The organism is Clostridium boliviensis (assembly GCF_033342255.1).
Lineage (GTDB): Bacteria > Bacillota > Clostridia > Lachnospirales > Lachnospiraceae > Lacrimispora > Lacrimispora boliviensis.
On sequence record NZ_JAWONS010000216.1, the window covers coordinates 1 to 115,343 of the forward strand.

Genomic DNA, 115,343 nt, shown 5'->3' on the forward strand with positions numbered 1-115,343 from the left:
CTGATTGTTGTTCTGGCTGTTATTCTGATTGTTGTTCTGGCTTGATGTGTTATAATTCCTTGTAGAATTATTCATATCATTGTAGCTGTCATTATAATTATTCTTTGACATAATCATACCTCCTGTGGGTGTTTTTTGTTACATGGTGTAGTATGGCGAAATACGGACAGATTATACTTAAATTTTTATTTAAAAAATTCTGAATTTTTCAGGTTTCAACTAAAAATCTTTGCATTTTTACATAGCCTATATTATAATTTAATTGAGGAATATTATTCCTCATCCTTATTAATTATTTATACTCCCCTCAGAAGCAGCCGAATAGCTCCCCTATTACGGCTGTTTCTCTTTGACAAGAAAACTATGTATTGTATATAACACCCTTAACTAAAAGACCTCCGGCAATCCCATGCCGAAGGTCTTATATCCCTTTCCAAAATCCGGTAATCCGCTATTTAATTAATCGCCAAGTATATTGACAATTTTTACAGGTGCCCGATAATTCCACGGGGAAGTCTTAATACCTGTACTGTAGGTTGAAGAATGTACTACTTGTCCATTCCCGATATACATCGCAACATGATTGATAGAGCTTCCTCTTCCATAAAAAATCAGGTCACCGGGACGCATCTGATCTGCACTGACTGCTCTTCCCTGTGATGCCTGTCCTCCTGAAGAACGGTTGATCGCAACACCTGCTGCATGCTGCATGACATATCTTGTAAATCCGGAGCAATCTACTCCTGTATGAGGATCACTGCCACCATAGGAATAACGTCCTCCTACGAACTGCAGTGCATAGTTAACAATACTTTGTCTGAAATTAACGGTTGATTCCGCCTGAGCTTTTTCTTCCAGTTCTTTTAATGTCGCTTCGTCGGTTGCAGTTACAGTGGCACTTTCATCCACCGGCAAATAGCCATATGTATCATTCACTTTAACCTTTAAAAAACCATCGCCCATGTCTTCCACAACTTCAAAGGCGGTTCCTTTAGAAGCGTTCATTAATGGTTCTGTACCTTCTTCATCTTTACTGATTGTAACCTGATCTGAATTTACGGTTACCATATAATTTCCAAAACTTAATCCTGGGCCGGATACCTCATCTGCTCTTACATCTGAAGGAACTGCAACAATCATAGTTCCACAAAAAGCCATAAGTCCTAACGTTTTCCATACTTTGTTTATCATCGGGAAATTTACTCCTATTTTTACTTTTTGAGTTTCAAATGTTACGTAAATATTAATTTCATTACGGTTATTATACATTTACTTTATCTTTTCGTCAAGTATTATTTAAAAATGCACGAATTTAAAATTATATCAGTTCAAAACACTGACAAATTTCACAGGTTTGCGATACATGACGTTTGTTACGATAATTCCTGTTTTTTCGGTGGATGCATGAACGACTTTTCCCTCTCCCAGATACAATGCTACATGATTGATGGACCCGTTCTTACTATAAAACACCAGATCTCCGGGACGTGCCTGATCGTAACTTATTAATTTTCCTTCTCCTGCCTGTGACCTTGCGCTGTGAACCAGATCCACATCAGCAGATTTCTTCAGAACATATCTGGTAAAACCGGAACAATCCACACCAGTATTCGGGTTCACTCCGCCGTACACATAACGTCCGCCGACAAACTGAAGGGCGTAGTCTGCAACCTCTTTACGTTCAAGAGCAGACTTGTCCACCTTTTCCTGGGTCTTTTCAATCAGTGTGGCAGAATCACTCCGTATGTATCCGTCACCCTCTGGCACTTTTATCTTCAGCCAGCCGTTATCAGCCGTTTCCATCACTTCACAGGTCTGCCCCTCGAAAGCAGCCGCTACAACTGCTCCACTATCCTCAGCAGTCAATCTGACCGATTCAGGCTTGTCCAATCTGGCATAGAGTGTTGTACTGGTTTCCACTGTGATTTCCGCAGCTTTCGCCTCTGTCTGATAGTTAAAGTTTAAGGAAGTTAGAAACCCTAAAAGTACCATGGCCTTCCACATTCTGAATTTCATATCGAATCTCCTGTCTGCGTATGATTGCTGTCCTCGCAAATATTTGACTTAAATATTACATAATTGTTACATTTCGAATTATATCCTTTCATTCAGCATTTGTCAAGCAAAAACGGCATTTATGACCATCAATGGTCATAAACGCCGTTACATTTTTGTAATATATGGAGATTATTTTGTTACATATTCGTGACATTATCGCCTTAAACCTCTTATAAACCAGTAAATCAGTCCGATTAAAAGCAAAGGTCCCATCAGAGGCATAAGAAGGCTGAAAATACCGGTGACAATTGTGGCTGTGAGAAAGAAAAAGAGGATAATTGTAATAATACCCAAAAGCTTCCAGTACCACTTGCTCAGATCAATATAATGCATTCCACGTCTTTTCTGTCCCGGCTCCTCATATATATTCTCATCGGCTCCGGTAAAAGAGCGGTAAAAAGAGCCGGTGCTGCTGCTTTCCTTTCCGTTCTCATTCGCCTCTATAATTGTCTTGGCAATCAATCTGGGGTCTCCGATCGCTGCAGTCACAGTTTCCTCCGAAGAGCCTTTTAAGACCTCTCCACGGATGTATTCTTCATAATATCTGATATTTTCTTCCACTACGTTGCCGGGAACTTCTCCTGTCAGGGCATCCCTTAAACGCTGTAAAAATTCCTGTCTGCTCATCTGAGCCTCCTTCAATTAAGTAAACAACCTTCAACTATTCTATCATTTGACAGGGGTTCAGTAAAGAAATCTTATCTGAAAAAATTCTAAATTTTTCATAATGTACCCGACTACTCTACCCGTTCTTTTATGACTCCCTCCCTGTACGCTGCAACCAGCTCCTTTAAATCCTCGATACTTTCGGCAAGTTCTGTACCCTTATCCGTGTCTGCAACCATCATACGGCGTTTCATATTCTCAACTACCGACACCTTTGGTGTGCTCTCCTTCTCCGGATCAAAAGGCTTATGCTCTGCCAAAGCAAGGTGGTTTGAATTATAGATCAGGGTATAACCTGCGATACCCGTCTTTGCCTGATACGCTTTTGAAAGTCCTCCATCGATCAGGAACAGTCTCCCTCCTGCTTTAACCGGAGATTCCCCTTCTTTAATTTTTACCGGTACATGACCATTTATGATATGGGAACTTTCCCCGGAAAGGCCGAATTCCTCCAATATCTTTTTGCAGTATTCTTCCTTCACACTCAGACGGTAATATGGATTCATCGGTTCCGTGCGGGTCTGCGGATCTTCTATAAAATAGTGCTCAAAGGTAGTCATTTTCCCTTTTCCATATACCGGAGACTTGGCACCGCACCACAAATACCACATAAAATCTCTGGCATCCGCGCTTTCAGCCGTATGTTCCGGAAGAAAATAGGCATTCTGTATCTTGTTATCAACATAATCCATAAGCGCTTTCCCGGAATAGGCCGCGCCTTCCATGAAAAGTTCTTCGAAGGTACCGTCTTCCCGCATGGGAATGCAGCCGTGATAGAGAAGATTGGAATTATAGCATTTGTACATACTTCCATGAGAATAGAGAAAACGGACATGGCGGTGAAGCAGTTCATTATGCAGAAAGGAAAGCTGCAGCGCCCGTAAAAGCTCCTCTTCCTCTTCATTCAGCGCCAGCGGATCAGCTGGATCAACGGTGGGGAAAGAAGTATCAAGAAGAGGATATTCTTTTCCCTCCACTACAACCGTTCCCCGCTTATAGTCAATGGATTCCAATAAAATCCTGTCATCCATTTCATATTCTGTATGCCGCTTAATAATCTGTCCTTCCACTTTAAACTGAATGACAGCAATAGCTTTATGCATCTTGGCAGCCAGCCCCGGATCCACGGCATCGTAGATATTTTTATCAAGAATCTGCGGCGTAAAACGCTCACAGGGATCCTTGCGGTATACTTTGGCTGCAAACATGGAAAGTGGTCTTAAATTAATCCCATAGCCATCTTCCAGTACATCAAAGCTGTTGTAGCTGATGGCGATTCTTAATACATTACAGATACATGCCAGATTTCCGGTTGCCGCTCCCATCCAGGATATATCATGGTTCCCCCACTGGATATCCACATCGTGGAACTGCAGCAGTTCATTCATAATCATATCAGCTCTTGGACCACGATCAAAAATATCTCCAATGATATGAAGGCAGTCAATGGTTAAATTCTGAATCAGCTCACAAAGTGCTATGATAAATTTATCTCCGATCCGGATATCAATAATGGATCTGATGATTTCGCTGTAGTATACCCGTTTGTTGTCATCATTATAATCCACATGAAGAAGTTCATCTATTATATAAGCAAATTCTGCAGGCATCTTTTTTCTGACCTTGGATCTGGTATATTTGGATGATACCACCTTGCAGATCTGTACCAGACGGTAAATCGTCACTCTCTGCCAATCGTCATCTGCCTCTCCGCTAAGCTCCAGCTGATTCATAATACGGTCCGGATAGTAAATTAAGTTGGATAGTTCTACCTCCTCCTTTTCCGGCAGGATATGACTGAAGGTTTCCGAAATCTTTTCCCGAATCACACCGGAGGCACTTTTTAACAGGTGAATAAAAGCCTCATGTTCCCCATGCAGGTCACTGAAAAAATACTCTGTTCCCTTGGGAAGTCCCTGAATTGCAGTCAGGTTAATAATCTCACTGGAAGCAGCCCGTATGGTGGGATATTCCCTTGCCATAAGCTTTAAATAAGCCAAATCTTTCATAAATACAATCTCCCTTTTTGGGCACTATTGCAACCCTATGAATTTTATAGTATCATAAAAAACGACAATTTTAAACCCCTTTCACCTGACGTCCTTTCAAGCCGCCAGGCTTTACACACGAAAGAGGAAACAAACGCAGCAAAAAGGAGACACCTATGGAAGAATTATATGTTTTCGGAACCGGAAATGCCGCCGCTACCAGATGCTACAATACCTGCTTTGCCATCAAAAAAGAGGAAGATTACTTCATGGTAGATGCAGGGGGCGGAAACGGTATCCTTTCAGTATTAGATACCATGAATGTGGATCTGTCCCATATCCACCACATATTTGCAACACATGAACATACCGACCATATACTGGGCATTATCTGGATGGTGCGGTCAACCGGCACCAGAATTAAATCCGGGAATTACGAAGGGGATTTAAATATTTACTGCCATAAAAATCTGGTTTCTGTAATTGATACACTCTGCCGGCTGACTTTGCAGAAGAAATTTTATGATCTGATTGGAAAAAGAATTCACTTAATTCCGGTTGCAGATGGAGAAACCAGGTCAATTCTTGGATTGGACATCACATTTTTCGATATCCATTCCACCAAAGCAGAGCAATATGGATTCACCACAGTGTTAAGCAATAAAAAACGCTTATCCTTTTGCGGCGATGAGCCCTATAACCCCGAATATTCCAGTTTTGTTGCCAATAGCAGCTGGCTGCTCCACGAAACCTTCTGTCTCTGCAGGGACCGGGAAATATTTAAGCCTTACGAAAAGCATCACAGTACAGTTACCGATGCATGCCGGATTGCCAAAGATTTGGATGCAGAGCATTTAATTTTGTGGCACACAGAGGACAAACATTTAGAAAACAGGAAGATGCTTTATGTCAGTGAGGGCAGCCCAATCTTTTCCGGTGAACTTCTGGTTCCCAATGACAGGGAAATCATTCAGCTTTCCTGACAAAAAGCATAAAATAAACTCACGCTCGTCCCCGGTGCTGCATATGATATAACAATAGAATAAGCAAAGGAGTTTCTCATATGTTTTACCCGGGCGGCTTTACCCCCTACCGTGACGTTGACTGCAGAGACCTGGCTGTTTTCTATGAGGCCACCAGGGAATTACGAGGCACTACCTACAAGCCCTATCTGGTGGCAACACAGGAAGCCAGGGGCGTCAACTTCCGATTTATCTGCAACTCCACGATTATGACCAGACCTCCCCAAAATGCGATCACTATGGTATGCATTTTTAAACCCTTTTGCAAAGAACACGATAAGGCCAGGGCGGTTGTGACAAGTATCTGTAAAATGGGATGCTACAATTGTTATTAAAATATAAATCGGAACGGTTTTTACACCGTCCCGATTTTTTAATAATGGGCTGTGACCCTGTTTGTCAACACTATGTACATTATATTGTACGTTTCTACTTCATATTGATTCTTAACTGATCTTTTCCGTCATAAACTCAGCTCCTGACGCATATCATATATGGGAAAGCCAAAAAAAGCTGCTTTCCCTTTTCACATGCATCTTTCATGGAACGGCAAGGAGAATTCTTATGAACCCATTCAAAAAGAGTTTTACATCTTTCCCAGTCACACGGCATCATCTCATTATTTACATAGAAGCAATCATTCTTACGTTTCTTTTAGTTTCCCTGTTTTTTATGTCACCTGGAGGCAGATTCTCATTTCCAGTGGTAAATCAGGACGGAAAGGCCAGCTCCTCGGAAGCTAAAAAGTTTATTAAATGGGTGGATTTTAACGTAACTGCGAAAGCAATGCAGGAAGCTTTCCGTTATGATATCAACACCTGCCAGTCTGATATTCATCTTAACTGGGTGGATTTACTTTCCTATCTGGGAGCCAGATATGGAGGAGACTTCTCCAGATATTCCAGCAAAGATTTAGATGCACTGGCCGAACAGCTTCTTTCAGGAAAAACTATGGAGGAACTGACGGGCAAACTAAAGTATTATACCTATTACAGGGAAGCCTACGGAGCGGTGCTTGACGGTCTGGTCGGGCAATATGAGATCCAGATTCCATCTGAAAATGCTCCCCTTTACGCCACTCCGGATCTGCTGGCGGACGGTTCCGTTAATCCGGATAAGGTCTGGGTAACCAAATACGGTTTAAAAGGCTATTGCCCCATTGCCAAAGGATTTCCCTACAATGATTTTGACGATTTCGGAACCGCAAGATCCTATGGGTTCAAGCGCCAGCATCTGGGCCATGATATGATGGGGCAGGTCGGTACTCCTGTAATTGCAGTGGAAAGCGGTTACGTAGAGGCCATAGGCTGGAACCAGTACGGCGGCTGGAGACTGGGTATCCGCAGCTTCGACGGAAAACGCTATTACTATTACGCTCATTTGAGAAAAAATTATCCCTATCATAAATCATTAAAGCAGGGCAGCATTGTAAAATCTGGAGATGTTATCGGATATCTGGGCCGTACCGGCTACAGCAGAACAGAAAATACCAACAACATCAACCAGCCCCATCTCCATTTCGGACTTCAGCTGATCTTTGATGAGTCCCAGAAAGAAGGAAACAATGAGATCTGGGTGGATTGCTATGAACTGACTAAATTCCTGTCTATGAACCGTTCTGAAACAGTTAAGAACCAGGAAACCAAGGAATACAGCCGGGTCTATGACATGAAGGATCCCGGCATTCCCGAAAATTTCGTGGCTCCCCCTCCGCCTCCAGAAAAAGAGCAATAATGTCAATAAAAGCTTATTCTAACGTCTGTCTTCAGAACATGAATAGGCTTTTTATAATTATTTCCATTTTGTTCCAATTAAATAAATGATATAATACATAACAGTAACAGTTGCGGCACAGCCGAAAATAAAACCGGATTATGGGGAAGGGGATTTATATGGAAAAGCAAATTAGTTACAGGATCAATTCTGGAACAGAGTTCGCATTCCGCAATCACGCAGATTTTTGCATTGGGACCGGGCGAATGGGGTTATCCCTGCAGCAGCAATATCAGGAACAGCTAAAGCTGGTACAGGACCAGATTGGTTTCAGCTACATACGGGGGCACGGAATCTTTTGTGATGATATGGCAGTTTATCAGGAGTATACGGATGAAGCCGGCAATGTCAGAACAGAATATAATTTTACCTATTTGGATATGGTCATGGATGCTTACCAGAGTCTGAGAATCAAGCCGTTTTTAGAACTGGGATTCATGCCACAGAAGATGGCTTCGGGGGAGCAGACTGTATTTTACTGGAAAGGTAATGTGACGCCTCCAAAAAACTACCAGGCATGGTCAGATCTGGTACAGGCTGTTCTTTCTCACCTTATGGAACGCTATGGGAAGGAAGAAGTGGTAACCTGGCCGGTAGAGGTGTGGAACGAGCCAAACTTACCTGGTTTCTGGAAAAATGCCGACAAAGAAGAATATTTCCGTCTGTTTCAGAAAACTTTTGATGCAGTGAAAATGGTGGACAGCCGCTTTTTGGTAGGCGGTCCTGCAATCTGCGGAGTGGATGATGTCAACTGGCTGAAATCTTTCCTGGAATTCTGCCAGGAGCAGAATCTGAAACCTGAATTTATTACACGACACCATTACATGTTTGATAAGCCGGAACAATGCGGTCATTACAGCTACGGTGCTTTAAGGAATCCGTCGGCGGCTTTGGGCGAACTGAAAATATCCCGGGATATCATAGACAGCTTTGATTTATTTCAGGGCCTTCCCATGCATATTACAGAATTCAACACCTCCTACAGTCCTGACAGTCCGATTCACGATACTACAGTCAACGCTGCTTATGTAGCATGGCTTCTGTCACAGATGGGTGATCTATGCGAATCTTATTCTTACTGGACTTTCGGGGATATATTTGAGGAAAAAGGTGTACCCTTCACTCCGTTTCATGGCGGCTTTGGATTGGTTGCAAACGGAACTATCCCAAAGCCAACATTCTGGACTTTTGCCTTCTTTAAAACGCTTCAGGGCAGATGTGTCCACCGCTCCGACGAACTGGTTGTTGTGGAAAATGAGGACGGAAGCTATTGCGGCACAGCCTGGAATTTGTGCCTTGATCAGAAAAAAAGAATCCTGCTTAATATTACGCTTCCTGTAAAAGAGGATGGGGAATACTGTGTTCTGACAAAAACAGTCGATGAGTTTCACGGAAATCCCAGAAAGATATGGCATGATTTGGGAGAACCAGCCTGGCTCTCAAGAGAAGAAATACAGATACTTAAAGACGGCGCACAGCCTGCAATTCATACAGAGACCCATTTTGCCGATGCCTCCGGCATTTCGTTAAACATTAAGCTGGAACCATGGGCAGTGGTATGGTTCCAGCTTAAGAAAATTAATCGAAGATCTGACCGGGGATATGATTACCTGCGTGGGGAGAATCCTACCCCTTCACGCCTCCAATCGTAAGTCCGGTAACAAAATACCTCTGTAAGAACGGATAAAGGCAGACAATAGGCAGCATGGTGAGTATGGTGGCAGCAGAGCGTACCGAAGTGGGCGTTACGGCTGCCACCGCATTTTTCATGGATTCCACAGAATTACTTTGATTACTTACAGATGACAATAGCTTCATCAGTTCATACTGCAGTGTGGTCAGGTTTGAATTCATCCGATTGTAAAGCATGGCATCAAACCAGGAATTCCAATGTCCCACTGCACAGAATAATGCAATCGTAGCATATACCGGTTTACATAAAGGTGAGATAATTTTTGTAAATATAACCAGGTCTCCAGCTCCGTCTAACTGAGCCGACTCCTCCAGACTATCAGGAATCCCTACCATATATGTCCGGATCACCAGCATATTAAAGGCTCCTACCATTCCAGGAACTATATAAACCCAAAAGCTGTTGGTAAGGCCCAGGCCCTTATATAAAAGAAAGACAGGAATCATTCCACCGTTTACGTACATGGTAATAACCCAGAAAAAGGAGAGCTGACTCTTAAAAAGAAACCGTTTCCGGCTTACAATATAAGCCAGAAGGGCATTGGCAGCCAGTGCGGTAATGGTACCGATCACCGTCCTTGCAACACTTACATAAGCTCCTACCAGCAGATTCTTTTTATGAAGTACTGTAATATAATTCTGAAGAGTCCATTTTCTGGGCCATAAATACAGCCCTCCCCTCAGAGCATCAGTCCCGTCATTAAAGGCCAGGACCATCGTGTTCCAAACCGGATAAAGGGTAATGATAACAAATAGAACCATGAATATGGTATTAAGGAGAACAAATATCTTATTACCCAGTGAACTTTTCCTTTTCTGTAACATTCTATGTTTAATCATAACTGTCCCCCTTAGAATAAGCGTTCTTCGCCGGCCCGCTTTGCCATCTCATTTGCAATAAATATAATGGCAATACTTACCACGCTTTTAAATATACCTGCTGCAGTACCCAGGGAATAATCTCCCTGACTGATACCCCATTTCAAAACGTATATATCAATAGTCTGGGATACACTCTGCACCAGTCCGTTTCCTAACAAATACTGGACTTCGAAACCAGCATTTAAAACATTTCCTGCATTCATCAAAAGAAGTATAATAATCGTCGGCTTAATGCCTGGCAGCGTTATGTATTTGATTCTTGCCCACCTTCCTGCTCCGTCTATGGCCGCCGCTTCATAGAGAGATGTGTCTATGGCCGTGATAGATGCCAGGTAGATAATGGCATTCCAGCCCGTTTCTTTCCAGACATTGGCAAAGCCAACAATCCACCAGAAATACTTAGGATATGCAAAAAAATTCAGAGGTTCCTTTAACAGATGAAAACGAACCAGAAGATCATTGACTATCCCCGTCCCAGACAAAGCATCGTGCAATATGCCGGTAACAATAATCCAGGATAAGAAATGTGGAAGATATGAAATTGTCTGAACTACCTTTTTACCACCCTGTGACTTCACTTCGTTTAAGAGAATCGCAAATACAATTGCGGAGACCATGGTAGCAACTAAATTAATGACGCCCATAGCCAGCGTATTTCTGATGACATGGATAAACCCATCATCAAGAAACAGCTGCCGGAATTTTCCAAGCCCTATAAATTGTGAGTGGAAAAAACCTTCCTTGGGCTTATAGTTTTCAAATGCCATGAGCCAGCCTGCAAGGGGCAGATAACAGAATATAAATCCATAAATCACATAGCCTGCAGACAAAAGCAAGAGCACTCTCTGCTTCTTTATTTCTTTCCAATTGATACTTCCTTTTTTAACCTTTCCAACGGATGCCATGGTATCACTCCTTTGCTAAAAAACAGGCTGGCGCAGGTAATTATTATTGCACCGCCTGTTTTCTATTATTTATTTTGCTGCTGCTTCTTCTGCAATTTTAATTCTCCTGTCCACTTCCGGCTGTACTTCATCAAGAAACGCCTGTGGATTGCAGGTCTCATAAGCAGATAAATATTCATCCCAGCCAGCTTCAAAATCAGGCGCCATGACAACCTTCGGTAAATACTCATGTTTTAATTCTCTCATCTTAATCCATGCGGTTCCGCCGGGTGTTGCCGTAGTCATAGTTCCAACAAACGTATAAATAGGATACCATGGTCCAGGAATTTCATTTTGTCCTACCATATCTACATAGGTTTTGCAGCCATAGGACTCAAGGCATTCCTGTACATTCTTTGGAAGACTATCTAAGAACTCATTGGGCTGCAGCTCCGGTTTTGCTGCATTGATTCCATCCTGGCTCATCCCGGTCCAGATCGGGAAATAGGAATAAGGGCATAAATGAGATGCCTTGTATGCAGTATTGGTGACTTTCATACGAATCTCCGGTGTCCGGTAGAATAAACCATCCTGATCCACCAGATAATCCACATCCTTTTCTCCCCAGCTTCTGAGAGTGATGACTTCTTCACTTAACAGATCATCTACGAATTTTAAGGCTCCTCTGACATCTTTACAGCTTACGGTTATGGACAGACCGGAACCTACATTTAACGTATCTCCGGAGGTATGCCATCTGTTTTTTACTCCCTTGTCAATAGTAATCGGAAGGGGTACGTAATTACAGCCCTGTTCTTCCAGCCCCTGCTGCTTTATTGCATCATTAACGTGCCCATAAAAATCCCACCACTGGTCAATCATTCCAAGTACACGGCCTGTGGAAAGCTTTGCAATATATTCATCATAGATCTGAGTAAAGGATTCCGGATCAACGATTCCCTTTTTAAATTCTTCATTCAGCTTCTGGAAATAGCGTTTTGCCGTAGGTGTGGTATTGTAATCGATTACTTTCTTCGTCTCAGGATCTACAATACAGCTTCCATCATTGGCATATCCGTCCAGGAACAACGGAGCATTCTCAAGGCAGAAATATCTCCAGTCATCACACAAAATAGTGTATGGAATGTTCTTGGTTCCATCCTCCATGGTGGGATTGGCTTCCTGATAACGCTCGATTAAGTCAAAATATTCGTCCATGGTGGTGATCTTCGGATATCCTGCCCATTTTAATACACGGGTCTGAATCCAGAAGGCTTCATCGTTGTGAGTAGTCGCCATTTCCTTCCCATAGCTATTGCTAAACTGAGGAATCCAGTAGATATGTCCATCGTCCTGGCGAAGCTGATCCCATTCCAGATCGGTAAAGAAATTCTTGATATTAGGATAATCATCAATATAATCATCAAGCGGGACCAAAGCCCCTGCATCATAAAGCTGGCTGGTTCCGTCGCTGCCGCAGATAAAATCGGGATATTCCCCTCCTGCAATTAAGGTACCCACTGCTTCTTCAGCTGTCTGTCCGGTCAGCCAGGTTTCCTTCACTCTGGCTCCTGTAATCTCCGCAATGTGTTGCGCAATCTCATTGTCATCATTGATTTCGTCTCCCGGAACCGCAAAAAAAGCTGTAAATTCCTTTATTCCTCCATCCTCTTTTGATGAATTCCCATTCGCTGCCGTCCCCTTAGAGCAGCCTGAAAGAGTTCCTAAAATCATGGTGCCAATGACAAGCAGGGCTGTAAACTGTTTCCGTCTCAAACTCGTATCCTCCCTTTTCTTATTTATAGTAATAGTTTACTTCAATGGAGTGTTTTTACAACTGGTGAAAGCTTATCAAAATACAGGGGAAATTATAGAAGCTTATTACAGGATCATCCCTGTTTCTTTCTATTTCCCCCCGCCTTTTCTAAACTTTGACGGCGTACACCCCTTAAGGGATATAAAACGGTTTACAAAGTAGTCCAGGTCCCGATAACCTACCTCCTCCGCGATCTGGTATATCTTAAGATCCGTCCGTAAAAGTCTGACTGCCGCCTGCTCAATCCTGCAGTTATTCAGATAATCTTTAAAAGACATGCCATTTTTTTTCCGGAAAAGCTGGCCTAAATAAGCGCTGTTTAAATAATATCTGTTGCTGTATTCTCTTAAGGTCAGATTTTTTCTGTAATTTTTCCTGATGTCTTTTTCCACTTCATGCAGGATATCTTTTGATACATGCTTTCGAAGCTGTTCCAAATAAGCTGCATATTCACAGGATAAACGGATTAAATGCTCCTTTCCTCCTCTCAGCATATCTCCTTCGAAGACATTTTCACTGATGTAAAGCATGATCTCTTCCTGATTTACATAACTATCCAGTTCCGAAGCCAGGTGGATTAGCTGAAACAGCAGATAATTAATGTTTAAATTAACGGTATCCATGGCAAATCTCAGATGATTCATCTCCTCATACAGCCGTTCCACACTTTCCTCAATTCTTGTCCGTTCATTCTGTTCCACTGCAAAAAGCAGCTCATCCAGATATTGTTTACATAAGACAATCCCATTGTTATTCACCTGTACTTCTTTTTCATAATAATAGATCGGCTGCTTTTTGCGAAACGCCTGAAAGGACCGGAGAATTCTGGCAGCTCCATAGGAATTGGATATTTTTGAAATATCACTCACCTTCTTTCCTACCAGCATGACAACCGGAAGACTCATGGCATCCTTCAAATATGATCGAAACCGTTCCAGATACTCCTTTTGCGTCTCCTTCTGGTTTTGTGCCATATACTCACAGTAAATAAACCCGATATCATAGCTTTTTTCATGACTTGTAACATCAAATATACAGTGATCTCCGTCTTCCTTCAAAAATGCAAGACAGGCGCTGTAAAGCTCTCTCTGCTGATTCCTCTTCTCCTCATCCATCAGCTCTTCCATCTGCTCGATATCATCGATTTCGATATCAACGTAACTGATCCCCTCTGACCAGTCCATATGCTCTCTGATATAACTAAGATTAATCTGATCATATTTTCCAAAAATTAAAGAAATCATATTTCTGGACAAATAGGCTTTTTCCATTTTTTTTCTGTTCTGTTTCTGCTTTTTATTCCCCAGTCTCTGGTAATTCAGGCGGTGCAGCACCCGGATCAGCTCTTCTTTTACTACTGGTTTTAAGATATAATCAAAACAATCGTAACGGATCGCCTGCTGGGCAAAGGAGAAATCACTGTAACCGCTTAAAATGATGAAGTAAGCATCGGAAACCTTGTCCTTTCTTAAAATCTCCAGCAATTCCATGCCCGTCATGACAGGCATTTTAATATCTGCAATGATTAAATCCACCTGGTTGTTCTTTAAGTAATCATACGCCTCCATGCCATTTGCTGCCGTTTTGACGATCTGATAGCCTTCCTCCTCCCAGTCTATTAATACCTGCAACCCCTGCACGATAAATGGTTCATCATCCACCAATAAAACACGTATCATAACTGCCCCCCCTTATTTCATTATATTTGATATCGGAATTTTAATTGTTACCATCATGGAAATTCCGGGCTCACTTTCTAATTCAAAGCACACCTGATCATCCGTTGCCATTTTAAGCCGCAGACAGGCATTTAGAATTCCAACCCCCTTTTTATCCTTTAGTTTATCGATACTGGCATGATTCATCTTATTTTTCATCTCTTCCAAAAACGTCTCGCTCATGCCCTCTCCTGTATCTTCTATTTCAATAAAAAACATATCGTTTTCCACATACACCCTGACAAATATCCAACCATCCGATGTTTTGCTCTCGATCCCATGGACACAGGCATTCTCGACAAACGTGACAATGGTCAGTTTGGGAATCCGGTAATCAAAACATTCCTCCATGATATCCAGCCGATAAGACAGCCGGTCTCCAAACCGGTATTTTTGCAGCTGCAGATATGCCTCTACAAATGACATCTCTTCCCTTACCGTGATAAAATCCGTTCCCCAGTCAAAGTTCTGGCGCTCCATCATTGCCAGCTTCTCCACCATGGCAGCAGTTTCTGTTTCATCTTTTAACAGACTGTGCATACGGATACTCTCCAGTGCATTAAAGAGAAAATGGGGATTAATCTGACTGTGAAGTGCCAGAAGCTCTGCATTCTGCCTCTCAATATCCATTTCCTGTTCCCGTAACCGGTCAATATAAACCGTCTGGATGAGGCCATTGATGGTGATTACCATACGGTTATAATTGCGCATCAGCGTACCGATCTCATCCTCACCCCTGACATTGTCAATCTTTTGCAGCTTCTCATCATCACTGTGTCTGAATGCCTCACTTAACGCCTTCAGCCGTTCGGTAAAGGACTGGTTGATTACCGTCATAAAGCCGAGAGGCAGCAGAATATTGATGCAAATCAGCAGTGTAAACAGGGGAATATGTTTAAAAATCTGCTTCATGCTTTCTTTTCCAGGCTTTAAAACATAGATAGTAAGCTCTGCTCCATAGGATGAAAAGGTTGTTTTATAACCAACTTTTTTCTGTAATTGAAATGTTTCATAATCCTTCCATTGGCTGTTATCCCTCTGGTTTGACAGAATAATTTTATTATTCCAGCACACATAGACTGGAGCCTCGTAATTCATTTTCACAAAGCTTTGCACCATGGTGCTGTAGTCGATATCCATTTTTACAAGCTTCTCGCACCCATCTCTTTTATAGAAGTTCAGCTTTCTGATAAAGGATATTTTCCGTTTGGAATTAACCGTCGGAATTCTGCTTTCATCATAATACATATAGAGCACTCCATCCCGGTCGGAGCTTTTTAAATAACGATACCAAACCTGATCTTTCACTGTCGAAAGCCTTTTAAATTCCCCTCCGCTTACAATAGTAGGGTTGTCTGCATACATTGTAATAGCGGAAGCTGTAGTTCCTATGCTGCTTTCAAACAGCGAGTCTTTCATAAAAGCTTTGTAACTCAAATAGTAATCAAGCTCGTTTTCAAACTGTTTATCCATGAACTGGTTTACATACTTATTCATATATATTTTTTTTGTTGTGCCCGCGGCTTCTTCAATGTCATAGAAAAAATTGTATTTTACCGCACTTGCAATTTTCTCCATGCCAGTTTGTACAGAAGCATTTTCAGAAGCAATGAATATGTAAACAATTGCACTGTCCGTTATGATAATTGGCAGCAGCACACTAAAAATGTAAAGAATTTTAAGTTTTTTCTTTAATTTATAATTGTCTAATCTGCGGTTAATCATTTTCATTATCTTTTTCATCTGTTTCCCCCCTTCTATTCATTATACGGGATAAACTGTTTCTATCCTCCTGTCAAACTATATAAATTTGCCAGACAAATTTTGATTATATGGTTAAAATATTAAAAAAGCGTATCAGACACTACAAAAACAGGTCTGATACGCTGGTAATTTTATGAATTTTGTTCAATTTATCTTTTAGGCTGCTGCTGGGTAATACAGTGAATATTTCCGCCTCCGAATGCAGTCTCTTCGGTAAGACAGGCGTTTTTTATTTCAGCATATGAATGAACAGCCCGCTTCTTAACTTTGGCTCAAACCAGGTAGATTTAGGGGGCATTAAAAGACCGGCATCCGCTACAGCAAAAAGCTCTCCAATGGAAGTGGGATACATGGAAAAAGCCACTGTCATATCTTCTTCACACCGTTTCTCCAATTCCTTTAATCCACGGATTCCTCCGATAAAATCGATCCTCTTATCAATTCTCGGATCTTTGATTCCCAGTATGGGACCTAAGAGATTGTCCTGCAGAATTGATACATCAAGTCCCTTGACCGGATCATCACTTTTTAAAGCTTCCTTCGCCTTCAGACAATACCAGGTCTTATTTAAATACAGCCCAAAGCTTCCCTTTTCAGACGGGCCAAATGCATTCTCACCCGCAGCGGTAACCGTAAAGCCCTCAGAAAGCTTAGAAAGGAACTCTACCAGGGATAATCCGTTTAAATCCTTTACCACACGGTTATAAGGCAGAATCATCAGCTGATCATCGGGAAAGAGTACGGATAAAAAGAACTGAAACTCCTCTTCTCCTGTATTGTCCGGAGTTTCCTTTCTCCTCTTTATGCCTACCTTTACAGCAGAAGCGGCCCGGTGGTGCCCGTCAGCAATATAAGTGGCAGGGATCCTTAAAAAATGTTCTTCAATCAGACTGACTGTATCCGGATCTGCAATTCTCCATACCTTATGGCTGATCCCGTCATCTGCAGTAAAATCATAGAGCGGATCAGCTTTCTTTTTTTCTTCTACAAGCCGGTTGATTTCCTCTCTGGAACGGTATGCCAGAAAGATGGGACCGGTCTGGGCGTCTGTGGTATCCACATGGCGGATCCGGTCCAGCTCTTTTTCTTCTCTGGTATTTTCATGCTTTTTAATCACACCATTTAAGTAATCATCGATAGATGAGCAAGCCACAATTCCTGTCTGGCCTCTTCCATCCATAATCAGCTCATAGATATAGTAGGCTTTCACATCATCCTGAACAAAGGTACCATCCTTCATCCATTCCTTCAGCATGTTTGCAGCCTTTTCATAAACCCGGTCATCATAAATATCCACATCCTGGGGAAACTGTGTTTCCGGACGGTCAATATTCAGGAATGATTTGGGATTCCCAGCCGTCACCTGACAGGCTTCATTCCGGTTATATACATCGTAAGGAAGAGCCGCCACCAGACGGGCCTCTTCCTTATTCGGTCTTACACATTGAAATGGTTTTACTATTGCCATAATATCTCCCTTATTTGATTACTCTGACCCGTACCACGCCTTTAATGGCATTCAGCTTCTGAATGCTTACGGAATCTGGTGCAGACTCCAAATCAATGAGTGTATATGCATACTTGTCACGGCTCTTATTGGTCATATCGGAGATATTTGCACCGCCCGCTGCCAGAGTTCCTGTAATTTGTCCGATCATATTTGGAATATTTAAATGCAAAACTGCAATCCTGCTTGCAGCGCTGCAGATTCCCATATCACAAGTGGGAAAATTCACGGAATTGCGAATATTTCCATTGTCAATATAGTCCATAATCTCGTTCACTGCCATCTTCGCACAGTTGTCCTCGGATTCTTCCGTAGAAGCACCCAGATGAGGAATTACAATGGCACCCTCCATATGTACGGAAGTGGTATTTGGGAAATCAGTCACATATTTTTTAATCTTACCAGATTTTAATGCTTCAGCCATATCCTCTTCATTCACCAGAATATCCCTGGCGAAGTTAAGAATTACCGTTCCATCCTTCATATTGTCAAAGGCAGCTTTATTGATCATACCCTTTGTTGTATCCACTAAGGGCACATGAAGAGTAATGTAGTCGCATTCCTTGTAAATAGTTTCCACAGATGTGATATGCTTTACATTTCTTGATAGTCTCCAGGCTGCATTCACGGAAATAAAGGGATCATATCCGTATACCTCCATTCCAAGAGAAGAGCAGGCATTGGCAACCTCTGTTCCGATTGCACCCAGACCGATGACTCCCAGCTTTTTGCCCCGGATTTCACAACCAGCAAAGGAACTTTTTGCTTTTTCTGCAGATTTGGCGATATTTTCATCCGCCTGATTTTCCTTACACCAGCGGATACCTCCTTCAATATCACGGGAAGCCAGCATCAGTCCGGCTATTACCAGTTCCTTTACTCCGTTTGCATTGGCTCCGGGTGTATTAAATACGACGATTCCCTCCGCAGCGCATGCTTCTAAAGGAATGTTATTGACACCAGCTCCGGCTCTTGCTATTGCAAGAAGACCACCGGGGAACTTCATCTCGTGCATGGAAGCGCTTCTGACAAGCACGCCATCTGCTTCTTCCATCTGTTTGGTAAGTTCATAATCTTTCGTTAACAGTGCCGTTCCATATGCAGAAATTGCATTTAGGCAATGAATCTTTTTCATTTTCTAATCTCCTTTCAATCTGCCTGCTTTGTATGTTTTTCTTCAAAATCCTTCATGAAGGAAACCAGCTTTTCCACGCCTTCGTACGGCATGGCGTTATAAATACTGGCGCGCATTCCGCCTACGGTTCTGTGACCTTTTAAATTCTCAAATCCTGCTGCTTTTGATTCCTTCACAAATAAGGCATCCAGCTCTTCATCGCCTGTTATAAATGGAACGTTCATGAGTGAACGATCCTTCTTTTCAACTGTACCGTGAAACATCTTACTCTGATCCAGAAAATCATAAAGAATTCCCGCTTTTTTCTCGTTCAGCTTCTTCATGGCTTCCAGTCCGCCTAAGTTCTTTAACCACTTAAATACCTTACCGCAGACATAGATTCCATAAGCAGGAGGTGTATTATATAGGGATTTGGCATCCACATGAGTTTTATAGCGAAGCATGGTCGGCGTTTCTTTTAAAACATCCTCACGGATTAAATCTTCCCGGATGATCACAATCACAACGCCCGCAGGTCCAACATTCTTCTGGGCTCCGGCAAAAATGACACCATACTTACTCACATCAACAGGTTCCGATAAAAAGCAGGAGGAGAGATCTGCTACCAGTATTTTCCCTTTGGTGTCAGGCAGTGTTTTATATTTTGTTCCGTAAATAGTGTTGTTTTCACAGATATATACATAATCCGCATCGTCTGAGACAGGGAGATTGGAAACATCCGGTATATAACTGAAGGTCTTATCCGCACTGGAAGCAATTGCATTGGCGGTTCCGTAAAGCTTCGCTTCCTGACAGGCTTTCTTTGCCCATTGCCCGGTGATGATATAATCTCCAACCCCATTTTTAAATAAATTCATGGGGACCATGGCAAACTGCTGGGATGCTCCTCCCTGTAAAAACAGCACTTTATAGTTATCCGGAATTGCAAGTAAGTCTCTTAAATCAGCTTCTGCTTCATTGATGATGGTTTCATAAGCTTTGGACCGGTGACTCATCTCCATTACCGACATACCGGTGCCCTTATAATCCAACATCTCCTCTGCTGCTTCTTTTAAGACTTCTTCCGGCAGGACTGCAGGTCCCGCAGAAAAATTGTACACTCTGCTCATATCTCTTCCTCCTCAAATTCGGGAATTCTATCCCTTTCCTTACTGATATTAAATCTTTAAATCTTCTGCGTCAAACACATCCTCGATGGGCGCTCCCGGGGAAACCATAGGGAACACCTTATCATCGCAGTGAATCTGACAGTCTATAACAACAGGAACGTTGAGGGCAATGGCTTCTTTTAAAACATCTTCAAATTCTTCCTTTCCGGTAACCCGGTAAGCCTTTGCCCCCATTCCTTCTGCTATCTTTACAAAATCAACCTGGTCATTAAGAACTGTATGTGAATACCTCTTGCCATAGAACAGGGTCTGCCACTGGCGGACCATGCCCAGAACATGATTGTTTAATACAACCTGTATGATCGGAATATTATAGCGGGTGGCTGTCGCAATCTCGTTTAGATTCATACGGAAACAGCCGTCTCCTGCCACATTGATAACTGTCTTATCCTTACATCCCATCTTTGCTCCAAGAGACGCACCAAGACCATAGCCCATGGTACCCAGTCCTCCTGAAGTGATAAAGCTTCTGGGTTTTTTATACTGATAGAACTGAGCCGCCCACATCTGATGCTGGCCTACCTCTGTGGTGATGATGGCATCACCGTCTGTCACCTCATAAATCTTTTCAATAATATAAGGTCCTGTCAGTATGCTTTTTTCATAGCGCATGGGATACATATCCTTCAAACGGTCAATATGGGCAACCCACTCCTCGTGATTGATTGGATCCAGTCTTGCATTTAATTTTCTCAGGATAGATTTTACATCACCGATTACGCTGGCATAAGCCTTCACGTTTTTACTGATCTCCGCCGGATCCACATCAAAATGCAGAATCTTTGCATTTCTGGCAAAACGGGAAGCATTGCCAGTGACACGGTCACTGAATCTGGCACCTACCACAATTAAAAGATCACATTCTGTAATTCCCAGATTTGAGGTCTTTGTTCCATGCATACCGACCATTCCGGTATAAAGCTCATCGGTTCCGTCAAAGGCTCCCTTTCCCATCAGACTGTCTGCAACAGGAGCCTGAATCTTATGGGCAAAGGACGCAAGCTCCTCTGAGGCATTGGCAATGATAGCACCTCCGCCCACAAAAATATAGGGTTTTTGTGATTTGCGGATCAGGTGGAGTGCCTGCTCCAAATCCTCTTCCAGTATGGTATCTTCCTGACGGACGATTGGATCTGGTTCTACCTGCTCATATTCATACTTACTGGCTGTTACGTCCTTTGTAATATCAATCAGTACAGGACCGGGTCTGCCGGTCTGGGCGATTTTAAATGCTCTGCGTATGGTATCTGCCAGTTTTTTTATATCTTTTACAATAAAATTATATTTTGTGATGGGCATGGTTACGCCAGCTATGTCAATCTCCTGAAAACTGTCTCTGCCAAGGAGCCCCACAGCTACGTTGCAGGTGATGGCTACCATAGGTACAGAATCCATGAATGCAGTTGCAATTCCTGTTACTAAGTTAGTTGCCCCCGGACCTGAGGTTGCCAGACATACTCCCACTCTGCCGGTTGCTCTTGCATAACCGTCAGCTGCATGGGAAGCTCCCTGTTCATGGGCGGTAAGAATATGGTTGATCTCATCCTGATGCTTATAAAGGGCATCATATATATTTAAAATGGTGCCGCCCGGATAACCAAAAACGGTATCCACGCCCTGTTCCTTCAGGCACTCGATTACAATCTCTGCTCCAGTTAATGTCTTCATAAGCTGCTCCTTTTCTTTATATTTCCAGGATCGCCCCACGGCTTGCCGGGGCTGCCATTGCCGCATATCTTGCCAGATATCCGGAAGTAACTGCTGGTTTTCTTGGCTGCCATTTTTCCTTCCTTGCTGCCATCTCTTCGTCAGATACCTTTACGTCAAGCCTGTGATTGTCAATATCAATGGAAATGATATCCCCTTCTTCGACCAGTGCTATGGGACCTCCCACTGCTGCTTCTGGACAGGCATGACCGATAGAAGCACCTCTGGAGGCTCCGCTGAACCGTCCGTCTGTGATGAGCGCGACTGTGGAGCCAAGGCCCATTCCAGCAATGGCAGAGGTGGGATTTAACATCTCTCTCATTCCAGGGCCGCCCTTTGGACCCTCATAACGGATGACCACCACATCTCCTGCCACGATTTTTCCGCCTTTAATGGCATCTATGGCATCCTCTTCACAGTCAAAGACTCTTGCAGGACCTTCATGCTTTAGCATCTCTGGAGCTACAGCAGAACGTTTCACAACTGCGCTGTCCGGTGCTAAATTGCCTTTTAAAATAGCGATTCCGCCTGTTTTGCTATAGGGATTTTCCACCGGACGAATAACCTGCGGATCTTTATTTACACAGCCTTTGATATTTTCTCCCACTGTTTTTCCAGTTGCTGTGATGCAGTCCAGCTCCAAAAGTCCAAGCTTGCTGATCTCATTCATAACGGCATAGATACCTCCAGCCTCATATAAATCTTCTATATAAGTAGGGCCTGCCGGAGCAAGGTGGCAGAGGTTGGGAGTCTTTGCGCTGATCTCATTGGCAATCTCCAGATTTAAGTCCACCCCGGCTTCATGGGCTATTGCAGGAAGGTGAAGCATGCTGTTGGTGCTGCATCCCAGAGCCATATCCATGGTAAGAGCATTCCGGAATGCTTTCTCATTCATGATGTCACGGGGACAGATATTCCTCTTTAACAGTTCCATAACTGCCATACCAGCATGTTTTGCCAGCTTCAGCCGTTCTGAGTAAACAGCTGGTATGGTTCCGTTGCCTTTTAAGCCCATTCCAAGAACTTCTGTTAAACAGTTCATACTGTTTGCAGTATACATACCGGAACAGGAACCGCAGGTCGGACATGCCTTCTGCTCGTATTCCTTTACATCTTCTTCTGTCATCTTTCCTGCAGTATAGGCTCCTACTGCCTCAAACATGCTGGAAAGGCTGGTTTTATGTCCCTGCACACGGCCAGCCAACATAGGTCCGCCGCTGACGAACACCGTAGGTATGTTAATACGCGCTGCTGCCATCAAAAGTCCGGGAACATTCTTATCACAGTTGGGTACCATAACCAGAGCATCAAAGGCATGGGCTCTTGCAAGACATTCTGTGGAGTCTGCAACCAGATCCCTTGTGACAAGTGAATACTTCATACCAATATGTCCCATGGCAATTCCGTCACAGACTGCAATCGCGGGAACCATGACCGGTGTTCCGCCTGCCATAGCAACTCCCATTTTGACGGCATCGACTATTTTATCCAGATTCATATGACCGGGGACGATTTCGTTGTAGGAACTGACAATACCAATTAAAGGCCTTTCCATCTCTTCCTCAGTCATTCCCAATGCGTTAAAAAGGGAACGGTGAGGCGCCTGCTGCATACCTTTTTTTACTGAATCACTTTTCATCTGCTGCACACTCCTTTTCTTTTTTCATAAATTTCTGATTATAATGGAAATCCGGGAGCGTATAAAATCAAATGTTTTATCCGCTTCCGGCAATTTTCTTGTTCTGAATTGTAGTGGAGACACAGGGCTAGATCACCCGTTCTGCGATTAAATCGCCCATTCTGGTTGTGGATACCTTTTCTGTTCCTTCGGAAAAGATATCTCCTGTCCTGTACCCTTCTTTTAAAACCATCTCCACTGCTGCTTCCACTGCATCTGCTTCCTTATCCAGATCAAAGGAATACCGAAGCATCATGGCTGCGGAGAGAATGGTTGCTATGGGATTTGCAATGTTCTTCCCTGCTATATCAGGGGCAGAGCCGTGGCTTGGTTCATACATGCCGAATTTGCTTTCATTCATGCTTGCTGAAGAGAGCATTCCGATGGACCCGGTAATCATACTTGCCTCATCGGACAGGATATCTCCAAACATGTTCTCCGTAAGAATTACGTCAAACTGTCCAGGATTCATCACCAGCTGCATAGCACAGTTGTCAACCAGCATGTGGCTTAGCGTTACTTCCGGATAGTCTCCAGCCACCTCTTCCACTACTTTTCTCCAAAGTCTGGAGGAATCTAATACATTGGCTTTATCCACACTGATCACCCGTTTTTTCCGCTTCATTGCAATATCAAATGCCTTGACGGCAATTCTGCGGATCTCATTTTCATTATAGGTAAGAGTGTCCACTGCTGTCATCACTCCGTCTACCTCTTTGGTGCATCGGTCTCCAAAGTAGAGTCCGCCGGTCAGTTCCCGCATAATGACCATATCAAAGCCGTCTCCGATGATCTCCTTTTTCAGGGGACATGCATCCGCCAGTTCTTTATAAAGATAGGCAGGACGGATATTAGCGAATAAATTGAGACCTTTGCGGATAGCCAGCAGCCCCGCTTCAGGTCTCAGATTCGGTGCCACATCGTACCATTTTGAATTTCCTACATTTCCCCCAACTGCTCCAAGGAGAACGGAGTCACTTTTTTTTGCTGTTTCTAATGCTTCGTCCGTTAATGGGACGCCGTAAGTATCAATGGAGATCCCTCCCATCAGGACTTCTGTATACGTAAACTGGTGGTGATACAATGCACCAACCTTATCTAATATCTTTCTCGCCTCTCCAATGATTTCAGGTCCTATCCCGTCGCCAGGGATTACTGCAATGTTATAGTTCATTTGTACTCTCCCTCTGTGTCACTGTAATCTGCTGATATATTTCTTCTCATAATAGAACATTTGTCAGGATTTTTCAACTAAAATAAAATATTTTTACTGGAAAACATATATGAGAAAGGAATTGATACCATAATTAACAGTTATAGGACTTCCATCATCAGTATAAAAAAACAGTTCCGACATCGATGTGACGGAACTGTTTTTTTAGTCTATTTTATTCAGTTTATTTACTAATTTCCCCATTTACAGTCAGGCATTTATCAATCGATGCCTTTTCTATCTCATTCACAAAGGCAGAATTCTCTGTCCGTGTATAATAACAGCTTGAGTCCTCGTTCAGGCTGCCTACATACAGTCTGAATGTTTCATCCTTTCCATTCTTATTATAAGTATAGGTAATGACCGCAGATGGCTGATCAAGGCCATAATCTTTTAGCTGAGAATCATTTACATTATAATTTGAACAGCTCTTTACCTTCAGGCTGCTGAGCGAATCAGCCAGAACGTTCAGAGGGGAATTATCCTCCACCTTATTCTCCTTAGAATCTGCAGAGTCCTTATACCATTCAATGGTTCCTTTCTCGTCATCTAACTTCTTCTTTATAAAATGCTTGCTGTCCTCTCCCTTTGTCACAGTAATGTCTGTGATATCGGTACCTGCAATGGCAGGAAATTCTTCCAGAGCCATGAGATCATCCAGTTTACTGTCCGTTTCTGTGTACAGGGAAGCGCTGATGAGATAAGGGGTGTCCTCTCCCTGAATTGCTGCATAGTAATCGCCGTCCTCCGTTGCATTCCCCAGAAGGATCACAGACTTTTTATTGTCTGCTGCGGTTACTGTAATGGACCGGATGGGCTGATCCAGACCGTATGCAGCAAATCCGTCGCCTCCATCCAGCTTTCTGACTGCTTCCAGTTTTGATACAGTGGAAGCAATTCCGTCAAGCTTCGCCTGCTTTACCGGGAATTTATCATCCTGGTCATAGTTCCATGTACCGTCTTTCTTAGTAAAGGAAAGCTGATTCCCGTCCAGATCGTAAGAAACTGACTGTACATCAGAAAAGTCGGTGATATATACTTTAGATGCCTCTTTTTCTTTTTCCGTCTTTTTCTGAGAGTGGTCCATATACTGGCCGACTCCCACATACACGGCACAAAGTACTGCCAGCGCGGCAGCTCCGTATATCAGGCCGTTTTTTTTCTTCATCATCTTGCCTCCTTTTACAGACGTCTGCGCTTGAACCAGACCATAAGTCCGCAGCAAAGAACTGCTGCAGGAATAACAAAAATAAACAGAATTCCCCACATACCGCCGTGGGTCACAGTATTATACGTAACATCCAGACTCTTTGATGGTATGGAGACATTGGCAACATCTTCAAAATTAGAGGTAACCGCATTCATAAACAGGGTTAAATTAGTTAAATTGGTAAAACTGGTATTTAACTTTTCATCAATGAGTGTAGGAGTTGAAAAAACAGTGAGGCGGGCAGAACCCGTATCCAGTTTCTTTTCTGAAACAGCTCCCAGAATATAGGTACCTTTCTTCTGAGCATCTTCGGTTACCAGCATTCCTCCGTCACTGGTCTGCATAAATGGAGTAACCGTGATCCCATCCGGCACATTCTCAGTCTTAGTCAATGCAGCTGACTGGAGAACCAGAGCCGCGCTCCTTGTATCCACGCCGTTTGTCACATCACTTCCAGTCTCAATGGTGGGGAAGATGTAGTAAGGATTGTTCTGGTAAAAGTTCTTGGTATCTGCAGCCATTCCATTTTCCAGGTTAAGTCCATATGCGCTGATCACAGAAGTTAAGTTGGGTCGTTCCTTCTCAGCATAGCCAGCCAGAATCAATACGTGACCGCCCTTGTCTAAATAATCAGTAAGCATGGTCTTCTCATCATTGGCCAGATCTGATGCCGGGTCATTGATCAGAAGAAGCTCACAATCTTCAGGAATTTTACCGTCTTTTAAGAGATTGATGCTATTGACTGTTAAATTGGATTTTTTCAGCATATCGGAGACGGTATTGCCAAAAGCTGCTTCTCCGTGTCCTTCTGTTGCATAGATGGTTTTGGATACATCACTGGTCACATGGGAAATAGCACCTGTCAGCTGTCCCTCTCCGTCAAATTCGGTTTCTTTTGTCTGTCCGTAATAGTAGTAAGAGGATTCATCTATTTTAATAATATCCGCAAATGGGATAGACTGTGTTTTATTGGTGGTCTCACAGCTTACAAGCAGAGTGCTGTCTGTTGCATTCAGTTTCTTCAGCTGCTCAGGGTGCAGCACGGAGTCCACTGTCTCTACCTTGATATGACTGGATAAGTCTCCATAACGGTTAACAAAGCTTGTGATCCGTTTGTCTATATTAGCGGGATCTCCCACTACATAGATTGTCACATCCTTATCAAGTCCTTTTATCAGATCCTTGGTGGTCTCTCCCAGGGTGTAAATCTGGCTGCTGCTCATATCCCACTGCCGCACCTTTTCCGGGAGACGTCCCACAATCATATTCAGTATAATAACAGCAGCTATGACAATAACGGAAAGTATTGCCGTATAACCGCCTTTTTTTAATTTTCTGGTCATTTCCACCCTCCTAACTCCATCTGCGTTTCTCTATGGACTGCACAGTCAAGAATACCAACAGGAATATAATGCTGATATAGGAAACCAGACCACCTGCATCAAAGATATAATGAGCCGCAAAGTTCTGGAATACACCTGAGATTGCAACCTTTTCCATGACACTGGTCAGTGCCCGGTCAAACAGGCCTTTCCTGATTAAGTACAATCCTGCCATAACGATAATTCCCACTGCCTCCAAAATAAACGCAAGTCCGTTGTGACTGGTGACCCGTTGAACTATGAATACAGCCAATGACCATAGAAGGACGAATCCAATGAGAGAACCCAGTGCAGTAGTCGGTAAAAATCCCACGAGATTAGGCCATAAAATCAGCAGCAGAATCATTCCAAAGGTCCCTACAGCCGCAATAATCTGACTTTCTGTCAGGGACGAAATAAACATTCCTATGGCAATGTAAACACAGCCCAGCAGGAAAAATGCCAGAATGGCGGCATAATCCGCCTTTAAATGAGCGGTACCGTTCATTTTAATGATCAGCGGGCAAAGGCAGGACAGAATAACCGGTACTGCAAATACAGTTACCATGGAAAGATATTTCCCTACCACTATTTTCCCCACAGACACCGGAGCTGTCAGCAGCAGCTGATCGGTCTTGGTCTTTCTGTCATCTGCAAAACTTCTCATGGTAAGAACCGGGATACCGATCATGATAATCGTCACCATTCCGGAAAGTGTGTAGGAAAAATACGGATATCCGCTCATCATGTTATATGCCATAAAGTAAATGCCGATAAACAGCACTACAAAAGCAATGAAAACATATCCGGTCATGGACTGGAAGTACGATTTCAGCTCTCTTCTATAAATAGCAGCCATTACAGTTCCTCCTTTCCATCTGTTTTAATATCTTCTGATTCTGTATCTTCTGTTTCTGCATCTTCTGTTTCAATTACAGCCTGCACTTCCGGCTCTTCTTTGATCTCTGCTTTGTTATCCCCGGACTCTGCTTCCGCTTCAGCAGTCAGTTCCAGGAATACCTCTTCCAATGACGCCCGGCTTACATGCATGGAAAGAATGGGCAGTCTCTGGTCTGCAAAAGCAAAAAAGATGGCTTCCCGAATATCCGTCCCGGCTTCTTTCGCAGCGTTCATTCGGAATGTTACCTTCTTCACAAGTTCTTCCCTGCTGTCCACAACATTCACATCAGCTGCCTGGGGCAGAGAGTCAAGTATCTCACAGATCTGTTTCTCTTCTCCCTTTATCAGCAGTTCCATTCCGGATGCATCCGCCATCTGTTTCTCTAAGTTTTCCGGTGTATCACTGGCAATCAGACGTCCCCGGTCTATAATCAGCACATGGTCACAGACTGCGCTGACTTCAGATAAAATGTGGGAGCTTAAAATAACGGTATGGTTGTGCCCCAGTTCCCTTATGGTATCACGAATTTCAATAATCTGTTTAGGATCCAGTCCAACAGTAGGCTCATCTAAGATAATAACCGGAGGGAAGCCTAAAACCGCCTGAGCGAGTCCGACTCTCTGTCTGTAGCCTTTTGAGAGGTTTCGTATCAGGCGTCCGCTTACATCTTCAAGCTTCGCCAGCTTCATCACTTTCAGAATTTCTTCTTCCCTGTTCTTTTTTGATATCTTCTTTAATTCAGCTGCAAACTCCAGCTGCTCTTTTACTGTCATATCCACATAAAGAGGCGGAAGCTCCGGCAGATACCCAATGCATTTTTTTGCTTCCTCCGGATCCTCTAAAATATTATGACCGTTAATCCAGACATCACCCTCGGTTGCACCTATGTAACCGGTTATGATATTCATTGTGGTGGACTTTCCAGCACCGTTGGGCCCCAGAAAACCATAGATCTTACCATCCTGAATGGTAAAGTTTAAATGATCCACAGCAAGATGCCCGCCGTAATCTTTTACCAGGTTTTTGACTTCAATCAACTCTCTCTCCTCCTGTTCTATTTCACGTAATCGTGTTCTTACTTAGGGTAGAATGGAATTGTGAAAAATGTGTGATTTAACTTTGTTTATTGTGTGATAAAAGTATGAATTATTTCGACATGAGAAAAGAAAGGCACAGTTTAGGGACTTATTGCGTCCCAGACTGTGCCTGAAAGATTGAAAATTTACTCTGCCGCTAACCGGTTGATTTTATGGTAAAACATATATTGCTGCAGTATTCCTGCACAGCCTTCATATCTTTTAAGTGGAAAACCATCCGGATAATAAGTGGTAAGAATCTGCTTCACATGGGTATCCACAGGGAAAGCGCCCACGTGATGCAGCCCAAAAAGGCAGACACAATCTGCCACCTTTTTGCCTATTCCGTACTGCTTTTGCAGCATGGCATGAGCATTTTCATAATCCGCTTCCTTTAAACCGGACATCCACTTCTCCCCCTCCGGTCCGCTGCAGCGCTCTGCAATGGAAAGAAGATACTTGTCCCTGTATCCAAGACCCAGTCCAAAAAGACCAGGAAGGCCTTCAATGGCAATGGATTCCGGCGAAGGAAAGGTCTTATAGCTGCGCTTAGTCTCTTCCCATATCCCGGCAGAAGACAACGCCAGTCCTCTTCCCGTCTTTTCCGATCCAAACCTCTCACAAAGTCCCGCCACACTGCCTTTTATACGGGGAATGTTATTATTCTGGGAAATTAAAAATGTAACCAGCATCTCCCAGAAATCCTGTCGGAGAATCCTGACTCCCCATCCGCACCGGATGGCTTCCCTTAAGTAAGTATCCTCCGATGGCACCCGTTTTTTATATCCGGCATAATCTTCTTCCAGATCAAAATAGGGGGACCATATTGATTGAAACTCCGGCTCATCGCAGGAGAAAAGAAATTCCTCCCCTTCTATTACTGCTTCTATGTATTCCTCACCTGCTGCAACCGACCAGATACCATGTTCCAGCTCTTTCATGCGGAAGCACTGCCCTGACTGGGCAATCTGTTCTAAATCCATATCTGCAATCTTAATCCGGTACATGACTGTCTTCTCCATTCTCACCGCTGTCAGTTAAATATCTCTTATACTGGTCTGTGAAGTAGTTTATTTTATGGTCTACCTTGCATAAGTACTTCTGCATGCCGGCAATCTGTTCCTCCACTTCCTTCTTGTGCTCGATTAACATGTCACAGCGTTCCTTTAATGTCTCTTTTCCCTGTACGCTCAGCTCCACAAATTCCCGGATCTGTCTGATCGCCATTCCCGTATTTTTCAGACAGCAGATCAGGGACAGCCAATCTAAGTCCTCTTCCGAATAACGGCGGATTCCGCTGTCACTCCTGTTTACGAATGGAAGAAGCCCTTCCCGTTCATAATACCTGAGTACATGAGGTTTTAAATTTGTTTTTTCTGATACCTGCTTAATTGTATAATTCATTTTTATCCTGCTCCTGCAAATTTTTCATCTGTCTCTTGACTTAAAGTTAACGTTAAGGTTTACAATACTTACTATACGATAGTTTGGTCCTTTGATCAAGCAAAATGAATAAAGGAGGAACATAATGAAATCATTATCAGACAACTATATACTGTCAAATGGTGTGAAAATTCCATGCGTCGGCTTCGGAACCTGGAAGGCACCAAACGGCGAAACAGCGGTTAATGCAGTAAAGCAGGCCCTTAAAGCAGGCTACCGCCACATTGATACTGCGGCACTCTATTATAATGAGGAGAGCGTTGGCATCGGGATAAAGGAAAGCGGAATCCCAAGGGAAGAAATATTTGTAACCAGCAAACTTCAAAATGGAGAACATGGATATCAGGAAACCTTAAATGCTTTTGAAACAACCATGAAAAACTTAAATCTGGATTATTTAGACTTATACTTAATCCACTGGCCCAACCCCATTAAGTCCCGTTCTGACTGGCAGGCAGCAAATGCAGGCACCTGGAAAGCATTTGAAGAACTGTATGAGGCAGGGCGCATCCGTTCCATCGGGGTCAGCAATTTCCGCCGCCATCACTTAGAGGAGCTGATGAAAACAGCAAATGTTGCTCCTATGGTAAACCAGATCAGACTCTGCCCCGGCGATACCCAGGATGAACTGGTTTCCTACTTAAGAGAACAGAACATACTGGCAGAAGCCTACAGTCCCCTTGGATCCGGCAGGATCTTTGAAGTTCCGGAGATGATTGCACTGTCAGAAAAATATGGAAAATCTATTGCACAGATTTGTATCAGATGGAGCCTGCAGATGGGCTTCCTTCCATTGCCCAAATCCGTTACAAAAGAGCGGATCGAGGAAAATGCCCGTGTATTTGATTTTGAACTTTCAGCGGAAGATATATCCGTTATAGCCGGTTTAAAGGGCTGCTGCGGCTACGCCACCAACCCGGATACCACTGATTTCTAAAAATATATAAGAGAGGAAGTATTACTATGTTAAATTTTGATTTTCACATTCCCACACGTATCTGCTTTGGAAAGGATACCCATAAGGAAATCGGAAGCCTTCTGGCTCCTTATGCGAAAAAGGTACTCTTGCATTACAGCGGGGAACGGATTAAAAAGAACGGTCTGTTTGATACAGTGGCTCAATCTTTAAAGGAAAGCGGAATTGAGTTTGTGGAGTTGGGAGGAGTCGTTCCAAATCCCCGCCTGTCGCTGGTTTATGAGGGCATAAAATTATGCAAAGACCAGGGTGTAGACTTAATTCTGGCAGTTGGCGGCGGCAGTGTCATTGACTCTGCAAAGGCCATTGCCATCGGCGTCTGTTATGAAGGCGACGTATGGGATGTTTATGAGCAGGGAAAAGCGATTACTTCTGCTCTGCCGGTTGCTACGATTCTGACTATTCCTGCTGCTGGCAGCGAATCCAGCAACAGCACCGTGATCACCAATGAAGAAAAACAGATGAAGCTGGGATATGGAAGCAATCTGGTCCGTCCGGTCTTAAGTGTCACGAATCCGGAATTTTTCTTTACTCTCCCGAAAAACCAGATAGCCAACGGCGTGGCTGACATGATGAGCCATATATTTGAGCGTTATTTTACCAATACTCTCCATACGGATCTCACCGACGGTCTTTGTGAAACCACATTAAAATCAATAATGAAAAATGCTCTTCTGGTATCCAGGGATCCGAAAAACTACGATGCCTGGTGTCAGGTGGGACTGGGCGGCACCATAGCCCACAACGATTTACTGGGACTGGGCAGGAGGCAGGACTGGGCATGTCATGGCATGGAACATGAACTGAGTGCCATCTACGATGTGGCTCACGGCGCCGGGCTGGCAGTTCTCACTCCCGCCTGGATGAAGTATGTTTATAAAACAAACATCAATATGTTTGTACAGTTTGCAGTCAATATTATGGGTGTGGAAGGCAGCTTCCGTGATCCTGACGCCATTGTACTGGAAGGAATCAACCGCCTGTCCCAGTTCTTTGTAAAGATGGGACTTCCCACAACTCTTGAGGAACTGGGAATTGACAGTACCAATTTAGAGCTGATGGCAAAAAAATCAACGGGAGAGGCCTACGGCGCGGAACATCCGTTAGGCGGGTTAAAAAAGCTGTATTGGCAGGATGTTCTGGAAATTTATAAAATGGCTTCCGGATCATAATGCTTTTATGACGAAATACAGAAAAAATTAATAAAGAGGACAGCCAGACTCATTTGTTTAGCTGTCCTCTATGCGGATATTCACGGCGGGTTATTCTCAGTATTCTCTCAGCTTCCTCTGTTATCTCTTTTGGAAATTTCATACAGTCTAATAATTTAATAGCATTTCTCGAAACAGCAGGTCCCTTGTGTATTTTATATTCAAATATTATTTTATTATCACTTATACGCTCAGTGAAATGGTAGTTTTCATATTTTCTTTTCATTAATTCCGTTAATTCTATATCGTGAGTAGCCACTACTGTAATGCAATTTTTTTCAGATAAATATTTTAAAATCGCTATTGAAGCAGCAATCCGCTCAGCTGTATTGGTTCCTCGTAAAATTTCATCAATAATGCAGATAACCGGTCTTTTTTCATTTAATGCGTTTACAATTCTCTTTATATATTTAATCTCTTTTATATAATAACTATCTCCTGTTGATACTTCGTCACGAACAGCCATTGAAGTAATAATTGCAGAATGAGGCATAACAAATTTTTTAGCAAGACACGTAGAAATACTTTGAGCCAATATTGCATTGATAGCCAGCCCCTTTATAAAGGTGGATTTACCAGAGGCATTCGAACCAGTAATCATACACCCTTTTTTTATTACTATGGAATTATTAATTGGATTTTCTACGATCGGGTGATATAGTTCTTCTGCTATAATTTCATTACCATTGCAGAAAATCGGAGTACAATAAAACGGAAGCGTATTTCTAAATGAAGCAATAGAAATTGCTGAATCTATTTCGCCTATTACTGTATATAATTCCATTAACTCATCCTGATAATTTATTAATTGACATATTACTTTATCATATTGAATCAAATCCCATAATGTAATACCAAAAGTCATAGATTCTAATAATGTTATTGCATCTCCAGACAAACTGAAGGGAGAACGATGCTGCAATTTACTTATTTTTAATAATAGCGGGCGAAATATGGCTATTTTATCACTTAAATCATTAAAATTTTTTTCATATTTCAAAAAAGGAGAATCCACAATACGTTTTGCAGCGATTAGAATTTTAAGAACACTGCTAAGCATATTTAGATATAATTCATATCTGCTTTTTTGAAACGAATATATCACAATATTTATTAAAGCTATAAAAAATGGAAATAAAAGAAATATATAATTAACGGATACAATTGCTGGTAAAAATGATAATAGCAAAAGTAATCTCATAAAATGATAATATTCAATATGTGCTATTCTAAAAGTTATTAAGTTTTTTATATAATCAGGCAGATAATAACTATCGCGATTCTTTCCTATTCCGGATATTATATACCAGATTTCATTCCTGTCTATTGATTCAGATTGAAAATAATTAATTTTTCTTTCTATTCTTTCTCAAAAAGCTGATTTGCAGATTTTTTTCCAAAAGAATTATTTATCTCGTCCTTAATATCTTGTATTCTTTTAAATTTCAACTTTTTATTGATGATCAAAAAAAGAGTTATAAATATAATTATAAAAAGCACAATGATTATTTGCATGTTATCATCTCCACATACTTAAACCTTATTTTCATTCGTTCCTATAAAATGATAGGCAGAACGATTATTATAACGAGGACAGCCAAAAATTAGTTTTGGCTGTCCTTATCAAAAGTAAATGTTTCATGAAAAAAGCAATCAAAATTATCGATCCACACTATCTTTTTTGTGTCTTAAATAAAAAACTAACTTCCGAAATACTTTAACTAAGATACACAAAATTATCCAGTTCACACCTACATTACCCAAAAACTGAATTGGATTAATTCCCAGCCCAGCAGGAAATTCAGAAATATGTCCATGCAGAGTAACAAATATATCCGGGAACCCCAAACTATATACATGTTCGATATTCCTCTCGTTGATTTGTAATACCGGCGGAAAGAAAGAAATTACTATTGCAAGAACCAACAATCTTTTCTTTTCACTATTTAACAAATTTCTCATGATCCCTCCTAAATTATGCTCTGGTTTAAGAATTAGAAAATCATGGACATGACAAAATAAACTGCTCAAAATTCAAAAACTATCTAATTATATTTTATACCTATCTTTCTTAATATGTCAACAAAGGAAGTATTTTCCCACTGATTTATTCCCAATAAACCACAACATTCTTTGCCGCATCGTCTACATATGTCATATACCTTATGGATCTCTCAAACTGACTTCTTGGCATGCTGATTAAAATAGAAGTATCCCAGGGATTTATTAGCACTACAGTGTCGTTATTTACGCTTCTTATAGAATAAGAATGTCCGCCATCTCCGATAATGCCTTTGCCTGGATCTGCTATATTAAAATCGCAGGCTGCTGTAATTCCCTCTCCATTCTGGCATTTTGCAGCCATCGCATTCATGATCACAGTTTTATTAGAAGACCAGTAGGTTCTTTGTCTGAATCCTGTCATTCTTGTGAATACATCACATGCAAAACAACCATTATAAACATTCATGGCCTTTTGCAGACCAGCCTCTATTACTCTGGCATCAAGATCACCTTCTATGTATGCATTATAAACATCATCCTCAGTGACTGTTACTCTTCCACCGCCGAAATTAAGGGTGTAAGTGCCATTATAATTATCCGAAATCATTTTTCTGAAAATTTTTCTTCCATATCTGCTGTTATCTAATGCCTGTATGGCCGAAACTGCTCCACAATCACCGATACTTCCCTGATGAAATGTACTTAACTTACCATCCAGCTGTGTTTCGGGATAATAGGCTGTTGCTGCAAAAGCAGTAGCTGGTGAAAACATAGTACTGGCAGCTAATCCTAACGCCAGACACAAAGCGCCTATTCTCTTTTTCATTCTTCTCATATTATCTTTCATACTTTAATCCATTCCTTTCACTTTTAAAGAGTTTATATCGTTTAAAAATCATGTACAAATCTGCTTAGATCTTACAGCTTTATTTTTTTGTTCACCCCCTAAACCGTATTTCCTGTCGCAGTTTTATAACAAGATTTCAAACCCTTGATTGCTCAATAATTATTATAGTCTAATTTGTCACAAAAACACGTACCATGTAGTAAATGACGTTTTAAATGTAACTTTTGGTGCAAATTTGTCGTTTTCTCCTTCTTTTATGCACCAAAATATTACGCACAAAAAAAGACCAGGCAGTTATAGCTCCTGATCTTTTCTTCATTATCTCGCTTATTTCAATTTTCTCAAACACTCCTTAAGCCCTTCTATATCCCTGTCAGCAAAGCAGTATCCTTCCATACCGCATGCTCTTGCCCCTTCCACATTCATGAGCAGATCATCTATAAAAAAGCATTCCCTGGGATTTAAATAAAACCGTTCAAACAGATGCCCGTACATCTCCTTCTGCGGCTTCATGCACTTCACTTCTGCAGAAAAAAGTACTCCGTCAAAATATTCAATTCCTGGAATGATATCCGTGCAGGACAGCAGCCGGAGGGAAGCATTAGAGCAGAGGTAGATTCCATATCCCTGTTCTTTCAATTCTCTCACAAGCTCTCCCATTTCTTTTACAGGCTTCATATTATACTCATGCCAGTGCTTCAGACAAAGCTCTGCCATCTCCTTTGCATGGTCCGTAGACAGCCGTGACTGCATTCTCTGTAATGCATCCTCCTCTGAAATCACCCCCATATCAAGCAGCAGCCATTCCTGGGAATCAAAAACCGATGTGCAGACTTCCTTCCGCTCCGCTTCATCCTCTATAAAAACAGTGCCCACTTTATGGCCTTCATAGTCAACCAGTACCTTTCCCATATCAAATACAATATTTTTTATCATCTGTCACTCTCCTGTAGTAATTCATTTTTATTTTTAAACCAGAAATAATAAGGTATTTCTGCAAGAAGCATACTGGCCCAGCCAATAAGACAGGCATATGCAACTCCTTTCAATCCCATCGAAGGAACAAGAAGAGATACGAACACCACCCGCACAGAGATCTGAATGAGTGTGGAGATCAGGGTAATGGACATATTTCCCATTCCCCTGAAAAAGCCCTGAATTCCATTGGTAAATGCCGGCATAAGGTAGAAAAAAGCCATCAGTCCCAGATAGTTCACTCCAATTGCCACCATCCCGGTATCGTTCTCCGATACAAACAGTTTCATAACCGGCTCCTTAATAACCAGAATCAGGCTGCAGATGAGAACCCAGTATCCAGCTTCAATCAAAAGTCCTGTACGGAATCCCCTTTTGATACGGCCGCTGTTTTTTGCTCCCCTGTTCTGAGCCACAAACGTCATGATACCGCTTGAGATGCTCTGTTCAGGTGTAAACGCAAAATCATCCACCCGGTTTACCGCATTGAATGCCGCAATCGTACTGACTCCAAGCGGATTGATCATTCCCTGAATCAGCAGCTTTCCAATGGGCTGGCAGCACTGCTGCAGAGCCGTGATTGCTCCCTGGCTCAAGGTAAGGCGCAAAAGCTCCCGGTTCAGCCGGATTTCTCTCCTGCTCACTTTAAGAAGGGGGACCTTTTTATAAATATAAATAACGCAAAGCAATGCAGATACTGCCTCCGCAACATCTGTGGCAAGGGCAGCCCCTATGACATCCATATGAAGCCATGCCACAAAAACCACATCCAGCAGCCCATTTAATATCGAAGCCGCTGCCAGAAACCGCACCGGAGTCTTAGAATCGCCTACACTCCTCAGTGCTGATGCCACTGCATTATAAAAGAATGTAAAAGGCATTCCCAAAAAAATAATCCGCAGATAAGTGGCTGCATCTTCTAAAATCTGATCCGGAACCCGAAGCAGCCTTAAGATACTCCTGGAAGAGATAAAACCCAGGGCTGCGATGATCAGAGAAAAGAAACACCCAAAAAGGAGTACTGTGGAAACCTCCTCCTTCAGTCTTTTTTCATCTCCTGCACCGAAGAATTCACTCATCAGCACGGAAGCTCCGATACAGATCCCAGTGATTCCTAAAATCACAATGCTCATAACAGGGTTTGCAGTTCCAACCGCAGCCAGGGCGTCTTCTCCTGCAAAGCGCCCTACTATGATGGAATCAACGGCATTATAAGTCAGCTGAAACAGATTTCCCAGAACCAGAGGAATGGAAAAACGAATCAGCTGGGAGGAAATATTTCCTTTTGTCATATCTTTCATGGTAACATCCTGCCTTTGCGAATTAGTAGCTTCTCAGCTGGTCGCTTCCATCATCCTTTGTATTTTCCAGACGTTTCACCACAACATAATACCCGGCTTTTTCATTTATCTTAACAAAAATCCGGTCTCCCACCTTATGCCCCAGGATTGCGTTGCCAAGAGGGGATTCGGAACTGATTAAACCCTTCATGGAATTTCCCCTGACAGTTGTCACCAGTTTATAAGTCTCCACCTCATCGTCATCCTCAAAATACAAATCCACAGTATTATAAAGCCCGATTTCATCCTCTTTGGAATCATCGGTGATGATCTGGGCAGTTTTTATCATCTTTTCCAGATACCGGATTCTGCTTTCATTCTGGTTTTTATCCTTCTTCGCAGCATGGTATTCAAAATTTTCACTTAAATCACCATGGGCTCTTGCTTCTTTCACTGCTTCCAGCGCTTCCTTACGCACCACCAGTTTCCGGTGTTCAATTTCCTGTTTCATTTTATCAATATCATTTTTTGTCAATTTATCAAACACGTTCCCCCTCCTCTTTCTGCCGCTTGATTACGGACGGCTTTTCCCGTCATTGGGGCCTGCTTCCACAGACTTTCTCTTATTCATAGACAATAGTCTGTCTAAATATATGGACTTCAGCTGTTTGCCTGCCAATGCCTGTTTCACCGGGGGCAGCTTTAAGATGGTCTCAAAAAGTGCCGCCATGGCGCGGTGGCTGGCAAATGCCTGATTATCAAAAATAAGATTCTGCAGAGTCCCTTTTTCAATAGCCTGCAGCACAAAGCGGTGGGTGCTGTTCACGGGAGTAATGATCTGCTTTGGCCTTCGTTCCATATTAATCGCTTTCACATTACAGTTTCTGGCGCATACACCACAGCCAAGACAGATTTCTTCATCCACCACGGCCTTTTTCTTCCCATTTTCATCCTTTTCCATAGAAATAGCAAGGATGGGACATACTTTCTCGCATTTCCCGCAGCCCACACAAGTCTCCTCCGATATACGGGGGATGTAATTGGTTGTCGCGACAGGCTGCATCGGACTGAACTTTCTGGCAGCCTGAAGTGCTTCGCAGCAGCACCCGCAGCAATTGCAGATAAATGCCGGATGCTCCCGTACATTCTCTCCAATCTGTACCAGATTGCTTGCATAGGACCGTTCCAGCGCATCCATGGCTTCCTCTTTGGAAATCAGCCTTGCGTATTCTCCATGCTCTGCAAGAGAACGGGCTACATTGTCAAAGGTCAGACATACGTCCCATGGTGCATTAATTTCACAGGGGTGACCCGCATGAGACATCTTATGGCGGCAATAGCAAAGCCCCAGTCCGATATAATCCGCCTCTTCCACAATATGAGAGGCTCGTTCAAAATCCAGGATATGGTTGGTTTTCTCCGTTGACAGGACAGGTTCCTGAACATAGACTCTTCCCAGTTTTGTTTCCGTAGCAAAAAATAAGTCCTTAATAAAGTCCTCTTCTACGTTCATGTATTGATAGTAAAGCTCACCTAAGTATTTCTGGTCAATGTCTCCTCTGGTCCTCATCAGGGCAAATTCAATGAAACCTGCCATTGGAGGCGGCATGACAAACTTTCGGATTCCATTGTGATAGGAATCCACCAGAAGCGCTTTTTCACAGAGTTGGTTCAAAAGCCGCTCAGCCTTAAACTCCGTAGTGCCCCAGATCTTAGCTGCCTTCTTAACTGTAAAAGGTCTTACCGGCAGCAGCGCTACCCATTTTGCTTCTTTCTCCGAATACAAAACCTGAAGAATTTTATAAAGCGTCTCCGACTCAGGCGCCCCTTGTGTAAACCAGTTAATGCGGTCACTTAAATTTAAGTACGCATCACGGGCTGTCAGATGCCCCATTTCCATTCCTTCTTTCTTTTATGATTTCTGGGCGATTATTTCAATACGTCCCAGAGTAGTCCCCACTTTCTTACGGGACTTTATCGTTAACCCGAACAGTTTTGCCAGATTCTCTGTTCCTTTTTGGGTAAGATAAACCTCAGATGCCATATTCCGCCATATGACTCTCCCCTTTTTCACCAGAAGATCCATTGACTTATCAAGATCCGGTCCGTCAAACCAGAGGATTCCTCCATCAGCCAGGCTGTCTGCTGCTCTGTCAAGAATGGCGTTCATATCCCGGCTGTCTGACAGACGGTCAATGATCACCGCTGCATATCTGTCTTTCTTATCTGTGCTGAGTGCATCCGCTTCCAAAAGAGCGCTGACTTTCCAGCCTGCAGCGACCGCCTCTTTATATAATTGGCTGTTTTGATTTCCTATAAACAATATGGTATCATCAGCAGCCAGACTTTCAATATCCGCAAGTATTCTTTTACATCCTGCGCGGGTACGTGCAGTTCTTTTCCTTCTTTTGATAATCCCCGGTTCCTCTTTCGCCAGATAATAGTTACCGCATTCTTTGCACTTCATAAAGATACGGACCGGTTTTATGATCTCTTTTCCCGTCTCATCCCCCTCCATGTAAAGTGATGCTCCGTAATGCACCGTCCCTTTTCCGGAACAGACGGGACAGATTTCAATCTCCGCAAACATTAAATTTCTTAGTTCTTTTAATGCCTTAAAATACCAGCGGTACAGACGGTCCCTAAACTCCCTGTCATAGACAAAAAGCCAGTTTTTTATGACCTCTGCCATCCATCTTGTCTCATGTATTACAGACTTGTCCGCCTGAAGTCCCTTTAAGTTTTCTTCCAGTGTAAGAAGCCCGGAAACAGCATCCTCCTTCAACCGGTCATTACTCTGACTAGCGATGAGATGCTCGATTCCTTCCACTACACTGCTGCATAAATTGACCATCACTACCAGCTGATTCATTCTGCCTGTTGCCATACATCGATCCTCTCCTGTCACTCGTTTCAGTACTTTCGTATATACTCTGTTATTTTAGCACTGTTAAAGAGGGAAAGGCAAACACTTTCTTGTAGAGTGCCTCTTAACGGTTTATAATATTATTATGGAACGTACGGAAAGAAAGCAGATAGATAAAGAGAGGTAATATGAATTTTGATAAAATAAAATATTTTATTGATCTGGTTGAATGCAGGAATTTTACAGAAACTGCAAGAAAGAACTTTGTATCACAGACTACGATCAGTCTGCAGATTGCATCACTGGAAGAAGAGACGGGTATCCAGTTGATAGACAGGAAAAAAATCCCGGTGGAACCAACAGAAGCCGGGTGGATATTCTATGATGAGGCTGTCGCTCTATGGAAGAAATACAATCAAATGAAAGCCAGACTGATTAATTATAAAATGAACCATAATCTGACAATAAGCGTGGAATACGCAACAGCAACAGATATTCAGAGTATGTTAAGCTTAATGCCTTCTTTTAAAGAAAAGAATCCCAATATAAGATTCGAACTGGATAAAGTGCTGCTAAAGGATGTATCGGAATATCTGCTAAAAGGATTATATGATGTTGCGATAGCATTTGATTCGGAGTTTAAGGACAAACCCGGCATCTGCACTTACCCTCTGTATAGCGGTCAATATTGTGCGGTTGTAAGCAGTCCTCATCCACTGTATCACCATAAAACAATTTCAAAAGATGAATTATATCAGTATCCGCTGATCATGCTGAATCCTGAAACCATTGGCTGTTCCTACGAGATGATGATACAGCATGCGGCCTTAGACGGATATCACCCCAAAATAGTCCGGTCTGCAGATGATATTGAAACCGAGCTGTTTTACATCATCACGGAAAATCTGATCGGATTTTTCCCGGACAATTATAATGCTGATTATTTAAAAAATGATGTCCGAATGATCCCGTTGGAAGATACGAATCATACATTCCGTATAGAAATTGCTTATTTAAAAGATAATAAAAATATTGCTTTAAAACATTTCCTAAAACATATACAGCATTAATTTTATAAATGGTCCATATAAATATCTCATTGGACTTTGTTTAAATTTTAACATATCATAAGTATATAAATATTTTGAAGGAGGATTAACAATTATGGGTAAATTATTATTAACCGGTGTTGACGGTAATTTAGGCGGTCAGGCTGCAAGATATTTATTGGAATTAGTTGATAAGAACCAGGTCATTCTCTGCGGTTATAATCCGGAAGCATTAAAAGAATTTAAAGAGCAGGGTATTGAAACTCATGAAACAAATTTCAATGACAGTGAAGGTCTTGCCGAAGCTTTTGCAAATGCAGATAAGGTTGCTTTAATTTCCATGCCGTTCGTCGGAAAAAAGCGACAGAATGCCCACAAAAACGCCGTAGATGCAGCAAAGGCAGCCGGAGTAAAACAAATCATCTATACCTCTCTTGTCAATGCAGCAGATGAAACCAATCCCAGTGTTGAAAAAATTGACCATGCCTACACAGAGGCTTACATCATGCAGGCCGGACTTGATTATATTTTCCTGCGCAATTCCCAGTATGCAGAGGCCATGATCACCAATTATTTTACCTTTGCTAAAATGGACGGCATATTAAAAAATAGCCAGGGCGATGGAAAAATGGCTTACATTTCCCGTAAAGACTGCGCCAAGGCAATCGCTTATTCTCTTGTATCCGAGAACTATCACGAATCCATTCTAAATATCAATGGACCGCAGTTAATGACCATCTCTGAATTTATCGAATATGGAAATCAGGTTACAGGAAACCATGTAACCTATGAGGAGCTGACGGACGAAGAAAATTATGCTGTCTTTGATTCTATGGGAGTCCCCAGAACCACTGACGGAAAATTTAAAGAAGATTCCGAAGCACCGTTTTCATCAGAGGGTATGGTGACATTTGCACAGGCCATTCGACTGGGCAAAATGGACATGTTTACGGATGATTTTAAAAATCTCACCGGTCAGGAGCCTCTCACAGTTAAATATATGTTTGAGCATGCAGATGACTTCCAGATTGGGGAACGGCATTCAAAAGATAATTAATAATGAAAGAATCCATGGAATTCTGCAAATTTATACAGAATTCCATGGATTCTTTTTTATAAGCTTATATTTATATAAAATATCCAGCCTCATGACCAGTATGGACTGCATTATATAACGTACCCTGCTTTGTATTACAGTCACCAATTGTAAGTACATCGGCAGCACACTCTGCAAACTGATCTACATAAGATGAATCAGCCTGTACTCCCAGGGAAAGTACAACCGTATCACAGGCAATTACAACTTTCTTATTGTCTTTATCTTCAAAAACAGCTCCGGCTTCACCAACAGATACCAGCCGCAGACCGCCCCGGAAAATCACACCTTCCTTCTTCAGCATATTTATAATGGCTATCTGATTAAACTTTGCTCCGCCGCCGCCAAAATTTTCTTCCGGCACCATATCAACAAGAGTAACCTTTTTCCCCTTCCTTCACTGAGCTAATGCTGCTTCACAGCCGGTAAGTCCTGCTCCGGCAACAATTATATCATCTCCAGTCTCTTTTCTGCCTGTTTCCGCATCTCCTACCCATACAACACGGCTATTTCCTTCTACAAAGGATGGAATAATCGGATTTGATCCTACTGCAACAATAATTCCATCAAATTTTTCTTTTGCTAACAGCTCCGGAGCTGCATTTACATTTTTACGAATCTCTATACCGCTTTCAGCTTCCGTTTCACGGACAGACCAATCCAGATAAGCCTTTATATCGGCTTTAAAATCAGGAATTGATGCCAGATTTAATACACCGCCAAGCCGGTCCGACTTCTCAAATAGAACCACCTTATGACCTCTTTGAGCCGCGGTTCTGGCTGCTTCCATTCCGGCAGGTCCTCCGCCGATTACGGCAATTCTTTTCTTTTGCGCTGGAGCCGGAGTATTGAAATAGAGAGTTTCCATTCCCATTAATGGATTAACCGTACATCTTATGGGCGCCAGCTGATAGTGGGTCTTCTGAATACAGTTATTGCACCTGATACATGGTCTGGTCATGGAAACAAAACCATGCCGGATGTTATTAACCATATCCGGATCTGCCATAAGACCGCGTGCCATAGATACCATATCGATCTTACCTTCACGGATGGCTTCATCCGCCTGCTCCATTGTGACAGAACCAACTACAGTAACCGGCACCTTAACAGCTGCCTTTATTACCGCTGCATCCTCTAAATTAATCCCATGATCAAAATAGATGGGCTGGTTAATAAAGGGCGCAAGGTTCTGTATGGAATGCATTCCTCTTGACACATGAAGCAGATCAATTTTGTCTTCAATTAATTTTACAAATTCAATGACTTCTTCTATGGCAGGAGAACCAGGTATCATATCATTGGCATTAATCCGGTATTCGATGGCAAGCCTATTCCCCACCTTTGCGCGAACCGCCTCTAACAGCTCATTGGTAAAACGGGCCCGGTTTTCCATAGAGTCGGTACCATATTCATCCGTACGTTCATTAATCACTTTTGAAAGAAAGCAGCCAGGGAGCTGACCATGGGCACCATGGATCACCAGACTGTCCACACCACTGCGCATTGCCCTTTCTGCTGCATCTGCAAAATCTTTAATAAAATCCTGAATCTGCTCTTTTGTAAGAAATGTCGGATCAATTTCCACTGCCGGTTTCCCTGAGCTTTTATCTCTTTCATCAAAAGAAACCGGTGACAGATTTATTGCAAAAAGCTCCATACCGATTTTACATTGATACATATGTACCAGATCGCATAGCATGGATAATCCATTAACAACAGGTTCCTCCCCCATACGCAAAAGATGAGTGATTTCTTTCGGTAAATTCCGGTTGACCATGCCGCACCCGATGTTGATACATGCACAGCCTCCTTTCACGATATCTCTCGTCCATTCCATTAATTCTCTGTTTACATAACCATCTGCCGTGGCAAAACTTGGCCAAACCGGAGTGAAAGATACCCTGTTCTTTAATCTCACGGGACCAATCTGAATCGGTTTTAACAGGCTGCCATACTGTTTATCCATAATCTTGTTCTCCTTCTTCCTATCCGAACTTTGTTTACAAATTAACAATATCAAAGGAGGCAGCGAAAGTCCAATACACAAATACAATCAGGTAATTGTAAAAACTTTTAACAAATTCGCTTTAAAGAGAATATTTTTCCTTTATTTCTTCAAGAAAACGGGAAAGGACAGGATTTGTATTATCCTTTGACCAGTATGCATTGACATCAAAAGGAACTTTTTCAACCTCCTGACTGATAAACATAATTTGGTCATGATTGATGAATCCCGATATTTCAGGAAGAAAACTGACCCCCGCATTCATGCTGACAAGCATAACAGCGTCGTCCATATTTTCAACCAGAATAGAATTATCAATAGGAAGTATTGGATTATCAGAATTATGATGTGCCTTATAGTAATCCGACTGTTCTTTATTTTTAATGTAGGAAATCACCTGTTCTGTCTTTAAATCTTCTGGATGAATCAACGTCTTCCCCGATAGTCTGTGATTCCGGCTCAAACACAATTTGGGAAAAGTCTGATAAACCTTCATTTCCTCAATCTCTTCCGATTCCATTTGAAAATAGAATCCGATATCTATTGTCCCATTGAGTATATTCAATTTCATATCTTCATAATTGCACTGGACGATACTTAACTTTACTTTTGGGTATCTTTGGTGGAAGCTGGAAAGAACAGGTGCGATCACATCACGGTCAAACATACTGAAAAATCCGATTTTAATCATCCCCTCCGATCCTGATGAAACTTCCCTCGTCTTTATCACAGCATTTTCATATAACTTTAATAAGCGTCCTGAGTCCTGCAAAAAGACCTCTCCAGGCAGTGTTAACCGGACATTTTTCTTGTCACGGTAAAACAGTTCCACGCCTAATTCCGATTCCATTGCAGCGATTTGCTGACTTATTGCCGTTTGCGAAACATATAGAACTTTAGCCGCTTTGGAAAAGCTTTTTAATCTTGCAACTTCACTGAAATACCGTAATTTTTTAAAATCCAAACTTACTTCCCTCCAGAAGTTTTCTCATATTTCCGGTTGTAATAGCCTCTAAATTTTCTTTCACTTTCTCATCGGACCAATCCCACCATTTTAAAGAGAGAAGTACCTGAACCACCGGCTGGTCAAAACGGGAACGAATTGTTTTTGCCGGGATACCTCCCACGATGGAGTAAGGCTCCACGTCCTTTGTTACTACAGCTCTGGTACCGATCACTGCCCCATCGCCAATATGTACCCCCTGCATAATAACTGCTTCATAGCCGATCCATACATCATTTCCTATCACAATGTCCCCTTTATTATCCCACGTATCTGCAATACGCTCCACCGGAAGATCCCACTCATCAAAAAATATCCCAAAGGGATACGTAGCCAGAGATCTCTGTGTATGATTAGCAGAAGTAAATATAAACTTCGCTCCGCATGCAATCGAACAGTACCTGCCAATAACCAGTCGTTCTTTATTAACCGGATAATGATAAAGCACATTATTTTTTTCAAAATCCACAGGATCATTTACATAATCATTATAAATCGTATAGTCCCCGACTTCAATTGCAGGATCCTTCACCACATTTTTTAAATATACGGTTTCCTTGTCATGTTTCCTTGGATAAATCAATTTGCTATTCATACTTCTCCTTCCAGAATAATTTTCTGGCATTTTTATAGAATACGTTCTCTGCCCCGGCCCTGCCAAAGCTATCAAGAACGGAATCATAGAAACCATCATAGCGGCTATAACTGTCCCTGCCAAACACAAGGGCATCTGTTCCAAAAAGTATCTTCTCCGGTCCGCATTTTTCAATAGCCCTTTGCATTTCTTCTTTGGATACAAGGGTCGTATCACCATAAAGATTGGGACAACCAGCGATATAGTCACTGGCTATTTCCCTGTCCCCGCCTAAATCCATATGGACTGCTATATACGTTACATCCGGATTTTTACAGGCAGCTTCATATACATATTCCATATTGGAGTAACCATCTCTCTGGGTATGGATACAAAATGGTATCTTCTGCCTTCTGCAGACCTCTATGTAAGGGCTGTAATCAGCGGAATTAAAAGGAACACCTGCTGTTCTGGGATGAACCTTTAATCCCCCGATTCGTTCTCTGTTTTCGTAAAGAAAGCAGTTCAGCCGATCCTGATTTCGGTCAAAAAGAGGACGAATCCAGAATAATAGTAAGAACCTGTCACCGTATTCATTTATAATCTTAAGAGAACGGCTGTTTAAGCTGATTGTATCTATATCCGCAAACCTCTCAACTCCCTGTTCATCAAGGGAATTAAGCCCGATATCAGAGATTACAGCCTGTTCCACGCCAGACCGTTCCATCTCTCTTACCAGATACTCTATTCTTATTTCATAAGGGCCATAGGTCCCCATATGAACATGGGAGTCAATAATCTTGTCTCCATATTCTGAAATCATGTAATATCACGGCTAAATAAATCCGTCTCCTCCAAAAGGCTTTCAATGGTATCCAGATTTAAGCGGTGAAGCAGCTCGATCACATAAGGATTTTCTGCCGGATGCTGATATGTGGCCTTCTCTCCATATTCATTCACCAGCCCGGTTCCCTCATCTGTCCCCAGAATGGACCTGGGTCCGCCTACACAGCCGCCTACACAGCCCATACCTTCATAAAAGTTGGCATCAATGTTTCCATCCATAATATCCTGAATCATCTTTTTGCATCCGGGAACTCCATCTGCCTGTTTGGTCCGGATCTGGATTTCCTTATGAGGGCTGATGGCTTTTACCGTATTTTCTACCGCTTCGCTGACCCCGCCCTTTCTTGCATAGATCCGTCCGGCTTTGGAGGAATGATCCTTTTCACTCTCCTCCATAACAGCAGGATCAATTCCAAGCGCATCAAAAATATTCTTTACTTCCTGAAATGTGAGTACATAATCAACCGCGCCTGCTAAATCTTTTTCTCTCGCTTCTGCTTTTTTTGCAAGACATGGTCCAATAAACACGGTTAATGCATCAGGATGAAGCACTTTAATTACTTTTGCACAGGCTACCATAGGAGATACAGAACCAGGAACATGGGGAAGCAGCTGATGGTAAATCTTCCGGATCATGCCAATCCACATAGGACAGCAGCAGCTGGTCAGCTGATAATCCCCGCTGTCTTTAATATTTTTATCAAATTCCAGAGCTTCTTTCAATGTCAGAATGTCGGCAAATAAGGCTACCTCAAGCATTCCGTCAAATCCCACTTCCTTTAGCGCACTCCTCAGTTTTCCAGGCGTAACATCACTGGAAAACTGTCCTAAAAATGCCGGTGCTATCATGGCATAAACCAGGCCCTTGGCTCCCCTGACCGCTTTAAGGGCAGGAATAATATCCGTACTGGCAGTCAGCTTCTCTCTGGCACATCCATCAATACAGCGTTCACACCCCAGACACAGATCCGGATCAACAGCCACCCCGTCTGCCTCCGCTTTAAGTGCTCCAAAGGGACACCGTTTCAGGCACTCCTGCTGCTCCCCTTCTCCGCAGTCACAGCTGCCTGTCCTGATTACGATTGGGTGCTTACTGGGATTTAGCAGGCAGTCGAGATGATTGGGATCATACGCATTCACCTTATCCGTTTTAACCGGATCAAAATTGCCTGCCAGTGCCTCTCTTACCGTACTTTCATAGAGTTCTTTAAATGTCTGCATAAATTACCTCCCGCATGTATGCTGTCTATTTTGTATTACATAATCCTCTGCATCATTATCATACCTTTTTTTATTCTTACTATTCCAGTAAAACCCTAAAGATATCATATCACATTTATACATACCAGAAAATATAAAAATAGGGCAGCGTCCGGCTGCCCTGTTCTTATGTATATAAAGTTTTACTCATTCCCCAATTTTTAATATCCTCATCAGGATATAAATAAAGAAACAATTAATGCAACTGCAAAACCAGATCCGCCCACAATCGTCTCCATGATTGTCCAGGTCTTAAACGTTGTCTTTTCATCCAGTCCGCACAGGGATTTCACAAGCCAGAATCCGGAATCATTAAAATGGGAACAGACAGTAGAGCCTCCTGCGATGGCCATTACCAGGCACGCTTTATACAAAGGTGGCAGACCTGTTACAGTTGGCATTGCCGCTACAATTCCTGCTGCCATGGTCATGGCAACCGTTGCTGATCCTACGGAAACGCGGACTGCACACGCAATCAGGAATGCGACTAATACCAGAGGCAGAGGAGATGCCCCGATTACATTGCCAATAATGGTTCCAAGACCGGAATCCTGAAGCATATAGCGGAGAACACCTCCGCCTGCTGTCACCAGCATAATAAGGCCTGTTGGTTCCAATGATTTTGTCATTACTTTTTCCAGTTCTTCTCTGGAATATCCATGTTTTGTACCAAGAAGAAATACTGCCGCAATCGTAGCAAGAAGCAGCGCAATGAACGGTGTACCCAGAAAACTGAATACAGGTCTTAGTACATCCACTTTAGTTCCTTCCGGAATCACACCAAGAATGGAATTGATGATGATTAAAATAAGAGGAATCATAATAATGGCTACAACCGTACCAAAAGAAGGCATCTTTTTTTCGTCAAATTCCTTTGTTTCCGCGTACAGGGCTGGTACCGGTATATCATAGTGCTGACCGCAGAATTTCCCCCATACAGGACCTGCCAGTATCATGGCAACCGCTCCACACAGGATTCCAAGACCAATTACAACTCCAAGGTCAACTTCCAGCATATTTGCTACCAGTACCGGGCCTGGTGTTGGTGGTATAAATGCATGCCCTACCGCCAAACCGGCTAACAGGGGAATTACATAAAACATAACTGATTTTCTGCACCGCTTAGCCAGGGAAAAAGCAAGAGGAATCAGAATAATCAGCCCGGCATCAAAAAATACTGGAATGGCAACCACCATACCTGTAATTCCCAAAGCCCACGGAGCCCGTTTTTCCCCAAAGGTGTTCATCATGGTGAGGGCAACCCGTTCTGCTCCTCCTGAGATTTCCAGAATCGCACCAAACATTGATCCCAGTCCAATCAACAGTGCAATTCCCTTAAGAGTTTCCCCCATCCCCTTTGTAACTGTTCCGGTAATCAGACTGACTGGCATACCCGCGATTAATCCGATAGCCAGCGCCGAAACAAGAATGGCAATAAATGCCTGAAATTTTGCTTTTGTAATTAAGAATAACAGAATGATCAGTCCGCACAAAGCTGCAATAACCAGCCTTGTGGGATCTGCTGTAAACGTTTCGTTCATAATAACCCCTCCAAGTATTATTTCATGTATCCGCCCTTCATGGGAGATACTGCATGTTCGCTGAAAAGCTTCAGTACTCCTGAAGAATATTTCGACGGCTTAGGCTGCCATTTTTCACGGCGCTCTTTTAAGATTTTCTCCATCTCTTCTTCTGTTTTATGTTCCCCTTTTACTCCTGTAATTGCAAGAATACGATTTGGTATATCTATTTTTATGATATCCCCTTCTTCTACCAGCGCAATCGGTCCGCCTTCCGCTGCTTCCGGAGAAACATGACCGATAGAAGGTCCCGTAGAGGCCCCGGAAAAACGGCCGTCAGTAATTAAAGCAATTGTCCGTCCCAGCTCTTTGTCCGATGAGATCGCTTCTGATGTATAAAACATTTCCGGCATTCCGCTTCCTTTCGGACCTTCGTATCTGATAAATACCGCATCACCTGGCTTTACACGATGATTCAGTACTGCATCAATAGCCTCTTCCTCACTGTCAAAGGGACGTGCATTCAATTCTGCCTGAAACATCTCTTTTGGACAGGCTGTGTGCTTGATCACCGCACCATCCGGCGCAAGATTACCTTTCAGTACAGCGATTGCTCCATCGGTACCAATCGCTTTCTGAAATGGCCTGATAATTTCTTCCCTTTTAATTCCTGCTTTTTCACAATATTCTTCACACTGTTCATAAAATCCGGTTTGTTTCAACATTTCAAGATTTTCACCCAGAGTCTTACCAGTGACTGTCATTGCATCTAAATGGAGAACCGATCTGATCTCTTCCATGATTCTTGGCACTCCGCCTGCGTAATAGAAGTACTGAGCAGGCCATTTTCCGGAAGGCCGGATATCCAGGAGATAATGAGCACCTCTGTGCAGCCGGTCAAACAGCTCTGAATCGATTTCCAGTCCAAACTCGTGGGCAATCGCCGGGAGATGCACCAGGGAATTAGTTGAACCGGATATCGCTGCATGAACCATAATTGCATTTTCAAACGATTCCATAGTAACAATCTCTCTTGGCTTACTTTTGCAGTTCACAAGCTCTGTGATCTGCTGTCCTGCTCTTACTGCCATGTCCTTTAAATCCGGACAGGTTGCCGGCATAAGAGCGGATCCGGGAAGCATAAGACCAAGCGCCTCTCCCATCACCTGCATGGTGGAAGCTGTTCCCATAAAGGAGCAGGCTCCGCAGGAAGGACAGGCATGCTGCTTATAATACTCCAGTTTTTCCGGTTCCAGTTCCCCCCGCTGGCACATGGCACTGTATTTCCCGATCTGTTCCAGTGTAAGCAGGTCCGGTCCTGCGTCCATAACTCCTCCAGTCACCAGGATGGAAGGTATATTGAGGCGGCCGATTGCCATTAAATGCGCCGGCACTGCTTTATCGCAGCTTGATATAAAAACGCCACCGTCAAAAGGTGTTGCATTTGCATGTATCTCAATCATGTTACAGATCATATCCCGGGATGCCAGGGAATAGTTAATTCCATCATGCCCCTGAGCCATTCCATCGCAGATATCCGTTGTAAAATATCTTGCTGCCTTTCCTCCTTTTTCCCTTACACCGTCTACCGTTTTATTCACGAGATCAAGAAGATGGGCACTTCCCGGGTGACTGTCGCCAAAGGTACTTTCCACAATAATCTGCATTTTGGAAAGATCCTCTGCCTTCCAGCCCATACCCATGCGAAGTGGATCCATCTCCGGAGCCAATTTTCGAATATCCTGACTAACCATGATTGCTCCCCTTTCTTATTCATCTTATATATTTTGTTATTATTATATTAATTCATCATATGATTGTCAATATGTTTTTATTATTTTTATCAATATTAACTAATTTTCGTTCTGTTTATTGTGCATATTATTTAATTTCGTTTTAAAATACCTATTATTCATCTGATAACTATTTCAAATAATCAATTATTCATCTGATGCATTTTGCACTTGAATGAAATGGGAATACCGTTTATAATCAGATAAGACTATGGAAATAAGAAAGGAATGAACTATGGCATCCACTCAAAAATCCCTTGCTGATGTTACAGCGGAGCGGATTATTAAATACATTATTGATAACAAATTGAAAGAAGGAGGACAGCTTCCCAACGAAACTGCACTGTCATCTCTTATGGGTGTGGGGCGAAGCACGCTCAGGGAAGCCATACGTTCTCTTGCATCACGCAACATACTGACCGTACAGCAGGGCTCCGGAATCTACGTCAGTCATAATACCGGTGTCGCTGATGATCCCCTGGGCTTCACATTTATAGAGAATAAAGAAAAGCTGGTGGCTGATCTTATGGAGTTCCGTATGATGATAGAACCCAGGAGCGCTGCCCTGGCTGCTTCAAAAGCGACCCCCGAACAGGCGCAGGAACTGCTTTTGTTGGCTGCAGATGTGGAAAACTGTTATGAAAAAGGAGTATCCCATTCAGAAGCAGATGCACTCTTTCATGCCAAAATAGCAGAAATCAGTGAAAATGTGATTCTACCCCAGCTGGAACCACTCATCATGCACGCAATTGATATGTTTATCGATATCACTCATTCTTCTTTAAAAGAAGAAACAATTAAAACCCATAAGGCAATTGTAAACGCGATTCAAAAGAATGATCCGATCGCGGCACAAGATGCCATGACACTTCACCTTATTTATAACCGTGACCGGCTGCGCAATACTCTGGCACAAAAATAGGGAGCAGCTTCCTGCTGCTCCCCAATCTTCTGATCCCATCTTCTGTTGACCGTTTCCATTCATCCTTTTCCAAACGCAACCAAAAGCATTATATTTAAAACTGTCAGTATCACTCCAATCACAAGGAGTAAAAACTTATCCAGACGACCATTTTTATATTTTCCCATAACCTTTTCTGAAGATGTGAGATAAATCTGCAAAAATACAGTAATAGGAAGCTGAACGCTTAAAAGCATCTGACTGTATACCAGACCTTTAAAGGGATCACTGATCAGAAAGATGATACATGTAGCAATCACAAGAATCCATGTCACACCAAACCTGGTATGAGGATCGTCCGGGTCATAAGGTTCACCGTACATCCCTGCAAATATGGATCCCCCCGCCATTCCCGCTGTGGTAGTTGATGCAATTCCGGAAAACAGAAGTGCTATGGCAAAAATCAGGCTTGCCCCACTGCCTACCAATGGTTTTAGCATCTGTGCCGCCTGCCCCAGCTCTGAAACGTGTTCCCCTTTGCTGAAAAACGTAGTTGCAGCCAGTATGATCATGGCGCTGTTGATTGCCCAGCCGATAATCATGGATAATAGCGTATCGGCAAATTCATATTTCAGCTGAAGCTTCTGTATGGATTCATCTTCCAGATTCCATTGTCTGCTCTGTATGATCTCAGAGTGAAGAAACAAATTATGAGGCATAACCACTGCACCCAGTACCGACATAATAATCAGCATAGATCCCTTAGGAAACTGTATGGTAGTCCAGCCTGCAACCGCCTGATTCCAATCCACATGTACCAGGCTCAGTTCATATATGAAAGACAGACCGATGACAGAAACAAAACCAATAATCCATTTTTCCAGTTTCTGATACGAATTGGTAAACAGCATCCAAAGGATCAGAGCCAGCACCAGAACTGAAGCCAGTTTAACTGGAATCCGAAACAGCAGATTCAATGCAATTGCAGCTCCTAGTATCTCCGCCATGGCTGTAGAAATTGCTGCCAGAACCGCAGTTGACAATACCACTTTAGATATCCTGGGTTTTAAGTGTTTATGGGCTGCTTCTGCCAGACAGTCACCTGTTACTATTCCAAGGTGTGCCACATTGTGCTGAAGTATAATCAGCATAATCGTTGAAAGTGTTACCATCCAAAGCAGCGCGTATCCATAATCCGATCCTGCTGCTATATTGGATGCCCAGTTTCCCGGATCAATAAAACCAACCGTGACCAAAAGCCCTGGACCTACATAATGCAGCAGCTCCTTTAATCCCAATTTGGGTTTATGATGCATGGTATTCTCTTTTTTCAAAAAATCAAACATTGAAATAACCCCCTTTCAAATATCCAGTTATTTTTCTTCTTCATGTACTCGTATGGAATCCCTCACTATTTTTGCCTGATATAATGCCTGATCTGCATTCATAAAAAGTTTAGCTGCATTTAATCCATTCTTATATTCTGCCAGCCCAAAGCTTGCAGTCAGTTTCAGTCCGGGGTGTTCCTTAAACACTGCTTCCTTTAACCTGTTTTGAATCATAACTGCAGTTTTATAAGCCTCCTTCATATTAGTACGATAAAAGAGAATACAGAATTCATCTCCTCCATACCGGTAAACAGATGCATTTTTACAGCTTTCCTTCAGTAATGCAGCAAAGGCAATCAGACACAGATCACCCGTCTGATGCCCCCAGGTGTCATTAATGTTTTTAAACCTGTCAATATCAGTGATTCCAAACACATAATTGTCCTGGGGATTATAATCTTCCAGATCTCTAAGCGCATCATGCAGAGCTCTCCGGTTATAGATTCCCGTCAGTTCATCCATCTTCAGCCGCTTCATTAACACAATCCGTTCCTCTTCGATTCGAATACTGGCCCGGTTTTTCCGCTGCTCGTAACGTATCACCACCAGACATATCAATGATACAGAAAACATAATGAAAAGTGCAATCAGAAAATTCCCCAGTCTGAGTGTACTTTGAAACACGGAGGGCTTATCCACATCCCAGGTAATAAACAGTTCCGAAACAATCAGCAAAACCAGACTGATGGCGGAAGTAGTGAGTGTAACCATACTGCTGGCGTAAACAGTAGTCAGAATCACCGCTGTAACAAACACATAATATGTAACTGTAAACGCACCATGCGCTGTAAACAGGGAAAAACAGATTACTGTATTGATAATGGATACTGTATAGATTTTTGCAGTCTGGGTAATCTTATCTGATTTCACCACTGCACAGTCTACGGCTATACACAGTGCGTTCACGCCACTGGGCGCCAGAAGAAATTTAAACAGGAACTTAGGTACCGTGGTATTGAGCATATCTGAATGAACCAGTATGATGCCCATAATACATTCTACGACCAGAGCAAATAATACCATTCCTATGGATATCTTAAAATGAAGGCCAAGCCAGTCCTTATCAATCCTGGTATATTCCTTATGTATCTCATTTACGTGTGCATTTTCATTGGGTTCGGCTGACATAGATTTCTCCTGCTGTTCCTTTTATTCTGAAATTGTATCATCAGTCAGCTAAACCGTCAATTTTTTTCAAGTCTTATAGTCAAAAAACATACAAATCTCCACGTAAAACTGTTTATGCATGAGCCAGCTCGGGAATCCGCAGACATTCCCGCTCAATACTATTTAACGCTGATCCTTTTAAATGCAGTACTGTATCAGTTTCCACAGTCTTTCTGCATAGAAACCCCTTTTTATCTATAGGAGAAAAGCCCAGGACCAGACTCTTCACCTCTTTGCCAAAGGCTGCTGCAATCCTGTCTAAATTCACTCTGTCCGGAGAAAAAACCTGGTGCAGATGCAATTGTCCGGCCTTTATACTGGCAAAGACATATGCATTCTGCTCTGGTACAAAATATATATGTTTGCCCATATAGTCCAGCGCATAAAACATCGTAAGTTCCTCCTTGCTTTCCAGCCAGAAACTGCTTTGTGGGCAGCTTTCTTTCATGGCCTGCTGCAGCTTGAGATAATCTCTTTTCTCCTTCATAGGTACACTTATTGCAGATACCGCCTCTTCATTGGTTACAGCTTTTACATATTCAAACTCATCCGATCTCCTGAATCCAAATTTCGGATAAAAATCCAATACGCTTTCATTGGCAAACAAAAACCAGCCGTCTGCCTTCCCCTCATAATCCTTTTGGATCTCCTGGATCAACTGTCTGATCAGTCCCTGGTTTCGGCAGGATTTGCAGGTCATAACCGTCCCCAACTGAATGTAACACTTTGGCTCCCCATTTTCTAAAAATAACATAGGGCTTACCGAAACATTTGCCAGGACCTCCTCCTCTTCCATAATGGAATAAGGAATATAATTGTTCTTCCAGTAACCATTCTGATACCATTTTTCAAAATCCAGACCAAATATCTGTCCAGCCAGCCGGTTAAAGCTTTTCCTTACCCTTTCGTCATCCTGGTATCCTTTTCTTAACACATAACCGTCTCTCATTTTTCATTTCTCCTTTTACGAACTTGCGCTGTTATAATGTTTTATTCCCTGCTTCCATACAAAAGCCGTCAATATAGCAAACACTACCGCAACCGATATCCCCCACATAGCTCCGCCTAAAGTCAGCTCCCGTGTAAGGAACTGAACCGGTATGGTTGCCATGATCCCATAAGGCAGGATCATATAAAAAATCACTTTATAGGCACCATAAAATACAATTCCCGGAAGCTGCATGCATAAGGAGAGACCTGTCTCCTCCAATATCACTGCGCTTCCACTGGATAAAATAAAAAACGAAAGAGAGCGGATCAATACTTCTACCAGATAATATAATACGGTCATAACTGCCACCCAGAACGTATATCCCAGCATAAGAGAAGGCGTGATCTCAATTCCACCTTTCCTGATCCCATAAGCAATGATTACTCCGCTGAGAATTAAGAGCGGAACTGCCCCCGGATTGATCCGTTCAAAAGTCAGCCGCAGCAAAGGACTTACCGGCTTAGTCAGATATAAATCCATGTCTCCACTCTTAATTTTATCCGGTATTCCATTAATTCCAAAAAAGTAGATCACCATATTTATGGCATTGATCATGGAAAATGTTCCTATATAAAGAATCATCTGTCCCTTTCCCCATGTTCCGATCCGGTCCACATTGTAATAAACCGCCTGAAACACAAACAACTGAACCAGGAATACACAGCTGTCTACAAAAAATGGTCCGAAAAAACTGAGCCGGTACATCATCAGATTCTGTATCCGCATATCTATTAATACTCTGACCACCCGTAAATTTCTTTTCATTCTACCCATTATATACCCACCCCATCATACTTAATCCTGTAATTATTCCATGTAGCATAAATGACTGCCTGTAAAATCACACACCAGCACGCAAGAACCAAAAGTCCCATTCCCAGTTCACCCTTAAGCCTTCCTATGAGAAGCATGGAAGGCAGATATGTCACATAATAAAATGGAAACGCCTTCATAACCGTGACAAATCCTTGCGGAAGCAAAACCAGTGGGATGAGGCTGCCCGTAACAAAAGCCACCAGATTGTCTTTAATCATCAGAAATGTCCCTATATCCTCATATTTCAAAGTGAGAAGCCCCAGATAGTAATTTAACTGAGCCATGAAAAATAGCCCCAGAAGAATCAGAACCACAGCTCCCACAAGAACCGCAGGGTCTGACGCAAATACAAACCTGATGCGGAATGCAAAAATCCAGATTATTGAAGTTATGATATCCAAGGAGAGATAAAAGATCACGATCCCTATTTCCATGGCGATAAAATACCCCTGTATATTTACAGGAAGAACCATATATTTAGAAAAGGTCCCATTCCTGATCCTTTGGCTGATCTCTCCACTCACACGGGAAGACATATCCATCTGATTAAGAAAAGAGCTGATAACATAATAAGACAGCATGCTGTTAATTGTAAACCCCGCCACCTTATCCCTATCCTTAAATATCGTTCCCCACAGAAGGCAGGCAAATAAAATCTTTGTGAGAGTAAACAGAATCTGAATCACCGCATCTCCCCGCCATGCAAGCTGCGTCTTTATAAAAACCTTGATAATCTCCAGATATTTACGCAAGACCTTTCCCCCCTTCCTGGTAAATTCTCTCCACGACCGTTCCAATTTCCTCCTCTTCCACGGATATATCACTGGGCAGTAAGCTCATAAGTTCTCTCAGTAAGCCCGGAGCATTTTCTTTCGGCACCATAATTACCTTTTTACAAGGTGTCTGTTCTATAATCCTTGCTTCGTCCCCCATCTTTGGAAGAGAAGTTGGTTCTTGAAATGTAACCGTTATTTTTTTATACTTCTGGTACTGTTCAAAAAGCTTTTCTGTATCCCCATCATAGATTTTACATCCATGGTTGATAACAACGGACCGTTTGCATAATGTCTTAATGTCTTCCATGTAATGGGAAGTAAGTATAATTGTAGTCCCCTTTTTTTCATTAATTTCTGCTAAAAATCCCCGGATCTGTTTGGATGCCACTGCATCTAACCCAATCGTCGGTTCATCTAAGAAAATAATCTTCGGATTGTGAAGCAGTGCCGCAATCAGCTCCATCTTCATTCGTTCTCCAAGAGACAGTGTCCTCACCTGTACATGCATCAGTTCCTGTACCTGAAAGAGATTTATGAAGTACTCTTTGGAAATTTGATACTCCTCCTCCGGCAATCCATAGATTTCTTTAAACAGGCAAAGCGTATCTTCCACAGTCAGTTCAAAGAACAACTGACTCTTCTGACCCATAACCACTGCATACTGCTGTTTTAACTCATGATCTAAATTATTGGGATAATATCCTAATACATTTATAGTTCCGCAGGTGGGAGCAATGATTCCAGTCAACATTTTAACCAAAGTTGTTTTTCCCGCACCATTAGGACCAATCAGACCCACAAATTCTCCTTCTCTGATCGTAAGATCCAAATTGCACACGGCCTGTTTTTCTTCATACTCCCGCCTCACAAGTCCCCTAATACTTCCCATCATACCTGACTGTTTCTTAAATCTCCTGTAATTCTTTGTTAACCCTGCAGTTTTAATGATTTCCATGTGTTTCCCCCTTCAATAAACAAAAAATGACCACCGATTCATCCGCCCAACAGACATGATGCTTCCGCGATCTCAAATAAAACCTGATTCCAGACAAATTTCATAAAAAATAACAAAAAAGCATAACATCACTATTATGCTTTCAAAAAGTCTGTCTGGTATAGACATATATTTGGAAAGTATGATCTTTTGCAGCGCAAAAGTCAAGCATTCAGTAAGGCAGATTTACCGGCATTGCAGCCGAAAAAGGGCAGACTGATCACGTAAATAATCTATGTCTTTCCCTTTCAACTATTTAGTTAGTTGTGATCTCCAATACTGACACACTTAACATACACATACCTCTCTTTTCTTTATAATAATCTGATATTACCTTATCTTGTAATATATGTCAATGTTTATTCTTCTTTCTGGCGCGTCTGTTTATATGCTGCAAGAATTGTGGTATTACTAATGCGTAATATCAATTCTACCCTTTCAAATCCTCCTTTTTTCAACATGGCAATTTGGTTTGAAATAGTACATGGTGTATCATAATGATAAAACTCCCCTTTGGATATACCCAATTCATGCCTGATTCTTCTATTCTCGGAAAAATAATAATCTTCCTCCCCCTGATCTTCCACCATATAGTCGCATTCAATATAGAGTCCCTGATCCGTCAAGGCTCTAAATATCTTCTGATATAAGCCGATCTTTGCTTTATGCTCGAAATGATGCATCGTCTGAAAAGAAACGGCACAATCATACTCTTTCTTCTTCAAATCAACATCAAAATAACTTCCGCATATTAAATTAATGTTCTTTTCCGGGAAATTATATTTTAATTTATCAAGCATTTCCCTGGTTAAGTCAATCCCTGTAACAAAAAGATCTGGAAATTTTTTAAAAATCTGTTTCAACTCCAGACCTGTTCCGCATCCCAGATCCAGTAAATTACTGCATGACGCAGGGAGAAGTGACGGAAGCAGCGCATAAGCCTGTTTACAACCTTCTACTGCAGAAAGCATATGCTCCTCATATCCGTTAACCCTTGATGCGAAAAAATCCTCCATCCGTTCCATTTCCACCTCACCTCCCCATTTCTAATACTATACAGATAAGATTACAGCGGATGAAGAATTAACGCAACCTCAAACTTTTCTCTGAACCATTCAGCTCCTTAGAATAACCTTTGTAGTACCGGTACAGGCCTGGAGGCCCAATTGGGGTAATATCCGTTCAATCCAAAATTTTATTATATAATTTATCGGTGTCAACGCAATAATAACTTTTTTATATGTTTAATCAAAAATTTTCTTACAAACGCAAGATAATACAATTAATGTATTTGCTTTTCTCTGGCATATGTGTTATACTAATAGTACTTGAATATAAAAGAACCGTCTATTGAAGAAGGGCTTTTGTTGGTTTCATTCTATAATGAAACCATGAAAGCCCTTCTTTTTTCAATAGCGGCCGGATATATTCAAAAAAATTTACGAGGAGGATCACAATGGATACTATTACAGTAGAAAAACGTAATGAACAATTAAAAGCAAAACAATTGCGGAGAAAAGGCATTGTTCCTTGCTGCATTTTCGGAGGTAGTCTTCCCAATTCCATATCAATTCAACTGGATGAGAAGTCAGCTGAAAAACTGCTTCGTAAACTACGGCTGGGAAGCAAGATACAGCTTAAATTAGAGGATCAGACAATCATAACACAAATTAAGGACAGCCGCAGATGTTTTGCAGATAATAAAATTGAATATATCGATTTCCAGGCTCTGAACCCAAAGACAAAGGTAAACAGCGTGGCGCATGTCATTTTAGAAAATACCGATTATGTTACCGGGGTATTAGATAAGCTGCTAATGGAAATCCCATATGCTTCCTTACCGGAAGATATGATTGATACTGTTACGGTAGATTTAGAAGGCAAGCCTGTTGGAACAATCATAACAGTAGGTGATATTCCAGAGTTTTTAAGTGACCACATAGATCTTCAGGTTGAAACAGACAGCATTGTTTTAAGAATAGCAGAAAAAAGAAATGCGGCTGCACAGGATACAGAGCAGGCAGCAGAATAACCATACTTAGAAAAAGGGTGCTACTAAAAAGAGCCTTGATTGTCAAATTGCAACAAGACATGAGAGGCTCTGTGTTTTATTTATAAAAAGAGGAACAGGCAGCGAATACGTACACGAACTATCATGAATACAGGAGGGCCATATGTCAGCAATTAAACAGCAGAATGTGGATACAGCAGTTTTAGAAAAACAACTTGATGTAAATATAGACGATCCCATAAAAATGTATTTATTACAGGCCGGAGAAGCACCTTTACTAACCAAGGAAGAAGAGTACCATCTGGCAAAGCTCTCCGCGCAGGGAAACAGCAAAGCGAAAAACAGACTCATCTGTTCAAATCTAAGGCTTGTAGTCAGTATTGCAAAAAAGCATGAATCATATGTTCAGTCTCTAACCCTGCTTGACCTGATTCAGGAAGGAAACATCGGACTCATGAAAGCTGTTGAGCGGTATGATTATACACTGGGATATCGTTTTTCCACCTACGCCACATGGTGGATTCGCCAGGCAGTTACCAGGGGCATCGCAGAGCAGGACCGTACAATACGGTTACCGGTTCATTACAGAGAAGATGTAAACACGTTAAATCACACCCTCCGTCAGCTCAACCAGGAACAGGATTCCTTTACAACTCAGGATGTATCGGAAATCACTGGATTCTCTGTGGAAAGAATAGAGCAGATTATGATGGATTCTGCATCAACAATTTCACTGGATACTCCCATTAGCGAGGATAATACAAGCTTCTTAGGTGATTTTATTGAAGACAAAACCATACTTCCCCCCGAAGAAAGTATGGTCTATACTATGCTCAAAGAAGAAATTAATAAGCAATTACTATCGTTAAAACCGAGAGAGCAGATGGTTGTAAATATGAGATTTGGTCTCAATGGATATATGCCTCATACTCTGGAAGAAGTGGGAAATCATATCGGTGTGACCAGAGAACGAATAAGACAGATTGAAGCACGGGCCTTGCGCATACTGCGCTCACCAAACCGCAGAAAGTTTCTGATCGATTTTATGTAACCGCATAAAACCCGCATAACTTCAAATGCCAGAAATAGCAGGCGGACAGCAGAATATGCTGTCTGGCCTGATTTTACTTTTTATGCAATAATCCCTTACCGTATTCTTAGTATATTCCCCAGATTTTTTGTTCATCGCACCATAACAAAATGTGCCAGCTGGACATTCCCCTCCATCTGAGTTCCGTCAATTTTAAATGCAAATTTTTTTGTATAAAAATTAATATTTTCTTTTTTATCTGATGGTGTGATTAAAGTTATCTTTTTCCAGTCTGAATATTTATCCAGCACAAATTCAAGCGCCTGCGTCCCGATTCCCTTTCCCTGATATTGCGGAATGATGCAAAGGCAGCCAAGATAATACTCTCCTTTTCCCATATCTTCTACCGAAATGACTCCGGCAGGAATATCATCACAGTAAATAATATCCTTAGGGAAATTTTCCATAGATTTCTCCATACCTTCCCTGGATCTGCCGTAGGCTGGGCATTCTCCATATCTGACGTAATCATCATAAAACGCCCCATTATAAATTTGAATTAATAAATCAGCATCTTCCTTTATCGCTCTTTTATATGATATATTCATAACTTTCCTCTCAACGAAATTAATCATTTTATATGTTATTTATTAAAATTCTTTTTCATACTTCTTAAAAAATTGATAATATGCCTGTACATTGGAAAGCTCCGACCATTTTTTAATATCAACCGGGTCTTCATCCATATCGTAAATTTTTGCCCCCTTCATTGATAGAAGAAAGGGAGAATGAGTGGCAATAATAAACTGGCAATGAAAAAACCGTGCAGAATCTTCTAAAAACTTTAGCAATTCCTGCTGCCGTCCCGGTGATAAACTGTTCTCCGGCTCGTCCAGTAAATACAGCCCATTTTCCATAATCTTTTCACAAAAGAACAGATAAGCACTCTCCCCATTGGAATGTTCCTTTACATTCCCCATCAGATTCTTTCTGATGTATCGGGACTGGGTATTACTACGTGACATATTAACCTTCTTAAGCCTCTCATAATCGTCCATAGATTTCATCTGAAAACTGGAATACTTTGAGTCTAAATATTCATCAAACAGCTTTTCCCGTTTTTGATGTATCCCTTCGTTTAAAGACCTTATATTAAGCATAAAATCAAAAACATCGTCACTGGTTATAATCCGACTGTCTTTTGCGACCGGCTCATCCATTTCATAAGAACACAAATCTGTATAATCCTTAAAAAAATTGGATCTGTTATAAAGGGCTTCACGGGTAAGGCAAAGCTTCTCTGCTATCACATTTAAAGCAGTTGTCTTCCCCGATCCATTGCCTCCATATAAAATCGTAACCGGCTCAAAGTCTAACCTGGTCAGATGATTCTTTGACAAAATCTGAAATGGATAAAAAGTATCATAACAAGTTCGTTTCTCTCCCATTATGAAGCTGTATTCTTCTTCTATATCAGGAAATAAAAATTGTGATAAATAAATCATTTCAAAACTCCCCCATATTTTATCTTTATCCACTATTGTACTATTTTACAGGTGAGATATCCACTCTTTTCTCAGATACGAATCATAACTAACAATCCTTTCATCAATCCTGCGATGATAGCTGTAAGTGTAGTTTTTAAAAAACTTTCCCCAGAAACGAAGTGCGTTGGGATTTAACGTCTCACAATCCACACCCAGATAACTGATGCCTTCTTTTTTACACACATTGCAGACATACGCCAGCAGATCATCCGCCACATGCTGTCCCCTATATTCTTCTTTCACAAAAGCACCGCAGATATTTTTCATAGAATCAGTTTCGCTGATAAACGTTTCTCCTTCATCTTGTATTGAAAGATATCCGATTACCACTTCCTCCTTTAACGCTGCAAATATACGTGATTGTTCCTTTGAAAAATCCCTCATAAATCTGTCTATATCTGTAGGATAAAAAACCGGAGATCCGGACATATGCTTTACTAACCCATATCTTAAATCAAGAATGCGTCTCTTTTCACCTCCTATAAGCTCTGTAATAATAAGATCACCATTGTAAGTCCCGCTTGTTTCAAATTCATTTAAATCCATAACAGCATCACTGCACCGGATTCCAAAACCATTTAGTACCAGAGAACGATCCACTAAAGGATCATCAGCATACCGGGTCAGGGCAACGCTGGTAACTCCGGCATTTTTTAATAATTGTTCCATTCCTGCCTCCACCAGTTCTGAGCAGAGTCTGTCTCTGTCATAACCGGAAAAGGCACTTCCCCCCAATGGTGAATAAGCGCCCTGGCATGTTCCAAAGAAACCCTTAATTGGTCCAGTGAATGCAAGGTACCCGGCCATTTCCTCTTCATACATAGCAACTAATCCGTAATTGTTACGGAATAAGCCTGTGATAATATTCCGTAACTGATCCGTAGCATCAATCACCGGCAATTGTTTTATCTGCCTGCACTCATTTTTATATTCGCCCATTGCTAACTTCAATGCTTCTTCCACATGTAATTCTTCTGCCTTAATAATCTTCATTTACTATACTCCCCCTGTTTTTCTTATTACTCTTCTTTTTTACAACAGCCTGCTTCCTGCTTTCCTTTGCCGCCTGAAACCTGGATTCCTTTTGGATTTTCTGGTAATTTTTCCACCTTTTTTCTGACAATATCCCATCTTCCAGTGCCTGCACAACTGCACAGCCTGGTTCCCCGTTATGGGTACAGTTACTGAATCTGCACTGCATAATTAAATGATTAATATCAGAAAAACTAACGTCCATGCCGTCATTCACAACCCACATTCCCAGTTCCCGCATACCCGGTGTATCAATTATCCTGGATCCATTATCCATTACAAACAGTTGACGGTGAGTCGTTGTATGATGCCCTTTCGAATCATCTTCCCTGATTTCACCAGTTTTCATAAGCTCTTTTCCCAGCAGATAATTGGTGAACGTGGATTTCCCCACCCCCGATGATCCCAGGAATACGGTGGTCTTATCAGGCGCCAGATAGTCCGTCAGCCGCTCCATGCCTTCCCCCGTCACAGCACTGACTATGCAGATATCCACTCCTATTGCAATCTGATTTACCAGTCCCAGTTTTTCCTGCGTATCTTCCGCAATGTCAGCCTTTGTAAGGACAATAACCGGCTGCCCGCCGCTTTGCCACGAGGCAGTCAGATAACGTTCCAGACGTTTTAAATTAAAATCAAAGTTCAGAGACATCAGGAATAAGCTCCACATTGTCACCAACCGTCGGAAACTCTTCCTCGCAACGATCTGTAAAATATATTCCCGCTTTTAATCTGGCATACAGATCTTCCCCGTTTACCCGCACCTCATAGCGTTCTCTGTGAACTGCAGTTATAAATCCATTCATTTTTTCTTTCAAAAAGAAACCTCTCTTCCATTTTTTCGTCGGCATACGAATTTGCCAACAGTTAAAAAAGGGCATAAAAATGCCGCGGTAATAGCCCTTATGAGCTGTCACTGCGGTTTGCTTTCTAAAAAAGGCACAAAAAAAACACATCTTATCATGTGTTTAACGAAGTTAAGCGATATATAAGAGTCTATAAGCGGCATATAAAAAATGTCTTCCATATGCCCTTTATTCAGTTATTCTTTTATTACCTCTTTCACAAATAATGTATTAGACATATCACATTCTCCTTTCAAGACCGCTCATGGGTTATTTTGGCAATAACACTTCCAATTACACTTAAGATAACACAAATTAGCAGCAACGTCAATGAATACTTTCAATACCTCCCACCAGAATATGGTGAGAGGTATTTCCTAAAACGCAGAGATAACATTATTTGTTTATTTTTACAAATCTTTTTTTGCCAATCTTTATGACATCTCCGTTGAACAGAACACTGTTCATTTCCTCTTCATTCATTTTTTCCCCATTGATCTGAATTCCGCTTTGTCTTATCAGACGAATAAATTCACTTTTGCTTTTTATATATCCCAGCTCTATCAACCCGGGAATAGTGTCTTTTACCGTGTCTTTCTCCAGATCCAAAAGCAATATGGGAATATCATCTGGAATTGTTTTTTTACTGAATGCCATATCATAGTAAGAAACAGCGTTTTGCACTTCCTCTTCCTCGTGGTAAAGCCCTGTAATAATTTTTGCTAATTGGAACTTAATATCCCGTAGATTGGCCCCATTGGACAACTCCTCTTTTACCCGGTCAATTACATCCGGATGTTCATCTGTTGCCAGCTCATAATATCTGATGATCAGATCATCCGGTACTTCCATCACTTTCTTAAACATAATCTCTGCCGGCTCACTCACCCCAATATAATTGCCTAAGCTTTTGCTCATTTTAGCAACACCATCAAGTCCTTCCAGAATCGGCATAAATAAAGCAATCTGCTGGTCATAACCCATTGATTTTTGCAATGTGCGCCCCATCAGAATGTTAAAGGTCTGATCCGTACCCCCTAATTCAATATCTGCTTTTATTTCCACAGAATCATAGGCCTGCATCAGTGGGTAAAAAAATTCATGGATACCGATAGGTACGCCATTCTTATATCGTTTTTGAAAATCATCCCGTTCCAGCATTCTCGAAACAGTCGATGTTGCAGCCAGCCTCATGACATCTTCAAAATTCAGCTTTGAGAGCCACTCACTGTTGAATCTTACCATTGTTCTTTCTTTATCCAGTATTTTAAATATTTGTTCACAATAAGTCAGAGCATTTTCTTTTACCTTTTCATCACTTAATGCCACTCTTCCTTTTGATTTTCCTGTGGGATCCCCTATTTTACCTGTAAAGTCCCCAATGATAATAACTGCCTGATGCCCCAGTTCCTGCATCTGCCTGATCTTTCTCAAAACGACTGCATGCCCCAGATGAATATCCGGTGCGGAAGGATCAAGTCCTAACTTAATGATCAATGGTTCTTCCTGTTTATAAGACTTCTCCAGTTTGACAAGCAGCTCCTTTTCATTCACACACTGGCGAACCCCTTTGCAGATGATACGCATCTGCTCATTTGGTGTTAACATAGCACAAAATCTCCTTATAATAGTTTTATTAATATTTGCATGCCTGCGTTAAATCAATAAAAAAACTCCCGTCCTCATGTTTCCAAAAGGACGAGAGTTACTCTCGTGTTACCACCTTAAGTTTATAGACAACTCACATTGTCTACCTCATCGGGTACGGCCATAGCGATACCCTTGCACCTGATTACGGTGTGCTTTCCGTCGCAGCCTACTTCTTAAGTCGGTTCGGTGCGCAGCTCCAAGATGTATTCACACTTTCTATCCATGAGCCTCTCATCAACCGGCATCTTTCTGTTTGGAATCGAAAATGCTACTCTTTCTTTTCATAGCCTTTTCATTTTATAAAATGCAAATATTAAATTGTAAAAATACTATCACGCTTTTTCTGTTTCGTCAAGACTAAAATGCGGTCAGCTTCTAGATCGATAAGTTAAATATACAATTCCCCTCTTTGTCTTCACCTGCCATCTGCAAAGATACTATATTCAAATCTGCTTTTAGATACGCAGTATAACCATCTTTTTCCCAGATAAAATTTAACTTCTGTTTATCGCTTTTTACTTCCATATGAGAGTCAAAGGAAAAGGCAGGAAATGTAGCTCTAAAATTTAACATAGAAATTTGCTTTTGTACTACATCTGTTTTCATTTTCTCTTTTATCTGTTCTTTTGTCAGATTGGTACGATTAATTTCTTTATGTCCGCCTGCTCCAGCTCTTTTCATTCCTTCTATATCATTTTTGCCTGCAAAAAGATCAAGATACCATACCTGTGGCTTTCCTGGCATAAATATCTGCAATGCACGAGCCAGCAACATTTTTTTGTCGTCTTCCCCCAATGCACTGTAGTAAGTTGCATTTACCTGATAATATACATTCTTCTGACCATGGAGATTTTTTATATAACCATTACGGTCAACAATGGTGTTCATTAAAACATCAATCCGTTCCTCAGGAATCATTCCTTTTAAGTCTAAGAGCGGAATTCCGTCATGACATCCAAGCATATTGACAACGTGTATCTCTTTTTCCTGTAATTCCAATGCCCAGGAAGCTAACAGTTCTCCATTTTTACTCTCTAATGCATCAATAATTAATCCTGGGAGGAAGAAATCATAAGTCATGTACCCTTTTTGAGCTAAATGTTCATATGTTTTCGCTTCATAGCTTGCATGAATTTCAGGAAGAAGTGTCAAATTATATTTATCCGCCAAGCCTTTTACTTTTTCTAATACCTCCCAGGTTCCTGGCTCATTTAAGAAATTCTTCTCTCCTACTTCTTTCGGTGCATATGCAAATGCATCCAATCGAACTATTTTGGCTCCATATCCAGCCAAAGTTTTTAATGTTTCATCATAAAATTCCCATACCAATGGAGACTTGATATTTAAATCCATTTGACCAAGATATTTTCTGTTAGATTCTAATAATTCAATGACTTCTTTTTTGTATTTTTCATAAATACCAAATGGAATCTCCGAGACTTTTTTTCCGTCTTTTATGGATGCATTTACAATCTTTGCCAATGCTTCAGCTGATGTATATTGAATGTTCGTTACCCTCATGATGTCTTGTGCATCCACGTTTGGATATTGAATCTCTTGATAAAATGTATTCCAATAAGGTACATTTGTTCCGTCTGGCATACGTACCATTAGAATAGGCAATCCCGATTTGCGAAAAAACATATTCTTAATTAGCTCTGGATACGGTTGTATGTACCCCTCCTCTGTCATCTTGCCATGACCTTCCCAAAATTTATTCCAGTTAATAAAAAAATCTTTATATTTGGAGTTTTCTCCATGTCTCAAAATATCTTGAAACTGTTTTGATAAGACAGAAGCATGATTTAGAATAAAATCTAACTTTAAATCAATATTTAATTCTTCTAATGCTTTTAATTCATCATTTTTTACATATAATTCGTTTAAACTATAATCTATTACCGAAAATCCACGATCCAAATCTGTATTAAAAATACTTGGAAGAATATAGAAAGAAGAAAAGGCATTCTTAAGCTCAGGTTGCTTTAAAAACCAGACAATATCTTCTAATGCTCCACCTATGCTGTCTGGATAAGCATTTAACATCGGTCCATTATTTGCCATTGCATCCATCTCTCTATTCATTTTCCTGCTCCTTTGCCTGCCTCATCAAAGCGTCATACTGATTATAATTCAATAATCCGCCTTGTTTTGCAATGATAATCTTTGCCTTATGAGCCTGACTTTCCAACATTGACTGTTCAATTTCTAAGACCATTGTTGTAAATGCACTATCAGTTTTTCCATCTCGGTTACGAGCTGTTCGATGCGCCAATGTTTCCTGTGGAGTACTGTTTAATAGTATTGGTATATCCACCCCTTGATAATAATCACTGTTTCCATGTGTCCATTCAATAACTAGAATACTTGTTTTACTAAAATCTACCTTGTCATACCACAATTCTGTTTCTTCTCTTCCCATGCGCTTTAACCAAATCTCATTTTTGCCATTTTTAAAATCAGTTACAATTGAACTTAACTGATCAAATCCAATTTCCTTTGGAGTTCCAAGGTATTTTTTCAGCCCCTTTTTTCCACCATTAATATAAGCAGCGAACCATGGCCACTTTTCTATATGTATGGGATTGGCATCATCACCTGCTTTTTGCAAATCCTGGATTATCTGAAATCTTTCTTTACTATAAACCCCATCTTCCAGCATACTCAAAATGCCACTTTCACGAAATACACGCAGGCGCTCTGCATCATTATACTTAGGTATTCTATGTGGGTAATTGTCTCCTGACAGAGTGTAACTCCCCACTCCTATGGAGGTAAAATAATAAGAAATCAATGACGCAATCTCTGATTTACCTACCCCTGACCCTCCACATACCGTAATAACTCCACGGTGAGCTGGATTTTTTTCTAATACGTCTGGCAATAACTTTAATAATTCCGGAAAAATAACACCAGCTTTTTTAATGTGACCCTCGCCAATACTTACCTTGTCCCCCGGCATGTCTCCATGCAAAATTTCTTCTTTCAGCTCTGGTGTTTTAAAAGAAACTGTATCTTTTATTATTTGTAAGCTGTTTTTCATTATTTCACCCATATTTGTTTACCTCTATAATATTATTTATTCAGCCTGTATTACTAGTTCAACAACCACTTAATCGCTGGTTCCAGATACTCATTCCAGAATTTCCAATCATGAGTTCCTGTACTTTCCTGATAGGCTACACCAACCTTTTCTTTTGCTAAAAATTCAATAAAACTTCGATTTTCCTGTAATAAAAAGTCCTCTGTACCACAAGCCATAAAAAGAGGGGGAAGTTGTTTGCCTTCTTTAAGAATTTTTTTCACTAAGAATTCTGGGTTATTTTCACTATCCTCTAGCAGCTTCAAATCACCAAATATTGAATTATAGTAGTCATAGTCTGCAATGGCATCCTGAAAACCTGGTTCTTTATTTTTAATATTATTAATAATAAGTGCTGAAGAAAGAGCAAACACCTTTGCAAACGTATTATTATATTTAAATCCAGTATGAATTGCTCCAAATCCACCCATAGATAAACCACCGATATAAATGTCTTCTTTTTTATTTGATAATCTAAAAGTCCTGGCTATATAATTGACCAATTCTTCTCCAACAAAACGTCCATAAGCTCTGCCAGTTCCTTTTGCATCCAGATAAAAGCTATTGTCTCCTGATGGCATAACGATTGCTAAATTATATCTTATTGCCATTTCCTGTACTTGACTTCCTGACAACCAATCCATTGCACCACCTGAGAAACCATGCAGTAAATAAAGTGTCTTTGTTTCTCTTTTATAATGTTCATTTCCCTCTACCATAATAGGCAGCAGATCATTTGGTAATATAACTTGAACTGTTGTAACCTTCATTAAAGATCCCGAAAAATAATTCACTTGAATTTGTGCCATATCTTCATTCCTTTCTATTCAATATTTTCATTCTACTGCTTCCAAAATCCATTCCATTGGTATCGACTCTGCCATTACGATACCGCCTTCACGATTTGGATGGAGCCCATCTCCGATGTGCAGGTCTTCTCTCATATATTCAGGTTTTTCTTTTTTCTCTACCTGCTTTGCAAAATCAACTATACCATCTGCAATTTGCTGGCTCCTTATCCACTCATTTAATTCAAGCCTTACCTTTTCACTATTAGGTAACCATTCCAAAGCATTATCTCGAAATGGCATTACCGTTCCAAGATATACCTTACTTCCTTTTTCATGGGCAATTTGAATTAATCTTTCAATTCCTGACTGCAATTCTTTTGCAGTAACAATTTCTTCCTTGTTGCCAAACAAGTAAGGATGCATCATATCATTGATTCCTTCTAAAATGATTACGGTTTCTGGACAATCACTTTCATATACATCCTTTTCAAACCTTTTGATAGCAGCTGTTCCAAAGCATTTTCCACCCCCTGGCATTTCAGAAACATAGGTTGCATCATTTAGAATACGATTCCCGCCAATTCCACGATTTAAAATAGTTATTTTTCCTGAAAGTAATGGATAAACTCGTTGTATCAATGCATCACTATAATAAGACATATGTGTAATAGAATCTCCAAAGAGGACAACCGTCTTAACTTTCTGATCGGTATAAAGCTTTATTTCAGAAACTCCAACCAAGATATTGGCCTTGTTTGCATCCACATCAACATACGGATAAATTTCTTTGCTTTCTTTTTCAACAAACTTCTGATCGCAAGTATAATCACCATTCACACCGTATACAGTATGCCAGCTCTTAGCAGACCATGTAGAACATGCAGACTGAACTTTTGTTTTTTCTTCCAAATATATAGATAAAACCATCTCAGTCTGTGCATCTATATTCCACAATATTTCATCACTATAAAATTCTTGTCCTGCTTCTATAACAATTCGATTTCTACCCTGATGCGTGATATCAATTACTTCTTCAATTTGTTCATGATTCGGCTTTCTTTGTCCTACTACCACTTTTTCCAGTATCAATTTTTCATTCGAGTACAGATTGGAAAATTTTATTTTTATTTTTTTACCACTTAAATTATTTTGAATATAGGTCCGTTGCGTTATTTTCTCTACTGTACCAATTGTGGTATTATAATTAATGGGCAGATAACTCCAGGTTGTTTTCCATTCCATGTAACTGACTCCTTCTCATAAATAAGTAAATGGTTCTTTTGAATCAACAAAATGTATTTCTATAGATCCTGTGATATCTTTCATCCAATCTCCTAAGTATTTCATTCCCATCTCTTCGCTTTTTTCATGTCCTAAGACAAGCATCGCTTTATTAAATCCAAGAGCCGCCGCATCTCTTACATAAGCGCTAATGGTCCATTCTGTAATATCACCACAAACCAACAAATCCAATTTACTCTGATGCATTAATTTCATTGGGCGTTCTTCTATTCCAAGTCCAAGACTTCCTCCCCCCACCAAAACACCGACTCTTTCAATTGGCATATCTGCATTACCTACTATTTGTATTACATCCATCTGGAGTGTTTCTTTGAAAAATTCGCATAGTTCACCTAAGGTAGTTTTGGGAATCTGATAACATTCACCAAAATGCTCCATACCAGGTTCACCTGCACTTTTAAATTGCTCCCATCTTGTTTCTATATTAAAACCACGGTATATTCCATCCTCCTCTCCCATATGCATATGATCGTGAAATCTCCATATTGCAATATGATGTTCTTCTATTAACTTTTTCTTTTCCAGATAAACAGGGTCATTTTCTAACCACTCAGTCCCATCTGCACCTGTAAACCAGGTTGGCTCATGTGTAATAATAAAATTTGCTCCAATCTGAATCGCTTCTCTTATTACATCTACTGTTGCCATAAATGTAGTTACTATTTTTGTTACTTCTGTATCAAACTCACCTGTCATTAAGTGATCACAGGTTTTTTCGTTAGGTAATGGTTCCAATCCTGTCTTTTTTATCATTTCATCAATTACTTGCTGTACGGTCATATTTTCCCCTTCCTTTTAAGAAAGGCATGTCATTCCAATGAATGCATGCCTAAATAACTAACCTTTCACTGCACCAATTACAACACCTTTAATAAAGTATTTCTGTACAAATGGATAAATGAATAAAATTGGCAATATACCAATGACTGCCATTGCCATTCTAACAGAAGATCCAGGTAAATTCATATTTCCAGTTCCTATTAGATTTGAAGAACCTGATTTTAAAAATTCAATATTATTCATTATTTTAATTAACAGATTCTGTATTCCATAAAACTTTGCATCTCTAATATAGTATAAGCCATTTACCCAGTCATTCCAATAGCACAATCCTGTGAATAAACTTATCGTTGCCACAGTAGGAACAGACAATGGTAAAATGATTCTCCAAAAGATTCTAAGTTCTGTTGCTCCGTCAATTTGTGCGGATTCAATTAACGCCTCTGGAATATTGTTGGAGTAAAAATTCCGAACCAAAAATACATTAAATGCGGTCACAAAGTAGTTGGGAAATATAAGTGCCCAAACCGTATTTTTAATATGAAATATATTTGACCACATCATATAAGATGCTACAATACCGCCATTAAATAGCATGGTTAAAAATACAAAAAAGGATAATACGTTTTTATACTTAAAGTTTTTTCTAGACATTGGATAAGCTAACATGGTTGTTATAAGCACGCTGCCAACGGTCCCAGTTATGGTAACAAATATAGAAATGCCATATGCTCGAAATATGGTTTTGCCTTGATTTAACATATAGTAATAGGCATCTAAACTCCACGCCTTCGGAAAGTAGGAATATCCGTTGGATAAAAGGGCCTTTTCATCGGAAAAGGAGGCGATTACTATCATTATAATAGGCATTAATGCTATGATTGCTAATATGGTAAGAATCACAGTTCCCAGCATATTAAATTTTTTTTCATCTGTCATATTTTTCATAGCACCCTCCTAGAACAATGCATTGTCACTGTCAATTTTACGAACAATGGCATTTGCCGAAATAACAAGTATAAATCCAATGACTGACTGGTATAATCCAGCCGCTGCAGACATTCCAACATCATTCAATTCCATTAGACCATGATATACATATGTATCAATTGTCTGTGTAACATCATAGAGTGCGCCCGAATCCATCGGAACCTGATAAAACAAACCAAAATCGGAATAGAAAATTCGTCCCACCGACATTAAAGTCAAAATAACTATCGTTGGTTTGAGTAATGGCAATGTAATACTTTTAATTTGCTGAATTTTTGTAGCACCATCAATTTTGGCCGCTTCAAATATACTCTTATCTATTCCAGATATGCTTGCCATATAAATAATCGAGCTATAACCCGCATTTTTCCATAAATAAACAATAATTAAAATTACAGGCCAATACTTTTTTGTTGTATACCACGAAACCGGGTCCTGCCCAAGCAATCGAAATATTGTATTGTTAATGAATCCTGTATCTGAATTTAAAAAAGCATATCCGATAAATCCAATAACAACCCAGGACAATAAGTTTGGTAAAAGTAATGCAGACTGAAAAATTTTCACTCTTGCTTTTTCTCCAAGCTCGCATAATATTACGGCTATGAATATAGCTGCTATGGTACCTATCACAATAAAAGCCAAATTATAAAGAATGGTATTTCTCGTTATAATAAATGCATCCTGACTAAATAAATATTTAAAATTCTTAAATCCACTCCATTTACTTCCAAATATACCCTTTACAAAGTCATAGTCTTTGAACGCAAGGAAGATTCCAAACATCGGGATATAATTGTTAATAATTAAGTATAATATTCCTGGTAATGCGATCAGGAGAAGGGGACCACTTTTCGTGGTACCCTTATATTTTTTCTTACTTAAAGCTTTCATTGTTTCCTCCCATATCCTATTTACCTGCCATCCATTTGTCTAACTGTTCTTGCTTTGCATTGATAATTTTTTCATAACCTGATGCATTTAACTTCTCTATAAATTCAGGGAGTACAGTGGTTGGATCCACACTGCCACAAGACAATCCAGGCAGATATTGGCTGATTATATTGCTTACTGCAGTATATTCTGTCTTAACTTCACTGGAATCAAAGGTGAACCCCATTGCTGGTGATGTCTTTGCTTTTACGTTTTGTTCTTCTTCCCATGCAAGTGACTCTTTGCTTGTTCCAACCATAGGATACATGATGAAATAGTTTCCTAATGTCCCGCAACTTAGCTGAGCCGTATATGGTACAGAAGCAGCGTCTTTACCTTCTGGATAAGATACATAACCATCTGCATCTTTTACATAATCTCTTCCTTCAATTCCATAAATCAAAAGATTTACGATTTCCTTATCTGTAAATGTAAGATTAATAAATTTCAAAGCTGCCTCAGGAACTTTTGATGTAGATGATACCATCCAGCTCACAGAATTGATCGAATCTGTACCTAAGTATGCTTCTCCAATTTTTACTGCTCCCAAATCCATATTTCCACATTGTGCTGCTAAAGATGCCGCTGTATCTTCTTCTGGATAGCTATAAGAAGCAATATAACAAAAGCTGTTACCAGATGACATTAATTCTGTGGCTGTACTGGTTGTAGTGGCTGCATCACGCATAATTAAGTCTTCGTTATACCAGGTTCTTGTCAGATCACAAAGTTTAGCAAATTCTTCTGTATTATAAAGATCTGTTACTGTTGTATCATCACCGATCAAGACTCCTTTTGGTGCACGCAAATCATCTGTTAAATAATCTACATTCCCTAATGCTCTACCCATACCTGAATCCCCTGATTGTGCCGGAATCAAAGGCGTCATATCAGGATATTTTGCTTTTACCTGTTTTAATACAGCTGTTAAATCATAAATATTCTTTACCTGAGTCATATCAATTCCCAGCTCATCTGCAATATCTTGTCTATAAATAATCATGGGTGTAAGCGCATATGGCTTATAAGTTGGAATTGCATATAAACTTCCATCTTTGGTACATGACCGCAGGAATTTATCACCAAGTAAAGCCTTGGCCTCTGGAGCACTGTTATCAATAATATCTGTTAAATCATACGCCATATTGCTGGCAATACAGGTATTGAAATCTCCTAAACTCTGGAATACATCAATTTGATCTCCCCCCTGCAGACCAAGACTAATATTTGAGGAATACTCAAAGATAGATACTGGCATCAGCTCTACCTCAACACCGATTTTTTCACGTGTAATGGTATTAATAGCCTCCTCTACCGTATCAAGTGTATCCGAATCTGGAATATTGTTAAATGTTGCATAAGAATAAACGATTTTATCATAATTGCCATTACTCGCTGCGTTAGATTCTGTAGTATTACCTCCTCCATCTTTTGAGCTTCCACAGCCTGCAAGTCCTACCGCCATAGAAACAGTTAATAGCGCCGCTGCTATTTTTTTTATTTTATTCATGTTATAACCCTCCCTTTTTATGCTATTATTATATCAATTATATTTGTTTATATCTTTTAAAAATAAGCTCTGTTTTTTCGTTTTTGAGACATCATTACGTTTTCCTATCATTCAGGACTTTCTTCTATAACAAAAAAGCAGCTATTTATTGTTTCCAATAAATCTAACTGCTTTTCATTGTAACTGTGAGACTGTCACAAATTTCGATATTCTTTTGGGGATACCCCTGTTATCTTCTTGAATAGTGTAGAAAAATAAGAAAAATTGTCAAATCCTACCTTTTCGGCTACATCACCCACATTACATACCCCAGATTTTAAAAGTTCCTTTGCCTTTTCAATCCGGTACTCGTTAATGTAGTCTTTTATATTCACTCCAGTTTTACGCTTATATAGCTTTGCTAAATAGGATGGTGTTAAGTAAAACTGCCCTGCAATTTCATTTCTGGTTATCTCTTCTCTATAATGTTTATGAATAAAATCATTGATTTTATCAATAATGGTTACGAACCTGGCTATCTCTTCCTCATACTGAAAAGTTTTCCCCAGCAGGTAATTGACCCATCTTATCATGTCCACAGTAGACTCCACCGCCTGATCAGACATTTTAATTGACAATGTGTCATGGAATAACTTCGTTGCCTGAATCCCCTGCTTCATTAAATCTGCATATACTACCTGAACAATTTCCTGTTGCATAAGATAAAGAGAATGTTTATTTAAGTTATTATATGCTGACAATTCCCCAAAAATATTTTTGAAATAATGCAGCACCTTAGCTTTCTCTTTTTTTTCTACCAAATCAACTAGCTTCTCCAGATTAATAATCTGGATTTTATTATCTGTCGGAAATTCCACTTCTTTTTCTAAAAATACTTTTCCAAAATGGCTTACATAATAGCTAAGCAGCTGTTCCAGATTCACTGCAACTTTAGGCAGCTCCATTATATCATAGAAATTACTGATACAGCAGGTAAGCGTTCCCTTAAAATAATGCTTGCACATAGCAGTCAGCTCATTACAGCCTTCTCGAAGTTTTTCCTGACTTGTTCCCTGGGATACGGTAATGAAATTCAAAGTATTTCCTGCATATAGCTTTACTACACTTTCATTTTCTACTTCACTCATTAATAACTCCGAATGAAATCCCTCTAATATAAACTCAAAGACACTTTTCCCAAAGCGCTCTATATCCGCATCAATATTGCTCAGTTTTGAAAAAACCAGTGTGTATTCCACATCAGTTGCAATGTTTAAATGTCTGTCTTCTATTTCACGCCTTAAATGTTTTCTATTACTAAAGTTACCCTCTATTACCCTTTTCCAAAAATCGATTTTCATAAGTCTAAGATTTTTTTCCATCCATATTCCATACTCGCTGCTTTTCTTTAAATTTCGCTCGTCCACTAATTTATCGACTATTTTGCGTAAAGTCATTTCCATAATATCAATATCAAATGGCTTGGTTAAATACGCCGCTGCATTTAGCTGGATGGCATCTGCAGCATAAGAAAAGCTTTCATGGCAAGTCAATAATAAAAATTCCGAATCTATCTTTTTGTTTCTTACCCACTTTAGTAAATCCAATCCACTTTCTTTTGGCATCTCTATATCACTGATTATAATATCTATATTTTTTTCCTCTAATATCTTTTTTCCTCCTGATACGTTATATGCAATATATACTTCATCAATCCCTAGTTTATCCCATCTCGTAGAATCTTTTATTACATCTACTGTAACCATATCGTCATCTACAATTAGTACACTTATCATTTTTAATCCTTTCTCACACCTGGATCAGAATTGTTCAACTTTTCGTTCATGCTTAACTTTTTGGGGGACATAAATTCTATTTATGCAGCCATGAGGCGTAATATTCTCAAGCACAACGAGTCCAGTTCTGTCATACATGAGTTCCATCATACTTTTAATCCCCCATAATCCAATCCTTGTTCCTTTATCAGTTGCCTTTCTCGTAACACCATTCATATAGTCAAGTACTTCCTTGGGATATCCTTTTCCATCGTCTTCAATCTCTATTAAAAGCATTTCTTCATTATCAATCTCCTGCTTACTGATTTTTATTAAAATCGTCAATGTCTCCTCTATGGAAACTGCATATTTGTATTCATTTTCAATAAACGTATGAATTAGCATCTGAGGGATTTTCCATTCTTCTAGTTCTGATGGCATATCAATTAAATAAAAAATGCAATCGGAATATTTTAGTTCCTGCATTTCGAAGTAATTGATTATATGCCGTATTTCCTCTCGTACTGTAACAGTATGAAATCCAGCCCGAAACATATATCTGATATTTCTAGATAGCGCATTGATATATTGCCTGATTTCTTCGTTCTTATTCTGACTGCTTAAACTGGAAATTGTAGTTAATGCATTTAAGAAAAAATGTGGTCTTAGCTGCAGGCGAATACTGTATAATTCCATATCCTGCAATTCAATTTTCTTTTCGTAGCTTTGTATTTTTAATCCCACAATTTCATCGATCATTTGATTTGTAGTGTCCTTAAGCATTTGAAATTCTCTTGTGCTGAATTCCGCTGTTATACGATTGTTATATTCACCATCTTTAATTCTTCGCATGTCATGATTCATGATCTTCATTGGTGTGGCGATTTCTTTTTTGGAATATTTTAATAGGAACAATATAAATAGAAACGTGATAAGCGATACAATAATTACCAAAATCATGCTTGAATGCGTCTGCTGAAAGATATCAGATCTGCTTTTAAAACAATACATAGTAAGTTGATTTTCTACAATACTTTTATGAATACTATAATAATTATTGCTGTTTATCTCCATAATATTATGTCCCGCAATAATATCTTTTGTTTCATTTCCCCATATCTTACCAATACTTCCCTCCTGATTAACAAGTAGCATAGAGCGATTTCCGTTCTCTTCTTCGCCAAGGGCAGTCAATAGATTATCTGAATCCACATAGACCGCAATTGCCTGATCATTTGTTTTCATTATTTTATATAAATATGTTTTATTATATAGTTTAATAAAGTTCCAGACATTACTTTCTATTGTTTTGTCCTCTATTGACTTAGAAGTATACTCTCTAATATTTTTCTTCTGGTCGTATGTCACACTTGATCTAACCACATCAAGGCAAGTCCCATTGTTTTTTTCAAATACAATTATAGCATCTGCCACATTATTATTAGCAAATATATTTTTCAGATAGCCATGTAACGATATTCCTGCCAGACTTCTCTCGTTTTCATTACTACTTTTTATCTTAGCTATATCTACTTTTTGTGATGCTATACTTTTTAATAATCCATTTAATTCAGTAATACTATTATCAAATTCATTGCTATATATTTTTAGGAAGGCATTCGAGGATTCTTTTATTTCATTATTTAAAATTTCAAATGAAGAAATCATAAATATCCCTATGACCGCAAGAATCAGACCTGTTAATGCCATTAGATATTGTAAAAATATACGAATAAATGATTTTTTTTCTTCCATTTTTCCTCCCATACCTACATATATTATTTATATTAGCATATATTTTCTCTATTTACTATTTGTATCAAAAAGAGACTAAGCTAATGGGCATTTTTTCCCGCTACTCAGTCTCTTATTTAATATGGCCTAACATAGGCTAATTATTCTATCGTTCTTCTGTCCACAAATGAATCAGTTCCTTTCTGATCTCACTATAATGTTTCTCTGTCAGTCCAAAATCCATCTCTTTATAAGTCCATATAGAACATCCAATCTGATAATTCTCAAATATAGCATACACATCACGGAACCATCGCAGTGTGTCCAAAACAGGCGCCTGGTCGATGACTCCAAACTCTCCGCAGTACAGCTGTGTGCCCGCCTTTTCCGCAGCCAGAACAGCTTCTCTTACCATCTCCTCTAAGAACTCTTTCCCCATGGTCTCAGACGTTGAATGTAAGACAGCTTCTCCCTGCTCACCCAGCACAGCCGAATGTAACCGGTAATAATTCATGCTCTCAGGATAAAATACCTCCTTTTGCGGATCCATTTGTTTGACCCAGTACGCCTTCTGATGAGTAAACAAAAGCGGCTCATAAAAGTGAAAGGTAAAAATAATATTTTTATCTTCCGGTATTTTTAGTAGTTTTAAAGTGCTGGCACTATTCCACTGAATTCCTCCATAAATAATGGGCACATATGAATCATTTTTTCGTATTGCTGAGACCGTTCTGTCAATCAGATCATTCCAAAGCAATGCATTTTCCTTTTCAACAACCTCATTCAGCAATTCGTAGGCAACATTATCACTTTCTTTAAACTGAGTAGAAATGCTGTCCCACAGATTCACAAATCGATCCTGCAAGTATGGATTATGAAACAAGTCATTCTTCTCCTTGTTTCCGGCATCATTAAAATCGTAGCCGTATGCCTTATGCAGATCCAGGATTACATCAAGTTTGTTTTCCCTGCAGCAGTCACATATACTGTGGACAAGCTTATATCCTTCGTCTTTGCGATTGCCTTCTTTATCTTCAAATACCTCGTAATCAACCGGTAACCGGATATGGTCAAACCCCCATGCTGCTATCTGTTCAATATCCGCTTTTCCGATAAATGTACTGTAATGATGCATATTGTGAGTACACTGAGATAAATATCCCCCTAAATTAAGACCTCTTTTCAGTTTCATACTGCCTCACCGCCTTTCCTTAAGATAGTTTTATACTATCTGATATTGCTTGTAAAGGATATCATTTTCTTATCTTAAATATTGTTTTCATGATATAATATTTAAAGAAAAACGCAGAGGAGGTCTTACCAATGAATATTAATAAGGAACTTGCTTTTCAGGAATTTGTGAGAAGAGAAAGCAATCTTATCCGGGCACCTTATACACCGGAGCAGGAATTCTACTCTGTAATAAAATCAGGTAACACAACAAAAGTAAAGGAATTATGCCAGGAGTCTCTTTTGTTCAAAAAAGGACTTGGCACACTCTCTCTTAATTACCTTCAAAATATAAAATACCATTTTGCTATTACTGCCGCTCTGATCGCCAGATATTGCATGGAAGGCGGAATGGAACTGTCAACTGCCTATGGCCTCAGTGATTTTTATATTCGAAAAGCTGACGGCTCCACGAAACCGGAGGAGGTTGCCTTGCTTCATCCTGTCATGTGCCTGGATTATGCAAAGCGTATGAAGAATCTGAGGAAGGGCAAAGTGACATCCAGGCATATTTCAGCCTGTATTGACTACATATGGGATAATCTGCATACCCGGATAACCATAGAATCACTCGCGTCTGCCGTAGGCTTAAACTCTTCTTACTTATCCCGCCTGTTCAAAAAAGAGGTGGGCATGACCGTCAGCCAGTATATACGGAATAAGAAAATCGAGACTGCCAGGAATATGCTGATTTATTCTGACTATTCCCCCTCCCAGATCTCCTCTGTATTGGCATTTCCCAATCAAAGCTATTTCACAGAGATTTTTCATAAGGAAACGGGAATGACTCCTTCGAAATATCGAAATCTTAACTTTCGCAATACAGAGATTGGAAATGAGGGTTAGATGCCTGAAGATATCTTTTTTCCAAGGAAATCAATGAGCATTTTCATTATCTTTCCAAAGACACGTTTTACCAGATTTATATCCGCATCAAAAAAGTAAGAAGCATCAATCCAGCCCTTATCTCTCCAATAGTCACGATCTGCATCTGATGTATATATTTTACTTCGCAGGCAGTTAAATAGAAATATATCATAGTATGTAGGTACTATCTTATTGCTCTGCCCCATTTTTTCATATAACTTTTTTGCCAGAGTTTTTATTCTCAGCTGCCCTTTCACATACGTACGCTTATTAAATTTAAAAACACCTTTGGGTTCTCTATATTCAAAATACGCTGGCGAAATAATTTGTACATCACCCACCAGATCCATTGCCCAGCCGGATACTGTCATTTTTAAGTACTTGTAAACCTGCTTACTCCCTCCACCATCTGTAGTAACCACTATAATAACAGGTTTTCCGCATAGTTCCTGTCTGTGAAACAGATAAGATAAACGATCAATAAACGTTTTAATCTGCCCGGTAACCTGATAGGCATAGACCGGGCTGGAAAAAATAATTGCATCTGCTTCCTTCATCTTTTCTTTTATTTTTTCAACCTCATCCTTTCTGCAGGGACATAATAATTCACTTTTTTGAAAACAGATACCGCAGCCTTTACATTCCTCAATATGAGACTCACTCAATTGTAAATACTCAAAGTCAATTGCGGAATCGTACTTCTTTAATTCATTACCGATCTCCATGCATATGAGGTAACTGTCTTTTTTTCTCGGACTTCCTGAAACAACCAGAACATTCATATTACCTTCCTCACTATCCAATATTGGATACATTCTTATTTTTTTACACCAAAATGATCTTTCCCATCTTGGTGTATGTCTATTTACTTATTATTCATATTTCATAAAATCTGTTTCTTTAATCAGCTTTACAATCTTATTTGTATCCTGAATTATGTTGTCCAGATTTTCTAACATCATTTTATGCCAGATTATCTGACTGTCTACAGTTGTCAACATATAATCTAATGTAATAACTTCCATTGAACAGGATTCTTGTTCCTTCTCTTTTCTCCAATCATTAATCCGAAACTTCTGCTTTTCTAAGTCACTGATATGCTTTTCCACACATTGTATTATTTCTTCCTTTTGAAGACCAGCAATAATAGGATATAAAAGAAATTTTTCTGATGTCGCTCCCTGCAAAGGCTTTCCCATCTCGTTATATGCCATTGACTTCAGTATGTCTCTGCCTCTTTCCGTTATTTCATATATCTGCTTTTTCTTTTCTCCTTCTTCCGGTTTATCAATCATGTGGATGTATCCGTCTTTTTCCAATTTTTTAATTGCATAATAAATCGATCCGGATTTTATATTATTCCATTCAGACATACGGTTCAGACTAATAAACCTTTGAATCTCATAGCCGTGTGTTGGCTTAATACTAAAAAAGAAAAGAATAAATAACTGTACCATGGAATGCACCTCACCTGAAAAGTTAAATTAATTATATATCCAACATTGGATATTTTCAAGTCTTATTTGCAGATTAAATGATACTCTTTTCCATATAAAGTATCACATCCAATAATGATGACAGTATCATTTCTGCCATTTTATGATATTTTATGGTTGGTTTTTTCATGTCTGGTATGCAGATCACAGGAATCCGGGCAGAGTATGAAGCTTGTATTCCGGCTTCACTATCTTCTAATACAAGACAATTTTCAGGATTGACTTCTAATTTTTCACATGCCTTCAGAAAAATTTCCGGATTAGGTTTTCCCTTTTCAACTTCTGTACCAAAGACCATTTCATCAAAATAACAATCAATTCCATGTTGCACCAAAGCAGACAATGCTCTGTCTTTTGTACTGGATGATGCCAAAGCTATTTTATATCCATTCTTCTTTAAATAGTCCAACAGTTCTCTGGCACCTGGTTTTAATGGAACTCCTTTTATAAAATACTCTTTTTCACGTGATAAGGTGTAATCCAGTCCTTCCTGCACAGTAATAGGAAGCTGATAAAGATTTACGAGAGCTTCCATATTCCCCAGCTCTGTTTTCCCACTGTAGTTCTGCGCATAATTCTCTATGGTAAAGGAATATCCATATTTGTTTAGTACTTCCTGGTATAATTGATATGAAATCACTTCACTATCAATTAACAATCCGTCTAAATCAAAAATAACTGCTTCGATCATGCTATGTTCCTCTCTCTTTTTAAATATCTTGAACCACCTTAATTATATACGTAAATAATAGTTGTTGCTTTCACGATAACGTCATATACTATAAGAAAAGCGACAAAAAGAGGACTCGCATGATACGAAACAGAAAATGAATTACCAATATAATTATAATCTTCTACGGTGTTGCATCATTCTCCTCTTCGTATGCATCCTCCATTTTTACTGTATCTTCCATCTGTTCCTCAATGAATTTCACACGAATAACTGCCTGGGGCCAGTTAATAGAAATCTGACTGTGTCTGCCTTTTCCCCTGGCTTGCCCTGCAATAATCTGCAATAATTCTTCCATAATAACTTTAGTGAGATATCCTCCTCTCCAGTGAAAGGTTAAGATTCTTCCTTTTTTGATTGCCTGTTGGCATCGCTTTGCTATATCTTCCATTTTGGTAAATGAAAGTTTTTTATCCTTATAGAAGAAATGATCACCATCTCTGCAAGACGGAACCTTGTATATCACAGGCTCATGATCCTTAAAGATAGCCTTATCATCCAAATTGAAGTAATCATATCTCAATTCCTTTTTTCCTAACGTATTATCAAACGTGGCATCCAGATGATACCACACCCCATTGATTCGAACTACATTCCAGGCATGCCTGTATTTAATATTCTTTTCAGGATTGTTTTCTGAAATGACAACAATACAGGGAACAGAAAGCTTGTCACAAAGAACCTTCACTGATTTTGCAATTCCTTCACAAACGCCTACTCCCTGCCCCAATGGACCAAGAATTTCATGTGAATATTGTTTCTTTAACTTGTCATATGTCACATTTTCACAGATAAAATCATGAATATATTGTTCTTTTTCCCAATCACTTTTATCTTTTACCACTCTGGCAAGCTTCTCCACCCTGGCGGTCATTGCCACCTGATGCTCTCTGATTTTATTCTTATCAAATAAGTAAACCGGCTTCATCTTCACCATTGTGGAATTATCATAAAAAGTATATTGAAATGTTGATGCATAAAATATCTCCGGGCAATCCAATCTTAACTTAAAAAAGATCTCACTCAGTTCAGCACCATCAATTCTTTGTACATCAAAGCTCTGCAATTGTGACTCCAGACCGCTCTTAATGACCTGATAAATTCGTTGCTGCTGCTTATTCATCTGACTATAGTAATATGGTTCCATATAATGTTCTCCAAAATTGTAAAATTATTTTATTATATCATTTCCTGTAATCACACAGCTGTGAGTATTCTTAATAAGCCCCAGTGCTACTACCGTAACGGGCAAGAAAAGCAGCGATTATTTCGTCAATAATGGGATCGCTCTGTATTAAGGAATCACCAGCAGTTAATAATGCATTCCAAGTTAGGCAAACATGTATTAATCCATTTTAATAATGTTACAATATTAATATTTAATGTTGCCACCTTTCAATTTATACGATACACTATAGATATTCCAAAAATCACGTTATCACAAAAGGAGGCAACCAATACGATATACCAAATTATACATGAAGAGTTAGAAATAATCCATCAAAAAATCGAGGCTATACAGGATCAATTGAGTGACTTACCTCCCGGTAAACTTACTGTTACACAAAATCAATCCAGATACAAATGGTATATTTCCAACCAAAATAAGCAAAAGTACTTACCCAAATCTCATAAATCTTTAGCTGAAGAACTTGCGAAAAAGAAGTATCTATCTTATAAGTCGGAGGAACTTTTACTAGAAAAAAAAGCGTGTACTCTATATCTACAACATTTCGCTAAATCTTCTAACAAATCTGAGCAGCTTCTAGCCAATCCCCGCTACTTTCCTCTACTAGAATCATATTTTAAACCAAAATCACAAACTCATGATGAATGGGTTCACACTATATATAGTAAAAATATAAATCATCCTGAGCATCTGATTCATAAATCCCTCTCAACAAACCTCGTTCGCTCCAAATCAGAAGCCATGATTGATACAGCTCTATTTCAAAACAAGATACCATACCGTTATGAATGCCTGTTACAAATAGGTGATCTCCCGTTCTTTCCAGATTTTACTATTCTTCATCCAATCACAAATCAAATCTACTATTGGGAACATTTCGGTATGATGGACAATCCTGCCTATGCTAAAAACGCATTTTCCAAACTCCAGATCTATTGTTCAAATAATATAATTCCCTCTATAAATTTAATTACAACCTATGAAACTCGTAATGCACCTCTGAATATTTATCAGATCGAATCAATCATTCATTATTATTTTACGTAAAATGGGGCATAGATAACTTCTTTTTCATCCCTGTGCCCCATTTCTCCAATTTTTCGAACTTCTATATCTCCATGTGGGGCATATCAGCAGACGGCTCTTTAAATATGCCCCGCAAATATGAGCTCGCGGGGCATATTTAAAATCTTTTTCCTATATATACCCCTTTTCTTCACTTTTATAATCCCTACTGTAATATCGGGGGGCATAACATCAGATGGGTCACTGCCTATGCCCCCAATTAAGGATACTCAAAACCAAGCTACCCATAACAGCAAAAAATCCCCAGAACATCTCTGTCCTGAGGATTCGAATTTTGCAATTATTATCTCTTTGAGAACTGCGGCGCACGACGAGCTGCCTTTAAGCCGTATTTCTTTCTTTCTTTCATTCTTGGATCTCTTGTTAAGTATCCTGCTTTTTTAAGAACTGGACGGAATTCGATGTCTGCTTTAAGTAAAGCTCTTGCAATACCGTGTCTTACAGCACCTGCCTGTCCGGTGAAACCACCGCCGTGAACGTTTACTAAAACGTCGAATTTATCAACTGTCTCTGTTGCTGTCAATGGCTGACGAACAACAACCTTTAATGTCTCAAGACCGAAGTACTGGTCGATGTCTCTCTTATTGATGGTGATCTTACCTGTACCTGGTACTAAATATACTCTAGCGATAGATTTTTTTCTTCTACCTGTTCCGTAAAATTTTGCATTAGCCATGATAACTTCCTCCTTTCAGCACCTCTGATTAAAATTTGAATTCTAAAACTTCTGGTTTCTGAGCAGCGTTATCATGTTCTGCGCCAGCGTATACGTGAAGTTTTGTTATCATGCTTCTTCCTAAAGGTCCTTTTGGAAGCATTCCCTTAACTGCTAATTCAATAACTCTTTCAGGCTTTTTAGCCATCATTTCTCTTAAAGTTGTTTCTTTCATACCGCCAACGTAATCAGAATGGTGGTAATAAATCTTCTGATCTAACTTCTTACCGGTAACTTCAATCTTATCTGCGTTTACTACGATTACATAATCACCGCAATCCATATGTGGTGTGTAAATCGGTTTGTTCTTTCCTCTTAATACTTTAGCTACTTCTGAAGCCAAGCGTCCTAATGTATATCCTGTAGCGTCAACTACGTACCATTTTCTTTCAATTGTTGCTGGACTAGCCATAAAAGTCTTCATTGGACAACCTCCTGTAAATTATGGTGTTTTTATATTACAAAATGCTCATTCCGGGGCTTGGCTTGAACATTTTCGTCTAACGTCACAGTTATACATTATATTACATTTCCCCCTGTGTGTCAACCTTTTTTCCTGCAAAAGAAGGGGTTTTTTCCTTTAAAATCAAGGCTTTACACGCTGACTCCCAGTCAACATCCATCCATTTCCTGTTTCGTACGGATAAAAGGTGTAAAATCCATATGCTCTGCCCGAAATAATCCGGCCTTTACGTTCTTCATCCTTAACCAATACAGTATGAGCTCCGTTTCTTACTGCCTGATGAACCACGCGGATCAAAAGGCGTTCAAAATCCTCCTCCCTGCATCTGTGTATTACCAGATCTGCCTCCCCATGAGAAACAATCCGATCCTGGTAAAGAGTATAGCTCCACTCCTTGTTTTCTCCATGAATCTCTTTCTCAGGTTCTTTTTCATACTCAAGGTTCACCAGAGTCAGACCTTTCGCTGCTGTTTTCGGTCCTGCCGCATTCCGGTCCCTGGCATCTAAAATCTCTTCAACATGCTCCGGGGGATAAACGCCCATCCCAACCTTCATCAATGTTCCTGCAATAATTCTTACCATATTATATAAGAATCCATTGCCTTTTATCCGGATTGTTATGAGATCACCGGACTTAAATACTTCCATGCTGTAAATAGTCCGGACCGTTTCTTCTGCCTGCCCTCTGGCGGTACAGAAGCTTTTAAAATCATGTTCTCCGACCAGATAAGACGCTCCTGCTTTCATCTTCTCCACATCAAGAGGAAAGTAACAGAAATAGCTGTACAGCCTCATAGTAGGAACTTCGATCTTCCGGTTCATAATTTTATATTCATATGTTTTAACACAGTTTTGCTTTCTTGGGTGATAGCCTGACGGAACCTCTTCCGAGTGAAGCACCCGGATATCATCCGGCAGCCTCTGATTCAAGGCAAAGCAGATCTTGTCTGCGGGCATTCGGTTCTCTGTATCAAAAACTGCCACATTTCCCTCTGAATGCACACCAGAATCCGTCCGGCTGGCTCCCGTAACAGTGACAGGCTCTTTTAATAAGTCTGTAAGTGTGCGGTTTAACACCTCCTCAATGGTAATTCCATTGTTCTGTATCTGCCAGCCGCAGTAATTGGTGCCATCGTAGGCAACGATCATCTTAACCCGTTTCATAAGTCCTCCTTTGTTCTAAAAGCTCTGTACGCTCAGGATACGGAGACCTATGATGACTGCAAGGTAAAGAAAATACACCAGATATGTGATCCTGTCCCGCTTTCCATATTGGAGAGGCTTCATTTTTGTCCGGCCTTCTCCCCCCCGGTAACATCTGGCCTCCATTGCCATGGCAAGGTCCGTAGCACGGCGGAATGCAGAGATGAACAGCGGAACCAGCAGGGGAATCATATTTTTCGCCTTCTGAATCAGATTTCCGGTCTCAAAATCCGCGCCTCTTGCCATCTGCGCCTTCATGATCTTATCGGTTTCTTCCACCAGAATGGGAATGAACCGCAGCGCAATGGACATCATCATTGACACCTCATGAACCGGAACACGAAAACGGTTTAAAAAGCCCAGGCTTTTTTCCAGACCATCGGTCAGCTGGTTGGGCGTGGTGGTAAGAGTCATGATGGAAGACCCTACTACCAGATAGATCAGACGGATTCCCATAAATCCAGCCACCATAATTCCTTCTTTTGTGATTTTTAAAAATCCCAAAGTCAGAACTGCCGTACCGGGTGTCAGAAACAGATTGAAACTGACACTGATCAGCAGCAGAAATACGATGGCTTTTAAGCCTCTGACCATAAACTTAAGAGGAACCTTGCTGAGCTGAATGGCTGCTGCAAGAAACACAGTAGCTGCCACATAAGCCCAGATATCATTTGCAATAAATAGGGATATGATAAATATCATGGTCCCAAACAGCTTAGTCCGCGGATCCAGCCTATGAAGAATGGATTCCACCGGATAATACTGCCCTAATGTAATATCTTTCAGCATATATATCTCCCTGTCTATTTTCCCAGAAGCTTCAAAATCTCGTCTCTGGCCTCTTCTATTGTTGTAATACTGGTATCAATGGGGACTCCATGGGATTTCAGCGTCTGAACCACATAAGTGATCTCAGGAGCAGCCAGCCCCATCGCCTCCAGTTCCTTATAATGCTGAAATACTTCCTTTGGTGTATCATCAAACACTTTCTCCCCCTGGTTCATCACCAGAATCCGGTCCACATACCGGGCCACATCTTCCATGCTGTGAGAAACCAGAATAATTGTCATCTTCCGTTCCTCATGAAGCCGTTTAATCTGATCCAGGATCTCATCTCTACCTTTGGGATCCAGCCCTGCTGTGGGCTCATCAAGAATCAGAACATCCGGATTCATAGCCAGAACACCAGCGATTGCTACACGCCTTTTCTGACCTCCCGAAAGTTCAAATGGTGAACGCTTATAATAACTCTCATCAAGCCCCACCATGGTGAGCGCTTCTCTCGCCCGATTAGCTGCTTCTTCCTTATTCAGACCCTGATTTTTAGGTCCAAAGCAGACATCGGTAAATACATCAATTTCAAAAAGCTGGTGCTCCGGATACTGAAATACCAGTCCCACATGGCTTCTCAGAGCCCGAAGATTATAACCTTCCTCGTAAATATTTCTTCCATTATAATATAGTTTTCCATCTGTAGCGCGGAGAAGTCCGTTTAAATGCTGGATCAGGGTTGACTTTCCGGAACCGGTGTGACCAATCAGTCCCACGAATTCTCCATCTCGTATCTCCAGGTTCACATCCTTTATGGCATGCTGCTCAAAGGCTGTCCCTTTTCCATAGGTATAATTAATATGCTCTGCTTTAATTGACATGGCTTCCTCCGCTCTCCAGAATCACTTCTCCAGGAAAACGTTCTGCAAACCGGGGTAAAAGAGTCTCCATCAGCTCATCAAGAGTCAATATCCCATCCGGCAGATCAAGTCCCCGTTGTTTTAACTCAAATGCAAGCTCCGTTACCTGTGGTACATCCAACCGGTAGGATTTTAATGTCTCCACCTGGGAGAATATCTCACGAGGAGTACCATCCATAACCACCTTGCCTTCATCCATAACAATCACCCTGTCAGCTCCCGTAACCTCTTCCATGTAATGGGTAATAAGAAGTACAGTGATTCCCTCTTTCCGGTTCAATTCATGAACCGTTCTAACAACCTCTTTACGTCCATTGGGATCTAACATGGCCGTAGGTTCATCCAATACGATACACTGGGGTCTCATGGCCATTACACCGGCTATTGCTACCCGCTGCTTCTGCCCTCCGGACAGCCTGTTTGGTGATTTTAACCGGTATGCTGCCATTCCCACGCTTTTTAAGCTCTCATCAACACGTTTCCAGATCTCTTCTGTGGGCACTCCCAGATTCTCAGGACCAAATCCCACATCTTCTTCCACTATATTTCCAATAATCTGATTATCCGGGTTCTGAAAAACCATTCCTGTCCTTTTACGGACTTCCCAAAGATTCTCATCTCTGGAGGTATCTAAATCCTGAATCCATACCGTGCCCTCCGTAGGCAGCAATATGGCATTTAGCTGTTTGGCAAAGGTTGATTTACCAGATCCGTTATGGCCAAGGATCGCTATGAACTGGCCCTTTTCCAAATCCAGGCTCACACCATCAATGGCACGTTTAATTTCTTCAATATTTTCTTCTTCATCTTTTCTGATATAATCAAAAATCAGTTGAGACGTTTTTATTATTCCCATAGTATGCCTTTCTTTAAAAGTGAAACATCCGTATGCCACATAATTTTAGTTGAATATTGCATAACAGTCAAGCTTCGGGAAGTATCTTTTCCAAAACACAGGGTGAAAAATACCGATATTAAGTCGTAACACCATTTTACCTTATAAAAAACAGATAGATGGCACAGATGTTTCCATCTATACCATCTATCTGTTTTATTGTATCCATAAGCCCGATTCATTAACCTTATAAGTTCCATCAACCGTTGTATTCATAGCCAGGCTTCCATCTCCATTGAGATAATACCATTTACCCGGAGACGGCTGAATCCAGCCGATTGCCATATCTCCGTCGGTATTAAGGAAATACCACACTCCGTTCAGCTGCTGCCACCCGGTCTTCATCACAGCGTCTGAATCCATATAGTACCATTTATCATCAATCTTCTGCCATCCGATCGCAGCATAACCATCTTGTTTAAAATAATACCAGTTGCCGCTGATCATCTTCCAGCAGTCAGTCACGTAGTTACCGTCTTCTGCCCGGTACTTCTTACCATTCGGGTAGTTGGACCATACACCCAGAGTCTCTCCCAGTTCCTGAACCACGGAGTCATCAGAGGTGATAGTATCACCCTCTCTTAAATAATCCTCCTCCGAGGAATCCTTTAATATGGCTTTTACGGTGTAGTAATATTTATAACCGCTGTTCATATAAGGTAGAAGATCAACCGATGTGGAAGAGGTTGTCAGGCTTTTTATCCAGATTCCGTTTTCCTGATAAAGAACTACCTGATATCTGGAAGCAAATGGCACTTTTTTCCAGGACGCCCTGGTCTTTGCATTATCACTCCAGCCAGCCCGTTCCGGAGATTCCAGTTTTGCAACAGGGATATAGGAGAAGGTAATGACAGTCTCTCCGTCTTCATTCTTCACTGAAATCAGATTCGCACCTTTTATAGTGCAATCCCCTCTCTGGTAAGTACCAGATATCTGAATGGTGCCCTTCACCTTTTTACCAGGCTCCCAGTCTTCCTCATCCTTACTCCAGCTAGGACTCTCCTCCGAATAGTTCACCTTTACAGTCGGTACATTAATTCCATCCGTCCATGAACTTTTACTGCCATTCTCCACATAAACCTTTAAACTACCTGAAGCTGATGCTGTTATTCCGGTACCAAGGACCATGATCATGCATAAGAGCAGTAACCATGTACATTTCCCTTTTCTCCTAATCATCGATCTCTACTTCCTTTCTCCCCTACTTTCGCCAGATCCCTTCTCCATCTACTGCAAAGCCGCTGATGGTGGTGTTTACTGCCTTAGATCCCTCTCCAGGATAAAAATAGAACCAGTTGCCGTCAATCTGCTTCCAGCCTTCCTGCATAACACCCTGGGAATCAGCGTAATACCACTTATTATTGTAGGAAATCCAGCCAGTTATCAGTGCGCCTTCAATTCCGTTTGTTGTGGAAGGGTTTAAATAATACCATTTATTATCAGATTTAAACCAGCCTCTAAGCATCGCCCCATCACTGTTAAAATAATAGGTTTGGTCACCCTTTTTCTGCCAGCCTGTCAGCATCATGCCATTACTGTCAAAGAGATACCAGATGTCATTAATTTTAGACCAGTTATTCTTTAAATAAGTTCCATCCGGGTAGCGGTAATACCATGTATTTCCATTCTTAATCCAGCCAACTTCGCCACTGGATACAATACTGTCCTGACCTCTTCCATCGGATACTTTCTCTTTAGGTACATATACCTCACCGGATTCAGTCCAGTCACTGTTCTTTCCGTATTTATCCTCAGTATCGCTGTAAGGTACTGTACGTACCTTAAAGCTGTAGGTACCTGCTTTCGTCATATACGGATAAAAATTATAAGAAGTTGCTTTCAGTTTCTCTACCTTCTTAATAATGGAGCTTCCGCGGTATAAATATACATCATAGGCTCCTGAGCCGCTATCCGGTTCACTCCATCTTGCATTGCCAAAACCAGAATCCCTCCAATCAGCATCTTCCGGAGATTCATAGGTTCCCTTAATTGGCTTGAACTTTAACGTTACATACAACGTATCGGTACCGGAACGGTTTGAGGAAACATAGGTACCGCCCTTAACTGAAACATTACTGGACTGATAGCCTCCTTTAAATGCATATTCATCAGAATCCGTAGCATGCAGCGTTACCTTCATCTTCGGTTCATAACCAATCTTCATTTCCTTGTTGTCAGATGTAATCCAGTTTAAGTCTGTCACTTCATATCTGTTGTTATTGGAGTAAACATAATTTTCACTTCCCGATGTTGTAGAAAAAGAAGCTTCAGAAGGAAGTGTATCTCCCATTGTGATATCTTCCAGACCTACATTAATCGTTACAGACGATATAGTTTTCACGGAAGCTGCCATTGTATCAATTGGTATACTGGCTGTCAATACCCCCAATGCAGAGACAATAGTCACCAGTCTCTTTAAACGCTTCATACTTAATACCTCCCGTTTTTATTTTAGCGCATTATAACATTAGAACCATAATATTCTACATTTAACATTATAGCCCTGAAAGTAATTGTCCGTCAACTTACGATATTCTTTCTTTATTCTTTAGTTTCTTAAGGGGTGGGTGGTCATTCATTTCTGAGATTGTGATGTAGTCACTGATAATAATTCTTTAATCCCTTATGATTGCCCCAATTACTGTATCACTTTTTAAAGGACGCTACTGGTATGGCAACCTCTGCCCTAGGGGAACGAGATTGCATTTATTGCGGAAAATGTGTTTCAGCCTGTCCAAAAAGTGCAATTGGTTATCACAAGTAATATACCTTTTTTAAAAGGGCCTTAGCGTGTTGCAGAACTGTTTCTACGAATAGTTTTGCAGCACGTTCTTTATTTATAACAAAAAATTCCCGATAAGGAATTTCTTCCATATCGGGAATCTGAATGTCATTTATACAAGCTCCAGAACTACTTCCATCGCTGCATCACCCTTACGCTGGCCGATCTTAACGATACGTGTGTAACCACCATTGCGGGAAACATACTTTGGTGCAACTTCATCAAACAGCTTCTTCGGAAGATCAACAGACTTTGTGTTTTTCTTTCTACCAGCTGCTTCAGACGGAACTTCTGTTACGTCGTAAAGGACCTTTAACATCTGTCTTCTTGCATGAAGTCTGGAAGGAAGATCTTTTTTGATCTCTTTTTCTACTTCATCATAAACAGTTACTTTCTTGCCGTTTACAGTTTCTTTCACTCTCTTACCGTCTTTATCTTTACGTGCAACTTTCGCAGTAACCTTAACAGTTTCGAAGTTATCCTTCTCTTTTACTGCCATAGCAATCAGGCCTTCTGCAACTTTGCGGATTTCCTTTGCTCTTGCTTCTGTTGTCACGATTTTGCCATTATATAATAATGCAGTTACCTGGTTTCTGATTAACGCTTTTCTCTGACTGGAAGTTTTTCCCAGTTTTCTATATCCTGCCATCTCAATATTCCTCCATTTGTGGAACACTGATACATGCTTCATCGGTCTTACTGTATCAGTGCTTAATCTCCATAAATCAACTGCTTAAGCGGTCCAATTATGCATTGGTATCATCGCTTGGGTTAAGCTGTAATCCCAGTTCCTTTAACTTTGCCAGTACCTCTTCTAAGGATTTGCGGCCTAAGTTACGAACCTTCATCATATCTTCTGAAGTTCTGTTGCACAGTTCTTCTACCGTATTGATTCCAGCTCTCTTGAGACAATTATAGGAACGGACAGAAAGCTCCAGTTCATCAATATTCATCTCCAGAACTTTTTCCTTCTCATTGTCTTCCTTTTCTACCATAACTTCTGCTGTCTTGGCGTTCTCAGATAGATCAATGAATAAGTTCAAATGCTCACTCAGTACCTTTGCAGCCAGGCTGACTGCTTCATCCGGTGCCAGAGTTCCATTTGTAAATACATCTAATGCCAGCTTATCATAGTCGGTAACCTGACCTACTCGGGTGTTTTGTACCGTCATGTTGACACGTTCTACTGGTGTATAAATAGAATCAACAGCAATCACACCTATCGGTAAATCTTCACTCTTATTCTTGTCTGCACTCACATAGCCACGACCTTTTGTGATTGTAAGCTCCATATAGAACTTACTGTCAGTACCGCCGCTAAGTGTAGCGATAACCTGCTCCGGGTTCATGATCTCGATATCGGGATCTGCCTGGATATCCGCTGCAGTTACCACACCTTCGCCTTCAAACTCAATGTATGCAACCTTGGCTTCATTGGTATCGCTGTTGTTTTTAATAGATAAGCTCTTGATGTTCATAATGATCTCAGTCACATCTTCCTTAACTCCAGGAATCGAACTGAATTCATGCAAAACGCCGTCGATTTTTACCTGGCTGACTGCAGCGCCCGGTAAGGAAGAAAGCATGATTCTTCTTAAGGAATTACCTAAAGTCGTGCCATAACCTCTTTCAAGCGGTTCAACTACAAACTTGCCATATTTTTTATCTTCTGAGATTTCAGCAATCTCAATGTTTGGTTTTTCAAAATCGAACACTAATAGCCCCTCCTTTTGGGTATTTTGTATCGAGGGTCTTATACTCAAACCTTGCCCGGAAGCAAAGCGCCCCCGGGCGAAAGCCAGCTTCTATCAACAGACTTTCAATTATTTGGAGTACAACTCGACGATAAGCATTTCATTCACTGGAACATCAATCTCATCTCTTGTTGGTAACTCTTTAACAGTACCACGTAAATTCTCATGGTCAACATCAAGCCATGCCGGAACCATACGACCTGCTGTAGATTCCTGAACACTTTTAAATCTTGCATTGGTTTTGCATTTTTCTTTTACTTCGACTACATCGCCAGCCTTAATTAAATAGGAAGGGATGTTTACGCATTTGCCATTCACAAGAATGCTCTTATGGTCAACCATCTGTCTGGTCTCTCTTCTTGTTCTTCCGAATCCCATACGGAATACTACGTTGTCAAGTCTTCTCTCAAGAAGAATCATAAGGTTTTCACCAACCATACCATTCATTCTCTCAGCCTTGGCATAATAGTTACGGAAAGGTTTCTCAAGCACGCCGTAGATGAATTTAGCTTTCTGCTTTTCTCTCAGCTGAATGCCGTATTCACTCATCTTTCTGTTTGCTCTTTTTAATTCTCTGTTTGATTTTTTATCTATTCCTAAATAGATCGGATCAAGACCAAGGGATCTACATCTTTTAAGAACAGGAACTCTGTCAACTGCCACTGTAATTACCTCCTAATTAGACTCTTCTACGTTTTGGTGGACGACAACCGTTATGTGGTACAGGAGTTACGTCCTTGATGCTGGTTACTTCTAAACCGCATGCCTGAAGTGCACGAATAGCTGCTTCACGGCCTGAACCAGGACCTTTAACCATAACGTCTACTGATTTTAAACCATGTACAAGAGCTGCTTTAGTAGCAGTTTCTGCCGCCATCTGAGCTGCATATGGAGTAGATTTCCTTGAACCTCTAAATCCCAGACCACCAGCACTTGCCCAGGATAATGCATTACCCTGTGTATCCGTTAATGTCACAATTGTGTTATTAAAAGATGACTGGATATGTGCTTGTCCGCGTTCAACGTTTTTCTTTACGCGCTTTTTTGTCACTTTTTTAGTAGTGGACATTTTTTTAGCCATTTTAAACTAACCTACTTTCTTTATAGTTGCTCCGCCCTGCCCGCAGCCGCGTAACGCAGGGAACGAAATCTGAATCTTGTTATTCCTGTTTTTAAAACATGTAACGTGATTCTGTATTGTTGGTTTTAATGATGTTCTTTTCCCTTGCGGTCAAAGAACGGCTTTCACACTAAGTTCGTGAGATACCTCACTAAGTGTTCAATGCCTGCCTATTTCTTCTTATTTGCTACAGTTTTTCTAGGACCCTTACGAGTTCTTGCATTGGTCTTAGTTTTCTGACCACGAACCGGAAGACTTTTTCTATGACGGATTCCGCGATAGCAACCGATTTCCTGAAGTCTCTTGATGTTCATTGCGATTTCTCTACGTAAATCACCTTCTACAGTCTGAGACGCTGTAATTACTTCTGCAATTCTCTTTACTTCGTCATCGGTTAAGTCCTTAACACGAGTGTCAGGATTAACGCCAGCAGTTGTAAGAATGCGGTTTGAACTGGTTCTACCGATACCGTAGATGTAAGTTAAACCGATCTCAACACGTTTTTCTCTTGGTAAATCAACACCTGAAATACGAGCCATGTGTGTAGTACACCTCCATTAATTATTTTAACCTTGTCTCTGCTTATGCTTAGGATTTTCACAGATTACTCTGATACTGCCTTTTCTTTTGATGATTTTGCATTTTTCGCAAATCGGCTTGACTGATGATCTAACCTTCACAGCAATTCTCCTTTCCGTTATGCGCCCTTCGCATTGAGCACTCAGCCTCTGTCTTATAGACGCTTACGTGCGAAAGTGCTCCCCGACACTTAGTGAGGTCTCTTACGAGCCTGGTGACGATGGAGTCTCCTCTTGCAAAGAGCTTTCTGAGTATACCCGCAGTGTGTTTTTATCTTAAAACCAGTGCTGCCCATATGGGCATAATACACCCAGTATTTCAACAAAGTCGCTATAGCATTATAACACTGTTTCTTTTAAAATGCAAGCGCTTTTTCCTATATATTTCTTAACCCTCTGCCCTGGCGTGTCGCGTTCCAAATCTGGAACGCGCCGGACCCTGGACGCTTTATTTATCTCGCCAGATGATTCTTCCCTTGCTTAAATCATAAGGGGACATCTCGATGGTTACCTTATCACCTGGTAAAATACGAATGTAGTTCATGCGAAGTTTTCCGCTGATATGAGCTAACACCTGATGCCCGTTTTCCAGTTGTACCTGGAACATGGCATTGGGAAGTTTCTCCACAACGGTACCTTCAATTTCAATAACATCTGCTTTTGACATAAATCTTACCTCCTAACAACCTGATCTTCTCTTTTGAAACATTGGATGAAATGTTTGATCTCTTCATCGGTGACTCTTTTATTTTCCCTGATCTTATCTCCTGGAGATTGTTTCTCCCACAACAGGGGGATTACATGCTTTTTCTTTTTTTTCTTGGGGCAGTCTAGACGTCTTATTTTTCCGTCCACCAGATATATATATTCGCCTTCCTCACGCAATATGAAGAAATATTCTCCTTTGTCGTGGCCTGCCGTGGATTTTACGAATAAACCGGTGTACTCATTCATCGGCCTATTCCCCGCAGACTTCGGAAACCAGACTTAATATCTCCGGTTCACCTTCTGTGATAAGAATCGTATTCTCATAATGAGCGGAAAGCTTTCCGTCCTCTGTTACTACGGTCCAGTCATCATCAAGCCAGACCACTTCCAGTGTTCCTTCATTAATCATAGGCTCAATTGCAAGTGTCATGCCTGGTCTCAATTTGATTCCCCGTTTTCTTGTGGAAAAATTGGGTATTTCCGGATCTTCGTGAAGGTGGGTACCGATTCCGTGACCAACCAGATCCCGTACAACGCCATATCCGAATTTTTCTGCATATTTCTGGATTGCCGCAGATATTTCACCTAAATGATTGCCAGATTTTGCATATTTAATCCCTTCAAAGAAACATTGTTTCGTCACTTCCATAAGTTGTCCCGCTTCAGGAGTGATCTCTCCGATCCCGTAAGTTCTTGCTGCGTCGGAATGATAGCCTTTATAAATCACTCCCGCATCCAGGCTTACAATATCTCCTTCTCTCAGTACGCGCTTCTTATTTGGTATTCCATGAACTACCTCATCATTGACTGATACGCAAATGGAGGCAGGATAACCGTTATAATTTAGGAATGAAGGCGTACAGCCATAGCTTCTTATGATCTCTTCACCCAGATGGTCAATATCCCAGGTTGTCATTCCCGGCTTTAAGGCCTTCTTCAGTTCTTCATGAGTGATGCATAGAATTCTTCCGGCCTCTCTCATAAGTTCTATTTCTCTAGCAGATTTAATCGTAACTGACATAAACTATGCTCCTAGGATGTCAGTGATATCGGAGAACACTTTATTTAATGCTTGTGTTCCGTCAACATTCACCAGCACGCCGGCTTCTTTATAATAATCAATCAATGGTCTGGTCTGAGCATGGTAAACCGACAGTCGCTTTTTAACGGTTTCCGGTTTATCATCATCTCTTAAGACAAGTTCTGAACCACAAACATCACATATTCCAGGCACCTTACTTGGATTATAAACGATGTGATATGTAGCTCCGCAGGATATACAGGCACGTCTTCCTGACATTCTGTTGATTATATTCTCATCAGGAATATCAATGTTTATCGCAAAGTCTATCTGCTGGCCCATTTCAGTAATCGCTTTCTGAAGGCTTTCTGCCTGGGGAATGGTTCTTGGAAACCCGTCCAGTACATATCCGTCTTTGCAGTCTTCTTTCTGTATACGGTCCATCAGCATACCGATGGTCAGTTGATCTGGTACAAGAGCGCCCTGATCCATATATTCCTTCGCTTTTTTTCCCAGCTCCGTTCCTTCTTTTATGTTAGAACGGAAAATATCTCCGGTAGAAACGTGAGGAATCTGATATTTCTCAGCAATTTTTTTAGCCTGAGTACCTTTGCCGGCACCAGGGGCACCTAACATGATGATTTTCATCAACAGTCCCTCCATTAATATAAGGTTTAAATAGCACAAATTCCAAGGAAAAACACGCCACGGCGTGCCTCCCTTGGTTTGCTTTCTAATCGTTCAAAAATCCTTTATAGTAACGCACAAGCATCTGGGATTCAATCGCCTTTAATGTCTCCAGCACAACACTGACAATGATTATCAGAGATGTACCGCCGAAGGAAAGTCGGCTTACACTGAATAAGCCGGAAACCATAATCGGAATGATACAGACGATACTCAGACCGCATGCTCCTATAAATACGATATAGTTTAATATTGAATTAAGGTAATCACTGGTTGGCTTACCTGGGCGGATACCCGGGATAAAGCCGCCGGACTTTTTCATATTGTTTGCTACTTCAAGGGGATTAAATGTAATTGAAGTATAAAAATATGCAAACACAATGATAAGTGCAATATAAACCAAAAGACCAATGGAATAAAGCGGTCTCTCCGGCTTGAACCAGTTGGAAGAACTGAGTGCAGATAAAATATGTCCTCCGATGCTGTCGTAGTTAATCCTGTTTCCAAGAAACTGGGAGATCACCACGGGGAAAGACATGATAGAAGAAGCGAAAATAACCGGGATAACACCGGCGGTATTAACCTTCAGCGGAATATTGCTTGCTTGTCCGCCTACCATCTTGCGTCCCTGCATCTTTTTGGAGTACTGCACAGGTATTCTTCTTTCACCATCCTGAAGGATGATAACAAATACAACAATTGCGGCAGTTATTGCAATGATTATGATAGCAGCTACTGCTGCCACTGCAACGGATTTACCAGACATAAATTTGGTATAAAGCGTAAACGCATCGGATGGAAAGCTGGATATAATGTTAAATAAAAGGACTATGGAAATACCATTTCCCACACCTTTTTCCGTAATCCGCTCACCGATCCACATGAGGAGTGCACTTCCTGCCGTCATAGTAACCACTACAATAATAACGCTTAATATATTGTATTCTTTTAACAGACCCTGGCCTCCGAATCCGATCGCCATAGCGATCGACTCGATTAAGGCCAAAGCAACTGTAACATAGCGGGTGTATTCTGCAATCTTCTTTCTTCCATCTTCACCGTCTTGCTGCATTTCCTCTAACTTTGGAATTGCAATTGTGAGAAGCTGCATGATAATGGAAGATGTGATGTAGGGGGTAATGCTCAGTGCAAACACGGACATGTTTGTAAAGGAACTTCCTGTCACTGCGTTAAAGAAACCGAACGCATCATTGTTCTGCTGAGCAAAAAAATCTTTGAAAAAACTTGTTTCAACTCCTGGAATCGGCAGCTGAGAGCCAATTCTGGTAACCACCAGCATCATGAATGTATAGATAAGTTTCGTTCTTACATCCTTGATCTTGAATGCATTACGGAGTGTTTTAAACATATTAGATCACCTCGCAGGTTCCACCTAAAGCCTCGATTTTGGTTTTTGCGCCTTCGCTGAAAGCACCTACCTTTACTGTAAGCTTTTTGGTTAATTCTCCATTTCCAAGGATCTTAACTCCATCACGCGGATTCTTAACAATACCGCTCTCTAATAAAGTCTCAACAGTCACTACTGTGCCGTTGTCGAATGCTTCTAAAGCGCCTACATTAATGCCGATAATTACTTTTGTATTTCTATTTGTAAAGCCTCTCTTCGGAATACGTCTGTATAAAGGCATCTGACCACCTTCGAAACCTGGTCTGGTAGCTCCGGAACGAGCTTTCTGTCCTTTATGACCTTTACCTGCTGTCTTACCATTACCTGAACCATGACCGCGGCCTCTTCTGAAGTTATCGCTGTGTTTGGAACCTAACGCAGGCTGTAAATTTGATAAATCCATCGCTTGCACCTCCTTACTGTTTTCTCTTAGATCTCTTCAACTTTTACTAAATGACGTACGTTGGCAATCATACCTCTGACTGCACCATTGTCCGGCATCTCAACTGTTTTATGAAGCTTTTTTAAGCCTAATGCTAAAACGGTTGCTTTCTGCTTTGGAATAGCGCCGATCGGGGATTTCACCAATGTGATTTTTAATTTATCTGCCATCTTCTTATCCTCCTTAGCCTAAAATCTCTTCAACAGATTTGCCGCGAAGTCTAGCAACTTCCTCAGGAGTCTTTAACTGAGTTAAACCTTCGATTGTTGCTAAAACTACGTTTGTTTTATTATTAGAACCTAAGGATTTAGTACGGATGTTCTTAATACCTGCAAGCTCTACAACTGCACGGGCAGGACCTCCCGCAATAACTCCTGTACCTTCGGAAGCTCTCTTAAGAAGTACGGATGCACTTCCAAATTTTCCTAACAGGTCGTGAGGGATACTGTTGTTCTCATCGATCGGAACAGTAACCATATTCTTAACTGCAGCCTCTTTTCCTTTACGGATTGCTTCTGGAACTTCTCCGGCTTTGCCAAGACCAGCACCAACACGGCCGTTGCCATCGCCTACGACTACTAAAGCAGAGAATCTCATGGTACGTCCACCTTTAACGGTTTTAGATACACGCTTGATAGCAACCACTTTGTCGTTTAATTCTAACTGACTTGCATCAATAATTGTATGTTTCACGCTGTGTTCTCCTCTCTACTAGAATTCCAGACCAGCTTCTCTGGCTGCGTCTGCTAATGCCTGAATCTTACCCTGATATATAAATCCGCCTCTGTCAAAGACAACTACTTTAATTCCTTTTTCCATTGCTCTCTTTGCAAGTACGGTACCCACATATGCTGCAGCATCAACGTTGTTAGTTTTCTCTATTTCTGCCTTTACTTCTTTTTCTACTGAAGAAGCAGCAATTAAAGTCTTACCAACTGTATCGTCAATAATTTGAGCATACATATGATTATTACTTCTAAACACAGCTAAACGTGGTCTCTCTGCAGTACCTGCAAGACGATTACGTAATCTGTTGTGCTTCTTAACGCGGATTTCGCTTTTTGACTTTTTGCTAACCATCTTTACACTCTCCTTAATTATTTCTTACCAGTCTTACCAACTTTACGTCTGATCACTTCGTCAGCATATTTGATACCCTTGCCCTTATATGGTTCAGGTCTTCTCTTATCTCTGATTTCAGCAGCGTACTGGCCAACTTTTTCTTTATCGATACCTCTAACGAAGATGATATTCTGACCTTCCATGGCAGATTCGATTCCTTCAGGATCTTCCATTTCTACCGGATGGGAGTAACCAAGGGAAAGAACAAGTTTCTTACCCTGCTTCTGAGCTCTGTAACCAACACCGTTGATTTCAAGCTTTTTCTCATATCCTGCAGTAACACCAACGATCATGTTGTTGATTAAGGTTCTTGTAAGACCGTGTAAAGATTTCATTTTCTTTAAATCGTTTGGTCTTGTTACAATGATATGACCATCTTCTTCTTTGATTGTCATCTCTGAGGGTAATACTCTCTCAAGAGTTCCCTTAGGACCTTTTACAGTCACTTTATTATTTTCTGCAATTGCAACAGTAACGCCTGCTGGAATCGCGATAGGCATTCTTCCTATACGTGACATGCCGTTTACCTCCTTAAATTTTCGGAAGGAATCTGTGCGTTCCCTCTGTTTTCAGATGCATTGAGCCCTGCATCACACTAAGTTTCACAGGGTAGTTCTTCTCCCTTTGGTCGAAGAACGGCTTTACCCGATAATGCGGGGTACGCCGTCACACTAAATTCGCGCCTCGCCTTCGGCCAGCGTTCATTAAGTGTTCAATGCCTACCAAACAAATGCAAGTACTTCTCCGCCAACGCCCTGAGTGCGTGCTTCCTTATCGGTAATTACGCCCTGGTTTGTGGAAATGACTGCAATACCAAGACCGCCCAGTACTTTCGGCATTTCTTCCTTGCTTGCATATACACGTAAGCCAGGTTTGGAAATTCTCTTGATACCTGTGATAATTTTTTCGTTTTTATCTTTACCGTATTTTAATGTGATCCGGATTGTCTGGAACGCACCGTCTTCTACGATATCATATTTTTTAATGTATCCCTCTTTAACAAGGATATCAGCAATAGCTAATTTCATCTTGGATGAAGGTACATCTACTGTATCATGTTTTGCAGTATTTGCATTACGAATTCTTGTAAGCATATCTGCGATTGGATCGCTCATTGTCATTTTGAAATTGCCTCCTTCCTTATTTTACCAGCTTGCTTTTCTAACGCCTGGGATCTGACCCTTATATGCTAATTCACGGAAGCAGATTCTGCAAATTCCGTATTTTCTTAAATAAGCATGCGGACGACCGCAGATTCTGCAACGATTATATTCTCTTGTGGAGAACTTAGCAGGTCTCTGCTGTTTGATCTTCATTGAAGTCTTAGCCATGGATAATTCCTCCTACTATTTTGCAAATGGCATATTGAATAATGTCAAAAGTTCACGGGCTTCTTCGTCTGTCTTAGCGGTAGTAACAAATATAATGTCCATACCTCTTACCTTGTCAACTTTATCGTACTCAATTTCAGGGAAAATAAGCTGCTCCTTGATTCCAAGTGCAAAGTTTCCTCTGCCATCAAATGCGTTAGGATTTACTCCTCTAAAGTCACGTACACGAGGAAGTGCAAGGTTAATCAGACGATCAGCGAACTCATACATTCTCTTACCGCGTAAGGTAACTTTACATCCGATTGGCATACCTTCTCTGAGTTTGAAGTTAGCAACTGATTTTTTAGCCTTTGTTAAAACTGCTTTCTGACCGGAGATGATTTCTAAATCTCTTACTGCAGAGTCTAAAATCTTGGCATTTTCCTTTGCTTCACCAATACCCATATTGATGACAATCTTATCTAACTTCGGAACTTCCATGTTGTTTTTATATCCAAATTTCTTGATCATAGCTTCTACGATCTCTGACTGGTAGGTCTCTTTTAATCTAGCCAATTTTTATTCCTCCTCTCCGAATTAATCAATTACTTTGCCGGTTGTTTTAGCAACGCGGACTTTCTTGCCGTCTTTTACTTCAAAGCCGACTCTGGTTGCTTTTCCGTCAACAACAAGCATTACATTGGAGATATCAAGTGCAGCTTCTTTCTGTACGATACCGCCCTGTGGGTTTCCTGCGCCTGGTTTCACATGCTTTGTGATCATGTTTACGCCTTCCACTACCACTCTGTTGTTCTTCGTATCTACATGAAGAACTTTACCCTGTTTGTCTCTATCTTTTCCTGCGATAACCTTTACAAGGTCGTCTCTTTTTATTTTATGCACAGTCCGACACCTCCTTATAATACTTCCGGAGCTAAGGAAACAATTTTCATGAACTGTTTCTCTCTTAACTCTCTGGCAACCGGTCCAAAGATACGAGTTCCTTTGGGAGTCTTGTCATCTTTGATAATTACGGCAGCATTCTCATCGAACTTAATATATGAACCGTCTTTACGGCGCGCGCCTTTAACAGTACGTACCACAACGGCTTTGACAACGTCGCCTTTCTTCACAACACCGCCAGGTGTTGCATCTTTTACGCTGGCAACGATAACATCACCAATATTAGCATATCTTCTTGTAGATCCGCCCATAACACGGATACAAAGAAGTTCTTTTGCACCGGTATTGTCGGCAACCCTTAATCTGGTTTCCTGCTGAATCATGCCTGTTACTCCTTCCTGGAAATAAATTATTTCGCTCTTTCGAGAATCTCCACAAGTCTCCATCTCTTGTCTTTTGACAGCGGTCTTGTTTCCATTACTTTTACTGTATCGCCCATGTTGCAGTCATTTTTCTCATCATGTGCTTTTAATTTATACGTTCTTTTTACGATCTTGCCGTATAAAGGATGTTCTACATGGTCTTCAATCGCTACAACAATGGTCTTATCCATCTTGTTGCTCACAACCTTACCAGTACGGGTTTTTCTAAGATTTCTTTCCACGTTCTGTATTCTCCTTTCGAGTTATGGCCTCCGAAGGCCCCAATCTATAAGTTAACACACACTCGTGTGTGTCATGCTTTTTAAAATAAGCTGCAACTTAAGCTAATTTAGCCTTCTCAGTTATAACAGTCTGAATTCTGGCAATGTTTTTGCGAACATCTTTGATCCTGCTTGTGTTATCAAGCTGATTGGTCGCATTCTGGAATCTTAAGTTGAAAAGTTCTTTCTTTGCAGCTACTAATTCTACATTCAGCTCGGCAACTGATTTTCCTTTTAATTCTTCAACATATTTATTCATTTTCACTGTCATTCACCGCCTTCTAAATCTGCCTTAGCAGCAATTTTACATCTGCATGGTAACTTGTGCATAGCAAGACGTAAAGCTTCACGTGCTGTTTCTTCAGGTACTCCAGCGATTTCGAATAATACACGACCTGGTTTTACTACTGCTACCCAGTACTCCAGAGCGCCCTTACCGGAACCCATTCGGGTCTCTGCTGGCTTTGCTGTTACAGGCTTATCCGGGAAAATCTTGATCCAGACTTTACCGCCACGCTTAATATAACGGGTCATGGCAACACGGGCTGCCTCGATCTGATTTGATTTGATCCAACATGGGTCTAAAGCGACTAAACCGAACTCACCATTGCTGATTGTATTGCCTCTTAAAGCTTTACCAGCCATGCTTCCACGGAACTGTTTACGACGCTTAACTCTCTTAGGCATTAACATTATTTATCGCTCCCTTCCTTTTTTCCTTTAGTTGGAAGTATTTCGCCATTGTAGATCCATACCTTAACACCGATCTTACCATAGGTTGTATCTGCCTCAGCGAAACCATAGTCAATATCTGCTCTGAGTGTCTGTAACGGAATAGTTCCCTCGCTGTAGAACTCTGTACGAGCCATATCAGCACCGCCAAGACGACCTGCAACTGCAGTCTTAATTCCCTTAATACCAGATTTCATGGAACGTCCCATGGTAGACTTCATAGCACGACGGAAAGATACACGGTTCACTAACTGCTGTGCAATAGATTCAGCTACTAACTGAGCATCTTTATCTGGTCTTTTAATCTCTTTAATATCAACAAATATCTTTTTGTCTGTAAGCTTCTGAACTTGAGTTTTTACCTTCTCAATTTCAGATCCACCCTTACCGATTACTACACCTGGTTTTGCTGTGTGGATAACAATTTTAACGCGGTCAGATGCACGTTCAATTTCAATATTAGAAATGCCTGCGCTGTATAATTTCTTCTTCAGGAATTTTCTGATCGCATAATCTTCTACTAAGTTGTCTGCGAAATCAGCTTCAGCATACCATTTTGAGTCCCAGTCTTTAATAACACCGACTCTTAAGCCGTGTGGATTAACTTTCTGTCCCATTATTTGCCTCCTTATCTTTCATTAAGCACGATGGTGATGTGGCTCATTCTCTTTTCGATTCTGTAAGCGCGGCCCTGTGCTCTCGGTTTTACTCTTTTCATTGTCGGTCCCTTATTTGCAAAACATTCCTCTACATAAAGTTTTGCGGGGTCCATACCGTTATTGTTCTCAGCATTTGCGATTGCTGATTTTAATAACTTCTCTATTAAAGTAGAAGCATATCTGGGATTGTAAATTACAATACCAAGTGCTGAAACAGCGTCTTTGCCTCTGATGGCATCTAATACGAAGCATGCCTTCTGAACTGAAACCCTAGCATAGGATAACTTTGCTGACGGTCTTGTGTCCTTCTGGGCATTTCTTTCTCTCTTAATCTGGCTTCTATGTCCCTTAGCCATAGGTGAATCCTCCTTTCAACTTTAACGCCCTGTGGAAATTCTCAAACAAGAATATCTTGAGGGTGTCTGTTTCTATATTACTTACGACCTGATTTTTTCTCGTCTTTTCCATGTCCTCTGTAAGATCTGGTAGCAACGAATTCACCCAGTTTATGTCCAACCATATCTTCTGTAACATATACCGGAACGTGTTTTCTGCCATCATGAACTGCAATTGTATGTCCAACCATCTGCGGGAAGATTGTAGAACGGCGAGACCAAGTCTTAATTACCTGCTTCTGTCCTGCTGCGTTCATTGCATCTACTTTTTTCAGTAAATGAGCATCTGCAAATGGTCCTTTTTTAAGTGAGCGAGCCATAGGTTCTAACCTCCTTCATTTATTTAACGGTCTTTCCATCTCTTCTTCTAACGATCAGTCTGTTAGACTGTTTGTTTTTCTTTCTGGTCTTTAAGCCAAGTGCTGGTTTGCCCCATGGTGTAGATGGCCCCGGACGTCCGATACCAGTCTTACCTTCACCACCACCGTGAGGATGGTCATTCGGGTTCATAACAGAACCACGCACTGTAGGACGGAATCCCATGTGACGTTTTCTACCAGCTTTACCGATATTGATCAGGTTATGATCGCCGTTTCCAACAACACCAATAGTAGCTCTGCAGTTGATCGGAACCATTCTCATCTCGCCGGAAGGTAAACGAAGAGTTGCATATTTTCCTTCTTTAGCCATTAACTGTGCGCTGTTACCAGCAGAACGAACCAGCTGTCCGCCTTTTCCTGGGTAAAGCTCAATGTTATGAACCTGAGCACCAACCGGGATCTTGCTTAATGGAAGGCAGTTACCTACTCTTGCTTCTGCAGTCTCGCCGCTCATAACAGTCATTCCGTCTGTTAAACCAGCTGGAGCAAGGATATAAGCCTTTGTTCCGTCTACATAGCTGATCAGTGCGATATTAGCAGTTCTGTTCGGATCGTACTCTACACCGATTACAGTTGCTGCAATGCCGTCTTTGCTGTTTCTCTTGAAGTCAATGATTCTATATTTTCTTTTAACGCCGCCTCCGCGATGTCTGACAGTAATTTTACCCTGGTTATTACGGCCGGCTGTTTTTTTAATAGTTTTGCTGATTAAGGATTTCTCAGGAGTTGACTTTGTGATTTCGCTGAAATCAGATCCGGTCATTTGTCTTCTGGAAGGGGTATATGGGTTATACTTTTTGATTCCCATTTTGTATCTCCTTTCTACTTTCTAGTCCACGCCTTTTGGACATAAAGGGATGCCGTGAGGCGTTCTACTTTCTAGTCCACGCCTTTTGGACATCAAGGTATACCAGTATGGTGTTTCAACGTCTCCTGGCGTATCTTGTTTATTGTGATATAATGTTCATCACTCAGGTAACTGAAAATCGTTGACGCCGGGCCCGAATCACTTCATGCCAAGCGTTCCGATCTTACAGTCCTTCGAAAATTTCGATATCTTTGCTGTCAGCTGTTAACTGAACAATTGCTTTCTTTGTCTTAGCTGTCTTACCGAAAGTTGTACCTCTTCTTTTGGTCTTTCCATCTAAGTTCATGGTGTTCACGTTGGCAACCTTAGTGCCTGGGAACATCTTCTCAACAGCTTCCTTGATCATCGTCTTATTCGCATCTGTGTGCACTAAAAATGTGTACTTCTTGGACGCCATAGCGTTCATGCTTTTTTCAGTAACGATAGGTTTCTGAATCACGTCGTAATATTTAATATCTGCCATTATGCGTACACCTCCTCGATTGCTGCAACAGCAGTCTTGGTAGCAACAACTGTGTTATACTTTAAGATATCGTATACATTGATTGTGTTAACAAAAGCAGTCTTAACAGCAGCGATGTTTCTTGCGCTCTTTACCGTGTTAGCGCTGTCGTCTCCAACAACCACAAGAGCCTTGGATACCTTTAAATTATCTAATACAGCCTGGAATTTCTTTGTCTTGATTTCATCAAACTTTAACTCGTCAACAACAATGAACTTATTCTCGCTCACTCTGCTGGTAAGTGCGGATTTAAGAGCAAGTCTCTTTTCCTTCTTGTTCAGTCTGATTGTATAATCTCTTGGTGTTGGTGCGAATACTACTCCGCCGCCTGTCCACTGAGGAGATCTTGTTGAACCCTGTCTGGCATGACCGGTTCCCTTCTGTTTCCACGGTTTTCTACCGCCGCCGGATACTTCAGCGCGTGTTTTAGCTTTCTGTGTTCCCTGGCGCTTATTTGCAAGCTGGCTTACGACTGCCATGTGTACAAGGTGCTCATTAACTTCTACACCAAACACTGCATCGCTTAACTCTAATGTGCCAACTTCTTTACCTTCCATATTGTAAACAGATACGTTTGCCATCTGTGTAATCCTCCTTTCTTATAAAAGCATTAGTTAGCTGCTTTTACTGTTTCCTTGATTGTTACGAGAGATTTTTTAGGTCCTGGTACAGCACCCTTAACCAAAATCAGGTTGTTTTCAATATCAACCCTAACGATTTCAAGGTTCTGGATTGTGATCCTCTTATTACCCATCTGGCCAGGCATCTTTTTGCCTTTGAATACCTTGCTTGGGTCAGAAGCAGCGCCATTGGAACCAGCGTGACGGTGGAACTTGGAACCGTGAGCCATAGGTCCTCTGGACTGTCCGTGTCTCTTGATAGCACCCTGGAAACCTTTACCTTTGGAGATTGCGGTTGCATCAATCTTATCGCCTGCAGCGAAGACTTCTGCTTTGATTTCATCTTTCACAGAATACTCAGAAGCATTCTCGAACTTAAATTCTCTTACAAATCTCTTGTAAGAAACACCAGCCTTATCAAAATGGCCTTTTAATGGCTTGCTGATGAGTTTTTCTCTCTTATCAACATAACCAACCTGTACTGCATTGTAACCATCGTTCTCAACTGTCTTAACCTGTGTTACGACACAAGGACCAGCCTGAAGAACTGTTACTGGAGTTAATACTCCATTTTCATTGAAGATCTGTGTCATTCCGACTTTGGTAGCTAAAATACCCTTCTTCATGTTTTTACCTCCTGGTTGTTAATTCTACAGCGGATTGCTTTCGCAATCATCCTAGAACAGTCCAAATATACGTGGAACACTATGACTCCGCGGTCTGACGAATGAGTAATTACTTACCATGCGTTTCCGCTCATGGAGATGTTGATTCCTTAGAGGAAAAAGTGTTACTTCTATATTAAAACCCTTCAGGACCTTACCTAAATTGTTTCTTTCGATGAAGATTATTTGTTCTTCATCTTGATATCGATATACACCCCTGCCGGCATTTCCAGTCTGGATAATGCATCAACAGTTTTTTGACTTGGTGTAATGATATCGATGAGTCTCTTATGCGTTCTCTGCTCGAACTGCTCTCTGGAATCTTTGTACTTATGAACCGCCCTTAAGATAGTTACCACTTCTTTCTTTGTTGGTAACGGCACCGGTCCGCTCACTTTTGATCCTGTCTTTTTTACAGTGTCGATGATTTTGCCTGCAGACTGATCAACTAACTGATGATCATACGCCTTTAATGTGATTCTCATTACTTGACTTGCCATAAAAAAAGTCGCCTCCTTTTCGCACTTAGTAGAAGTACGACAAGCGGTGACTGTACACGTTCCCGTGTGTGTCATTCAAGACCCACACTGACCATCCGTTTGAAACAAACAGAATTTTAAATTGTACAGTGACTTGTCGCCAGTTTCCTAACTTGACATTCGCTCCACGGAAAACCTGCTTTTCAGCAGCAACCTCACGTTTCACAGCTATCATGCCACAGCCTTAACAGAATACCATATTTTCCATGGTATTGCAAGTACTTTTTTCAAAAAAACGCAAAATCTGATTTTTCCAGATTTTGCGCATTTAGGAGTCTGATTTTTACTTCCAGGCTGGTTCATAAGGTTCTCTTCCTTCATTACCAGAGGGCGTTTCATCATCCACTTTTAAAAGAGTTCCGTTGCTGCTTGTTTTGTATTTCACGCCATCAGCGCTCTTTACAGTAGTACCCCTGGAAACTCTTCCTGATGTATTCACGACATAAGTAGTTGTTGTACTGCCAGTGGGAATGGAGATTGGCTCATACTTGGAGCCTTCTTCTGCAGACTGAATCTTTCCCATATAATAGAGGTAGCCATCCTTCACTCCAGTATAGCCCCTGCCGCTGTTACTGAAATAATACATGCATTCGTTTCCATCTCCTTCTATTACCTTAACTCTTCCCGTCTGCATACTGCTTGTCTTTTTATCTCCGAAATAAAAAGCTGTATAATCAGAGCCGCTGCCGATGTGCAGCTTTTGAAGTCCGCACACAGGAACACCCAGATCATTAAACAAGTATGTATTGTCTTTAATCCTTACAAGATTGGAGGTACTGGCTTCGCCTTCCTTGGGACCTGCTTTTGGAATTCCTGAACTGGAAAAATAGAACCATTCCACACCCTCTTCGTATCCGGTTATATCCTCAGGTGGTTCTGTGGAATACCATCCCTCACGGAGCTTTCCATTTGTATCGTAATATTTGTAATTTTGAATCTCATATTCAGCGTTATCAACACCGACTTTCTTCCAACCTGACTGCAGTTCCCCTTTATCATTGAAACAATATGAAATTCCGTCAATTCTGTAAGAACCGTAATCTCCGGAAAAATCTTTTGGCACATATTTCTTACCGTTATCGCTAAAGTAGAACCAACTTTTTCCTTCATCTGAATCTCCGGGCGTGATCCGTCCGTCATCGTAGCTGTCCGGCGGTAAAAGCTTCTGCCAGCCCGTCTTCATGACTCCGTCCGCTCCTGTATAATACATGTCGTCAAGGATCCAGCCCGTCTGCATCTCGCCGTTGGGATCAAAATAGTACCACTTATTGTCGATTTTAGACCAGTTGTCCATAATCGCTTTTCCGCTGCTCCCAAAATAATACCACTTGTAATCATTACTACCTGAATCCTTAAATTTCATCCACTTATCCGTTACGAGAATACCGTTGGAATCCATATAATAAGTGTTCTCAACCCAGGTATTGACTGCCATATCACCATTGCTGTCTAAATACCTCCACAAATTATCCGCACCTTTTTTCCAGGTATTGCTTATTTTACCTCCGCTTGAATCATAATATACCCAGGTGCTTCCTGACTGTGCCCACCCCTCGGCCGCCCAGACGTCCATAGATGCCGCTCCGACTGTCAGTATGGCTGCTGCTGCCAGTGCAATGAGACCTTTTCTTTTCATATCTTCACTCCTTACAGGGATTTCCTTTTTTACTAATATTTATTTTAACAATTAATCTTAGATTATTCAACTGTTTTAATCTTTCAATTCTATTACAAAATTATTGTCTCCCCGTAATCTACATGTCAGACCCGGAAAAGACCAATGCCGGATCGGAGGGATAAAACCAGCTGATCCGGCATTGCCTGTCTTTCAATCTATTTCATATATCCTATCTGCAGCAGTTATTTCTACTGCAGCAGTTATTTCTGCATCCACAGTTTGGCCGGCAGCTTCTGCAGCATCTTGACCGGTTATTGCAGCAATTACTGCAGATCCAGCCACAGCCATTACAGCCCCGCCAGTTACACCAGTAATTACACCCACAGCAGCCGAAAGAAAATCCCATCCGGAAACAGCCCATAAGTCTTACACCTCTTTAATTATTATTATACTATAATATATAGAACCAGCAGACAAGGTGTGAATAACCTTGACGCTCAAAGCTCCATCCAGTATAATCATAGAATCATTAAGATAAATAAAGACATTTATATAGAAAGAAAGGCGGCAACAAGTATGTGGATTGCAGACGGCTGGAAAGATTATGAAGTAATAGATTGTTCAGAGGGGGAAAAATTAGAACGATGGGGGAATTATCTCCTGGTTCGTCCTGACCCCCAGGTCATCTGGTCCACCCCCAAAAAAGAACCGGGCTGGACAAAAATGAATGGTCATTATCATCGCAGTGCCAAGGGCGGCGGCGAATGGGAATTCTTTCACCTTCCGGAACAATGGACCATCAATTATAAGGAATTAACATTTCAGCTGAAGCCATTCAGTTTTAAACACACAGGTCTTTTTCCGGAACAGGCCGCTAACTGGGACTGGTTTGGGGACAAGATAAGACTGGCCGGACGGGCGGTAAAAGTTCTCAATCTCTTTGCATACACCGGGGGCGCAACTCTGGCTGCTGCAAAGGCAGGAGCTCATGTGACTCATGTAGATGCTTCCAAGGGTATGGTTGGATGGGCCAAGGAAAACGCCCGTTCGTCAGGACTGGAATCCGCTTCTATCCGCTGGATCGTCGATGACTGTGTTAAATTCGTTGAACGGGAAATCAGAAGGGGCAATCATTATGACGCAATTATTATGGATCCTCCGTCTTACGGCAGAGGACCAAAAGGAGAGATCTGGAAGATCGAAGACTCCATCTACCCATTCGTCAAGCTTTGTTCCCAGCTCTTATCCGATTCACCGCTATTCTTTCTCATCAATTCCTATACTACGGGACTGGCTCCTTCTGTACTGTCCTATATGATTTCTACGGAGATCGTACAGAAATTCGGAGGCAGTGTTCAGTCCGATGAAGTGGGGCTTCCGGTGAAAAGCTCAGGTCTTATTCTCCCATGCGGAGCTTCCGGCAGATGGTCGTCAGACGTCGTCTAGAATCAGCCTGGTCAACGCCCTCCGTTAAACAGGCACCAGATCAGAGGCAGATATTTTCTTAAAAGAAGGCTCACTGCAGTACTGATCAAAATGCAGAATAATGGCATAGTGATATAAAGGCCAACCGTTATGCCCGGTACCGGCGGGAGCAGCAATGCTCCCGTTTTATTAATTAACCGTACAACCGAAAAATGTATGGCATAGAGAAAAAAATTCTGTTTCATCCAATCCTTTACCTCGTTTAGGTATCTGCCTGGAATTATGAGCCATAAACTTACGGGAATCATCAGCCTGAAGCAGACTGTTGCAGCTGCATACTCTCCCCTCACATGACCGGGAATATCCACGTTCTTAACCAGACAGCCAGCAACGAAAAGAACGCAACCTGCCACAAGAGAATTTTTGTTAAAAGAACTTTCTGCTATCTCTTTTCCATGAATGGCAGCATATGCGCCAAATGAATAATAAAAGAGAGCATCCAGATTTACCAACGGAAGCGCTCCCCCCAGATAGATTGCAGCCAGAATACCTGCCAATAATGCTATTCCAGATGCCTTTCTTTTTACAACCATATAAATAACAGGCGCAATAAGGACCAGGAGGATCAGCTGATTCAGATACCAGAATACATAATTATAGGAAAAGTGAAGCACTGCCTGTGCTGCTTCCGGAAAGGTGAAAGGAATTCTGCCTTTTCCTATCACCCTGGATATAAAAGGAATTCTGCTCCCGATAACATAACCAAGATAATACAGAAAGTTCCACATAATATAAGGAACCAGAATACTTCGTATCCTGGAATTCCATTTAATCCATAACTT

At 40.9% G+C, this 115,343-nt stretch carries 123 protein-coding genes, 1 pseudogene and 1 other annotated feature (1 of these 125 running past the window's edge); of the genes and pseudogenes, 16 read left to right on the plus strand and 108 right to left on the minus strand.

The features are described 5' to 3' along the window. Positions 1 to 459 precede the first annotated feature (459 nt). From RZO55_RS12595 to RZO55_RS12610, 4 genes are all read right to left on the minus strand, one after another. The gene (locus RZO55_RS12595) at positions 460 to 1,191 is read right to left on the minus strand and encodes a C40 family peptidase (RefSeq protein WP_318064635.1); all 732 of its coding nucleotides are present in this window, start codon (positions 1,189 to 1,191) and stop codon (positions 460 to 462) included. 132 nt (positions 1,192 to 1,323) lie between these two features. Continuing rightward, a complete protein-coding gene (locus RZO55_RS12600; protein WP_318064636.1) occupies positions 1,324 to 2,016 on the minus strand; it encodes a C40 family peptidase in 693 nt (230 codons plus the stop codon). 195 nt (positions 2,017 to 2,211) lie between these two features. Next, complete coding sequence (locus tag RZO55_RS12605; RefSeq protein WP_318064637.1) at positions 2,212 to 2,685, minus strand: DUF1700 domain-containing protein; 474 nt, start codon at positions 2,683 to 2,685, stop codon at positions 2,212 to 2,214. Between the two features lie 110 nt (positions 2,686 to 2,795). Continuing rightward, entirely contained in the window at positions 2,796 to 4,733 is a 1,938-nt protein-coding gene (locus RZO55_RS12610) for a fructose-1,6-bisphosphatase (protein ID WP_318064638.1), read from the minus strand. A 155-nt stretch (positions 4,734 to 4,888) separates the two neighbouring features. On the opposite strand from RZO55_RS12610, the gene RZO55_RS12615 reads away from it, so the two are divergent. The 4 genes from RZO55_RS12615 (at position 4,889) to RZO55_RS12630 (ending at position 9,159) form a co-directional block, all read left to right on the plus strand. After that, positions 4,889 to 5,695, plus strand: coding sequence for an MBL fold metallo-hydrolase (locus RZO55_RS12615; protein ID WP_318064639.1), 807 nt, complete (start codon positions 4,889 to 4,891; stop codon positions 5,693 to 5,695). A gap of 80 nt (positions 5,696 to 5,775) precedes the next feature. Then, positions 5,776 to 6,069, plus strand: a complete 294-nt coding sequence (locus RZO55_RS12620) for a hypothetical protein (protein ID WP_318064640.1) — start codon at positions 5,776 to 5,778, stop codon at positions 6,067 to 6,069. A gap of 229 nt (positions 6,070 to 6,298) precedes the next feature. Then, on the plus strand, positions 6,299 to 7,468 hold the full coding sequence (locus RZO55_RS12625; RefSeq protein ID WP_318064641.1) for a M23 family metallopeptidase: 1,170 nt from the start codon (positions 6,299 to 6,301) through the stop codon (positions 7,466 to 7,468). Between the two features lie 158 nt (positions 7,469 to 7,626). Then, the gene (locus tag RZO55_RS12630) at positions 7,627 to 9,159 is read left to right on the plus strand and encodes a GH39 family glycosyl hydrolase (RefSeq protein ID WP_318064642.1); all 1,533 of its coding nucleotides are present in this window, start codon (positions 7,627 to 7,629) and stop codon (positions 9,157 to 9,159) included. Here the strand turns inward: RZO55_RS12630 and RZO55_RS12635 are convergent. From RZO55_RS12635 to RZO55_RS12715, 17 genes are all read right to left on the minus strand, one after another. Further along, positions 9,134 to 10,039, minus strand: a complete 906-nt coding sequence (locus tag RZO55_RS12635; RefSeq protein WP_318064643.1) for a carbohydrate ABC transporter permease — start codon at positions 10,037 to 10,039, stop codon at positions 9,134 to 9,136. The two genes, RZO55_RS12630 and RZO55_RS12635, sit on opposite strands and share 26 nt — an antisense overlap. 11 nt (positions 10,040 to 10,050) lie before the next feature. Further along, a complete protein-coding gene (locus RZO55_RS12640) occupies positions 10,051 to 10,986 on the minus strand; it encodes an ABC transporter permease (protein WP_318064644.1) in 936 nt (311 codons plus the stop codon). A 69-nt stretch (positions 10,987 to 11,055) separates the two neighbouring features. Continuing rightward, a complete protein-coding gene (locus RZO55_RS12645; RefSeq protein WP_318064645.1) occupies positions 11,056 to 12,741 on the minus strand; it encodes a type 2 periplasmic-binding domain-containing protein in 1,686 nt (561 codons plus the stop codon). Positions 12,742 to 12,870: 129 nt separating this feature from the next. Continuing rightward, complete coding sequence (locus tag RZO55_RS12650; RefSeq protein WP_318064646.1) at positions 12,871 to 14,460, minus strand: response regulator; 1,590 nt, start codon at positions 14,458 to 14,460, stop codon at positions 12,871 to 12,873. 12 nt (positions 14,461 to 14,472) lie between these two features. Next, positions 14,473 to 16,242, minus strand: a complete 1,770-nt coding sequence (locus RZO55_RS12655) for a sensor histidine kinase (protein ID WP_318064647.1) — start codon at positions 16,240 to 16,242, stop codon at positions 14,473 to 14,475. 250 nt (positions 16,243 to 16,492) lie between these two features. After that, a complete protein-coding gene (locus RZO55_RS12660; protein WP_318064648.1) occupies positions 16,493 to 17,731 on the minus strand; it encodes a DUF1015 domain-containing protein in 1,239 nt (412 codons plus the stop codon). Positions 17,732 to 17,741: 10 nt separating this feature from the next. After that, complete coding sequence (locus tag RZO55_RS12665; RefSeq protein WP_318064649.1) at positions 17,742 to 18,905, minus strand: phosphoglycerate dehydrogenase; 1,164 nt, start codon at positions 18,903 to 18,905, stop codon at positions 17,742 to 17,744. Between the two features lie 14 nt (positions 18,906 to 18,919). Continuing rightward, positions 18,920 to 20,014 (minus strand): 3-phosphoserine/phosphohydroxythreonine transaminase, encoded by a 1,095-nt coding sequence (serC, locus tag RZO55_RS12670; protein ID WP_318064650.1) that lies wholly within the window; start codon positions 20,012 to 20,014, stop codon positions 18,920 to 18,922. A 48-nt stretch (positions 20,015 to 20,062) separates the two neighbouring features. Next, complete coding sequence (gene ilvB / locus RZO55_RS12675; RefSeq protein ID WP_318064651.1) at positions 20,063 to 21,742, minus strand: biosynthetic-type acetolactate synthase large subunit; 1,680 nt, start codon at positions 21,740 to 21,742, stop codon at positions 20,063 to 20,065. Between the two features lie 16 nt (positions 21,743 to 21,758). Further along, positions 21,759 to 23,420, minus strand: coding sequence for a dihydroxy-acid dehydratase (gene ilvD / locus RZO55_RS12680; RefSeq protein WP_318064652.1), 1,662 nt, complete (start codon positions 23,418 to 23,420; stop codon positions 21,759 to 21,761). A 127-nt stretch (positions 23,421 to 23,547) separates the two neighbouring features. Then, positions 23,548 to 24,633, minus strand: a complete 1,086-nt coding sequence (gene leuB, locus RZO55_RS12685; RefSeq protein ID WP_318064653.1) for a 3-isopropylmalate dehydrogenase — start codon at positions 24,631 to 24,633, stop codon at positions 23,548 to 23,550. A gap of 223 nt (positions 24,634 to 24,856) precedes the next feature. After that, a complete protein-coding gene (locus RZO55_RS12690) occupies positions 24,857 to 25,843 on the minus strand; it encodes a DUF4340 domain-containing protein (RefSeq protein WP_318064654.1) in 987 nt (328 codons plus the stop codon). 11 nt (positions 25,844 to 25,854) lie between these two features. Then, positions 25,855 to 27,225 carry a Gldg family protein gene (locus RZO55_RS12695; RefSeq protein ID WP_318064655.1) on the minus strand — a complete coding sequence of 457 codons (1,371 nt, stop codon included), beginning with the start codon at positions 27,223 to 27,225 and terminating at the stop codon, positions 25,855 to 25,857. A gap of 10 nt (positions 27,226 to 27,235) precedes the next feature. Then, the gene (locus RZO55_RS12700) at positions 27,236 to 28,102 is read right to left on the minus strand and encodes an ABC transporter permease subunit (protein WP_318064656.1); all 867 of its coding nucleotides are present in this window, start codon (positions 28,100 to 28,102) and stop codon (positions 27,236 to 27,238) included. Next, a complete protein-coding gene (locus RZO55_RS12705) occupies positions 28,102 to 29,181 on the minus strand; it encodes an ABC transporter ATP-binding protein (protein ID WP_318064657.1) in 1,080 nt (359 codons plus the stop codon). Before RZO55_RS12705 ends, RZO55_RS12700 begins: the two co-directional genes overlap by 1 nt. 185 nt (positions 29,182 to 29,366) lie before the next feature. Continuing rightward, complete coding sequence (locus tag RZO55_RS12710; RefSeq protein ID WP_318064658.1) at positions 29,367 to 30,227, minus strand: DNA glycosylase; 861 nt, start codon at positions 30,225 to 30,227, stop codon at positions 29,367 to 29,369. Continuing rightward, positions 30,214 to 30,624 carry a MerR family transcriptional regulator gene (locus RZO55_RS12715; protein ID WP_318064659.1) on the minus strand — a complete coding sequence of 137 codons (411 nt, stop codon included), beginning with the start codon at positions 30,622 to 30,624 and terminating at the stop codon, positions 30,214 to 30,216. Before RZO55_RS12715 ends, RZO55_RS12710 begins: the two co-directional genes overlap by 14 nt. 124 nt (positions 30,625 to 30,748) lie before the next feature. On the opposite strand from RZO55_RS12715, the gene RZO55_RS12720 reads away from it, so the two are divergent. Then, complete coding sequence (locus tag RZO55_RS12720) at positions 30,749 to 31,600, plus strand: aldo/keto reductase (protein WP_318064660.1); 852 nt, start codon at positions 30,749 to 30,751, stop codon at positions 31,598 to 31,600. A gap of 26 nt (positions 31,601 to 31,626) precedes the next feature. After that, positions 31,627 to 32,811 (plus strand): iron-containing alcohol dehydrogenase, encoded by a 1,185-nt coding sequence (locus RZO55_RS12725; protein WP_318064661.1) that lies wholly within the window; start codon positions 31,627 to 31,629, stop codon positions 32,809 to 32,811. 49 nt (positions 32,812 to 32,860) lie between these two features. Here RZO55_RS12725 and RZO55_RS12730 read toward each other — a convergent pair whose 3' ends face one another. The 8 genes from RZO55_RS12730 to RZO55_RS12765 all read right to left on the minus strand — a co-directional run bounded on the left by RZO55_RS12730 (position 32,861) and on the right by RZO55_RS12765 (position 40,843). Further along, the gene (locus RZO55_RS12730; protein ID WP_318064662.1) at positions 32,861 to 33,910 is read right to left on the minus strand and encodes a MutS-related protein; all 1,050 of its coding nucleotides are present in this window, start codon (positions 33,908 to 33,910) and stop codon (positions 32,861 to 32,863) included. Positions 33,911 to 34,509: 599 nt separating this feature from the next. Further along, positions 34,510 to 34,812: a hypothetical protein gene (locus RZO55_RS12735; protein WP_318064663.1), complete on the minus strand. Its 303-nt coding sequence runs from the start codon at positions 34,810 to 34,812 to the stop codon at positions 34,510 to 34,512. Between the two features lie 145 nt (positions 34,813 to 34,957). Continuing rightward, entirely contained in the window at positions 34,958 to 35,680 is a 723-nt protein-coding gene (locus RZO55_RS12740; RefSeq protein WP_318064664.1) for a hypothetical protein, read from the minus strand. A 348-nt stretch (positions 35,681 to 36,028) separates the two neighbouring features. Further along, positions 36,029 to 36,637 (minus strand): HAD family hydrolase, encoded by a 609-nt coding sequence (locus tag RZO55_RS12745; RefSeq protein ID WP_318064665.1) that lies wholly within the window; start codon positions 36,635 to 36,637, stop codon positions 36,029 to 36,031. Further along, positions 36,634 to 37,968, minus strand: a complete 1,335-nt coding sequence (locus tag RZO55_RS12750) for an MATE family efflux transporter (RefSeq protein ID WP_336624293.1) — start codon at positions 37,966 to 37,968, stop codon at positions 36,634 to 36,636. The genes RZO55_RS12745 and RZO55_RS12750 overlap by 4 nt, the downstream gene beginning before the upstream one ends. A 31-nt stretch (positions 37,969 to 37,999) precedes the next feature. Continuing rightward, positions 38,000 to 38,503, minus strand: a complete 504-nt coding sequence (locus tag RZO55_RS12755) for a GreA/GreB family elongation factor (protein ID WP_318064667.1) — start codon at positions 38,501 to 38,503, stop codon at positions 38,000 to 38,002. Between the two features lie 27 nt (positions 38,504 to 38,530). Further along, positions 38,531 to 39,850 carry a 4Fe-4S dicluster domain-containing protein gene (locus RZO55_RS12760; protein ID WP_318064668.1) on the minus strand — a complete coding sequence of 440 codons (1,320 nt, stop codon included), beginning with the start codon at positions 39,848 to 39,850 and terminating at the stop codon, positions 38,531 to 38,533. 18 nt (positions 39,851 to 39,868) lie between these two features. Then, complete coding sequence (locus RZO55_RS12765) at positions 39,869 to 40,843, minus strand: hypothetical protein (protein ID WP_318064669.1); 975 nt, start codon at positions 40,841 to 40,843, stop codon at positions 39,869 to 39,871. A gap of 167 nt (positions 40,844 to 41,010) precedes the next feature. On the opposite strand from RZO55_RS12765, the gene RZO55_RS12770 reads away from it, so the two are divergent. Next, positions 41,011 to 41,892 (plus strand): LysR family transcriptional regulator, encoded by an 882-nt coding sequence (locus tag RZO55_RS12770; protein WP_318064670.1) that lies wholly within the window; start codon positions 41,011 to 41,013, stop codon positions 41,890 to 41,892. Positions 41,893 to 41,986: 94 nt separating this feature from the next. Then, the gene (locus RZO55_RS12775) at positions 41,987 to 42,928 is read left to right on the plus strand and encodes an NAD(P)H-binding protein (protein ID WP_318064671.1); all 942 of its coding nucleotides are present in this window, start codon (positions 41,987 to 41,989) and stop codon (positions 42,926 to 42,928) included. A 70-nt stretch (positions 42,929 to 42,998) separates the two neighbouring features. Here the strand turns inward: RZO55_RS12775 and RZO55_RS12780 are convergent, their stop codons facing one another. The 8 genes from RZO55_RS12780 to ilvD (RZO55_RS12815) form a co-directional block, all read right to left on the minus strand. Then, positions 42,999 to 43,334, minus strand: a complete 336-nt coding sequence (locus tag RZO55_RS12780; protein WP_318064672.1) for a hypothetical protein — start codon at positions 43,332 to 43,334, stop codon at positions 42,999 to 43,001. Between the two features lie 30 nt (positions 43,335 to 43,364). Continuing rightward, on the minus strand, positions 43,365 to 44,936 hold the full coding sequence (locus RZO55_RS12785) for an oxidoreductase (protein WP_318064673.1): 1,572 nt from the start codon (positions 44,934 to 44,936) through the stop codon (positions 43,365 to 43,367). A 121-nt stretch (positions 44,937 to 45,057) separates the two neighbouring features. Then, positions 45,058 to 45,939, minus strand: a complete 882-nt coding sequence (locus RZO55_RS12790) for a LysR family transcriptional regulator (protein ID WP_318064674.1) — start codon at positions 45,937 to 45,939, stop codon at positions 45,058 to 45,060. Continuing rightward, complete coding sequence (locus RZO55_RS12795) at positions 45,929 to 46,573, minus strand: CatB-related O-acetyltransferase (protein WP_318064675.1); 645 nt, start codon at positions 46,571 to 46,573, stop codon at positions 45,929 to 45,931. The genes RZO55_RS12790 and RZO55_RS12795 overlap by 11 nt, the downstream gene beginning before the upstream one ends. After that, positions 46,566 to 47,375 carry an amidohydrolase family protein gene (locus tag RZO55_RS12800; RefSeq protein WP_318064676.1) on the minus strand — a complete coding sequence of 270 codons (810 nt, stop codon included), beginning with the start codon at positions 47,373 to 47,375 and terminating at the stop codon, positions 46,566 to 46,568. Before RZO55_RS12800 ends, RZO55_RS12795 begins: the two co-directional genes overlap by 8 nt. Continuing rightward, positions 47,372 to 48,619, minus strand: coding sequence for a [Fe-Fe] hydrogenase large subunit C-terminal domain-containing protein (locus RZO55_RS12805; RefSeq protein ID WP_318064677.1), 1,248 nt, complete (start codon positions 48,617 to 48,619; stop codon positions 47,372 to 47,374). The genes RZO55_RS12800 and RZO55_RS12805 overlap by 4 nt, the downstream gene beginning before the upstream one ends. 212 nt (positions 48,620 to 48,831) lie before the next feature. Then, the gene (locus RZO55_RS12810) at positions 48,832 to 50,199 is read right to left on the minus strand and encodes a GntP family permease (protein WP_318064678.1); all 1,368 of its coding nucleotides are present in this window, start codon (positions 50,197 to 50,199) and stop codon (positions 48,832 to 48,834) included. 17 nt (positions 50,200 to 50,216) lie between these two features. Beyond that, entirely contained in the window at positions 50,217 to 51,932 is a 1,716-nt protein-coding gene (gene ilvD / locus RZO55_RS12815; RefSeq protein ID WP_318064679.1) for a dihydroxy-acid dehydratase, read from the minus strand. A 274-nt stretch (positions 51,933 to 52,206) separates the two neighbouring features. On the opposite strand from ilvD (RZO55_RS12815), the gene RZO55_RS12820 reads away from it, so the two are divergent. Further along, positions 52,207 to 52,893 (plus strand): FadR/GntR family transcriptional regulator, encoded by a 687-nt coding sequence (locus RZO55_RS12820; protein ID WP_318064680.1) that lies wholly within the window; start codon positions 52,207 to 52,209, stop codon positions 52,891 to 52,893. Between the two features lie 59 nt (positions 52,894 to 52,952). Here RZO55_RS12820 and RZO55_RS12825 read toward each other — a convergent pair whose 3' ends face one another. The 7 genes from RZO55_RS12825 to RZO55_RS12855 all read right to left on the minus strand — a co-directional run bounded on the left by RZO55_RS12825 (position 52,953) and on the right by RZO55_RS12855 (position 60,029). Beyond that, positions 52,953 to 54,218 carry an Nramp family divalent metal transporter gene (locus tag RZO55_RS12825; RefSeq protein WP_318064681.1) on the minus strand — a complete coding sequence of 422 codons (1,266 nt, stop codon included), beginning with the start codon at positions 54,216 to 54,218 and terminating at the stop codon, positions 52,953 to 52,955. A gap of 27 nt (positions 54,219 to 54,245) precedes the next feature. Beyond that, a complete protein-coding gene (locus tag RZO55_RS12830; protein ID WP_318064682.1) occupies positions 54,246 to 55,388 on the minus strand; it encodes a GGDEF domain-containing protein in 1,143 nt (380 codons plus the stop codon). A 112-nt stretch (positions 55,389 to 55,500) separates the two neighbouring features. Then, positions 55,501 to 56,376: a GNAT family N-acetyltransferase gene (locus tag RZO55_RS12835; RefSeq protein WP_318064683.1), complete on the minus strand. Its 876-nt coding sequence runs from the start codon at positions 56,374 to 56,376 to the stop codon at positions 55,501 to 55,503. A 15-nt stretch (positions 56,377 to 56,391) separates the two neighbouring features. After that, a complete protein-coding gene (locus RZO55_RS12840) occupies positions 56,392 to 57,192 on the minus strand; it encodes an ABC transporter permease (RefSeq protein WP_318064684.1) in 801 nt (266 codons plus the stop codon). Next, on the minus strand, positions 57,192 to 57,986 hold the full coding sequence (locus RZO55_RS12845) for an ABC transporter permease (RefSeq protein ID WP_318064685.1): 795 nt from the start codon (positions 57,984 to 57,986) through the stop codon (positions 57,192 to 57,194). The genes RZO55_RS12840 and RZO55_RS12845 overlap by 1 nt, the downstream gene beginning before the upstream one ends. After that, complete coding sequence (locus RZO55_RS12850; protein ID WP_318064686.1) at positions 57,979 to 58,965, minus strand: ABC transporter ATP-binding protein; 987 nt, start codon at positions 58,963 to 58,965, stop codon at positions 57,979 to 57,981. Before RZO55_RS12850 ends, RZO55_RS12845 begins: the two co-directional genes overlap by 8 nt. Before the next feature lie 398 nt (positions 58,966 to 59,363). Further along, positions 59,364 to 60,029: a class I SAM-dependent methyltransferase gene (locus RZO55_RS12855; protein ID WP_318064687.1), complete on the minus strand. Its 666-nt coding sequence runs from the start codon at positions 60,027 to 60,029 to the stop codon at positions 59,364 to 59,366. A 431-nt stretch (positions 60,030 to 60,460) separates the two neighbouring features. Between RZO55_RS12855 and RZO55_RS12860 the strand changes: the two genes are divergently transcribed. Further along, on the plus strand, positions 60,461 to 61,036 hold the full coding sequence (locus tag RZO55_RS12860; RefSeq protein WP_318064688.1) for a 50S ribosomal protein L25/general stress protein Ctc: 576 nt from the start codon (positions 60,461 to 60,463) through the stop codon (positions 61,034 to 61,036). 142 nt (positions 61,037 to 61,178) lie between these two features. Continuing rightward, entirely contained in the window at positions 61,179 to 62,066 is an 888-nt protein-coding gene (locus RZO55_RS12865; RefSeq protein WP_318064689.1) for a sigma-70 family RNA polymerase sigma factor, read from the plus strand. Between the two features lie 131 nt (positions 62,067 to 62,197). On the opposite strand, the gene RZO55_RS12870 is transcribed toward RZO55_RS12865, so the two are convergent. The 17 genes from RZO55_RS12870 to RZO55_RS12950 all read right to left on the minus strand — a co-directional run bounded on the left by RZO55_RS12870 (position 62,198) and on the right by RZO55_RS12950 (position 81,187). Continuing rightward, a complete protein-coding gene (locus tag RZO55_RS12870; protein WP_318064690.1) occupies positions 62,198 to 62,653 on the minus strand; it encodes a GNAT family N-acetyltransferase in 456 nt (151 codons plus the stop codon). Positions 62,654 to 62,695: 42 nt separating this feature from the next. After that, positions 62,696 to 63,550: an AAA family ATPase gene (locus tag RZO55_RS12875; RefSeq protein WP_318064691.1), complete on the minus strand. Its 855-nt coding sequence runs from the start codon at positions 63,548 to 63,550 to the stop codon at positions 62,696 to 62,698. A 45-nt stretch (positions 63,551 to 63,595) separates the two neighbouring features. Beyond that, positions 63,596 to 64,585 (minus strand): GNAT family N-acetyltransferase, encoded by a 990-nt coding sequence (locus RZO55_RS12880; RefSeq protein ID WP_318064692.1) that lies wholly within the window; start codon positions 64,583 to 64,585, stop codon positions 63,596 to 63,598. After that, on the minus strand, positions 64,572 to 65,294 hold the full coding sequence (rsgA, locus tag RZO55_RS12885; RefSeq protein WP_318064693.1) for a ribosome small subunit-dependent GTPase A: 723 nt from the start codon (positions 65,292 to 65,294) through the stop codon (positions 64,572 to 64,574). Before rsgA ends, RZO55_RS12880 begins: the two co-directional genes overlap by 14 nt. Then, positions 65,260 to 65,442 (minus strand): hypothetical protein, encoded by a 183-nt coding sequence (locus tag RZO55_RS12890; RefSeq protein WP_318064694.1) that lies wholly within the window; start codon positions 65,440 to 65,442, stop codon positions 65,260 to 65,262. Before RZO55_RS12890 ends, rsgA begins: the two co-directional genes overlap by 35 nt. Before the next feature lie 423 nt (positions 65,443 to 65,865). Then, complete coding sequence (gene tyrS / locus RZO55_RS12895; protein WP_318064695.1) at positions 65,866 to 67,077, minus strand: tyrosine--tRNA ligase; 1,212 nt, start codon at positions 67,075 to 67,077, stop codon at positions 65,866 to 65,868. A gap of 83 nt (positions 67,078 to 67,160) precedes the next feature. Beyond that, positions 67,161 to 67,413: a binding site (T-box leader), on the minus strand. Between the two features lie 81 nt (positions 67,414 to 67,494). Further along, positions 67,495 to 69,204 (minus strand): alpha-amylase family protein, encoded by a 1,710-nt coding sequence (locus RZO55_RS12900; RefSeq protein ID WP_318064696.1) that lies wholly within the window; start codon positions 69,202 to 69,204, stop codon positions 67,495 to 67,497. Continuing rightward, positions 69,197 to 70,174, minus strand: coding sequence for an adenylylsulfate kinase (locus tag RZO55_RS12905; RefSeq protein ID WP_318064697.1), 978 nt, complete (start codon positions 70,172 to 70,174; stop codon positions 69,197 to 69,199). The genes RZO55_RS12900 and RZO55_RS12905 overlap by 8 nt, the downstream gene beginning before the upstream one ends. 41 nt (positions 70,175 to 70,215) lie before the next feature. Beyond that, on the minus strand, positions 70,216 to 71,010 hold the full coding sequence (locus RZO55_RS12910) for an alpha/beta hydrolase (protein ID WP_318064698.1): 795 nt from the start codon (positions 71,008 to 71,010) through the stop codon (positions 70,216 to 70,218). Between the two features lie 27 nt (positions 71,011 to 71,037). After that, on the minus strand, positions 71,038 to 72,234 hold the full coding sequence (locus RZO55_RS12915; RefSeq protein ID WP_318064699.1) for a GDSL-type esterase/lipase family protein: 1,197 nt from the start codon (positions 72,232 to 72,234) through the stop codon (positions 71,038 to 71,040). A 15-nt stretch (positions 72,235 to 72,249) separates the two neighbouring features. Then, positions 72,250 to 73,074 carry a Nif3-like dinuclear metal center hexameric protein gene (locus RZO55_RS12920; protein ID WP_318064700.1) on the minus strand — a complete coding sequence of 275 codons (825 nt, stop codon included), beginning with the start codon at positions 73,072 to 73,074 and terminating at the stop codon, positions 72,250 to 72,252. Positions 73,075 to 73,131: 57 nt separating this feature from the next. After that, a complete protein-coding gene (locus tag RZO55_RS12925) occupies positions 73,132 to 74,022 on the minus strand; it encodes a carbohydrate ABC transporter permease (protein WP_318064701.1) in 891 nt (296 codons plus the stop codon). A gap of 9 nt (positions 74,023 to 74,031) precedes the next feature. Then, on the minus strand, positions 74,032 to 74,958 hold the full coding sequence (locus RZO55_RS12930; RefSeq protein ID WP_318064702.1) for an ABC transporter permease: 927 nt from the start codon (positions 74,956 to 74,958) through the stop codon (positions 74,032 to 74,034). Between the two features lie 16 nt (positions 74,959 to 74,974). Next, a complete protein-coding gene (locus RZO55_RS12935; protein ID WP_318064703.1) occupies positions 74,975 to 76,507 on the minus strand; it encodes an ABC transporter substrate-binding protein in 1,533 nt (510 codons plus the stop codon). A gap of 194 nt (positions 76,508 to 76,701) precedes the next feature. Then, positions 76,702 to 78,282 carry a response regulator transcription factor gene (locus RZO55_RS12940; protein WP_318064704.1) on the minus strand — a complete coding sequence of 527 codons (1,581 nt, stop codon included), beginning with the start codon at positions 78,280 to 78,282 and terminating at the stop codon, positions 76,702 to 76,704. A gap of 24 nt (positions 78,283 to 78,306) precedes the next feature. Continuing rightward, positions 78,307 to 80,016: a sensor histidine kinase gene (locus tag RZO55_RS12945; protein ID WP_318064705.1), complete on the minus strand. Its 1,710-nt coding sequence runs from the start codon at positions 80,014 to 80,016 to the stop codon at positions 78,307 to 78,309. A gap of 145 nt (positions 80,017 to 80,161) precedes the next feature. Next, on the minus strand, positions 80,162 to 81,187 hold the full coding sequence (locus RZO55_RS12950; RefSeq protein ID WP_318064706.1) for a glycoside hydrolase family 5 protein: 1,026 nt from the start codon (positions 81,185 to 81,187) through the stop codon (positions 80,162 to 80,164). A gap of 131 nt (positions 81,188 to 81,318) precedes the next feature. On the opposite strand from RZO55_RS12950, the gene RZO55_RS12955 reads away from it, so the two are divergent. Beyond that, positions 81,319 to 82,071, plus strand: coding sequence for an AraC family transcriptional regulator (locus RZO55_RS12955; RefSeq protein ID WP_318064707.1), 753 nt, complete (start codon positions 81,319 to 81,321; stop codon positions 82,069 to 82,071). Here the strand turns inward: RZO55_RS12955 and RZO55_RS12960 are convergent. The 4 genes from RZO55_RS12960 to RZO55_RS12975 all read right to left on the minus strand — a co-directional run bounded on the left by RZO55_RS12960 (position 82,068) and on the right by RZO55_RS12975 (position 85,465). Further along, a complete protein-coding gene (locus RZO55_RS12960) occupies positions 82,068 to 82,874 on the minus strand; it encodes a flavodoxin family protein (protein WP_318064708.1) in 807 nt (268 codons plus the stop codon). The genes RZO55_RS12955 and RZO55_RS12960 overlap by 4 nt on opposite strands. Before the next feature lie 90 nt (positions 82,875 to 82,964). Continuing rightward, on the minus strand, positions 82,965 to 83,549 hold the full coding sequence (locus RZO55_RS12965) for a PadR family transcriptional regulator (RefSeq protein WP_318064709.1): 585 nt from the start codon (positions 83,547 to 83,549) through the stop codon (positions 82,965 to 82,967). A gap of 73 nt (positions 83,550 to 83,622) precedes the next feature. Then, entirely contained in the window at positions 83,623 to 84,279 is a 657-nt protein-coding gene (locus tag RZO55_RS12970; RefSeq protein WP_318064710.1) for an HAD family hydrolase, read from the minus strand. 163 nt (positions 84,280 to 84,442) lie between these two features. Further along, positions 84,443 to 85,465: a transglutaminase domain-containing protein gene (locus RZO55_RS12975; protein ID WP_318064711.1), complete on the minus strand. Its 1,023-nt coding sequence runs from the start codon at positions 85,463 to 85,465 to the stop codon at positions 84,443 to 84,445. 171 nt (positions 85,466 to 85,636) lie between these two features. Here RZO55_RS12975 and RZO55_RS12980 point away from each other — a divergent pair, with 171 nt between their 5' ends. Continuing rightward, a complete protein-coding gene (locus RZO55_RS12980) occupies positions 85,637 to 86,554 on the plus strand; it encodes an ATPase (protein ID WP_318064712.1) in 918 nt (305 codons plus the stop codon). A gap of 322 nt (positions 86,555 to 86,876) precedes the next feature. On the opposite strand, the gene rpsI is transcribed toward RZO55_RS12980, so the two are convergent. From rpsI to RZO55_RS13020, 8 genes are all read right to left on the minus strand, one after another. After that, positions 86,877 to 87,269: a 30S ribosomal protein S9 gene (rpsI, locus tag RZO55_RS12985; RefSeq protein ID WP_104439428.1), complete on the minus strand. Its 393-nt coding sequence runs from the start codon at positions 87,267 to 87,269 to the stop codon at positions 86,877 to 86,879. 28 nt (positions 87,270 to 87,297) lie between these two features. Then, on the minus strand, positions 87,298 to 87,732 hold the full coding sequence (gene rplM / locus RZO55_RS12990) for a 50S ribosomal protein L13 (protein WP_097002512.1): 435 nt from the start codon (positions 87,730 to 87,732) through the stop codon (positions 87,298 to 87,300). Between the two features lie 162 nt (positions 87,733 to 87,894). Continuing rightward, complete coding sequence (truA, locus tag RZO55_RS12995; protein ID WP_318064713.1) at positions 87,895 to 88,935, minus strand: tRNA pseudouridine(38-40) synthase TruA; 1,041 nt, start codon at positions 88,933 to 88,935, stop codon at positions 87,895 to 87,897. Between the two features lie 15 nt (positions 88,936 to 88,950). Next, positions 88,951 to 89,763, minus strand: a complete 813-nt coding sequence (locus tag RZO55_RS13000; RefSeq protein WP_318064714.1) for an energy-coupling factor transporter transmembrane component T family protein — start codon at positions 89,761 to 89,763, stop codon at positions 88,951 to 88,953. A gap of 14 nt (positions 89,764 to 89,777) precedes the next feature. Beyond that, positions 89,778 to 90,626: an energy-coupling factor transporter ATPase gene (locus tag RZO55_RS13005; protein WP_318064715.1), complete on the minus strand. Its 849-nt coding sequence runs from the start codon at positions 90,624 to 90,626 to the stop codon at positions 89,778 to 89,780. Further along, a complete protein-coding gene (locus RZO55_RS13010) occupies positions 90,616 to 91,521 on the minus strand; it encodes an energy-coupling factor transporter ATPase (RefSeq protein ID WP_318064716.1) in 906 nt (301 codons plus the stop codon). The genes RZO55_RS13005 and RZO55_RS13010 overlap by 11 nt, the downstream gene beginning before the upstream one ends. 195 nt (positions 91,522 to 91,716) lie before the next feature. Beyond that, complete coding sequence (locus RZO55_RS13015) at positions 91,717 to 92,739, minus strand: N-acetylmuramoyl-L-alanine amidase family protein (protein WP_318064717.1); 1,023 nt, start codon at positions 92,737 to 92,739, stop codon at positions 91,717 to 91,719. Between the two features lie 22 nt (positions 92,740 to 92,761). Beyond that, positions 92,762 to 93,988 (minus strand): N-acetylmuramoyl-L-alanine amidase family protein, encoded by a 1,227-nt coding sequence (locus RZO55_RS13020; protein ID WP_318064718.1) that lies wholly within the window; start codon positions 93,986 to 93,988, stop codon positions 92,762 to 92,764. Between the two features lie 197 nt (positions 93,989 to 94,185). Between RZO55_RS13020 and RZO55_RS25905 the strand changes: the two are divergent. Next, positions 94,186 to 94,266 (plus strand): annotated as a pseudogene (locus RZO55_RS25905) (4Fe-4S binding protein); the annotation flags it as partial. Then, the gene (locus RZO55_RS25910; protein ID WP_369293209.1) at positions 94,232 to 94,324 is read left to right on the plus strand and encodes a 4Fe-4S binding protein; all 93 of its coding nucleotides are present in this window, start codon (positions 94,232 to 94,234) and stop codon (positions 94,322 to 94,324) included. The pseudogene RZO55_RS25905 and the gene RZO55_RS25910, both read left to right, overlap by 35 nt. Positions 94,325 to 94,454: 130 nt before the next feature. Here RZO55_RS25910 and RZO55_RS13025 read toward each other — a convergent pair whose 3' ends face one another. The 34 genes from RZO55_RS13025 to RZO55_RS13190 all read right to left on the minus strand — a co-directional run bounded on the left by RZO55_RS13025 (position 94,455) and on the right by RZO55_RS13190 (position 113,460). Continuing rightward, on the minus strand, positions 94,455 to 94,991 hold the full coding sequence (locus tag RZO55_RS13025; protein WP_318064719.1) for a bL17 family ribosomal protein: 537 nt from the start codon (positions 94,989 to 94,991) through the stop codon (positions 94,455 to 94,457). Positions 94,992 to 95,088: 97 nt separating this feature from the next. After that, a complete protein-coding gene (locus tag RZO55_RS13030) occupies positions 95,089 to 96,057 on the minus strand; it encodes a DNA-directed RNA polymerase subunit alpha (RefSeq protein WP_318064720.1) in 969 nt (322 codons plus the stop codon). Positions 96,058 to 96,165: 108 nt separating this feature from the next. After that, positions 96,166 to 96,759: a 30S ribosomal protein S4 gene (gene rpsD / locus RZO55_RS13035; protein ID WP_318064721.1), complete on the minus strand. Its 594-nt coding sequence runs from the start codon at positions 96,757 to 96,759 to the stop codon at positions 96,166 to 96,168. Positions 96,760 to 96,775: 16 nt separating this feature from the next. After that, the gene (gene rpsK / locus RZO55_RS13040) at positions 96,776 to 97,177 is read right to left on the minus strand and encodes a 30S ribosomal protein S11 (RefSeq protein WP_024348298.1); all 402 of its coding nucleotides are present in this window, start codon (positions 97,175 to 97,177) and stop codon (positions 96,776 to 96,778) included. Between the two features lie 209 nt (positions 97,178 to 97,386). Beyond that, the gene (gene rpsM, locus RZO55_RS13045; RefSeq protein WP_097002523.1) at positions 97,387 to 97,755 is read right to left on the minus strand and encodes a 30S ribosomal protein S13; all 369 of its coding nucleotides are present in this window, start codon (positions 97,753 to 97,755) and stop codon (positions 97,387 to 97,389) included. Positions 97,756 to 97,782: 27 nt separating this feature from the next. Next, the gene (gene rpmJ / locus RZO55_RS13050; protein ID WP_003497809.1) at positions 97,783 to 97,896 is read right to left on the minus strand and encodes a 50S ribosomal protein L36; all 114 of its coding nucleotides are present in this window, start codon (positions 97,894 to 97,896) and stop codon (positions 97,783 to 97,785) included. Positions 97,897 to 98,242: 346 nt separating this feature from the next. Beyond that, positions 98,243 to 98,461 (minus strand): translation initiation factor IF-1, encoded by a 219-nt coding sequence (infA, locus tag RZO55_RS13055; RefSeq protein ID WP_318064722.1) that lies wholly within the window; start codon positions 98,459 to 98,461, stop codon positions 98,243 to 98,245. A 5-nt stretch (positions 98,462 to 98,466) separates the two neighbouring features. Then, positions 98,467 to 98,748, minus strand: a complete 282-nt coding sequence (locus RZO55_RS13060) for a KOW domain-containing RNA-binding protein (RefSeq protein ID WP_318064723.1) — start codon at positions 98,746 to 98,748, stop codon at positions 98,467 to 98,469. 4 nt (positions 98,749 to 98,752) lie between these two features. Next, positions 98,753 to 99,523 carry a type I methionyl aminopeptidase gene (gene map / locus RZO55_RS13065; protein WP_318064724.1) on the minus strand — a complete coding sequence of 257 codons (771 nt, stop codon included), beginning with the start codon at positions 99,521 to 99,523 and terminating at the stop codon, positions 98,753 to 98,755. Between the two features lie 3 nt (positions 99,524 to 99,526). Further along, on the minus strand, positions 99,527 to 100,171 hold the full coding sequence (locus RZO55_RS13070) for an adenylate kinase (RefSeq protein ID WP_318064725.1): 645 nt from the start codon (positions 100,169 to 100,171) through the stop codon (positions 99,527 to 99,529). A gap of 85 nt (positions 100,172 to 100,256) precedes the next feature. After that, the gene (gene secY / locus RZO55_RS13075) at positions 100,257 to 101,579 is read right to left on the minus strand and encodes a preprotein translocase subunit SecY (RefSeq protein ID WP_318064726.1); all 1,323 of its coding nucleotides are present in this window, start codon (positions 101,577 to 101,579) and stop codon (positions 100,257 to 100,259) included. A gap of 1 nt (position 101,580) precedes the next feature. Next, on the minus strand, positions 101,581 to 102,021 hold the full coding sequence (rplO, locus tag RZO55_RS13080; protein ID WP_318064727.1) for a 50S ribosomal protein L15: 441 nt from the start codon (positions 102,019 to 102,021) through the stop codon (positions 101,581 to 101,583). Between the two features lie 26 nt (positions 102,022 to 102,047). Beyond that, complete coding sequence (gene rpmD, locus RZO55_RS13085; protein ID WP_097002529.1) at positions 102,048 to 102,230, minus strand: 50S ribosomal protein L30; 183 nt, start codon at positions 102,228 to 102,230, stop codon at positions 102,048 to 102,050. Positions 102,231 to 102,243: 13 nt separating this feature from the next. Then, positions 102,244 to 102,753: a 30S ribosomal protein S5 gene (gene rpsE / locus RZO55_RS13090; RefSeq protein ID WP_318064728.1), complete on the minus strand. Its 510-nt coding sequence runs from the start codon at positions 102,751 to 102,753 to the stop codon at positions 102,244 to 102,246. An 18-nt stretch (positions 102,754 to 102,771) separates the two neighbouring features. Further along, a complete protein-coding gene (rplR, locus tag RZO55_RS13095; RefSeq protein ID WP_318064729.1) occupies positions 102,772 to 103,140 on the minus strand; it encodes a 50S ribosomal protein L18 in 369 nt (122 codons plus the stop codon). Positions 103,141 to 103,157: 17 nt separating this feature from the next. Next, the gene (gene rplF / locus RZO55_RS13100; protein ID WP_318064730.1) at positions 103,158 to 103,700 is read right to left on the minus strand and encodes a 50S ribosomal protein L6; all 543 of its coding nucleotides are present in this window, start codon (positions 103,698 to 103,700) and stop codon (positions 103,158 to 103,160) included. A gap of 201 nt (positions 103,701 to 103,901) precedes the next feature. Next, a complete protein-coding gene (rpsH, locus tag RZO55_RS13105) occupies positions 103,902 to 104,303 on the minus strand; it encodes a 30S ribosomal protein S8 (protein ID WP_318064731.1) in 402 nt (133 codons plus the stop codon). Between the two features lie 24 nt (positions 104,304 to 104,327). Further along, the gene (locus tag RZO55_RS13110; protein ID WP_024291897.1) at positions 104,328 to 104,513 is read right to left on the minus strand and encodes a type Z 30S ribosomal protein S14; all 186 of its coding nucleotides are present in this window, start codon (positions 104,511 to 104,513) and stop codon (positions 104,328 to 104,330) included. Positions 104,514 to 104,528: 15 nt separating this feature from the next. Next, positions 104,529 to 105,068 carry a 50S ribosomal protein L5 gene (gene rplE, locus RZO55_RS13115; RefSeq protein WP_318064732.1) on the minus strand — a complete coding sequence of 180 codons (540 nt, stop codon included), beginning with the start codon at positions 105,066 to 105,068 and terminating at the stop codon, positions 104,529 to 104,531. 21 nt (positions 105,069 to 105,089) lie between these two features. After that, entirely contained in the window at positions 105,090 to 105,395 is a 306-nt protein-coding gene (gene rplX / locus RZO55_RS13120) for a 50S ribosomal protein L24 (RefSeq protein ID WP_097002535.1), read from the minus strand. Positions 105,396 to 105,409: 14 nt separating this feature from the next. Continuing rightward, on the minus strand, positions 105,410 to 105,778 hold the full coding sequence (gene rplN / locus RZO55_RS13125; protein ID WP_097002536.1) for a 50S ribosomal protein L14: 369 nt from the start codon (positions 105,776 to 105,778) through the stop codon (positions 105,410 to 105,412). A 26-nt stretch (positions 105,779 to 105,804) separates the two neighbouring features. Then, the gene (rpsQ, locus tag RZO55_RS13130) at positions 105,805 to 106,059 is read right to left on the minus strand and encodes a 30S ribosomal protein S17 (RefSeq protein WP_097002537.1); all 255 of its coding nucleotides are present in this window, start codon (positions 106,057 to 106,059) and stop codon (positions 105,805 to 105,807) included. Positions 106,060 to 106,156: 97 nt separating this feature from the next. Beyond that, positions 106,157 to 106,369, minus strand: a complete 213-nt coding sequence (gene rpmC / locus RZO55_RS13135; RefSeq protein ID WP_500683308.1) for a 50S ribosomal protein L29 — start codon at positions 106,367 to 106,369, stop codon at positions 106,157 to 106,159. Beyond that, complete coding sequence (rplP, locus tag RZO55_RS13140; protein WP_097002538.1) at positions 106,366 to 106,791, minus strand: 50S ribosomal protein L16; 426 nt, start codon at positions 106,789 to 106,791, stop codon at positions 106,366 to 106,368. Before rplP ends, rpmC begins: the two co-directional genes overlap by 4 nt. Next, on the minus strand, positions 106,791 to 107,447 hold the full coding sequence (gene rpsC, locus RZO55_RS13145) for a 30S ribosomal protein S3 (RefSeq protein WP_318064733.1): 657 nt from the start codon (positions 107,445 to 107,447) through the stop codon (positions 106,791 to 106,793). Before rpsC ends, rplP begins: the two co-directional genes overlap by 1 nt. 11 nt (positions 107,448 to 107,458) lie before the next feature. After that, positions 107,459 to 107,845, minus strand: coding sequence for a 50S ribosomal protein L22 (rplV, locus tag RZO55_RS13150; protein WP_318064734.1), 387 nt, complete (start codon positions 107,843 to 107,845; stop codon positions 107,459 to 107,461). Between the two features lie 77 nt (positions 107,846 to 107,922). Further along, positions 107,923 to 108,204 carry a 30S ribosomal protein S19 gene (gene rpsS / locus RZO55_RS13155; protein ID WP_097002541.1) on the minus strand — a complete coding sequence of 94 codons (282 nt, stop codon included), beginning with the start codon at positions 108,202 to 108,204 and terminating at the stop codon, positions 107,923 to 107,925. A 19-nt stretch (positions 108,205 to 108,223) separates the two neighbouring features. Continuing rightward, the gene (gene rplB, locus RZO55_RS13160) at positions 108,224 to 109,072 is read right to left on the minus strand and encodes a 50S ribosomal protein L2 (RefSeq protein ID WP_097002542.1); all 849 of its coding nucleotides are present in this window, start codon (positions 109,070 to 109,072) and stop codon (positions 108,224 to 108,226) included. 223 nt (positions 109,073 to 109,295) lie between these two features. Next, complete coding sequence (gene rplW, locus RZO55_RS13165) at positions 109,296 to 109,595, minus strand: 50S ribosomal protein L23 (RefSeq protein WP_318064735.1); 300 nt, start codon at positions 109,593 to 109,595, stop codon at positions 109,296 to 109,298. Next, positions 109,595 to 110,215 carry a 50S ribosomal protein L4 gene (gene rplD / locus RZO55_RS13170; protein ID WP_318064736.1) on the minus strand — a complete coding sequence of 207 codons (621 nt, stop codon included), beginning with the start codon at positions 110,213 to 110,215 and terminating at the stop codon, positions 109,595 to 109,597. Before rplD ends, rplW begins: the two co-directional genes overlap by 1 nt. 29 nt (positions 110,216 to 110,244) lie before the next feature. Further along, the gene (gene rplC / locus RZO55_RS13175) at positions 110,245 to 110,880 is read right to left on the minus strand and encodes a 50S ribosomal protein L3 (protein WP_318064737.1); all 636 of its coding nucleotides are present in this window, start codon (positions 110,878 to 110,880) and stop codon (positions 110,245 to 110,247) included. Positions 110,881 to 111,101: 221 nt separating this feature from the next. Next, positions 111,102 to 111,419: a 30S ribosomal protein S10 gene (rpsJ, locus tag RZO55_RS13180; protein ID WP_013274341.1), complete on the minus strand. Its 318-nt coding sequence runs from the start codon at positions 111,417 to 111,419 to the stop codon at positions 111,102 to 111,104. Positions 111,420 to 111,741: 322 nt separating this feature from the next. Then, complete coding sequence (locus RZO55_RS13185) at positions 111,742 to 113,094, minus strand: cell wall-binding protein (protein ID WP_318064738.1); 1,353 nt, start codon at positions 113,092 to 113,094, stop codon at positions 111,742 to 111,744. Positions 113,095 to 113,286: 192 nt separating this feature from the next. After that, the gene (locus tag RZO55_RS13190) at positions 113,287 to 113,460 is read right to left on the minus strand and encodes a hypothetical protein (protein ID WP_318064739.1); all 174 of its coding nucleotides are present in this window, start codon (positions 113,458 to 113,460) and stop codon (positions 113,287 to 113,289) included. Positions 113,461 to 113,652: 192 nt separating this feature from the next. Between RZO55_RS13190 and RZO55_RS13195 the strand changes: the two genes are divergently transcribed. Continuing rightward, on the plus strand, positions 113,653 to 114,522 hold the full coding sequence (locus RZO55_RS13195; RefSeq protein ID WP_318064740.1) for a class I SAM-dependent methyltransferase: 870 nt from the start codon (positions 113,653 to 113,655) through the stop codon (positions 114,520 to 114,522). An 11-nt stretch (positions 114,523 to 114,533) separates the two neighbouring features. Here the strand turns inward: RZO55_RS13195 and RZO55_RS13200 are convergent, their stop codons facing one another. Further along, a protein-coding gene (locus tag RZO55_RS13200) for an acyltransferase family protein (RefSeq protein WP_318064741.1) crosses the window boundary here: on the minus strand, positions 114,534 to 115,343 show its 3' portion. The gene runs 228 nt beyond the window's last position; the window shows 810 of its 1,038 coding nt (coding positions 229-1,038); its start codon lies off the right edge, out of view; the stop codon is at positions 114,534 to 114,536.

Coding starts and splice junctions, on each gene's coding strand:
- RZO55_RS12825 (WP_318064681.1), bottom strand. CDS start 54,218: ATGTTTGATTTTTTGAAAAAAGAGAATACCATGCATCATAAACCCAAA.
- RZO55_RS12810 (WP_318064678.1), bottom strand. CDS start 50,199: ATGAACGAAACGTTTACAGCAGATCCCACAAGGCTGGTTATTGCAGCT.
- rplO (WP_318064727.1), bottom strand. CDS start 102,021: ATGGATTTATCAAATTTACAGCCTGCGTTAGGTTCCAAACACAGCGAT.
- RZO55_RS12765 (WP_318064669.1), bottom strand. CDS start 40,843: ATGGCAACAGGCAGAATGAATCAGCTGGTAGTGATGGTCAATTTATGC.
- RZO55_RS12725 (WP_318064661.1), top strand. CDS start 31,627: ATGTTAAATTTTGATTTTCACATTCCCACACGTATCTGCTTTGGAAAG.
- RZO55_RS12615 (WP_318064639.1), top strand. CDS start 4,889: ATGGAAGAATTATATGTTTTCGGAACCGGAAATGCCGCCGCTACCAGA.
- RZO55_RS12830 (WP_318064682.1), bottom strand. CDS start 55,388: ATGTCAGCCGAACCCAATGAAAATGCACACGTAAATGAGATACATAAG.
- RZO55_RS12910 (WP_318064698.1), bottom strand. CDS start 71,010: ATGGCACAAATTCAAGTGAATTATTTTTCGGGATCTTTAATGAAGGTT.
- RZO55_RS12880 (WP_318064692.1), bottom strand. CDS start 64,585: ATGAAGATTATTAAGGCAGAAGAATTACATGTGGAAGAAGCATTGAAG.
- truA (WP_318064713.1), bottom strand. CDS start 88,935: ATGAAACGGGTTAAGATGATCGTTGCCTACGATGGCACCAATTACTGC.
- RZO55_RS12710 (WP_318064658.1), bottom strand. CDS start 30,227: ATGTACCGGATTAAGATTGCAGATATGGATTTAGAACAGATTGCCCAG.
- tyrS (WP_318064695.1), bottom strand. CDS start 67,077: ATGTTAACACCAAATGAGCAGATGCGTATCATCTGCAAAGGGGTTCGC.
- rplW (WP_318064735.1), bottom strand. CDS start 109,595: ATGGCAGATATTAAATATTACGACGTGATTCAGAAACCTATCGTTACT.
- RZO55_RS25910 (WP_369293209.1), top strand. CDS start 94,232: ATGGCAACCTCTGCCCTAGGGGAACGAGATTGCATTTATTGCGGAAAA.
- rplF (WP_318064730.1), bottom strand. CDS start 103,700: ATGTCACGTATAGGAAGAATGCCTATCGCGATTCCAGCAGGCGTTACT.
- RZO55_RS12750 (WP_336624293.1), bottom strand. CDS start 37,968: ATGACAAAAGGAAATATTTCCTCCCAGCTGATTCGTTTTTCCATTCCT.
- RZO55_RS12715 (WP_318064659.1), bottom strand. CDS start 30,624: ATGAATTATACAATTAAGCAGGTATCAGAAAAAACAAATTTAAAACCT.
- rpmD (WP_097002529.1), bottom strand. CDS start 102,230: ATGGCAGATAAATTAAAAATCACATTGGTGAAATCCCCGATCGGCGCT.
- rplV (WP_318064734.1), bottom strand. CDS start 107,845: ATGGCTAAGGGACATAGAAGCCAGATTAAGAGAGAAAGAAATGCCCAG.
- RZO55_RS12630 (WP_318064642.1), top strand. CDS start 7,627: ATGGAAAAGCAAATTAGTTACAGGATCAATTCTGGAACAGAGTTCGCA.
- RZO55_RS12745 (WP_318064665.1), bottom strand. CDS start 36,637: ATGATAAAAAATATTGTATTTGATATGGGAAAGGTACTGGTTGACTAT.
- rpsS (WP_097002541.1), bottom strand. CDS start 108,204: ATGGCTCGCTCACTTAAAAAAGGACCATTTGCAGATGCTCATTTACTG.
- RZO55_RS12965 (WP_318064709.1), bottom strand. CDS start 83,549: ATGGTACAGTTATTTATTCTTTTCTTTTTTAGTATTAAGCCAACACAC.
- RZO55_RS13185 (WP_318064738.1), bottom strand. CDS start 113,094: ATGAAAAGAAAAGGTCTCATTGCACTGGCAGCAGCAGCCATACTGACA.
- RZO55_RS12785 (WP_318064673.1), bottom strand. CDS start 44,936: ATGGATAAACAGTATGGCAGCCTGTTAAAACCGATTCAGATTGGTCCC.
- RZO55_RS12980 (WP_318064712.1), top strand. CDS start 85,637: ATGCATTCCAAGTTAGGCAAACATGTATTAATCCATTTTAATAATGTT.
- RZO55_RS12650 (WP_318064646.1), bottom strand. CDS start 14,460: ATGATACGTGTTTTATTGGTGGATGATGAACCATTTATCGTGCAGGGG.
- ilvB (WP_318064651.1), bottom strand. CDS start 21,742: ATGAAGACATTAACTGGAGCAGAGATTGTAATCGAGTGCCTGAAGGAA.
- RZO55_RS13005 (WP_318064715.1), bottom strand. CDS start 90,626: ATGTCAATTAAAGCAGAGCATATTAATTATACCTATGGAAAAGGGACA.
- rpsC (WP_318064733.1), bottom strand. CDS start 107,447: ATGGGACAGAAAGTTAATCCACACGGCTTAAGAGTCGGTGTTATTAAA.
- rplM (WP_097002512.1), bottom strand. CDS start 87,732: ATGAAGACTTTTATGGCTAGTCCAGCAACAATTGAAAGAAAATGGTAC.
- RZO55_RS12905 (WP_318064697.1), bottom strand. CDS start 70,174: ATGGGTGAAATAATGAAAAACAGCTTACAAATAATAAAAGATACAGTT.
- RZO55_RS12870 (WP_318064690.1), bottom strand. CDS start 62,653: ATGAATATATCATATAAAAGAGCGATAAAGGAAGATGCTGATTTATTA.
- RZO55_RS12730 (WP_318064662.1), bottom strand. CDS start 33,910: ATGCTTAGCAGTGTTCTTAAAATTCTAATCGCTGCAAAACGTATTGTG.
- infA (WP_318064722.1), bottom strand. CDS start 98,461: ATGTCAAAAGCAGATGTTATTGAAATTGAAGGTACCGTTGTGGAGAAA.
- RZO55_RS12795 (WP_318064675.1), bottom strand. CDS start 46,573: ATGAATAGCAAATTGATTTATCCAAGGAAACATGACAAGGAAACCGTA.
- RZO55_RS13110 (WP_024291897.1), bottom strand. CDS start 104,513: ATGGCTAAGACTTCAATGAAGATCAAACAGCAGAGACCTGCTAAGTTC.
- RZO55_RS12840 (WP_318064684.1), bottom strand. CDS start 57,192: ATGGGTAGAATGAAAAGAAATTTACGGGTGGTCAGAGTATTAATAGAT.
- RZO55_RS12875 (WP_318064691.1), bottom strand. CDS start 63,550: ATGATTTATTTATCACAATTTTTATTTCCTGATATAGAAGAAGAATAC.
- RZO55_RS12860 (WP_318064688.1), top strand. CDS start 60,461: ATGGATACTATTACAGTAGAAAAACGTAATGAACAATTAAAAGCAAAA.
- rpmC (WP_500683308.1), bottom strand. CDS start 106,369: ATGACAGTGAAAATGAATAAATATGTTGAAGAATTAAAAGGAAAATCA.
- RZO55_RS12920 (WP_318064700.1), bottom strand. CDS start 73,074: ATGACCGTACAGCAAGTAATTGATGAAATGATAAAAAAGACAGGATTG.
- RZO55_RS12865 (WP_318064689.1), top strand. CDS start 61,179: ATGTCAGCAATTAAACAGCAGAATGTGGATACAGCAGTTTTAGAAAAA.
- ilvD (WP_318064679.1), bottom strand. CDS start 51,932: ATGGTTAGTCAGGATATTCGAAAATTGGCTCCGGAGATGGATCCACTT.
- RZO55_RS12930 (WP_318064702.1), bottom strand. CDS start 74,958: ATGAAAGCTTTAAGTAAGAAAAAATATAAGGGTACCACGAAAAGTGGT.
- RZO55_RS12850 (WP_318064686.1), bottom strand. CDS start 58,965: ATGGAAATCATTAAAACTGCAGGGTTAACAAAGAATTACAGGAGATTT.
- RZO55_RS12945 (WP_318064705.1), bottom strand. CDS start 80,016: ATGGAAGAAAAAAAATCATTTATTCGTATATTTTTACAATATCTAATG.
- RZO55_RS12855 (WP_318064687.1), bottom strand. CDS start 60,029: ATGGAACGGATGGAGGATTTTTTCGCATCAAGGGTTAACGGATATGAG.
- secY (WP_318064726.1), bottom strand. CDS start 101,579: ATGTTTAAAACACTCCGTAATGCATTCAAGATCAAGGATGTAAGAACG.
- RZO55_RS13000 (WP_318064714.1), bottom strand. CDS start 89,763: ATGCTGAAAGATATTACATTAGGGCAGTATTATCCGGTGGAATCCATT.
- RZO55_RS12820 (WP_318064680.1), top strand. CDS start 52,207: ATGGCATCCACTCAAAAATCCCTTGCTGATGTTACAGCGGAGCGGATT.
- RZO55_RS12605 (WP_318064637.1), bottom strand. CDS start 2,685: ATGAGCAGACAGGAATTTTTACAGCGTTTAAGGGATGCCCTGACAGGA.
- RZO55_RS12775 (WP_318064671.1), top strand. CDS start 41,987: ATGGGTAAATTATTATTAACCGGTGTTGACGGTAATTTAGGCGGTCAG.
- RZO55_RS12800 (WP_318064676.1), bottom strand. CDS start 47,375: ATGATTTCAGAATATGGAGACAAGATTATTGACTCCCATGTTCATATG.
- RZO55_RS12720 (WP_318064660.1), top strand. CDS start 30,749: ATGAAATCATTATCAGACAACTATATACTGTCAAATGGTGTGAAAATT.
- RZO55_RS12595 (WP_318064635.1), bottom strand. CDS start 1,191: ATGATAAACAAAGTATGGAAAACGTTAGGACTTATGGCTTTTTGTGGA.
- rsgA (WP_318064693.1), bottom strand. CDS start 65,294: ATGTGGAGCTTATTCCTGATGTCTCTGAACTTTGATTTTAATTTAAAA.
- rpsI (WP_104439428.1), bottom strand. CDS start 87,269: ATGGCTAATGCAAAATTTTACGGAACAGGTAGAAGAAAAAAATCTATC.
- RZO55_RS12925 (WP_318064701.1), bottom strand. CDS start 74,022: ATGAAAAATATGACAGATGAAAAAAAATTTAATATGCTGGGAACTGTG.
- map (WP_318064724.1), bottom strand. CDS start 99,523: ATGTCAGTTACGATTAAATCTGCTAGAGAAATAGAACTTATGAGAGAG.
- RZO55_RS13010 (WP_318064716.1), bottom strand. CDS start 91,521: ATGGGAATAATAAAAACGTCTCAACTGATTTTTGATTATATCAGAAAA.
- rplN (WP_097002536.1), bottom strand. CDS start 105,778: ATGATTCAGCAGGAAACCAGATTAAGGGTTGCCGACAATACCGGTGCA.
- RZO55_RS13070 (WP_318064725.1), bottom strand. CDS start 100,171: ATGAAAATCATCATGTTAGGTGCCCCTGGTGCCGGCAAAGGTACTCAG.
- RZO55_RS12960 (WP_318064708.1), bottom strand. CDS start 82,874: ATGAATGTTCTGGTTGTTTCAGGAAGTCCGAGAAAAAAAGACAGTTAC.
- rplB (WP_097002542.1), bottom strand. CDS start 109,072: ATGGGAATCAAAAAGTATAACCCATATACCCCTTCCAGAAGACAAATG.
- RZO55_RS12735 (WP_318064663.1), bottom strand. CDS start 34,812: ATGAGAAATTTGTTAAATAGTGAAAAGAAAAGATTGTTGGTTCTTGCA.
- RZO55_RS12700 (WP_318064656.1), bottom strand. CDS start 28,102: ATGGCTGCTATTTATAGAAGAGAGCTGAAATCGTACTTCCAGTCCATG.
- RZO55_RS12600 (WP_318064636.1), bottom strand. CDS start 2,016: ATGAAATTCAGAATGTGGAAGGCCATGGTACTTTTAGGGTTTCTAACT.
- rplC (WP_318064737.1), bottom strand. CDS start 110,880: ATGAAGAAGGGTATTTTAGCTACCAAAGTCGGAATGACACAGATCTTC.
- RZO55_RS12635 (WP_318064643.1), bottom strand. CDS start 10,039: ATGATTAAACATAGAATGTTACAGAAAAGGAAAAGTTCACTGGGTAAT.
- RZO55_RS12625 (WP_318064641.1), top strand. CDS start 6,299: ATGAACCCATTCAAAAAGAGTTTTACATCTTTCCCAGTCACACGGCAT.
- serC (WP_318064650.1), bottom strand. CDS start 20,014: ATGAGCAGAGTGTACAATTTTTCTGCGGGACCTGCAGTCCTGCCGGAA.
- rplD (WP_318064736.1), bottom strand. CDS start 110,215: ATGGCAAACGTATCTGTTTACAATATGGAAGGTAAAGAAGTTGGCACA.
- RZO55_RS12955 (WP_318064707.1), top strand. CDS start 81,319: ATGAATATTAATAAGGAACTTGCTTTTCAGGAATTTGTGAGAAGAGAA.
- RZO55_RS12805 (WP_318064677.1), bottom strand. CDS start 48,619: ATGCAGACATTTAAAGAACTCTATGAAAGTACGGTAAGAGAGGCACTG.
- RZO55_RS12695 (WP_318064655.1), bottom strand. CDS start 27,225: ATGACCAGAAAATTAAAAAAAGGCGGTTATACGGCAATACTTTCCGTT.
- RZO55_RS12940 (WP_318064704.1), bottom strand. CDS start 78,282: ATGATAAGTGTACTAATTGTAGATGACGATATGGTTACAGTAGATGTA.
- RZO55_RS12915 (WP_318064699.1), bottom strand. CDS start 72,234: ATGGAATGGAAAACAACCTGGAGTTATCTGCCCATTAATTATAATACC.
- rplP (WP_097002538.1), bottom strand. CDS start 106,791: ATGTTAATGCCTAAGAGAGTTAAGCGTCGTAAACAGTTCCGTGGAAGC.
- RZO55_RS12620 (WP_318064640.1), top strand. CDS start 5,776: ATGTTTTACCCGGGCGGCTTTACCCCCTACCGTGACGTTGACTGCAGA.
- leuB (WP_318064653.1), bottom strand. CDS start 24,633: ATGAACTATAACATTGCAGTAATCCCTGGCGACGGGATAGGACCTGAA.
- RZO55_RS12610 (WP_318064638.1), bottom strand. CDS start 4,733: ATGAAAGATTTGGCTTATTTAAAGCTTATGGCAAGGGAATATCCCACC.
- RZO55_RS12640 (WP_318064644.1), bottom strand. CDS start 10,986: ATGGCATCCGTTGGAAAGGTTAAAAAAGGAAGTATCAATTGGAAAGAA.
- RZO55_RS12770 (WP_318064670.1), top strand. CDS start 41,011: ATGAATTTTGATAAAATAAAATATTTTATTGATCTGGTTGAATGCAGG.
- RZO55_RS12780 (WP_318064672.1), bottom strand. CDS start 43,334: ATGGTGCCGGAAGAAAATTTTGGCGGCGGCGGAGCAAAGTTTAATCAG.
- RZO55_RS12970 (WP_318064710.1), bottom strand. CDS start 84,279: ATGATCGAAGCAGTTATTTTTGATTTAGACGGATTGTTAATTGATAGT.
- rpsM (WP_097002523.1), bottom strand. CDS start 97,755: ATGGCTCGTATTTCAGGTGTTGATTTACCAAGAGAAAAACGTGTTGAG.
- RZO55_RS12660 (WP_318064648.1), bottom strand. CDS start 17,731: ATGGCAATAGTAAAACCATTTCAATGTGTAAGACCGAATAAGGAAGAG.
- RZO55_RS13195 (WP_318064740.1), top strand. CDS start 113,653: ATGTGGATTGCAGACGGCTGGAAAGATTATGAAGTAATAGATTGTTCA.
- rpsJ (WP_013274341.1), bottom strand. CDS start 111,419: ATGGCAAGTCAAGTAATGAGAATCACATTAAAGGCGTATGATCATCAG.
- rpsH (WP_318064731.1), bottom strand. CDS start 104,303: ATGACAATGAGCGATCCAATCGCAGATATGCTTACAAGAATTCGTAAT.
- RZO55_RS12690 (WP_318064654.1), bottom strand. CDS start 25,843: ATGATGAAGAAAAAAAACGGCCTGATATACGGAGCTGCCGCGCTGGCA.
- RZO55_RS13020 (WP_318064718.1), bottom strand. CDS start 93,988: ATGAAGCGTTTAAAGAGACTGGTGACTATTGTCTCTGCATTGGGGGTA.
- RZO55_RS12835 (WP_318064683.1), bottom strand. CDS start 56,376: ATGAGAGACGGTTATGTGTTAAGAAAAGGATACCAGGATGACGAAAGG.
- RZO55_RS13025 (WP_318064719.1), bottom strand. CDS start 94,991: ATGGCAGGATATAGAAAACTGGGAAAAACTTCCAGTCAGAGAAAAGCG.
- RZO55_RS12665 (WP_318064649.1), bottom strand. CDS start 18,905: ATGAAAAAGATTCATTGCCTAAATGCAATTTCTGCATATGGAACGGCA.
- rpsK (WP_024348298.1), bottom strand. CDS start 97,177: ATGGCTAAAAAAATGTCCACTACTAAAAAAGTGACAAAAAAGCGCGTA.
- rplR (WP_318064729.1), bottom strand. CDS start 103,140: ATGGTTAGCAAAAAGTCAAAAAGCGAAATCCGCGTTAAGAAGCACAAC.
- RZO55_RS13015 (WP_318064717.1), bottom strand. CDS start 92,739: ATGATTAGGAGAAAAGGGAAATGTACATGGTTACTGCTCTTATGCATG.
- RZO55_RS12740 (WP_318064664.1), bottom strand. CDS start 35,680: ATGAAAAAGAGAATAGGCGCTTTGTGTCTGGCGTTAGGATTAGCTGCC.
- RZO55_RS13060 (WP_318064723.1), bottom strand. CDS start 98,748: ATGAATGAGTACACCGGTTTATTCGTAAAATCCACGGCAGGCCACGAC.
- ilvD (WP_318064652.1), bottom strand. CDS start 23,420: ATGAAAAGTGATTCAGTAAAAAAAGGTATGCAGCAGGCGCCTCACCGT.
- RZO55_RS12760 (WP_318064668.1), bottom strand. CDS start 39,850: ATGGGGCATCTGACAGCCCGTGATGCGTACTTAAATTTAAGTGACCGC.
- RZO55_RS12655 (WP_318064647.1), bottom strand. CDS start 16,242: ATGAAAAAGATAATGAAAATGATTAACCGCAGATTAGACAATTATAAA.
- RZO55_RS12950 (WP_318064706.1), bottom strand. CDS start 81,187: ATGAAACTGAAAAGAGGTCTTAATTTAGGGGGATATTTATCTCAGTGT.
- RZO55_RS12935 (WP_318064703.1), bottom strand. CDS start 76,507: ATGAATAAAATAAAAAAAATAGCAGCGGCGCTATTAACTGTTTCTATG.
- RZO55_RS12900 (WP_318064696.1), bottom strand. CDS start 69,204: ATGAATAGAGAGATGGATGCAATGGCAAATAATGGACCGATGTTAAAT.
- RZO55_RS12975 (WP_318064711.1), bottom strand. CDS start 85,465: ATGGAACCATATTACTATAGTCAGATGAATAAGCAGCAGCAACGAATT.